Origin of the sequence: Candidatus Rhodoblastus alkanivorans (assembly GCF_022760755.1) — a bacterium.
GTDB lineage: Bacteria > Pseudomonadota > Alphaproteobacteria > Rhizobiales > Beijerinckiaceae > Rhodoblastus > Rhodoblastus alkanivorans.
In genome coordinates this window covers 1,671,676-1,784,807 of record NZ_JAIVFP010000001.1, presented here as the reverse complement: position 1 = coordinate 1,784,807, position 113,132 = coordinate 1,671,676, and the positions used below count along the sequence as shown (strand labels likewise).

The 113,132-nt window shown below is 64.3% G+C and carries 101 protein-coding genes (2 of these 101 only partly in view); 47 read left to right on the top strand and 54 right to left on the bottom strand.

All coding sequences use genetic code 11. The features are described 5' to 3' along the window. The 10 genes from K2U94_RS08220 to K2U94_RS08175 form a co-directional block, all read left to right on the top strand. Positions 1-739, top strand: the 3' portion of a protein-coding gene (locus K2U94_RS08220; RefSeq protein ID WP_243066753.1) for a ribose-phosphate pyrophosphokinase. The gene continues 194 nt to the left of window position 1, outside the view; 739 of the gene's 933 nt are visible here — the last part of the coding sequence; its start codon lies beyond the left edge, outside the window; the stop codon is at positions 737-739. A 45-nt stretch (positions 740-784) separates the two neighbouring features. Further along, positions 785-1,324 carry an adenine phosphoribosyltransferase gene (locus tag K2U94_RS08215; protein WP_243066752.1) on the top strand — a complete coding sequence of 180 codons (540 nt, stop codon included), beginning with the start codon at positions 785-787 and terminating at the stop codon, positions 1,322-1,324. Positions 1,325-1,610: 286 nt separating this feature from the next. Next, complete coding sequence (locus tag K2U94_RS08210; protein WP_243066751.1) at positions 1,611-2,006, top strand: hypothetical protein; 396 nt, start codon at positions 1,611-1,613, stop codon at positions 2,004-2,006. A gap of 37 nt (positions 2,007-2,043) precedes the next feature. Continuing rightward, a complete protein-coding gene (locus tag K2U94_RS08205) occupies positions 2,044-2,406 on the top strand; it encodes a hypothetical protein (protein WP_243066750.1) in 363 nt (120 codons plus the stop codon). A 17-nt stretch (positions 2,407-2,423) separates the two neighbouring features. After that, entirely contained in the window at positions 2,424-3,242 is an 819-nt protein-coding gene (locus tag K2U94_RS08200) for a glycosyltransferase family 2 protein (protein WP_243066749.1), read from the top strand. A 77-nt stretch (positions 3,243-3,319) separates the two neighbouring features. Next, positions 3,320-4,387 (top strand): potassium channel family protein, encoded by a 1,068-nt coding sequence (locus K2U94_RS08195; RefSeq protein ID WP_243066748.1) that lies wholly within the window; start codon positions 3,320-3,322, stop codon positions 4,385-4,387. Positions 4,388-4,473: 86 nt separating this feature from the next. After that, complete coding sequence (locus tag K2U94_RS08190) at positions 4,474-5,571, top strand: extracellular solute-binding protein (protein ID WP_243066747.1); 1,098 nt, start codon at positions 4,474-4,476, stop codon at positions 5,569-5,571. Further along, the gene (locus K2U94_RS08185) at positions 5,571-6,629 is read left to right on the top strand and encodes an ABC transporter ATP-binding protein (protein ID WP_243066746.1); all 1,059 of its coding nucleotides are present in this window, start codon (positions 5,571-5,573) and stop codon (positions 6,627-6,629) included. Before K2U94_RS08190 ends, K2U94_RS08185 begins: the two co-directional genes overlap by 1 nt. Beyond that, complete coding sequence (locus tag K2U94_RS08180) at positions 6,626-7,543, top strand: ABC transporter permease (protein WP_243066745.1); 918 nt, start codon at positions 6,626-6,628, stop codon at positions 7,541-7,543. Before K2U94_RS08185 ends, K2U94_RS08180 begins: the two co-directional genes overlap by 4 nt. 26 nt (positions 7,544-7,569) lie before the next feature. Beyond that, positions 7,570-8,367 (top strand): ABC transporter permease subunit, encoded by a 798-nt coding sequence (locus K2U94_RS08175; protein WP_252393775.1) that lies wholly within the window; start codon positions 7,570-7,572, stop codon positions 8,365-8,367. 55 nt (positions 8,368-8,422) lie between these two features. Here the strand turns inward: K2U94_RS08175 and K2U94_RS08170 are convergent, their stop codons facing one another. Beyond that, positions 8,423-8,920 (bottom strand): hypothetical protein, encoded by a 498-nt coding sequence (locus K2U94_RS08170; protein WP_243066743.1) that lies wholly within the window; start codon positions 8,918-8,920, stop codon positions 8,423-8,425. Between the two features lie 391 nt (positions 8,921-9,311). Between K2U94_RS08170 and K2U94_RS08165 the strand changes: the two genes are divergently transcribed. From K2U94_RS08165 to K2U94_RS08145, 5 genes are all read left to right on the top strand, one after another. After that, positions 9,312-9,704, top strand: a complete 393-nt coding sequence (locus K2U94_RS08165; RefSeq protein ID WP_243066742.1) for a MerR family transcriptional regulator — start codon at positions 9,312-9,314, stop codon at positions 9,702-9,704. A 42-nt stretch (positions 9,705-9,746) separates the two neighbouring features. Further along, positions 9,747-10,883: a thiolase family protein gene (locus tag K2U94_RS08160; protein ID WP_243066741.1), complete on the top strand. Its 1,137-nt coding sequence runs from the start codon at positions 9,747-9,749 to the stop codon at positions 10,881-10,883. After that, positions 10,883-13,204 carry a 3-hydroxyacyl-CoA dehydrogenase/enoyl-CoA hydratase family protein gene (locus tag K2U94_RS08155; RefSeq protein ID WP_243066740.1) on the top strand — a complete coding sequence of 774 codons (2,322 nt, stop codon included), beginning with the start codon at positions 10,883-10,885 and terminating at the stop codon, positions 13,202-13,204. Before K2U94_RS08160 ends, K2U94_RS08155 begins: the two co-directional genes overlap by 1 nt. A gap of 27 nt (positions 13,205-13,231) precedes the next feature. Next, positions 13,232-15,010 (top strand): acyl-CoA dehydrogenase C-terminal domain-containing protein, encoded by a 1,779-nt coding sequence (locus K2U94_RS08150; protein WP_243066739.1) that lies wholly within the window; start codon positions 13,232-13,234, stop codon positions 15,008-15,010. Between the two features lie 274 nt (positions 15,011-15,284). Continuing rightward, a complete protein-coding gene (locus K2U94_RS08145; RefSeq protein WP_243066738.1) occupies positions 15,285-15,530 on the top strand; it encodes a hypothetical protein in 246 nt (81 codons plus the stop codon). 212 nt (positions 15,531-15,742) lie between these two features. Here the strand turns inward: K2U94_RS08145 and K2U94_RS08140 are convergent, their stop codons facing one another. Continuing rightward, positions 15,743-18,658: a bifunctional [glutamine synthetase] adenylyltransferase/[glutamine synthetase]-adenylyl-L-tyrosine phosphorylase gene (locus tag K2U94_RS08140; RefSeq protein ID WP_243066737.1), complete on the bottom strand. Its 2,916-nt coding sequence runs from the start codon at positions 18,656-18,658 to the stop codon at positions 15,743-15,745. Beyond that, complete coding sequence (locus K2U94_RS08135) at positions 18,655-20,073, bottom strand: sensor histidine kinase (RefSeq protein ID WP_243066736.1); 1,419 nt, start codon at positions 20,071-20,073, stop codon at positions 18,655-18,657. The genes K2U94_RS08140 and K2U94_RS08135 overlap by 4 nt, the downstream gene beginning before the upstream one ends. Positions 20,074-20,369: 296 nt before the next feature. Here K2U94_RS08135 and K2U94_RS08130 point away from each other — a divergent pair, with 296 nt between their 5' ends. Together K2U94_RS08130 and K2U94_RS08125 are read left to right on the top strand one after the other, a co-directional pair. After that, the gene (locus K2U94_RS08130) at positions 20,370-23,141 is read left to right on the top strand and encodes a DNA translocase FtsK (RefSeq protein WP_243066735.1); all 2,772 of its coding nucleotides are present in this window, start codon (positions 20,370-20,372) and stop codon (positions 23,139-23,141) included. Positions 23,142-23,435: 294 nt separating this feature from the next. Then, positions 23,436-23,870 (top strand): hypothetical protein, encoded by a 435-nt coding sequence (locus K2U94_RS08125; RefSeq protein WP_243066734.1) that lies wholly within the window; start codon positions 23,436-23,438, stop codon positions 23,868-23,870. A 24-nt stretch (positions 23,871-23,894) separates the two neighbouring features. Here the strand turns inward: K2U94_RS08125 and K2U94_RS08120 are convergent, their stop codons facing one another. After that, positions 23,895-24,917: a calcium-binding protein gene (locus tag K2U94_RS08120; RefSeq protein ID WP_243066733.1), complete on the bottom strand. Its 1,023-nt coding sequence runs from the start codon at positions 24,915-24,917 to the stop codon at positions 23,895-23,897. Between K2U94_RS08120 and K2U94_RS08115 the strand changes: the two genes are divergently transcribed. After that, complete coding sequence (locus tag K2U94_RS08115; protein ID WP_243066732.1) at positions 24,906-25,181, top strand: hypothetical protein; 276 nt, start codon at positions 24,906-24,908, stop codon at positions 25,179-25,181. The two genes, K2U94_RS08120 and K2U94_RS08115, sit on opposite strands and share 12 nt — an antisense overlap. Before the next feature lie 614 nt (positions 25,182-25,795). On the opposite strand, the gene K2U94_RS08110 is transcribed toward K2U94_RS08115, so the two are convergent. From K2U94_RS08110 to miaA, 3 genes are all read right to left on the bottom strand, one after another. Then, complete coding sequence (locus K2U94_RS08110; RefSeq protein ID WP_243066731.1) at positions 25,796-27,433, bottom strand: autotransporter outer membrane beta-barrel domain-containing protein; 1,638 nt, start codon at positions 27,431-27,433, stop codon at positions 25,796-25,798. 332 nt (positions 27,434-27,765) lie between these two features. Continuing rightward, entirely contained in the window at positions 27,766-29,094 is a 1,329-nt protein-coding gene (locus K2U94_RS08105; RefSeq protein ID WP_243066730.1) for an MFS transporter, read from the bottom strand. 24 nt (positions 29,095-29,118) lie between these two features. Continuing rightward, complete coding sequence (gene miaA, locus K2U94_RS08100) at positions 29,119-30,039, bottom strand: tRNA (adenosine(37)-N6)-dimethylallyltransferase MiaA (protein ID WP_243066729.1); 921 nt, start codon at positions 30,037-30,039, stop codon at positions 29,119-29,121. Between miaA and serB the strand changes: the two genes are divergently transcribed. Next, positions 30,031-30,966, top strand: coding sequence for a phosphoserine phosphatase SerB (gene serB / locus K2U94_RS08095; protein ID WP_243066728.1), 936 nt, complete (start codon positions 30,031-30,033; stop codon positions 30,964-30,966). The genes miaA and serB overlap by 9 nt on opposite strands. Positions 30,967-30,970: 4 nt before the next feature. Here serB and K2U94_RS08090 read toward each other — a convergent pair whose 3' ends face one another. After that, positions 30,971-31,684 carry a winged helix-turn-helix transcriptional regulator gene (locus K2U94_RS08090; RefSeq protein ID WP_243066727.1) on the bottom strand — a complete coding sequence of 238 codons (714 nt, stop codon included), beginning with the start codon at positions 31,682-31,684 and terminating at the stop codon, positions 30,971-30,973. A 106-nt stretch (positions 31,685-31,790) separates the two neighbouring features. Here K2U94_RS08090 and K2U94_RS08085 point away from each other — a divergent pair, with 106 nt between their 5' ends. After that, entirely contained in the window at positions 31,791-32,921 is a 1,131-nt protein-coding gene (locus K2U94_RS08085) for an acyl-CoA dehydrogenase family protein (RefSeq protein ID WP_243066726.1), read from the top strand. 88 nt (positions 32,922-33,009) lie between these two features. After that, positions 33,010-33,246 carry a hypothetical protein gene (locus K2U94_RS08080; protein ID WP_243066725.1) on the top strand — a complete coding sequence of 79 codons (237 nt, stop codon included), beginning with the start codon at positions 33,010-33,012 and terminating at the stop codon, positions 33,244-33,246. Between the two features lie 54 nt (positions 33,247-33,300). Here K2U94_RS08080 and K2U94_RS08075 read toward each other — a convergent pair whose 3' ends face one another. Beyond that, complete coding sequence (locus K2U94_RS08075) at positions 33,301-34,071, bottom strand: FCD domain-containing protein (protein ID WP_243066724.1); 771 nt, start codon at positions 34,069-34,071, stop codon at positions 33,301-33,303. Positions 34,072-34,249: 178 nt separating this feature from the next. Between K2U94_RS08075 and K2U94_RS08070 the strand changes: the two genes are divergently transcribed. Then, positions 34,250-35,869, top strand: coding sequence for an L-lactate permease (locus K2U94_RS08070; protein ID WP_243066723.1), 1,620 nt, complete (start codon positions 34,250-34,252; stop codon positions 35,867-35,869). Between the two features lie 64 nt (positions 35,870-35,933). Further along, entirely contained in the window at positions 35,934-38,738 is a 2,805-nt protein-coding gene (locus K2U94_RS08065) for an FAD-binding and (Fe-S)-binding domain-containing protein (RefSeq protein WP_243066722.1), read from the top strand. Positions 38,739-38,745: 7 nt separating this feature from the next. On the opposite strand, the gene K2U94_RS08060 is transcribed toward K2U94_RS08065, so the two are convergent. Then, entirely contained in the window at positions 38,746-38,925 is a 180-nt protein-coding gene (locus tag K2U94_RS08060) for a hypothetical protein (RefSeq protein WP_243066721.1), read from the bottom strand. A gap of 121 nt (positions 38,926-39,046) precedes the next feature. On the opposite strand from K2U94_RS08060, the gene cysS reads away from it, so the two are divergent. The 5 genes from cysS (at position 39,047) to ppk2 (ending at position 43,859) form a co-directional block, all read left to right on the top strand. Next, a complete protein-coding gene (gene cysS, locus K2U94_RS08055; RefSeq protein ID WP_243066720.1) occupies positions 39,047-40,486 on the top strand; it encodes a cysteine--tRNA ligase in 1,440 nt (479 codons plus the stop codon). Further along, complete coding sequence (locus tag K2U94_RS08050) at positions 40,486-40,629, top strand: hypothetical protein (protein WP_243066719.1); 144 nt, start codon at positions 40,486-40,488, stop codon at positions 40,627-40,629. Before cysS ends, K2U94_RS08050 begins: the two co-directional genes overlap by 1 nt. Continuing rightward, positions 40,629-41,126, top strand: coding sequence for a GNAT family N-acetyltransferase (locus K2U94_RS08045; protein WP_243066718.1), 498 nt, complete (start codon positions 40,629-40,631; stop codon positions 41,124-41,126). The genes K2U94_RS08050 and K2U94_RS08045 overlap by 1 nt, the downstream gene beginning before the upstream one ends. Then, positions 41,123-42,712, top strand: coding sequence for a citramalate synthase (gene cimA, locus K2U94_RS08040; RefSeq protein ID WP_243066717.1), 1,590 nt, complete (start codon positions 41,123-41,125; stop codon positions 42,710-42,712). The genes K2U94_RS08045 and cimA overlap by 4 nt, the downstream gene beginning before the upstream one ends. Positions 42,713-42,899: 187 nt before the next feature. Further along, a complete protein-coding gene (gene ppk2, locus K2U94_RS08035; protein WP_425332547.1) occupies positions 42,900-43,859 on the top strand; it encodes a polyphosphate kinase 2 in 960 nt (319 codons plus the stop codon). A 245-nt stretch (positions 43,860-44,104) separates the two neighbouring features. On the opposite strand, the gene K2U94_RS20745 is transcribed toward ppk2, so the two are convergent. The 9 genes from K2U94_RS20745 to K2U94_RS07995 all read right to left on the bottom strand — a co-directional run bounded on the left by K2U94_RS20745 (position 44,105) and on the right by K2U94_RS07995 (position 54,917). Beyond that, entirely contained in the window at positions 44,105-44,326 is a 222-nt protein-coding gene (locus K2U94_RS20745; protein ID WP_425332509.1) for a GCG_CRPN prefix-to-repeats domain-containing protein, read from the bottom strand. Between the two features lie 274 nt (positions 44,327-44,600). Continuing rightward, positions 44,601-46,241 (bottom strand): alpha-keto acid decarboxylase family protein, encoded by a 1,641-nt coding sequence (locus tag K2U94_RS08030; protein ID WP_243066715.1) that lies wholly within the window; start codon positions 46,239-46,241, stop codon positions 44,601-44,603. A 163-nt stretch (positions 46,242-46,404) separates the two neighbouring features. After that, positions 46,405-47,208 (bottom strand): DUF2182 domain-containing protein, encoded by an 804-nt coding sequence (locus K2U94_RS08025; protein ID WP_243066714.1) that lies wholly within the window; start codon positions 47,206-47,208, stop codon positions 46,405-46,407. Beyond that, entirely contained in the window at positions 47,174-47,773 is a 600-nt protein-coding gene (locus K2U94_RS08020) for a DUF1326 domain-containing protein (protein WP_243066713.1), read from the bottom strand. Before K2U94_RS08020 ends, K2U94_RS08025 begins: the two co-directional genes overlap by 35 nt. 351 nt (positions 47,774-48,124) lie before the next feature. Next, positions 48,125-50,188 (bottom strand): acyltransferase family protein, encoded by a 2,064-nt coding sequence (locus tag K2U94_RS08015; RefSeq protein ID WP_243066712.1) that lies wholly within the window; start codon positions 50,186-50,188, stop codon positions 48,125-48,127. Continuing rightward, entirely contained in the window at positions 50,189-50,746 is a 558-nt protein-coding gene (ilvN, locus tag K2U94_RS08010) for an acetolactate synthase small subunit (RefSeq protein ID WP_243066711.1), read from the bottom strand. Positions 50,747-50,956: 210 nt separating this feature from the next. After that, positions 50,957-52,717, bottom strand: a complete 1,761-nt coding sequence (locus K2U94_RS08005) for an acetolactate synthase 3 large subunit (protein WP_243066710.1) — start codon at positions 52,715-52,717, stop codon at positions 50,957-50,959. A gap of 216 nt (positions 52,718-52,933) precedes the next feature. Continuing rightward, positions 52,934-53,494, bottom strand: coding sequence for a 16S rRNA (guanine(966)-N(2))-methyltransferase RsmD (rsmD, locus tag K2U94_RS08000; RefSeq protein WP_243066709.1), 561 nt, complete (start codon positions 53,492-53,494; stop codon positions 52,934-52,936). Position 53,495: 1 nt separating this feature from the next. After that, positions 53,496-54,917, bottom strand: a complete 1,422-nt coding sequence (locus tag K2U94_RS07995; RefSeq protein WP_243066708.1) for a pseudouridine synthase — start codon at positions 54,915-54,917, stop codon at positions 53,496-53,498. Positions 54,918-54,996: 79 nt separating this feature from the next. Here K2U94_RS07995 and K2U94_RS07990 point away from each other — a divergent pair, with 79 nt between their 5' ends. Beyond that, positions 54,997-55,455: a nucleoside deaminase gene (locus K2U94_RS07990; protein ID WP_243066707.1), complete on the top strand. Its 459-nt coding sequence runs from the start codon at positions 54,997-54,999 to the stop codon at positions 55,453-55,455. A 118-nt stretch (positions 55,456-55,573) separates the two neighbouring features. Here K2U94_RS07990 and K2U94_RS07985 read toward each other — a convergent pair whose 3' ends face one another. Continuing rightward, positions 55,574-56,401, bottom strand: coding sequence for an SHOCT domain-containing protein (locus K2U94_RS07985; RefSeq protein WP_243066706.1), 828 nt, complete (start codon positions 56,399-56,401; stop codon positions 55,574-55,576). Positions 56,402-56,616: 215 nt separating this feature from the next. On the opposite strand from K2U94_RS07985, the gene K2U94_RS07980 reads away from it, so the two are divergent. Continuing rightward, complete coding sequence (locus tag K2U94_RS07980) at positions 56,617-57,912, top strand: DUF3422 family protein (RefSeq protein WP_243066705.1); 1,296 nt, start codon at positions 56,617-56,619, stop codon at positions 57,910-57,912. Between the two features lie 38 nt (positions 57,913-57,950). On the opposite strand, the gene K2U94_RS07975 is transcribed toward K2U94_RS07980, so the two are convergent. Both K2U94_RS07975 and K2U94_RS07970 read right to left on the bottom strand, forming a co-directional pair. After that, positions 57,951-58,436 (bottom strand): Dps family protein, encoded by a 486-nt coding sequence (locus K2U94_RS07975; protein ID WP_243066704.1) that lies wholly within the window; start codon positions 58,434-58,436, stop codon positions 57,951-57,953. A 172-nt stretch (positions 58,437-58,608) separates the two neighbouring features. After that, complete coding sequence (locus K2U94_RS07970) at positions 58,609-59,850, bottom strand: glycosyltransferase (RefSeq protein WP_243066703.1); 1,242 nt, start codon at positions 59,848-59,850, stop codon at positions 58,609-58,611. Here K2U94_RS07970 and K2U94_RS07965 point away from each other — a divergent pair. Together K2U94_RS07965 and K2U94_RS07960 are read left to right on the top strand one after the other, a co-directional pair. Continuing rightward, positions 59,849-61,426 (top strand): glycosyltransferase family 39 protein, encoded by a 1,578-nt coding sequence (locus tag K2U94_RS07965; RefSeq protein ID WP_243066702.1) that lies wholly within the window; start codon positions 59,849-59,851, stop codon positions 61,424-61,426. The two genes, K2U94_RS07970 and K2U94_RS07965, sit on opposite strands and share 2 nt — an antisense overlap. A 69-nt stretch (positions 61,427-61,495) precedes the next feature. Continuing rightward, positions 61,496-63,007, top strand: a complete 1,512-nt coding sequence (locus K2U94_RS07960; protein WP_243066701.1) for a protein adenylyltransferase SelO — start codon at positions 61,496-61,498, stop codon at positions 63,005-63,007. Positions 63,008-63,177: 170 nt separating this feature from the next. Here the strand turns inward: K2U94_RS07960 and pqqC are convergent, their stop codons facing one another. The 12 genes from pqqC to pqqA form a co-directional block, all read right to left on the bottom strand. Further along, entirely contained in the window at positions 63,178-63,942 is a 765-nt protein-coding gene (gene pqqC, locus K2U94_RS07955; RefSeq protein WP_243066700.1) for a pyrroloquinoline-quinone synthase PqqC, read from the bottom strand. A 109-nt stretch (positions 63,943-64,051) separates the two neighbouring features. Next, positions 64,052-64,786 carry an ATP-binding cassette domain-containing protein gene (locus tag K2U94_RS07950; protein ID WP_243066699.1) on the bottom strand — a complete coding sequence of 245 codons (735 nt, stop codon included), beginning with the start codon at positions 64,784-64,786 and terminating at the stop codon, positions 64,052-64,054. Beyond that, positions 64,776-65,513 (bottom strand): ABC transporter permease, encoded by a 738-nt coding sequence (locus tag K2U94_RS07945; protein ID WP_243066698.1) that lies wholly within the window; start codon positions 65,511-65,513, stop codon positions 64,776-64,778. Before K2U94_RS07945 ends, K2U94_RS07950 begins: the two co-directional genes overlap by 11 nt. Next, the gene (locus K2U94_RS07940) at positions 65,510-66,502 is read right to left on the bottom strand and encodes an ABC transporter substrate-binding protein (RefSeq protein ID WP_243066697.1); all 993 of its coding nucleotides are present in this window, start codon (positions 66,500-66,502) and stop codon (positions 65,510-65,512) included. The genes K2U94_RS07945 and K2U94_RS07940 overlap by 4 nt, the downstream gene beginning before the upstream one ends. 29 nt (positions 66,503-66,531) lie before the next feature. After that, the gene (locus K2U94_RS07935; RefSeq protein ID WP_243066696.1) at positions 66,532-67,215 is read right to left on the bottom strand and encodes a response regulator transcription factor; all 684 of its coding nucleotides are present in this window, start codon (positions 67,213-67,215) and stop codon (positions 66,532-66,534) included. A 264-nt stretch (positions 67,216-67,479) separates the two neighbouring features. Continuing rightward, positions 67,480-69,258, bottom strand: coding sequence for a PQQ-dependent methanol/ethanol family dehydrogenase (locus tag K2U94_RS07930; RefSeq protein ID WP_243066695.1), 1,779 nt, complete (start codon positions 69,256-69,258; stop codon positions 67,480-67,482). Between the two features lie 85 nt (positions 69,259-69,343). Then, entirely contained in the window at positions 69,344-70,204 is an 861-nt protein-coding gene (locus K2U94_RS07925) for a substrate-binding periplasmic protein (RefSeq protein WP_243066694.1), read from the bottom strand. Then, entirely contained in the window at positions 70,205-70,651 is a 447-nt protein-coding gene (gene pedF / locus K2U94_RS07920) for a cytochrome c-550 PedF (protein ID WP_243066693.1), read from the bottom strand. A gap of 127 nt (positions 70,652-70,778) precedes the next feature. Beyond that, positions 70,779-71,894 carry a pyrroloquinoline quinone biosynthesis protein PqqE gene (gene pqqE, locus K2U94_RS07915; protein WP_243066692.1) on the bottom strand — a complete coding sequence of 372 codons (1,116 nt, stop codon included), beginning with the start codon at positions 71,892-71,894 and terminating at the stop codon, positions 70,779-70,781. A 2-nt stretch (positions 71,895-71,896) separates the two neighbouring features. Continuing rightward, entirely contained in the window at positions 71,897-72,181 is a 285-nt protein-coding gene (gene pqqD / locus K2U94_RS07910) for a pyrroloquinoline quinone biosynthesis peptide chaperone PqqD (protein ID WP_243066691.1), read from the bottom strand. Further along, positions 72,178-73,098: a pyrroloquinoline quinone biosynthesis protein PqqB gene (gene pqqB / locus K2U94_RS07905; RefSeq protein WP_243066690.1), complete on the bottom strand. Its 921-nt coding sequence runs from the start codon at positions 73,096-73,098 to the stop codon at positions 72,178-72,180. The genes pqqD and pqqB overlap by 4 nt, the downstream gene beginning before the upstream one ends. Positions 73,099-74,331: 1,233 nt before the next feature. Then, on the bottom strand, positions 74,332-74,418 hold the full coding sequence (gene pqqA / locus K2U94_RS20740; protein ID WP_425332546.1) for a pyrroloquinoline quinone precursor peptide PqqA: 87 nt from the start codon (positions 74,416-74,418) through the stop codon (positions 74,332-74,334). A 556-nt stretch (positions 74,419-74,974) separates the two neighbouring features. Here pqqA and adh point away from each other — a divergent pair. From adh to K2U94_RS07885, 4 genes are all read left to right on the top strand, one after another. Further along, entirely contained in the window at positions 74,975-76,495 is a 1,521-nt protein-coding gene (gene adh / locus K2U94_RS07900) for an aldehyde dehydrogenase (RefSeq protein ID WP_243066689.1), read from the top strand. A 102-nt stretch (positions 76,496-76,597) separates the two neighbouring features. Next, positions 76,598-76,987: a DUF779 domain-containing protein gene (locus tag K2U94_RS07895; protein WP_243066688.1), complete on the top strand. Its 390-nt coding sequence runs from the start codon at positions 76,598-76,600 to the stop codon at positions 76,985-76,987. A 160-nt stretch (positions 76,988-77,147) separates the two neighbouring features. Continuing rightward, positions 77,148-77,534, top strand: a complete 387-nt coding sequence (locus K2U94_RS07890) for a DUF779 domain-containing protein (protein ID WP_243066687.1) — start codon at positions 77,148-77,150, stop codon at positions 77,532-77,534. Between the two features lie 162 nt (positions 77,535-77,696). Next, complete coding sequence (locus K2U94_RS07885) at positions 77,697-78,062, top strand: hypothetical protein (protein WP_243066686.1); 366 nt, start codon at positions 77,697-77,699, stop codon at positions 78,060-78,062. A 9-nt stretch (positions 78,063-78,071) separates the two neighbouring features. On the opposite strand, the gene K2U94_RS07880 is transcribed toward K2U94_RS07885, so the two are convergent. After that, the gene (locus K2U94_RS07880; RefSeq protein ID WP_243066685.1) at positions 78,072-78,590 is read right to left on the bottom strand and encodes a CreA family protein; all 519 of its coding nucleotides are present in this window, start codon (positions 78,588-78,590) and stop codon (positions 78,072-78,074) included. Between the two features lie 86 nt (positions 78,591-78,676). Here K2U94_RS07880 and K2U94_RS07875 point away from each other — a divergent pair, with 86 nt between their 5' ends. Further along, a complete protein-coding gene (locus tag K2U94_RS07875; RefSeq protein ID WP_243066684.1) occupies positions 78,677-79,456 on the top strand; it encodes a DODA-type extradiol aromatic ring-opening family dioxygenase in 780 nt (259 codons plus the stop codon). Between the two features lie 3 nt (positions 79,457-79,459). On the opposite strand, the gene K2U94_RS07870 is transcribed toward K2U94_RS07875, so the two are convergent. Beyond that, positions 79,460-80,953, bottom strand: coding sequence for a porin (locus K2U94_RS07870; protein WP_243066683.1), 1,494 nt, complete (start codon positions 80,951-80,953; stop codon positions 79,460-79,462). Positions 80,954-81,220: 267 nt separating this feature from the next. Between K2U94_RS07870 and K2U94_RS07865 the strand changes: the two genes are divergently transcribed. Both K2U94_RS07865 and K2U94_RS07860 read left to right on the top strand, forming a co-directional pair. Next, the gene (locus tag K2U94_RS07865; RefSeq protein WP_243066682.1) at positions 81,221-82,600 is read left to right on the top strand and encodes a class II 3-deoxy-7-phosphoheptulonate synthase; all 1,380 of its coding nucleotides are present in this window, start codon (positions 81,221-81,223) and stop codon (positions 82,598-82,600) included. Between the two features lie 153 nt (positions 82,601-82,753). Beyond that, a complete protein-coding gene (locus tag K2U94_RS07860; protein ID WP_243066681.1) occupies positions 82,754-83,866 on the top strand; it encodes a DUF2865 domain-containing protein in 1,113 nt (370 codons plus the stop codon). Between the two features lie 9 nt (positions 83,867-83,875). Here K2U94_RS07860 and gltX read toward each other — a convergent pair whose 3' ends face one another. Beyond that, the gene (gltX, locus tag K2U94_RS07855) at positions 83,876-85,246 is read right to left on the bottom strand and encodes a glutamate--tRNA ligase (protein ID WP_243066680.1); all 1,371 of its coding nucleotides are present in this window, start codon (positions 85,244-85,246) and stop codon (positions 83,876-83,878) included. Positions 85,247-85,539: 293 nt separating this feature from the next. Here gltX and K2U94_RS07850 point away from each other — a divergent pair, with 293 nt between their 5' ends. Then, positions 85,540-86,703 (top strand): ceramide glucosyltransferase, encoded by a 1,164-nt coding sequence (locus tag K2U94_RS07850; protein ID WP_243066679.1) that lies wholly within the window; start codon positions 85,540-85,542, stop codon positions 86,701-86,703. Here K2U94_RS07850 and K2U94_RS07845 read toward each other — a convergent pair. The 4 genes from K2U94_RS07845 to K2U94_RS07830 form a co-directional block, all read right to left on the bottom strand. Beyond that, positions 86,700-87,935: a flavin monoamine oxidase family protein gene (locus tag K2U94_RS07845; RefSeq protein ID WP_243066678.1), complete on the bottom strand. Its 1,236-nt coding sequence runs from the start codon at positions 87,933-87,935 to the stop codon at positions 86,700-86,702. The two genes, K2U94_RS07850 and K2U94_RS07845, sit on opposite strands and share 4 nt — an antisense overlap. A gap of 25 nt (positions 87,936-87,960) precedes the next feature. Further along, positions 87,961-89,712, bottom strand: coding sequence for an NAD+ synthase (locus K2U94_RS07840; RefSeq protein WP_243066677.1), 1,752 nt, complete (start codon positions 89,710-89,712; stop codon positions 87,961-87,963). 94 nt (positions 89,713-89,806) lie between these two features. Next, positions 89,807-90,805 (bottom strand): FAD:protein FMN transferase, encoded by a 999-nt coding sequence (locus K2U94_RS07835; RefSeq protein WP_243066676.1) that lies wholly within the window; start codon positions 90,803-90,805, stop codon positions 89,807-89,809. Next, entirely contained in the window at positions 90,802-92,961 is a 2,160-nt protein-coding gene (locus K2U94_RS07830; protein ID WP_243066675.1) for a 4Fe-4S binding protein, read from the bottom strand. Before K2U94_RS07830 ends, K2U94_RS07835 begins: the two co-directional genes overlap by 4 nt. 195 nt (positions 92,962-93,156) lie before the next feature. On the opposite strand from K2U94_RS07830, the gene K2U94_RS07825 reads away from it, so the two are divergent. The 6 genes from K2U94_RS07825 to queD all read left to right on the top strand — a co-directional run bounded on the left by K2U94_RS07825 (position 93,157) and on the right by queD (position 98,136). Beyond that, complete coding sequence (locus K2U94_RS07825; protein ID WP_243066674.1) at positions 93,157-94,356, top strand: FIST N-terminal domain-containing protein; 1,200 nt, start codon at positions 93,157-93,159, stop codon at positions 94,354-94,356. Beyond that, complete coding sequence (locus K2U94_RS07820; protein ID WP_243066673.1) at positions 94,353-95,678, top strand: ATP-binding response regulator; 1,326 nt, start codon at positions 94,353-94,355, stop codon at positions 95,676-95,678. The genes K2U94_RS07825 and K2U94_RS07820 overlap by 4 nt, the downstream gene beginning before the upstream one ends. A 173-nt stretch (positions 95,679-95,851) precedes the next feature. Continuing rightward, complete coding sequence (locus K2U94_RS07815) at positions 95,852-96,265, top strand: c-type cytochrome (protein ID WP_243066672.1); 414 nt, start codon at positions 95,852-95,854, stop codon at positions 96,263-96,265. Between the two features lie 188 nt (positions 96,266-96,453). Continuing rightward, on the top strand, positions 96,454-96,852 hold the full coding sequence (locus tag K2U94_RS07810; protein WP_243066671.1) for a dihydroneopterin aldolase: 399 nt from the start codon (positions 96,454-96,456) through the stop codon (positions 96,850-96,852). Beyond that, positions 96,849-97,595 (top strand): SDR family NAD(P)-dependent oxidoreductase, encoded by a 747-nt coding sequence (locus K2U94_RS07805; RefSeq protein ID WP_243066670.1) that lies wholly within the window; start codon positions 96,849-96,851, stop codon positions 97,593-97,595. The genes K2U94_RS07810 and K2U94_RS07805 overlap by 4 nt, the downstream gene beginning before the upstream one ends. Positions 97,596-97,776: 181 nt before the next feature. Then, positions 97,777-98,136, top strand: a complete 360-nt coding sequence (queD, locus tag K2U94_RS07800) for a 6-carboxytetrahydropterin synthase QueD (protein ID WP_243066669.1) — start codon at positions 97,777-97,779, stop codon at positions 98,134-98,136. 138 nt (positions 98,137-98,274) lie between these two features. Here the strand turns inward: queD and K2U94_RS07795 are convergent, their stop codons facing one another. From K2U94_RS07795 to K2U94_RS07785, 3 genes are read right to left on the bottom strand one after another with little or no spacing between them, the layout of a single operon-like run. Further along, a complete protein-coding gene (locus tag K2U94_RS07795) occupies positions 98,275-99,216 on the bottom strand; it encodes an Hsp33 family molecular chaperone (RefSeq protein ID WP_243066668.1) in 942 nt (313 codons plus the stop codon). Further along, entirely contained in the window at positions 99,213-100,157 is a 945-nt protein-coding gene (gene argF, locus K2U94_RS07790) for an ornithine carbamoyltransferase (protein ID WP_243066667.1), read from the bottom strand. The genes K2U94_RS07795 and argF overlap by 4 nt, the downstream gene beginning before the upstream one ends. Next, positions 100,154-101,362: an aspartate aminotransferase family protein gene (locus K2U94_RS07785; RefSeq protein ID WP_243066666.1), complete on the bottom strand. Its 1,209-nt coding sequence runs from the start codon at positions 101,360-101,362 to the stop codon at positions 100,154-100,156. The genes argF and K2U94_RS07785 overlap by 4 nt, the downstream gene beginning before the upstream one ends. Before the next feature lie 484 nt (positions 101,363-101,846). Between K2U94_RS07785 and K2U94_RS07780 the strand changes: the two genes are divergently transcribed. Further along, the gene (locus tag K2U94_RS07780) at positions 101,847-102,368 is read left to right on the top strand and encodes a GcrA family cell cycle regulator (protein ID WP_243066665.1); all 522 of its coding nucleotides are present in this window, start codon (positions 101,847-101,849) and stop codon (positions 102,366-102,368) included. Between the two features lie 275 nt (positions 102,369-102,643). Here the strand turns inward: K2U94_RS07780 and phoB are convergent, their stop codons facing one another. From phoB to ribA, 10 genes are all read right to left on the bottom strand, one after another. Further along, positions 102,644-103,387, bottom strand: a complete 744-nt coding sequence (gene phoB / locus K2U94_RS07775; protein WP_243066664.1) for a phosphate regulon transcriptional regulator PhoB — start codon at positions 103,385-103,387, stop codon at positions 102,644-102,646. 23 nt (positions 103,388-103,410) lie between these two features. Next, entirely contained in the window at positions 103,411-104,115 is a 705-nt protein-coding gene (gene phoU, locus K2U94_RS07770) for a phosphate signaling complex protein PhoU (RefSeq protein WP_243066663.1), read from the bottom strand. 31 nt (positions 104,116-104,146) lie between these two features. Then, positions 104,147-104,947 (bottom strand): phosphate ABC transporter ATP-binding protein PstB, encoded by an 801-nt coding sequence (gene pstB, locus K2U94_RS07765; protein WP_243066662.1) that lies wholly within the window; start codon positions 104,945-104,947, stop codon positions 104,147-104,149. Then, positions 104,944-105,789 carry a phosphate ABC transporter permease PstA gene (gene pstA, locus K2U94_RS07760; RefSeq protein WP_243066661.1) on the bottom strand — a complete coding sequence of 282 codons (846 nt, stop codon included), beginning with the start codon at positions 105,787-105,789 and terminating at the stop codon, positions 104,944-104,946. The genes pstB and pstA overlap by 4 nt, the downstream gene beginning before the upstream one ends. Position 105,790: 1 nt before the next feature. Beyond that, positions 105,791-106,786 (bottom strand): phosphate ABC transporter permease subunit PstC, encoded by a 996-nt coding sequence (gene pstC / locus K2U94_RS07755; RefSeq protein WP_243066660.1) that lies wholly within the window; start codon positions 106,784-106,786, stop codon positions 105,791-105,793. 62 nt (positions 106,787-106,848) lie between these two features. After that, positions 106,849-107,892: a phosphate ABC transporter substrate-binding protein PstS gene (gene pstS, locus K2U94_RS07750; protein WP_243066659.1), complete on the bottom strand. Its 1,044-nt coding sequence runs from the start codon at positions 107,890-107,892 to the stop codon at positions 106,849-106,851. 205 nt (positions 107,893-108,097) lie between these two features. Then, a complete protein-coding gene (locus K2U94_RS07745) occupies positions 108,098-109,147 on the bottom strand; it encodes an ATP-binding protein (RefSeq protein ID WP_243066658.1) in 1,050 nt (349 codons plus the stop codon). Positions 109,148-109,164: 17 nt separating this feature from the next. After that, the gene (locus K2U94_RS07740; protein WP_243066657.1) at positions 109,165-110,391 is read right to left on the bottom strand and encodes a lysylphosphatidylglycerol synthase domain-containing protein; all 1,227 of its coding nucleotides are present in this window, start codon (positions 110,389-110,391) and stop codon (positions 109,165-109,167) included. A gap of 290 nt (positions 110,392-110,681) precedes the next feature. After that, positions 110,682-113,048, bottom strand: coding sequence for a glycosyltransferase family protein (locus K2U94_RS07735; protein WP_243066656.1), 2,367 nt, complete (start codon positions 113,046-113,048; stop codon positions 110,682-110,684). Then, positions 113,020-113,132: the final stretch of a GTP cyclohydrolase II RibA gene (gene ribA, locus K2U94_RS07730; RefSeq protein WP_243066655.1), read on the bottom strand. The gene runs 988 nt beyond the window's last position; 113 of the gene's 1,101 nt are visible here — the last part of the coding sequence; the start codon falls outside the window, past its right edge; its stop codon occupies positions 113,020-113,022. The genes K2U94_RS07735 and ribA overlap by 29 nt, the downstream gene beginning before the upstream one ends.

Genomic DNA, 113,132 nt, shown 5'->3' with positions numbered 1-113,132 from the left:
GGAGGCGTTGATCATGATCGACGCCTTGCGGCGCGCCTCGGCGCGGCGCATCACCGCCGTCATCCCCTATTTCGGTTACGCCCGGCAGGACCGCAAACCGGGCCCCCGCACGCCGATTTCCGCGAAACTGGTCGCCAATCTCATCACCCGCGCCGGGGCCGACCGCGTCCTCACCGTCGATCTCCACGCCGGACAAATCCAGGGCTTTTTCGACATCCCGACCGACAATCTGTTCGCCGCGCCGGTTCTGGTGCGCGACATTCAGGCGAACTCCAATCTCGCCAATGTCATGGTGGTGTCGCCCGATGTCGGCGGCGTGGTGCGCGCCCGCGCTTTCGCCAAGCGCATCAATGCGCCGCTGTCCATCGTGGACAAGAGGCGCGAGCGCGCCGGCGAATCCGAAGTCATGAACATCATCGGCGACGTGAAAGGCAAGAGTTGCATTCTGGTGGACGACATCGTCGATTCCGGTGGCACCTTGTGCAACGCCGCCGACGCCTTGATCGAGGCGGGGGCGGCGGATGTGCGGGCCTATATCACTCATGGCGTGCTCTCGGGCGGGGCGGTGGCGCGCATCTCGTCGTCGCGGCTCAAGGAACTGGTCATCACCGATTCGATCCTGCCGACCGAGGCGGTTCGCGTCTCCAAAAACGTCCGCGTCATCAGCATCGCCCCATTGATCGGCGAAGCGATCGCGCGCACCGCCAAGGAAGAAAGCGTCTCCAGCCTGTTCGATTGAGGGGCGCCCTTCCCGCTTCGCCACCGCCCGAAAAGAGAGCGCCGCATGACTTTCGAGACCGATCTCAAAACCATCATCCGCACGATTCCCGATTATCCCAAAAAGGGAATCATGTTCCGCGACATCACCACCTTGCTCGGCGACGCCCGCGCCTTCCGGCGCGCGGTGGACGAGCTGGTGCAGCCCTTCGCCGGCCGCAAGATCGATCAGGTCGCCGGCATGGAGGCTCGTGGATTCATTTTGGGCGGCGCGGTGGCCCATCAGCTCTCGGCCGGCTTCATCCCGATTCGCAAGAAGGGCAAGCTGCCCCATCTGACGGTCTCGGTCGCCTATTCCCTCGAATATGGCGTGGACGAGATGGAAATGCATGACGACGCTGTGAAATCGGGCGAAAAGGTCGTTCTGGTGGACGATCTGATCGCCACCGGCGGCACCGCCGAAGGCGCTGTAAAACTGTTGCGCCAGAAGGGCGCCGACATCGTCGCCGCCTGTTTCGTGGTCGACCTGCCGGAACTCGGCGGCGCGCAGAAAATCCGCGATCTCGGCGTCCCGGTGCGCTCGCTGATCGCCTTCGAGGGGCATTAGAGCGTTTTACGACCATATCGACGCAATCTGTTCGTTTTCGGGGAGACGATCCGGCAAGCGCGCGCCGAAGAGCGCATTGTGGATGCGGTCGAGGCGCGCGCGTCGCCGGGCGTCCGCCGAAAGCGAACCCTTCGGGCCGGGGGCTTTCGCGGCGTCGGCCGGCTCGGCCGTGTCCCCGACACGGCCGTCGCCACCCTCCTGGCCACGGCGCGAAATCCCCTCGGCGGATTGCGTCGATATGGTCGTAAAACGCTCTAACGCCAGCCTCGCGCAATCCCGGCGCGCTATGCAGATCAAACGCTGGCGCCGCAATCCCGGCGGCGCGGGAAACATGACGCGCCGGATGAAGACAAGCCTGTTCCTCGCCATCGCAATTGCCATGACCTCTGCTTCGCCGGCGCCTGCGCTGGCGACCGAAGGCTGCCGGATCGGCGATATCTGCGTCATGCGGAGCCCTTTGTTCGGCTGCAAGGACGCGAGCCTCATCAAGCGCTGGATCGACCTTTACGTCGATCAGGACCGCGAGACGGCGGAAAAATTCATCGACGATCAGGTCGCCGCGGGGCAATGCGCCCGCTTCCGGACCGGCGACAAACTGCGCCTCGTGCGCTATCTCGGCCTGCGCCGGCTGGTCGTGAGCCGGCCAGGCGAGAGCCAGACCTTTATCATGCTGCTGAAGTGAAATAAGCTCCCGGCGTCGCAGCCTCGGAGCCCGGCACATGAAAAGAACCCCGATTTTCGCCGCCGCGGCCGCCGCGCTGACCGTCGCCCTTCCCGCCTGCGCGGCGAGCGCCTCGGCCCGGACCGAGGCGGTGCGTCTGGTCGCCGAAGCCGACGCCTGGGGCGGATTTTGCGTCAATTGGGGCCTGGACCAGGCCGCCGCCGACGCCTTCCTGCGCGCCAACCACGCCGTCATTCGCGGCGATCACCGCGCCGTTTACGGATTCGCTCATGCAAGCGCCCATGCGCAGGGCATGGCCTATCATTGCGCGCCGGCCGCCTGCAACCATGCCCTCGACGGGTTCGGCCCCTATGGCCGCATCGTTCCGGGCCTGCTTCGCCAGCGGTCGCCCGGCCTGTGACGCCAGCCGGTCCCGCCATGTCGAGCACGCTCTGCGTCATCGTCAAGAACGAAGCGCCCTATCTCGCCGAATGGGCTTTGTTCCATCGCATGATTGGCTTCGACCGCATCGTGGCTTACGAGAACGACAGCGACGATTCCACTCCCGAAGTCCTCGACCGGCTGAAAAAGGCGGGAATCATCGACGAGCACAATCCATGGCGCAATGTTCCCGACTCGCCGCAGTTCCGCGCCTATGTCGACGCGACGTTGAAATGCGCGACCGACTGGATCATGTTTCTCGACGCCGACGAATTCCTCAACATAAAATCGCGCGCGCCAGTCAATTCCTTTCTCGCGGGCTTCGCGCCGGACATTTCCTGCGTTGCGGTGAACTGGCGCATTTTCGGCTCGTCCGGCCACAAGACTTTCGAGCCCGGCCTGGTGCTGGAGCGTTTTTCGCACGCCGCCTCGGCCCGGGCGGACGTCAACCGCCACGTCAAATGTCTCTTCCGGCCGCGCTGCGCGACCAATGTTCACATGCACGCCCCAACCATCGCGGTCGGGCGCTCGGCGCTCGCCTCGGGCGCGCCTCTCGCCATGGCGACTCACGGTCTTTCCGACGAGCTGGACTGGTCGGCCGCGCAGGTGAACCACTATTTCGACAAGTCCTATGAAGAATACGCCGCTAAGCGCCGGCGCGGGATCGCGCGGGTGGCCAATGCCGACCCGCTGAAATTCACCAAATATACCGACGAGATGTTCCGCGCCCACGACCTCAACGACGAGGCGGACCACAGCCTGTCCTGGGCCATCCCGGAACTCAAGGCGCGGCTTGCGGTCTTTGCGAAGATTTGATTTGCCTTCTTTGCGATGGGTCAATCCGGCGGCAAAGCTCGCGGCGCTAGGCTCTTCACGCTGGAACAGGGAATCTCATGGAGCCGTTGCTCGCCTCGCCATTGCGCAATCTGGTCGCGGGCGTCACATTCATGCTCGTCGTCGGCCTGGCGGCCGCGCTTGCCTATATTGCCGCCGGATGGAGCGTAAGCGACGCATTCTACATGGTGGTGCTGACCATTTACTCGGTCGGTTACCGCGAGGTTCATCCGGTCGATACGCCGGCCCTTCGCGCCATCACCGAAATTTTGATCATCGTCGGCTGCACCGGCATGATATTCCTGACCGGCAGCATGTTCCAGCTGATCGCCGCCAGCCAGCTTCAACAGTTTTTCGGAACGCGACGCATGCAGAAAGAGATCGACAAGCTTTCCAGTCACGTCGTCATCTGCGGATTCGGCCGGATCGGGCAGATGCTGTGCCATGAACTCAAGGCCGGCCACAGCCCTTTCGTCGTGATCGACCATAGCGAGGAGCGCGTCGCCGCCGCTCGCAAGGCCGGCTATCATTTCATCCAGGGCGACGCGACGGACGAGGAGACCATGCGGCAGGCTGGCGTGATGCGGGCGCGGGCGCTCGCCACCGTTCTGCCGGAGGACGCCGCCAATGTCTTCATTACCCTGAGCGCGCGCAACCTCAATCACGACCTGACGATCATCGCACGCGGCGAACTGCCCTCGACCGAAAGCAAGCTGATCCATGCCGGCGCCAATCGCGTTGTCCTGCCCGCCCGAATCGGCGCCGAGCGCGTCGCCGAGCTTCTGCTGCATCAGGACGTGGCGCGGCTGATCTCCAGGGCGCGCGGCGGCAATCTCGACCGGCTCGCCTTCGACCTCCAAGGTTTGGGACTCGACATCGAGGTTGCGACAGTCGAGGCCGGCAGCCGCTGCGCCGGCCTGACGGTCGAACGCATCGAGCAACTCGGCGCCGGCGCCTTCCTGGTGGTGGCGCTGGAAAAAAAGGACGGCGCAACCCTCCTGCAACCCGATCCCGAAACTCTGGTTCGCGGCGGCGACAGCCTCGCCGTGGTGCGGCGGCCGGAAAAGTCGCAGAAAATCGAGGAGCTTTTCGGCGCAACCGCCGTGGCGGCCGGCCCCGCGTCCTGATCCCGCAAGCCTTGACGCAGCGGTTGCGCGCCGGCGCGAAGCAGGGAATTATGGCCGCGCGGACGATAAGGCGACGGGGCTCACGAATGGCGCGTTGGGGCGGATTGGCGGGCGCGATTTTGCTCGCGCTGGGCGTGGCGGGCGCGGCGAACGCGCAGCAGAAAGTCGTCAATGTCTATAATTGGACCGACTATATCGGCCCTCATGTCATTCCGGGCTTCGAGAAAGAGACCGGAATAAAAGTCAATTACGACACCTACGACCAGAACGAGACGCTGGAGGCGAAACTTTCGGCCGGCAATTCGGGCTATGACGTCGCCGTTCCCACCTTCACGCCCTTCCTCGTGCGCGGCGCGAAAATCGGCCTCTACCAGACGCTGAACAAGTCGCTGTTGAAGAACTGGGGCAATCTCGACCCTGAAATCTTGCAGCTTATGGCGAAATCCGATCCCGGCAACAAATATGCCGTTCCCTGGATCGTCGCGACGGATGGAATCGCGGTCAATATCGAGAAGGTCAAGGCGATCATGCCCGACGCCCCGTTCGACAGCTACGACCTGATCTTCAAGCCGGAAATCCTCGACAAATTCAAGGATTGCGGCGTCGAGATGATCGACAGCCCGACCGACGAGCTGCCGGTGATCCTGAACTGGTTGAAGCTCGACCCCAATTCCGAAAATCCCGACGACATCAAGCGCGCCGCCGCGGTCATGACCTCGATCAGGCCCTCGATCCGCAAATTCGAATCTTCGGGCTATATCAACGATCTCGCCAATGGCGACATCTGCATCGCCTTCGGCTACTCGACCGACATCAAGATCGCCGCCAAGCGCGCGAAGGAGGCGAAAAAGCCCTTCCACATCGAATATATCATCCCCAGGGAAGGGACGTTGCTCTATCTCGACGCGCTCGCCATTCCCGCCGGCGCGCCTCATGTCGCCGACGCCCACGCCTTCATCGATTACGTCATGCGCCCCGACGTGATGGCCGACACCGCCAATACGGTCGGCGGCCGCAGCGGCAACGCCGCCGCCCTGCCCTATATTCTGCCCGAGATCGCCAAGGATCCGACGATCTATCCGCCGCCCGAGGTCAGAAAGACCTTTTTCGTTCTGACCGTAACCAGCCGCCAGACCGAAAAGCTGCGCACGAGGCTGTGGACCAAGATCAAGACGGGCCTTTGATGATCCAGGTCGAGGGCCTGACCAAGAAATTCGGCCGCGACATGGCGGTCACGGGGGTCGATCTGGCGATCGCGGCGGGCGAGTTTTTCGCGATCCTCGGCGGGTCGGGCTCGGGCAAGACCACTTTGCTGCGGATGATCGCGGGCTTCGAGCGGCCGGACAAAGGGCGCGTCCTGATCGACGGCGCCGACATGACCGACGCGCCGCCGCATCGCCGCCCGGTCAATATGATGTTCCAGTCCTATGCGCTCTTTCCTCATATGAGCGTGGCGAAAAACATCGAATTCGGCCTGCGCCAGGAAGGTTTGCGCGGAGCCGAGCTGCGCAGGCGCGCCGACGAGGCCCTCGATCTCGTCGTCATGCGCGATTTCGCCGACCGCAAGCCCCACCAGCTTTCCGGCGGCCAGAAACAGCGCGTCGCTCTGGCGCGGGCGATCGTCAAAAGGCCGAAGGTTCTGCTGCTTGACGAGCCTTTGTCCGCGCTCGACCGCAAATTGCGCGAAACGACGCAAATGCATTTGCTCGAGGTGCAGAAGAGAACCGGCGTCACCTTCGTCGTCGTCACCCATGACCAGGATGAGGCGATGACCCTCGCCTCGCGGGTCGCGGTGATGAACGCGGGACGCATCGAACAGGTCGATACGCCGCGTGCGCTCTATGCCCGGCCCGCCAACCGTTTCGTCGCCGGCTTCGTCGGCGCGACCAATCTGCTGCCCGCCCGCGCGAGCGGCGAAGGCCTTCTCGGCGAGGGCGTGCTGACCTTTCTCGCCCCGGCCGCGCCGGTGCTCGGCGTGGGGGTGTTCTGGGCCTCGATTCGTCCGGAAAACATCACCATCGCCCGGCGCGCGAATTGCCTGCCGCGCGCCAATGCGGAGCATGGCGCGGTCGAGGCCCTTTCCTATTATGGCGACCACACCGTCTATTTCGTGCGCGCCGAGGGCGGCGCGCTGTTGCGCGCGGCGCAGTTCAACGCCGTCCACGGCGGTCCGGGCTTCAAGATCGGCGACGCCGTGAGCGTCTGCTGGCCGCCCGAAGCCATCACGGTGTTGCGGGCATGAGCGGCGGCGCGGACAACAAGGCAAGCGGTTGGCGTACGCCAGAGCGAGCATCAAATAAGGCCTTTCCCTCGGCGGTCCTGCCCTATGCGTGGCTCGTCGCCTTTTTCCTCGCCCCGCTCCTGGTGTCGCTGGCGATCAGCCTCACCCATGCGTTGGACAGCGTTCCGCCCTACAGCAATCCGCTCGACTGGCGCTCGCTCAATCCCGACAATTACCGCTCGATCCTGAGCGACGATCTTTATGCCGTCGCTCTGCGGAACTCCGTCCGCATCGCCGCGACCACCGCCCTGCTTTGTCTGGGCTTAGGCTATCCCATGGCCTACGCCATGGCGCTGGAGCCGCCGCGCCGCCGCCAGATCCTGCTGATGGCCGTCATCCTGCCCTTCTTCACCTCGTCGCTGATCCGCACCTATGCGATGATCAATCTCTTGAAGGAGACCGGGCTCATCAATCAGGCGCTGATCGCGCTCCATCTCGTCGATCCCGCCCATCCACCCAGCATTCTCTATACCGATTGGGCGGTGCAGATCGGCATGGTTTATAATTACCTGCCCTTCATGGTGCTGCCGATCTACGCCAATCTGGTCAAAATCGACTGGACGCTCGCTGAAGCCGCGCGCGACCTCGGCGCGCCACAATGGAAGGCATTTTCCCGCATCATCCTGCCCCTGTCCTGGCCGGGGGTTCTGTCGGGCGTTCTGCTCGTCTTCATTCCCGCCTGCGGCGAATATGTCGTGCCGACCCTGCTCGGCGGCCAGAATTACGTTATGCTGGGCACGCAGCTCTCAAACGAATTTTTCCAGAACCGCGACTGGCCGACCGCCTCGGCGGTGGCGATTCTGCTGCTGGCGATTCTCGTCGTCCCGCTCCTTGTCCTGCAATGGATCGCGCGCCGGCTGGAGGGCGCGTCGTGACCGGGCCCGGCATTTTTCGCCGTTCGATGCTCGCGCTCGGCCTCGCGTTTCTTTATGCACCGCTGGTCCTGGTGGTGGTCTATTCCTTCACCGCTTCGAAACTCGCGACCGTCTGGGCCGGTTTTTCGACGCGCTGGTATGTCGAACTCGCCTCGGACACGGCGCTGCTCGGCGCCGCCTGGCTCAGCCTGAAGCTCGCTTTCGTCACAGCGACCCTCGCCCTGGCGCTCGGGACGCTCGCTGGTTTTGCGCTCGCCCGCTACAAGCGTTTTTTCGGCCGAACCCTGTTCGCCGGCCTGGTGTTCGCCCCGCTCGCCATGCCGGAAATCGTCATGGCGATCTCGCTTCTGCTGCTGTTCGTCAATATGGGCGAAATTCTTGGTTGGCCGTCCGAGCGAGGTTTTTGGACCCTGGTCGTCGCCCATGTCAGCTTCGCTCTGTCTTATGTCGCGGTGATCGTCGCGGGAAGGCTTTCCGATTTCGATCCGACCATCGAAGAGGCGGCGCTCGACCTCGGCGCCTCGCCGCTCAAGACGTTTTTCGCGATCACTCTGCCGGTGATCTCCCCGGCGCTGGCCGCCGGCTGGCTGCTCGCCTTCTCGCTCAGCCTCGACGATGTCGTGACCAGCCAATTCGTCTCCGCGCCCGGCGCGACGCCGCTGCCCGTGGTGGTGCTCGGCAGCGTCAAGCTCGGCGTCAGCCCCAAGATCAACGCCATAGGCGCCATCTTTATCGCCATTTTGTCACTGGCGACGCTCGCCGCTTATTTCTGGCAACGGCGACGGGAGGAGCTTGAAACGCCTCAGAGGCTGCCTCGAAACTAACAGTAGCTTGGACAGCGCCGTCATTGCGCGCTTTGACCTCACCACATCCGAACGCTCACGGTCCAGGCGGGAACACCTGATTGCTGAAGGGCGAGGACGTCGGCACCCGGATTTTGATGAAGCCTTTGGCGGCGGCCTTGTGGCAGGAATTACAGGCCTCGGTCAGGCGGCCGAAGGATTGCAGGAAGGCGGTCGCGTTCCTGGCCTTGATGGCGGCGTCGACCTCGTCCAGCGCTGGTTCGCTGAACTGCTTGATGAGCTTCGCGACCGGAACTTTCTCGAACTCGGGGAAATATTGCGCGGCTTTGACGAAGTTGTTTCGCATTTGCGCGGCTTCAAAAGCCGCGAGCGGCCAGTTTTTCACCTCGCCGGCGTAACCGAGCTTCAAATGGCGCCATTGCGCGCCGGACATGATGTCGGAGAGACCGGGGCTATAGGCGGCAGGCGCCGGGGCGGCGGTCGCTGGCGCGGCAGGCCCCGGGGCCGGGGCGTTCTCCGCCGCGGCGGCGCCGAAAGCCAGGCAAGAAAAGACAACGGCAAGAGTCAAACGCATTTGCATTCTCCTGGATCTCCACGGCGGCGCTGCCATCCGCGCTCCACGTCAACCCAATCGAGACCAATGCTAGGCCATTCGGAGCGACAAAACACCCGTCGGTTCGCCGCGACGCACGGATTTTTGCCCCATTTGCCCGCGACGCACCGGAACGCCCCGACCACAACCATGACAATAAATTGTTTTTATTATATTTATCCAACTATGTTCAGATATGAACTTTTTCGTTGACAGGTCGGCGTCGAGAAATTACGTATACGTCAACAAACATTGGCCGCGCGGCAAGATTCGCGTGCAGGGAGGGTATCGAGTGACGATGCCGCATGACCCAAGCGATGCGTCCGGCGTCGGCGTCCGAGGCTCCGCCGCCATTCCGACGGGAAGATCGTCCGTGAAGGAAAAAACTTTTTCGATCGCTGAACTTGCGGGCGAATTGGGCGTCACCTTGCGCGCCATCCGCTTCTACGAGGCCAAGGGCCTCGTCGCGCCGCAGCGCGTGGGCGGGGCACGGTTATTCAGCCCGCGCGACCGCGCCCGGCTGATCCTGATTTTGCGCGGCAAGCGCATGGGCTTCAGCCTCAAGGACATTCAGCAATTCCTCGACCTCTACGAGGCCGATCCCACCCGGGTCGCCCAGATGCGCAATCTGCTCGGCAAAGTGCGCGAGCGCATCGCGCGGCTGGAAACCCAGTTGCGCGACGTCGAAACGAGCCTCGCCGAATTGCGCGACGTCGAGCGTACGACCGCCGAAATGCTTGCCGGGAAAGGCGTCAAGACGTCGTGAACGGCGCAACCTTTCGCAAAAGAATGATTCCGGGAGACAAGAATGACCAGAACAGTCATCGCAGGCTATGTCCGCTCGCCCTTCACCCCCGCCAAAAGGGGCGAACTGGCGTCTGTCCGTCCCGACGACATGGCCGCGCAGGTCATCGCCGGCCTGATCAAGAAGACGGGCGTCAACCCTGAGGACATCGAGGACCTGATCCTCGGCTGCGCCTTCCCTGAAGGCGAACAGGGCCTCAATGTCGCGCGCCTCGTCAGTTTCATCGCCGGCCTGCCAAAGTCGCTCGGCGCGGTCACCGTCAACCGCTTCTGCGGCTCGTCCATGACCTCGGTCCATATGGCGGCGGGCTCGATCGCCATCGGCGCCGGCGAGGCTTTCATTTGCGCCGGCGTCGAAAGCATGAGCCGCGTGCCGATGATGGGTTTCAATCCCATGCCGAATCCCGAACTCGCGGCGAAAATGCCCGCGGCTTACATGGGCATGGGCGACACGGCGGAAAATGTCGCCCAGCAATGGCAGGTTTCGCGAAAGGAACAGGAGGAATTCGCGCTGCGCTCGCAGCAGAAGGCGGCCGCCGCGCAAAGGGAAGGCAAATTCGTCGATGAGATCATCCCCATCGTCGGGCGCAAGGGAACGGTGTCGCTCGACGGCTGCATCCGCCCCGACGCGACGCTTGACGGCCTTGCCGAACTGAAGCCGGCCTTCAATGCCGAAGGCGTGGTGACCGCAGGCACGTCCTCGCCGCTCACCGACGGCGCTTCCGCCGTTTTCGTCTGCACCGAGGATTACGCGAAGAAAAACGGCCTGGAAATTCTCGCCGCGATCAAAAGCGTGGCCGTCGCCGGCTGCGAGCCGTCGATCATGGGCATCGGCCCGGTCGGCGCCAGCCGCAAGGCGCTGAAGCGCGCCGGGCTGGAAGCCAAGCAACTCGACGTGGTGGAGCTGAACGAAGCCTTTTCCAGCCAGGCGATCGCCTCGATGCGCGACCTCGGGCTCTCGGCCGATCAGGTCAATCTCGACGGCGGCGCCATTGCGCTCGGCCATCCGCTCGGCGCGACCGGCGCCCGCATCGTCGGCAAGGCGGCGCAATTGCTCAAGCGCGAAAAGGGCAAGTATGCGCTTGCCACCCAATGTATCGGCGGCGGCCAGGGCATCGCCACCGTTCTGGAGGCTTTGTGATGGCTCAGATTGGCAAAGTCGCCGTCATCGGCGCCGGCGTGATGGGCGCAGGCATAGCCGCCCAGGTCGCCAATTCCGGGACGCCGGTCGTCCTACTCGACATCGTGCCGCCCGGCGCGGCCAACCGCAACGCCATCGCCGAAGGCGCCGTGGCGAAAATGCTGAAAACCGAGCCAGCGCCCTTCATGAGCAAGGCGGCGGCGAAACTGGTTACGACCGGCAATGTCGCGGACCATCTCGACCTCCTCGCCGAATGCGACTGGATCGTCGAGGCCGTGATCGAAAGGCTCGATGTCAAGCAGGCGCTCTACGCCAAGATCGAAGCCAGACGCAAAAAGGGCAGCGTCGTCTCGTCCAACACTTCGACCATCCCGCTGGCCAAGCTGACCGAAGGCCTGCCCGAAAGTTTCGCGCGGGACTTCGTCATCACCCATTTCTTCAACCCGCCGCGCTACATGCGCCTGCTGGAGCTGGTGACGAGCGCGAAGAATAATCCTGACGCTGTCAGGGTGCTTACAGAGTTCTGTGATTATCGCCTCGGCAAGGGCGTTGTGCCCTGCAAGGACCGGCCGGGCTTCATCGCCAACCGCCTCGGCGTCTATTGGCTGCAAACAGCGGTGGTCACCGCTTTCGCCATGGGGCTGGACGTGGAGGACGCCGACGCGATCATCGGCAAGCCCTTCGGCGTTCCCAAAACCGGTGTGTTCGGCCTGCTCGACCTGATCGGCCTCGACCTGATGCCGCATGTCAACGCCAGCATGGCGGCCTCATTGCCGCCGGAGGACCCGTTCCACGCCATGAACCGGCCCGCGCCCCTGATCGAGCGCATGATCAAGGAGGGCTACACCGGCCGCAAGGGCAAGGGCGGCTTCTATCGGCTCAATCGCGAAATGGGCAAGCGCAAGGAGGCGATCGACCTCAAGAGCGGCGACTATCGCGCGCAGAAAAAGGCGCGGGTCGAGGCGATCGAGGACTCCGGCAAAAGCCTGACGAAACTTTTCGAGCATGACAGCGTCCATGGCCGCTACGCCTGGACCGTCATGAGCGAGACTTTGACCTATGCCGCCATGCTGGTCGGCGACGCCGCCGACGAGATCGAGTCGATCGATGAGGCGATGCGGCTCGGCTATAATTGGAAGAGCGGGCCCTTCGAACTCATCGACAAGATCGGCGTCGACTGGTTCGTCGCGCGTCTGGAGGCGGAGGGCCGCGCCGTCCCGCCGGTCCTGCGCGCCGCGCGGGGCAAGAGCTTCTATCGGGTCGAGGACGGCAAGCGCCAGGCGCTGACGCTTTCCGGGGATTACAAGACCCTGCATCGCCCCGAGGGCGTGCTGCTGCTCGCCGACGTCAAGCTGACGTCGAAGCCGGTGCTGAAAAACGCCTCGGCCTCGGCCTGGGACATCGGCGACGGGGTGCTCTGTTTCGAATTCACGAGCCAGATGAATTCGCTCGACCCCGACATCGTCACCCTGCTCGGCAAGACGATCGAACTGGTGAAGAAGGAATACAAGGCGCTCGTCATCTATAACGAGGGCTCGAACTTCTCGGTCGGCGCCAATCTCGGCCTCGCCCTTTTCGCCGCCAATATCGCGAGCTGGAACGACATCCAGGGCCTCGTCGCCATGGGGCAGATCACTTACAAGACGCTGAAATATGCGCCTTTCCCGGTGGTCGCCGCGCCTTCCGGCATGGCGCTCGGCGGCGGCTGCGAAATCCTGCTGCATTCCGACGCCATCCAGGCCCATGCCGAGACCTATGCCGGGCTGGTCGAGGTCGGCGTCGGCCTCATCCCCGGCTGGGGCGGCTGCAAGGAAATGCTCGCGCGCTGGCAGAGAGCTAACAGACTTCCGAGAGGGCCGATGCCCGCGGTCGGCAAGGTCTTCGAATATATCAGCACGGCGACAGTGGCGAAATCGGCCGCCGAAGCGCAGGAGATGATGATTTTGCGTCCCGGCGACGCAATCACCATGAACCGCTATCGGCTTTTGTTCGACGCCAAGGCCAAGGCCCTGAAAATGGCGGGAAACTACAAGCCGCCCGAGCCGGCGACCTATGTCCTGCCCGGCCCCTCCGGCAAGGTTGCGCTCGACATGGCGGTGGATTCCTTCGTCCGCCTCGGCAAGGCGACGAAACATGACAGGGTCGTGTCCGGCGTGCTGGCGGAAATTCTCTCCGGCGACGGAACGGACCCGACCGAGACCATCAGCGAAGACCGCATGTCCGAACTGGAGCGCACGGGCTTCATGAAGCTCATCCGCAATTCCGACAGCCTCGCCCGGATCGAGCACATGCTCGAAACCGGCAGGCCGCTCCGCAACTAGACACGCCGCGAAGAGGAGGAAAGCGCCATGCCCGCCTACAAGGCCCCTTTGCGCGATATGCTTTACGTGCTCTACGAATTGATGGACGGCGAAAGCGTCACGTCCTTGCCCGGCTTCGAGGATTTTTCCCGCGACACCATCGAGGCCGTGCTCGGAGAAGCCGCCAAGCTCTGTGAGGAAGTCCTCCAGCCGATCAACCGTTCCGGCGACGAGGAAGGCTGCGCATTCGAGAATGGCGTCGTCCGCACGCCGAATGGCTTCAAACACGCCTATGACGCCTTCCGCGACGGCGGCTGGACCGGCATAGCCTGCGATCCGGCTTTTGGCGGCCAGGGTCTGCCGGCCACGGTCGATACTCTGGTCGTCGAGATGATCTGCTCGGCCAATCTGTCCTTCGGCATGTATCCCGGCCTGTCCCACGGCGCCTATGTCGCCCTGCACGCCTATGGCTCCGACGCGCTCAAGGAAACGTTTCTGCCGAAACTGGTGGACGGGACCTGGTCCGGCACCATGTGCCTCACCGAGCCCCAATGCGGCACCGATCTCGGCCTGTTGCGCACCCGCGCGGTTCCCAACGACGACGGCTCCTACAAGATCACCGGCACGAAAATCTTCATCTCGGCCGGCGAGCACGATCTCACCGAAAACATCATCCATCTGGTGCTCGCCCGCCTGCCGGACGCGCCCAAGGGGGTGAAGGGCGTCAGTCTGTTCCTCGTGCCGAAATTTCTGGTCAAGCCGGATGGGTCGCCTGGCGCCCGCAACGGGGTCGCCTGTGGCTCGATCGAACACAAGATGGGCATCAAGGCCTCTTCCACCTGCGTGATGAATTTCGACGAGGCGCAGGGTTTTCTCATCGGCGCCCCCCACAAGGGCATGCAGGCCATGTTCACCATGATGAACACCGAACGCCTCGCGGTTGGCGTTCAGGGTCTCGGCCTCGCCGAAGCCTCCTATCAGGGCGCCGTGGCTTATGCCCGCGAGCGCCTGCAGGGCCGCTCGCTCTCCGGCGCCAAATATCCCGACAAGCCGGCCGATCCGCTCGTCGTCCATCCCGACATCCGCCGCATGCTGCTGACCCAGCGCGCCTATATCGAGGGCTCGCGCGCCCTCGCCATCTGGGCGGCGAAAAATCTCGACCTCGCCAAGCGCCATCCCGATCCCGCCGAGCGCGCCAAAGCGGAGGATTTCGTCGCCGTGATCACCCCGGTGGTCAAGGCGCTGATGACCGATCTCGGCTTCGAGGCGACCAATCTCGGCATGCAGGTTTTCGGCGGCCACGGCTATATCCGCGAGAACGGCATGGAGCAATTCGTCCGCGACGCCCGCATCGCCCAGATCTATGAAGGCGCCAATGGCGTGCAGGCTCTGGACCTCGTCGGCCGCAAGATGCCGGCCCATGCGGGGAGGTTCCTGCGCAGTTTCTTCCATCCGGTCTCGGACCATATCGCCGCGAAAAAGGCCGATCCGGCGCTTGCCGAATTCATCGGCCCGCTGGAAAAGGCTTTCATCCGGCTGCAACAGGCGACGACTTTCATTGCGCAAAGGGGCATGGCGCGGCCCGACGAGGCCGGCGCGGCGGCGAGTGATTATCTGCGCCTGTTCGGCCTGACCGCTTTGGCCTATCTATGGGCGCAAATGGCCGAGAACAGCCTGCCCAAGGCGGAGGAAGACCCCTTCTATCGCGCCAAGGTCGGCACGGCGCGCTTCTTCATGGAGCGCCTGCTGCCCCAGACCGGCGGCCTGCTCCAGGCGATCTCCTCCGGCGCCAGGACCACGATGGCCTTCGAAGAAGCGGCGTTCTGAACCGCTTCATCGGAAAGTCGCGCGCCCCCGGCTGAACCGCCGGGCGGCGGAAGCGTCGCGTCCTCTCGGCCGATTTGATCGAAAAAAAAGCGAATGAGCCGCATTTTGCGGGAAGTCCGAATTGTGTCCACGCTTCGGCGCCGTCACAATCGATAGAATGGGGTCGGGCAGCGCTTCCACGTCATGACTTTCGTTCACAAGCGCGGCAACGAACTGAAAACCTTGTTTACAACACATTCTTGACGCACTGCCCCGCAAGGCTCAGAACGTCCACATGATGACCGCGACGATCGACATCACCTTCAGCACCCTCATCAGAGCCGCGATCGGCGATATTGCGCACCTGCTCGACGAGGAATACACGGTCGCGAACATGATCGAAGCTATAAATGTCATCGGCGCGATCGATCTCGCCGTGCAATGCGTTTTGAGAAACCCGAAATACGCCGCCTTCTCCGAATTCGAGGCGGATGTCGTTCACGAAGCGATCTTCGATCGCTATCAGCTCAAGATGGCGTAAAGCGTTTATTTCCGAAAGACTTACGGCTCGCCACGAGGCAACCGGCCGCCAAGCCCCTCGACCAGCAAATAAGCATCATTCACCTGCGCCAAGTCAAAATCCTTATCAATTCCACGTCGGCGAAGCTGACGCGGTTCAATCATCAATGAATATTCTCATGATATACACCGATTACAAAGCCGTATGACAGGGCGTTGGCGGCCTCCCCTGCCTCAGCCCTTCGCCAAGACCTGCGTAAAAATCCGCCTCACTTCTTTCCGCGTCGCCGCCAGTTCCCGCTCCAGCAAGCCGAAATCCGGCAGGCCGGTGGCGGCGGCGATGCGGCGTTTGACGCCTTGGGCGGCGTGCCGCGGGTTGGCGCCGTCGCCCAAAGCCAGCCGCAGCCATTGGGTGACATTGGCGTAAAGGGCGTGCGCCTTGAGCAGGCTTTCCGACGTCTCGGCGTCCAGAAAACCGGATTTTGCCGCGGCGGCCAGAATGTGCGCCGTCGCGGTTTGGCGCAGCGCCGGCGCCTCGGCGCCATGGGCCAAGGCGAGAAATTGCGCCAGGAATTCGACATCGAGCAGGCCGCCGGCGGCGAGCTTGAGGTTCCAGCCGTCGTCGTCGCCCTTTTCCCGGGCGATCAGGGCGCGCGTGTCGCGCACCGCCTTGGCGAGCCCGGCCGTGTCGCGCGGGCGATACAGCGTTTGCGCGATGGTCGCGGCGGCCGTGGCGGCGAGACCGTCGTCGCCGGCGATCGGCCGCGCCCGGGTCAGCGCCATATGTTCCCAGATTTCAGCTTCGGAAGCCTGATACGCCCGGAACGAAGCGAATTGCGTCGCCAGCGGCCCCTGCCGGCCGGAAGGCCGCAGCCGCATGTCCACCTCGAACAATTTGCCGCGCCGGGTCGGCGCGGTCAGCGCCGCGATCAGGCGCTGGGTCAACCTGATGTAATAGACTGTGGCGTGGAGCGGCTTCTGGCCGTCGGATTCGGGGCGTTCGGGGTCGAAATCATAGAGCAGGACGAGATCCAGGTCGGAGGTCGCGGTCATTTCGCGCGAGCCGAGTTTTCCCAAGCCCAGCACGACGCAGCGCCCGCCCGGTACGACGCCGTGCTCGGCGGAAAAATCCATTTCGACGCGCGCCAGACAGGCGCGAACGATCGCCTCGGCGAGCGCGGCATAGGCCTGCGCCGCCTGGTCCGGCTCGATCAGCCCGGCAAACAGCCGCAAGCCGATCATGAAATTCTCCTCATTCCCGAAATCCCGCACGACGTCGAGAAAAGTCTCCAAACTCGGACCGGCGTTATGGAACAGCACGAGACGCGCTACGTATTCGGCGACGTCCATCGGCGCAGCCATCACGCCGCGATCGATCGCGACGTCGAGCACATGGGGGCTGCGCGCGATCACCTGCGCCAGACGCGGCGCGCCGCCGAGAATGTCGGCGAAAAGCTGGAGCATCGCCGCGTGCGATCTGAGCAGCGAGAACAGTTCCGTCGCCGCCGGCAGCCGCGCCAGAGCGGCGTCGAAGGCCGCCAGGCCGGAATCGGCGTCGCCCGAATTGGAAAAGGCTTCGAGCAGCGCCGGAACCAGCTCCGTCAGCGCCTCGCGGGCGCGGGCGCTGCGCACGGCGGGGCGGCGCCCGAAATGCCAGCCGCGCACGGTCTCGGCCGCGAGCGCGGGATCGCGGAACCCCATTTCGCGCAGGGTTTCCAACGTTTCAGGATCATCCGCAGCGCCGGTGAAAACCAGATTGCCCGCCAGCGAATCCAGGCCGGGCGCATGCTCGAACAGGCGCGCGTAATGTTTCTCCACCGCGCGGAAATGGCGCAGCAGATCGCGGGCGAATCCGGCGGTCCCGGCATAGCCGCAGAAGCGCGCGAAATTTTTCAGCGCGCCCTCGTCCTCGGGCAGGCGCTGGGTCTGCTGGTCGTTGACCATTTGCAGGCGGTGCTCGACCGCGCGCAGAAAATGATAGGCGTCGCTCAAATCATCCGCGGCCTGCTGCGTGATCCAATTGTCCGTGCAGAGCTGTCGCAGCATGTCGAGCGTGCGCGCGCCGCGCAATTGCTTGCGGCGGCCGCCGAAAATCAGCTGCTGGGTCTGGACGAAAAATTCGATCTCGCGGATGCCGCCGCGCCCGAGCTTCACGTCATGGCCGGCGACCGCGATCTCGGCATGGCCCTTGGCCGCGTGGATCTGGCGCTTCATGGCGTGAATGTCGGCGATGGTCGCGTAATCGAAATATTTGCGCCAGACGAAGGCGGCCATTTCCTGCAGGAAATCGAAGCCGAGCGCGAGATCGCCCGCCACCGGGCGCGCCTTGATCATGGCGGCGCGCTCCCAGTTCTGGCCGAGCGTCTCGTAATAATGGCGCGCGGCGTCGAGCGAAACGGCGGCGGCGGTCGAGCCGGGATCGGGCCGCAAACGAAGATCAACCCTCAGCACGTAGCCGTCGCCGGTGCGCTCCTGCAAAAGCTTTACGAGATGTTGGGTCAGGCGCAGCGAATTGGCTTTCGCGCCGGGACCCGCGCCGAGGACGGGCGAGCGGGAGTCATAGAACACGACGAGATCGACGTCGGAGGAATAATTCAGCTCCAGCGCGCCGTGCTTGCCGAGCGCCAGAATCACAAGGCCGCAGTCGCGCTCCGGCTCGTCCGGATGGGCGAGCGCCAGTCTGTCGCCCGACAGGCGCAGGGCGACGCGCAGGGCGGCGACGACAAAACGGTCCGCCGCCCGCGACAGGGCTTTGGTCGCGGCGACGACGTCCCATTCGCCTGAAAGATCGGCCAGGGCCACGATCAGCGCGATCTCCTGCTTCGCCTTGCGCAACAGGCTCATGGCGTGAGCCTCCGTGCAATCGGGCGCATGGCAGGCCGAAAGGCGGCGCAGCGCCTCGTCGAGCGCCGCATCGGGGTTCAGGCTGCGGATGCGAAGCAGGCGGGCGGGATCGCGCCGCGCCAGCCCCCAAAGGAAGGGCGACTGATCGGCGATCCCGCCGAGAACCGCTTCCAGTTTCGACCAGTCCGGCAAGGCGCGCAGAGCAGCGGCGGTTTCCTCGCCCGCGGCTTTAAGAACTTCCGCGACCCGCGCGCGGGCGGCGGCGAGCTTGACCGGACGGGGGATGGTCAGCGCCTTGGTCGTCATGCTCCTCTTCCCTCCCTGCGGCGCGGCAGCGCCAGGACGACCCGCAGCCCGGGCGCATTGTCCTCGATTCGCAACACGCCGTCATGGAGCCGGGCGACGGCGGCGGCAAGCGAAAGGCCGAGGCCGGAGCCCGGCAGGCTTCGCGACGCTTCCAGCCGCACGAAACGCCCCTGCACCCGCTCCCGCTCCGTCGCGGGAATGCCCGGACCCCGATCGGCGACCGCGATCTCGACCCAGTCGTCCGTGAGCGCCGACGTGATGGCGACGTCCGCCGCCGCGCCGGGCAGGTCGGGCGCGCCATATTTGAGCGCATTGTCGATCAGATTGGCCATTGCCTGGCCGATCAGCTCGCGCTGGCCGTGAATCGGCGCGGGCTGAGGCGCCTCGACCCGAAGGACGATATTGGCCTCCTCGGCCGCGGGCTCGTAAAGCTCGGCCATGTCGCGGACGAGTTCGGACGCGTCGAGATCGGTGAAATTCTCGCGCGAGGAATGGGATTCGGCCCGCGCGATCATCAGCAGCGCGTTGAAGATGCGGATCAGCCCGTCGGCCTCCTCGATCACCTGCTCCAGCGCGGCGCGGGCGCCCTCCTCCCCGGCTTCGAGCTGCAACGCCTGTTCGGCATTGTTGCGCAGCCTTGTCAGCGGCGTGCGCAGGTCGTGGGCGATATTGTCCGAGACCTGCCGAATTCCCTCCATCAGGCTGGCGATCCGGTCGAGCATGGCGTTGAGATTGCGCGCGAGGCGGTCGAGTTCGTCGTCCGCGCCGGAGAGCGGCAGCCGGCCGGTCAGATCGCCCTGCAGCAGGGTCGCGGCCTTCGCGCTCATCGCGTCCACCCGCTGCAGCAGGCGCCGCGCGACGAACAGCCCGCCGAAGGTCGCGATCACCAGCAGCCACAACAAAGAGGTGAACAGAGCCGAGCCAAGAATGTGCCGCAGCCGCTCGCGGTCTTCGAGATCGTGTCCGATCAGCAGGCGGAAGCCGCCGGGCAAGGTGAAAACACGGGCTATGGCCCGGCGTTTGACATTGGGCTCGCCGAGCCGCTCGTATCGGATCTCGACCGCAGTCTTCTGGTCGAGCACGCCGGCTGGAAGTTCGAGCACGTTGCCGGCGACGGCGACGCCGTTCGGGGCCGTCACCAGATAGATCGACGCCCCCGGCGCGCGCGAGCGGCGCTCCACCACCGCGACCAGTTGAGCGAGGCCGCCGTCGCCATATTGATCGGCGAGGCCCTTGATGTCGGCGTCGATGGTCTGGCGTATCTGCTGGTTGACGAGTTCGCGCACATTCTCGCCGACCTGCTCGATCACCAGGGTGAAGCCGAAGCCGAAGATGATGAAATAGGCGATCGCCAGCTTGAAGGCGGTGGTGCGGAAGAGCCGCCACAAACCGACGAGGCCCCGCCAGCCTATCATGCGCCATCCGCCCGCCTGTCGCCGCCAGGCCGTCAAGCGCCGCCAGCCCCGTCCCAGATCCATACCGTTCAAGCCCGCGGCCGCATCCCCCGCGGCTCTCATGGCGAAGATCGGCCAAGCCGGCGCGCCGGGCAAGTTAATGATTGGTCAGCTCCTGTGGACAGGTCCGAATTAACCTCATTCGAAACCGGGCGTTAACCCTGCGGACCCCATTCTCGCCCACGTAACGCCCTGTCTTGCGCCAGGAATTTTCCGGGCCGCGGGCGTCGTTCTTGCGTATTCAAGGCGAAGCGTTCATGTTGATGACCCTCGACCAATGGCTCGCGCGTTTTTTCGGCGCGAGCCGGCGCGCCGATCGCGCAGCGCCGCTGGCGCAGCGTGCTTCCTTCGGCCTCGACGGCGTGGAAATGCGCCAGATCGACGCCGACATTGAATTTCCGGCATGGGACGAAGAGCAGGAGTCCTCGCCCTACCGGCCCTATATCCGCCGGCCGCGTTCGGTCTTCGCCGAATCGCCGCGCGCCGCGCTCGCGCCCGGACAAACGCCGGAAGCGCCCGAGGCCCCGCCATACCCGGCCTTCGGCTTCGAGCGCGCCCGGCTCGAAGCCGAAGCGGCGGAAAAATCCCGCGCGATTCTCGCCGCCGCAACCAGGCCGGCGCAGGCGATGGAGCCGGTCCAGCCATTCCAGCCGGGGCCGCAGTTCCAGTCGAACGTCGTCGCCGAATCGCCCCACGAGCCCGGTGCGCCGCAATTCTTCCGCCCCGACCTGCCCCATGTCCGCTTCACACGCACGCCGGAGGCCTCGATCGCGCGGCGCAAGGCTGAGGAGGAAGCCCAGCGCCGCGCGGCGGAAGAGGAAGCGCGCCGCGCCGAGGAGGAAGCGCGCCGCCGCGCCGAGGATTCCGCTCGCCGGCTTGAGGAGGCGCGCCTCGCTCAAGTTCACGTCATGAACCATTCGATGAACGATGCAATGAACGATATGACCAATTCGCCAAAGCCCCGCGTCCGCTATACCCGCACGCCCGACCGCGTGAGCGAGCGCAAGGCCGCGGCCCCGCAGCCCGCTCCTGAAATGGCGCCGGAGCGGCCGGAGGCTGCGGTTGCGCCGGCGCCGGCTTTCGGCGCCTTTGCGAGCATGGGCGCGCGCTTTTCCTTCAGCGTCGGCTTTGGCAGCCTTTCCGCTTTCGTCCCCGCGCCTGTCCACGAACCCGCCCCGGTCGCGGCGCCTGCGCCCGTATTGGCCGAGCCCGCCGAGGCGCTGGCCGTCCCGGCCAGCGACGTTTTGGAGAAACCGGCGAAAATGCGGATTCGCGTCAAGGCGGTCGCCGCGCCGAGCGAGCCCGCGCCGCAGCCGGTCGCGGAGCCCATCCCCATCCCCGAGCCCGAGCCCGAGCCCGAGCCCGAGCCCGCGAAGGCCGCGGAAACCGCCAAGCCCGTCAAGCCAGCCGAACCCGTCAGATCCGCCGAGCCCGTTCGCGTGATGAAGCGCGCCAAGACGCCCGTCGGCGGCTTCCTCGAAAGACTCGAGGCCGCCAATTTCGACTATCAGCCCTTCGCGGTCGAAACGCTGGCGCCGCCGCCGCACCGCCATGAGGACAGCGAACCCGACGACGAGCTGGAGGTCAACGCCGACGCGCTCGAAAAGACTCTTGAAGATTTCGGCGTGCGCGGCGATGTGCTCAACGCCCATCCCGGGCCTGTTGTGACGCTTTACGAGTTCGAGCCGGCGCCGGGGATCAAGTCGTCGCGGGTGATCGGGCTTTCGGACGATATCGCGCGCTCGATGTCGGCGGTTTCCGCCCGCGTCGCCGTGGTGCCGGGGCGCAACGCCATCGGCATCGAATTGCCCAATCCCCGCCGCGAGACCGTCTATCTGCGCGAACTGCTCGCCTCGCCCGATTTCGTCGAGACCCGCCACAAGCTCGCCATCGCCTTGGGAAAAACCATCGGCGGCGAGCCGGTCATCGTCGATCTCGCCAAAATGCCCCATCTGCTCGTCGCCGGCACCACCGGCTCCGGCAAGTCGGTCGCCATCAACACCATGATCCTGTCGCTGCTCTACAAGCACAAGCCGCAGGAATGCCGCCTCATCATGGTCGATCCCAAAATGCTGGAATTGTCCGTCTATGACGGCATCCCGCACCTCCTCACCCCCGTCGTCACCGATCCCAAAAAGGCGGTCGTCGCCCTCAAATGGGCGGTGCGCGAGATGGAGGACCGCTACAAGAAAATGTCCAAGCTCGGCGTGCGCAACATCGACGGCTTCAACGCCCGCGTCGCCGAGGCCCGCGAAAAGGGCGAGATCATCTCGCGCACGGTGCAGACCGGCTTCGATCGCGAGACCGGCGAGGCGGTCTATGAAGAGGAGCAGATGGACCTCGCCGTCCTGCCCTATATCGTCGTCATCGTCGATGAAATGGCCGATCTCATGATGGTCGCCGGCAAGGAGATCGAAGGCGCGATCCAGCGCCTGGCGCAAATGGCGCGCGCCGCCGGCATTCATCTCATCATGGCGACCCAGCGCCCTTCGGTCGATGTCATCACCGGCACGATCAAGGCCAATTTCCCGACCCGCATCTCATTCCAGGTGACGTCGAAAATCGACAGCCGGACGATCCTGGGCGAGATGGGCGCGGAGCAGCTCCTGGGCCAGGGCGACATGCTTTACATGCAGGGCGGAGGGCGGATTTCCCGCGTGCACGGGCCTTTCGTGTCGGATGTCGAGGTCGAGAAGGTGGTGGCCCATCTGAAGATGCAGGGCCAGCCGGAATATCTCGACGCGGTGACGGTGGAGGACGAGGGCGAGGACGACGAGGCTGACGCCACAACCTATGCCGGCGACGACGAGGGCAGCGACCTCTTCGACCGCGCGGTGGCGATCGTGCTGCGCGACAAGAAATGCTCGACCTCTTATGTCCAGCGCCGGCTTTCGATCGGCTACAACAAGGCGGCGTCGCTGGTCGAACGCATGGAAAAGGAAGGGGTGGTAGGCCCCGCCAACCACGCCGGCAAACGCCAGATTCTCATCGGCGGCGGCATAGATCGCGGCGCGTTCGACGGGGAGTAAACGGCGCCGTCATTACGAGCGAAACGAAGCAATCCACCTCGCGACCTCTTGCAAGGCGGTTTGGATTGCTTCGTCGCCCCCGGCTCCTCGCAATGACGGCCAGAGCGTTTTCCGACCATCTTGCCAACACGACGAACGGGAATGGCGAAGCCCTATTCGATCCGTTCGCGCGGGCGATGACGAACCACCCCTTGAACGCGCGACATTTTTGTTTTAATTTTGAGTAGGTTAAGCGATATTGCGTCTATGCAATGCTCACCTGGGTTTCACCAGCAATTCCGGGAAGTTTGTTCTATGAGCCTATTTTCTTATGGATTCCTCCGCAGCGAAACGCGCGATCAAAATAGCCGCTTCATAAGAATTGAAGAAAATCGGCTTCGAAGCGCGTTACGCGCTTTATTGCTTGAAGTCGAAATGGATGAAAAATGGTATTTTGAAGCTTACAGCGACGTTCGCGCTGCATTCAAGCAAGGGAAAATCGCTTCGGCGCGGGAACATTACGTCGAATCGGGCTATTTCGAAGACAGATGGCCGCGCCCGATGAAGGTCGACTCGGCTTGGTATCTCAAGACCTACCCTGACATTGCCGATGGCGTCCGGTCAGGGAAGTTCGCATCCGCTCAGGAACATTTCGAAACACATGGATTTCGCGAGGGCCGTAAGCCTTCCCCTGGCTGGACCTTGCTGTCGGATGTCCCAACAAGGCCCCAGGCGGGATTGAACAGGTGACGGGCTCCCACTCCTCCGGAACCGTCAGGAAAAGATGAAGTCCTGCGGCCTGAGCGCAATCAGGCTATGCACGACGACGTCATTGCCGGAACCGAAGGTGATCGTGCTTTCGTGGGTCGAGGGATTGAAGGCCGAAATGTCGAGCTGACAAAAGTTGCAAACCCCCAAGGCGCTGACGTCGATGTGATCGGTTCCCCAGTTTGATCCCTTTAAACCCTGGCCGAAATCCTCGATCTTGTCGTGGCCGTTATTGGCGTAAAAGGTGAAGGTGTCGTCGCCCCCTCGCGCATTGCCCAGCATGACCTGTGCGTCGCCCCACATGTCATCATTGCCCGTGCCGCTGATTAACGTATCATTGCCGCCGCGAGCGCCGCCTGACATGGTTTGCGCATCGCCGATGAGAACGCTCTCATATGTGCCAGCCAGGTGCGAAGGCCCGGGATCATTGCCGCCGACAAGCTTGTCGTCGCCGCCCCGGGCATTGCCGGACATGGTCTGGGCGTCGCCGATGAGCATGTTGAGCAAGTCGGTGAAATGGGTGAAATAGCTGGCGCCGACGAGCAGATCGTCGCCGCCCTGCGCATTGCCGAACATAGTCCGGGCGTCCCCATAGGCGAGGCTCGTGCCATAGGCAGCCGACGCACTGCCTATGAATTTATCGTCGCCGCCAATGGCATGGTCGCCCATATTGCCGCCGGCGTCGCCATAGAAAACGGTGCTGCTCTCGTCGCCGGCCTGGAACGTGTCCTTGCCGCCCCGCGCATGACCGGACATGTTGCCCCCCGCGTCACCATAGAACGTGGCATCGCCGCCCGCCGCGTTGTCCTTGAAGACATCATTGCCGCCGCAGGCGTGATCGCTCATGTCGCCGCCGGCGTCGCCGTAAATAACGTAGTTATTTTGGGGGCCCGCCATCGTAAACATATCATTGCCGCCAATAGCATGACCAGACATGTTTCCGCCGGCGTCGCCGTAGCATGTGGTGCGCGCATCATGATTGCTGCCGAGATCAAAGGCGTCGTCGCCGCCGCGGGAATGATCCAGCATGTCTCCACCCGCATCGCCGTACATTACGATTGGCTGGTGAGCGAATGGCCTTCCTTCGGACACGGTCAGGAAGGTGTCGTTCCCGCCAGTGGCGTGGCCGGAGAGATCGCCTCCGACGTCGCCGAACATATTGATGTTCATTGTGCGAAGTTCGGCGACATCGACGCTCAGCGTGTCATTGCCGCCGACGGCGTGGCCGGAAATGTTCCCTCCGGCGTCGCCATACATATTGATATTGACGAGATCGGTCGAAGACGGGCCTGAGATGAGCGCATATAAAATGTCGTCGCCGCCGACGGCGTGGTCGGAAATATTCCCGCCGGCGTCGCCGTACATATTGATGTTGAAAGGAAAAGTCGAAGCGGCGGTGATGAGCGCGTTCAATGTGTCGTTGCCGCCGCTCGCGCGGTTGAGAATGTTCCCTCCGGCGTCGCCGTATAAATTTCCGGACCCATAGCTTATCAGCGTGTCGTCGCCGCCGACCGCCTTATCGCGCAAATCCACGCCGGCGTCGCCAAAGATCGTATTCGTCGGGTCGGAGCCCACCAGCGTCTGGTCTCCGCCATGCGTTTTTCCGCTGAGGGAGCCAGCAGTATCGCCGTAAAGGATTGCCATCACTCTTCTCCTTTGTCGCGCGCCTGCGCACGGAATCGAGTTGGTCGTCCAAAATTTTTTTATGTTACGCCAATATTGATAAATTAGTCACGAATTGCGCGACTTTGGAATTGGGCGGAACTACGGAAGCGCCCTATAAATTTTATTATTTTAAAACGACTTACGAATGCGCTTCTGGAATTGCGGAAACTACGGTGTCGGATGTCGCAACAAGGCCTCAGGCGGGATTGAACAGGTGACGGGCTCCCACTCCTCCGGAACCGTCAGGAAAAGATGAAGTCCTGCGGCCTGAGCGCAATCAGGCTATGCACGACGACGTCATTGCCGGAACCGAAGGTGATCGTGCTTTCGTGGGTCGAGGGATTGAAGGCCGAAATGTCGAGCTGACAAAAGTCGCAAACCCCCAAGGCGCTGACATTGATGTGGTCGGTTCCCCAGTTTGATCCCTTTAAACCCTGGCCGAAATCCTCGATCTTGTCGTGGCCGTTATTGGCGTAAAAGGTGAAGGTGTCGTCGCCCCCTCGCGCATTGCCCAGCATGACCCGTGCGTCGCCCCACATGTCATCATTGCCCGTGCCGCTGATTAACGTATCATTGCCGCCGCGAGCGCCGCCTGACATGGTTTGCGCATCGCCGATGAGAACGCTCTCATATGTGCCAGCCAGGTGCGAAGGCCCGGGATCATTGCCGCCGACAAGCTTGTCGTCGCCGCCCCGGGCATTGCCGGACATGGTCTGGGCGTCGCCGATGAGCATGTTGAGCAAGTCGGTGAAATGGGTGAAATAGCTGGCGCCGACGAGCAGATCGTCGCCGCCCTGCGCATTGCCGAACATGGTCAGGGCGTCACCATAGGCCAGACTCCTGCCCTGGCTCGCCGACGCATTGCCTATGAATGTATCGTCTCCGCCAACGACATGATCGCTCATATTGCCGCCGGCGTCGCCGTAGAAAACGGTGCTGGTCTCGTCGCCGGCCTGGAACGTGTCCTTGCCGCCGCGCGCGTGACCGGACATATCGCCCCCGGCGTCGCCATAGAATGTCGCGGAGCCAATAGCGGCATTATCGGTGAAACGATCGTTTCCACCCAAGGCGTGATCGCTCAAATTGCCGCCGGCGTCGCCGTAAATGACATAATCGTCTTCGGGGCCCGACGTCGTGAACGTATCGTTGCCGCCAATGGCATGGCCGGACATGTTTCCGCCAGCATCGCCGTAGCTCGTGATTTTGGCGTCGGGAGCGCCGCCGAGACCAAAGGAATCGTCGCCGCCGCGCGCGAAATCCATCATGTCTCCGCCGGCGTCGCCATACATGGTCATTGGCTGGTGGGCGAACGGCGTTCTTTCAGACACCGTCAGGAAGGTGTCGTTTCCACCCTTGGCGTGGCCGGAGAGATTGCCGCCGGCGTCGCCGAACATTTTGATGCTCATGGTGTGAAGCGCGGCAACATCGACGCTCAGCGTGTCATTGCCGCCGACGGCGTGGCCGGAAATGTTCCCTCCCGCGTCGCCATACATTTTGATATTGACGAGATCGGTCGAAGACGGGCCTGAGATGAGCGCATATAAAATGTCGTCGCCGCCGACGGCACGGTCGGAAATGTTCCCGCCGGCGTCGCCGTACATATTGATGTTGAAAGGAAAAGTCGAAGCGGCGGTGATGAGCGCATTCAAGGCGTCATTGCCGCCGCTCGCGCGGTTGAGAATGTTCGCGCCAGCGTCGCCGAATAAATTTCCAGACCCATAGCTTGTCAGCGTGTCGTCGCCGCCGACCGCCTTGTCGCGCAGATCCACGCCGGCGTCGCCAAAGATCGTATTCGTCGGGTCGGAGCCCACCAGCGTCTGGTCTCCGCCATGCGTTTTTCCGCTGAGAGAACCGGCAGTATCGCCGTAAAGGATTGCCATCACTCTTCTCCTTTGTCGCGCGCCCGCGCAGGGAATCGAGTTGGTCGTCCAAAATTTTTGTATGTTGCGCCAATATTAATAAATTAGTCACGAATCGAGCGACTTGGGAATTAGGGGGAACTACGGAGGCGCCCTATAAATTGTATTATTTTAAAACGACTTACGGATGCGCTTCTGGAATTGCGGAAACTACGGTAACCACTCGACCTGCTGAAAATGGATACGCAATCCCTGGATATTTTGTTTGGCGCCTCTCAGTAGTCGATATGGGCGCGGACCTGTCGTCTCCTGTCACCTCGCCGCCCTGCCTGCTCCGCGTCGTCGGCGCGCGCCTATTCGATAACACGGCCGGCGGGCGTTTCGCCGTCGGCATAAGCGATCAAGTCCTTTGGAACCAGAGCGATCAACGGCAAAATCGCGGCATAGACCAAAGTGATCGCCGCGACGCAGACGCCAAAGCCGCCGAATTCCTGGTAGAGCCTCGTTCCGAGAACATCGCCGAAGCGTGAGACGATATAATAAAGCCCGCCGGACAGCATCAGAACCGTGCCCTGCAGTCCGGGCGGGCAGGACCGTATCAGCAAATCCATATAGGCCGCCGTAGCGACGCCGCCCATGACGCCCATGGGCGCCGCGGCATAGAGCGCGCCCTGCGCGTCATGGACGAAAAGCAGCGGCGTGAATTGCGGCACGGCGGCCAATGTGCCCCAAACCAGCAGGAGCTTCAGCGCGAACCGCCGGCAGAGGAAGACATAGGCAAGGAATGGCGGCGTGAAGGAGGCGGCGAAAATGGCGTTCCATTCACCCCAGACGCTGTCCGGCGCATGCAACGTGTTTTGCAGATAATATTGCAGCGGCGTCTGCGAGCCGGGCGCAAAATTCCAGAACAGCCAGATCGCCAGGGCCGGATAGATCGCGCGGCAGCGGAGCAGCCTTTTCACGTCGTCGAGAAGCGGCGTTTTTTCCACCCGCTCGTCGGCAAGATTGTCGAACACGGCTTTCGGCCGCAGAAAACCGAAAAGACTTACGCAAAAGAGGATCGCCGCGCCGCCGAGAAAGAGCGGGCGCGTCGCGTCGTTCATGCCTTCGAGCCGGTCGCTGATCCAGCCGCCGGCGAGAAAGGCGGCGACGCCGGGAAACGAGGCGAAAATATTCCACATCGCGCTGATGCGGCCCGACATGGCGTGCTGCTGGCCAAGCGCCGAGGCGAGGCCGTTCTGGGCGCTGCTGAGCATGAGAGCGGCGCAGGTGAGCGGCAGCAGCGCGATCAGCAGATAGGCGACCGAAACCGGGGCGAAGGCGAAAGCCAGGTAAAGCGCCCCGCCGATGGCGCCGAACAGGGTCAGGAATCCGCGGTCTTTCATGCCGAAGGGGTTGAGCGTGTCGCGAAAAAAGCCGAAAAGCCCGGAAAAATAGAGCGGTATCGCGGCCAACAGGCGAAATCGCGCCAATTCCTCCGGGCTGAGATGCAGCTTGTTCTTCAGCAGAAAGCTGATCGACACGTCCATCAGCCCGCCGTTGGGATCGCCGAAGGCGAGTAGAGTGATCAAAGCGCCGAGATAAAGGAAAATCGTCCGGCGCGCGCCCGGCGCGAGAAGGGTGACCTTGACCTCGTTCGTCGCGATCGTGTCGCCCTCCGCAGGCGCCTGCGCGCTTCGCATCGTTCAGCCTTTCCTACAAAAGCCTCACGCGATTTCGATCCATTCGAATTCCGGCAATTGCGTCCGCGCGAATGTGAATTGCCTCTTGGCGTATTGCCGGCTGTCGCGCTTGCCTTTCTCCACCGCCGTTTCGAGCGAAATCTCGCCGCGCAAAAAGGCCATCAGGCCCGGGACGCCGACCGCGCGCATCGCGGGGAGCGCGGAGTCGAGACCGCGCGCCATCAGGCGGCGGGCTTCGTCGAGGGCCCCCTGCGCCATCATCCTGTCGAAACGCGCATCGATTCGGGTGTAAAGATTTTCGCGCTCCGGCGCGAGGAAGAGGCGATGGCAGCGCGCGGCGTCGAGCAAGGCGCCCTCGCGCGCGCCCTGGAAAGTCGCGAGCGGCGCCCCCGCCGCCTCGAAAATTTCCAGCGCGCGCAAGATGCGCTGCGGGTCGCTCGGCCGCAGTCTCGCCGCCGTTTCGGGATCGCGCGCACGCAATTTCGCATGCAGCTCCTCGGGCGGAACGCCTTGCGCCTCGGCCCGCACCCGGGCGCGCACTTCCGCCGGCACGGCGGGAATATTCGACAGCCCATGCAGCAAGGCCTTGAAATACATGCCGGTGCCGCCGACGAAAATCGGCAGGCGGCCGATCCTGCGCGCCTCCTCCAGCGCCGCGCGGGCGTCGCTCAGCCATAGGCCGACCGAATAATTGCGTTCGGCGCCGATATGGCCGAAAAGCAGATGCCGAATATCGCCCATTTCCCCAATGGTCGGACGCGCCGAAAGAATCGGCAGATCCCGATACACCGCCATGGAATCGGCGTTGATGACGACGCCGTTCCTCTCCCGCGCAAGGTCAATGGCGCGAGCGGACTTGCCGCTGGCCGTGGGTCCTGCCAAAAGAACGGCCTGAACATCCTTATCGATCGACAAGTTGCGAGCGTTCAAATCGTAATGACCCATATCGCCACTTTGGTCGGCGCGCCCGGCGCGCAAGTCCTGACGCCCAATCTTCTCGCCGCCGCCGCCAGGCGCCTGCCAGGGGCCGGCCATCCCGTCATTCTTTCGGCCGGAGAGGCCGCCGACATTCCTTTCGCACCCGGCGCGGCCCATGGCAATCGCGCCGATGGCGGCTTCGCCGACGCCTCCTATTGCCGCGCCGCCGTCTCCGTGCTGCGGCTCGGCCTTGGCGACGCGCCGGTCGATATTTTCGTCCAGCCGGTCGAGGGACGGCGCAAGAAACTGTTGCTCGCCGACATGGATTCGACCATGATCGGGCAGGAGTGCATCGACGAACTGGCCGATTTCGTCGGGCTCAAGGGAAAGGTCGCGGCGATCACCGAACGCGCCATGCGCGGCGAAATCGCCTTCGAGCCGGCCCTGCGCGAGCGTGTCGCCCTGCTTGCCGGCCTCGACGCCGGCGTGGTCGAGACGGCGATTGAAGAGCGCATCACCCTCACCCCGGGCGGGCGGACCCTGGTCCAGACCATGCGGGCAAATGGCGCCTATACCGCGCTGGTTTCCGGCGGTTTTACGGTTTTCACCTCGCGCATCGGCGAGGCCATCGGCTTCCAGGAGAACCGCGCCAACACCCTGCTGATCGAGGACGGCAAATTCGCCGGGCGGGTCGTGGAGCCGATTCTCGGCAAGGCGGCCAAGCTCGCCACGCTGAAGGAACTGACCGCCGCCCACGATCTCGCGCCCGAGGAAACCCTGGCGATCGGCGACGGCGCCAATGACCTCGCCATGCTGGAGGCCGCCGGCCTCGGGGTCGCCTATCACGCCAAGCCTGCGGTCGCCGCCGCCGCCCAGGCGCGGGTCGATCATGGCGACCTGACCGCCCTGCTTTACGCTCAGGGCTATCGCGCGGACGAATTCGTGACCGCCTGAGCGATCAGCCTGCCGCCGGGCGGGTCTCGCGCCCGGCCGGCTCCCGCCCCGCCCGCGCGAACAGGCTCAAGGCGAACCACGAGCGGAAGGCGGCGACGTCGCGGCGCGATCCGTCGAAGGTCAGCTGCTCGTCCCTTATCGCCTGGTCGATGGACACATGGCCCAGCCAGACGCGCGTCAGCGCCGGCAGACTGGTCTCGACATAAAGATCGACATCGAATCCGGGATCGATGGTGCACAGATCCACCAGCCCCGGCTCGAACACCAGCCAATAGGCCCGCCGGCCTTCGGGCGCGCCAGAGAGATGGAATTCCGTGACATAGCGCCGTTCGCCCTCGCCGACGGGGTTGCGGACGTTGCGGCGTATGTCCCACATCAGCAGATTGGGGTCGAGATTGGCCGCGGCGGTGAGATCGTGCCGCAGCCAGCGTTGCGCCCACAGGCCCATCTGCTCGATCACCGGGAACAGCTCGCGCCCCGCCGTGGTGAGATGATATTCGCCGCCGCTTCGATGCTCGACAATGCCGGCGGCCTGCAGCCGCTTGAGCCTCGCCGACAACAGGGCCGGCGACATGCGCGGCACGCCGCGTTGCAGATCGTTGAAGCGCACCGAGCCGCACAGCAATTCGCGGATGATGAGCGGCATCCAGCGCTCGGTCAGAACCTCGGCGGCGACCGCCACCGGACAGAACTGGCCATAGGATTTCTTCTCGACCATGGCCCATCATAGCACGTTCGCGCCGACCAAGCGCTTCACTTCCTGAAGTTGTCATCGCAAGAGACCGGCGCCACCCTTGCGAAAAATCGGAAAGGGAGGTTCCGCCATGACCGTTTTTCTCGACCTGAAAGCGCTCCCGCAGATCATCGGGCCGCGCATCGCGGAAGGTGCCGCCGAACGCGACGAAAGCGACGCCTTCGTCGCCGAGAATTATAAAATCCTCAAGGAATACAAACTTTTCTCCGCCCTTGTTCCGTCCGATCTCGGCGGCGGCGGCGCGCGGCACAGCGCCATGTGCGGCTTCCTGCGCGAACTTGCGCAATATTGCCCCTCGACCGCGCTTTCCCTGTCGATGCACCAACATGTCGTCGCGGCGGCGGCCTATCACCACCGCAACGGCCGGCCGGGAAGGAAATTGCTGGAACGGGTCGCGGCGAGCGAAGCCGTGCTGATTTCGACTGGCGCCAATGACTGGCTCGAATCGAGCGGGACGGTGGAGCGCGTGGACGGCGGCTTCCGGGTGACGGCCAAGAAGCCGTTCGGCAGCGGCTCGCCGGCCGGAGACATGATCGTCACGTCCGCGCCCTACCAGGACCCAGGGGAAGGATGGCAGGTCCTGCATTTCGCCATTCCCTTCACGGCGCAGGGCGTCTCGCTCGCCGACGATTGGCGCGGCCTCGGCATGCGCGCCACCGGCTCGCGCACGATCATCCTCGATCGCGTGTTCATTCCCGACGACGCCGTCGCGCTGCGCCGCCCGCGCGGCCGGTTCCATCCGGCGTGGAGCGTGATCCTGACCGTCGCCCTGCCGCTAATCATGTCGGTTTATGTCGGCGTGGCGGAGGCCGTCGCGGAAAAAGGTCTGGCGCTGGCGAAGAAGCGCGGATGCGATTCGGTGACGCCCTGCCTTCTCGGCGAACTCGGCAATCGCCTGACCACGGCGCAGATCGCGGCAGACGACATGGTTCGGCGCGCCAATGATCTCAATTTCGAAATGAGCGTGGATCTGGCCGGCGCCATGCTGACCCGCAAGACGATCGTCGCCGAAAATGTCCTGGCGACGGCGGAAAAGGCCCTTGAGGCGGCGGGCGGCGCCGGCTTCTACCGCGCGGCGGGAATCGAACGGCTGTTGCGCGACGCCCATGCCGCCCAATTCCATCCCCTGCCGGCGAAACGCCAGCAGGTCTTCACCGGCCGGCTCGCGCTGGGCCTCGACCCTGTCGGGGAGGCCGCATAGCCGGTCCAAAGCTGTTTTTAGCGGTTTCAAGGGAACAGTCGCCACGTTCGAAAGTTGCTTGAGGCGGTTACGAAAGCGGGAGGACAATATGGGACGCCATTATCTGTCAGCTATCGTCATTCACGTCACCGAGACGCTGGACGAATCCGGCCTACGCGGGATCGAGTGCGACCTTTGCGGCCTCGACGGCGTCATCGCGGCCAAACATAGCCCCGGCCGCAATCATGTCCTGATGGTCACCTATGATCATGAGGAGACCAACGCATTCAACCTGCTGGCGCCGCTGAAGGCGCGCCAGCTGCACGCCCAGTTGATCGGGTTTTAAGAGGCGAGTCCGTCCGCCGCGAAAGCCGCCTGTTCGCGGTCTGGCCGCGCCGGGTCATCCGCTCTGGCGCGCCAGTAACTCGCCGCGCCCCATGCGCCGCAGCACCCGGGCGACACGCGCATCGTCCTCGCGTATTTTCTTGAGCGTCTCGCCGGTCGAACGCATGTGATAGGACGCGGCCGCCGCCGCCTCCTCCGGCTTGCGGGCCACAATCGCCTCGCCGATCGCGAGATGCTGGGCGAGCAGCTGGTCGCGAAAGCCCTTGTGCGCATAGAGCTGGTTGCGGTTGTAGAACACGCCGCGCCGGAGCATGTCGGAAAAGGCGCGCATGATGTGCAGCAGCACGATGTTGTGCGAGGCCTCGTAGATCAGGACATGGAGATCGGCGTCCGCGCCGGCCTCCGCGGTCGGGTCGTCGAGCTGATGCGCCGCCTTCATCCGCTCCAGGCAGGCGCGGATCGCCTCGATTTCATGTTCCGTCGCGCGCAGCGCGGCGAGCCGCGCCGCCTCGCCTTCGATCAGTCCGCGATATTCCAGATAATCGAGCAGCGCCTTTTCATTCGATTGCAGGATGGCGACGAGCGGCTCGGTCAGCGGGGCCATGAATTCGGCGACAATAGTGCCCGCCCGCGTCGTCTCGAGCAGGCCGCGCTTTTGCAGGCTCTCGATCGCCTCGCGCAGACATGGCCGCGACACCTCGAATTTTTCCGCCAGTTCGCGCTCGGAGGCGAGCCTTTCGCCTGGCCGCAACGCCCCTTCCAGAATCAACTGTTCGAGATGTTCGGCGATCGACTCGGCAAGCTTTTGATTACGAACGGGTTCCATATCTGGTGTCCTGAATTGCCCTTTTAGACTAACACCCCCCACTATTTTGTCCACGAGGCCTTGATGGCCTGAAAAAAATCAATTAGGGATTTTTGGTCAATTTTTATGACCACTCAGCGATGGCGACCAGGTAAACATACCATTCGGCGCCGCTGGCTCAGCTCCTCGGGGAGGAACCATGTTTGCGCAGCTTTTAACGCCGATCGGCGATAGCCTCGCCTTGTCTTTCATCGTCGCGACCCTGCCGGTCGTGACGGTCCTGATCCTGCTCGGCGTGTTGCGCCGTCCGGCCTGGCAGGCCACGCTCGCCGGTCTTGTAGTCGGCCTCGTCGTCGCGATCATCGGCTGGAGGATGCCGACCGGCCTCGCCCTGGATTCCGTGGCGAACGGCGCGGTTTTCGCGCTCTGGCCTGTGATGTGGATCGTCGTCAACGCTTTGCTGCTTTACAATGTCGCGGTGAAATCGGGCCGCTTCGACGCCTTCCGCGCCTGGGTGTTCGAGCATCTTCCCAACGACCGGCGCATCGTCCTAGTCGTGGTCGGTTTCTGTTTCGGCGCGCTACTCGAAGGCGTCGCGGGCTTCGGCACGCCGGTCGCGATCACCAGTTCGCTGCTGATCCTGGTCGGCTTCCCGGCGTTGGAGGCGCTGATTTTCGTGCTGATTTTCAACACCGCTCCCGTCGCCTTCGGCGGACTCGGCGTGCCGGTGACGGTGCTGGGCGAGGTCACCGGCCTGCCGGCGCCGGCGCTCGGCGCGATGATCGGCCGGCAATTGCCGATCATGGCGCTCTTTCTGCCTTTCTACGTCATGATGATTTACGGCGGCCGGCGCTCGGTCCGCGCCCTCTGGCCGGTCCTGCTGGTCGCCGGCGGCAGTTTCGCGTTTTCGCAGTTCTTTTCCTCGAACTTCCTCGATTACGCGTTGACCGACGTCCTGTCATCGCTCGGCTCGCTGGTCTTCACTTTGCTTTTCCTCCAGGTTTGGAAGCCCGCGCCCGATCCGGAATTCGCCATCAAGGCCGAGACTTTCGCCGAAGAGGCAACGTCACGCGACGTCGCGCCCTGGCAGGGTTGGCTGCCGTGGTTGATCGTTTCGGGAATCGTGATCGTCTGGACCCATTTCGGCGTCGCTCATCTGGCCGAGCAGAAAATCCACTGGCCGGGACTCGACAAGGCGATTTCGATCACGCTTTACAACAACAAGCCCTATACCGCCGTCTGGGCCTTCCAGCCTTTGGGCACCGGAACCGCGATCCTGCTGTCCGCGATCATCAGCGCCGCCTTGTTCAAATTGTCGCCGAGCGCCTTTTTCGGATGCGTCGGCACGACCCTCAGGCAGATCTGGCTCGCGGTCGTCACGGTGATGTTCATCGTCGGCCTCGCCTTCCTGATGAACTATTCCGGCCTCGCCTATACCCTGGGCTATGGCGTCGCCTCGACCGGCAAGCTCTTCGTCCTGCTCTCGCCCTTCCTGGGCTGGGTCGCGGTGATGCTCGCCGGCAGCGACACCTCTGGCAACGCCTTGTTCGGCAATCTGCAGGTGGTGGCGGCGAATCAGCTCAATCTCAACCCGGTGCTGTTCGCCGCGACCAATTCTTCGGGCGGCGTGATGGGCAAGATGGTTTCGCCGCAGAACATCGCCACCGGCGCGGCTGTGACCAATCTCAAGGGGCATGAGGGGGCGATTTTCGCCGGCACGTTCAAACACAGCATCTTCCTGACCTTCCTGCTCAGCCTGCTGGTCGCCCTGCAGCAATTCGTGATCCCCTGGGTCATCCCGGTCGTCGACAAACATTGAGCCGCGCGGGCGCCGGTTTGGACCGGCGCCCCTCCCATCGCCCCAGACGTCACGGAGTCGCGCCATGCAACACCAGTCGGCCGCCGGCGGTCTTGCTTCGGAATTCGAAACGATTCTTCCCAAGGAGCGTGTCTTCGCCGACCCCTTGCGCCGCCTCGCCTATGGGACGGACGCGAGTTTTTACCGCCTGACCCCGCAAGTCGTGGCGGTGGCGGAGAACGAGGCCGAAGTCCTCGCCCTGCTCGAGATTTGCCGCCGCCGCAAGGCGCCGGTGACTTTTCGCGCCGCCGGAACCTCGCTGTCCGGCCAGGCGGTGACGGATTCGGTCCTGATCGTGCTGGGCGAGGGTTTTGGCGGCTTCGCTTATGACGAATCCAATCAGGTCGCCCGTCTCGGGCCCGCGATCGTCGGCGGCGAGGCCAATCGCCGCCTCGCGCCGTTCGGCCGCAAGATCGGCCCCGATCCGGCCTCGGTCGCGACAGCCAAGATCGGCGGCATCGCCGCCAACAACGCCTCCGGCATGTGCTGCGGCGTCGGCCAGAACTCCTATCACACGCTGGCGTCGCTGCGGCTCGCGCTCGCCGACGGCGCGGTCCTCGACACATCCGATCCCGCGAGCGTCGCCGCTTTCCGGCGGTCTCACGCCGCGCTGCTCGATGGGCTCGCCGCGTTATCAGCGGAAATCAAGGCGGATGAGACCACCGCCGCGCGGATTCGCGACAAATTCCGCCTGAAAAACACCACCGGCTATGCGATCAACGCTCTGGTCGATTTCGACGACCCGATCGACATTCTCGCCCATCTGATGATCGGCTCCGAGGGGACGCTCGGCTTCCTGTCGCGCGTCGATTACCGCGCCGTGCCGGAATATCGGGACAAGGCCTCGGCGCTGGTCGTGTTCGCCGATCTCGCGACCGCCTGCCGCGCGGTGAGCGCGCTCAAAAGCGCGCCGGTCGAGGCGGTGGAGCTGCTCGACCGCGCTTCGCTCGAAAGCGTCAAGCACAAAAAGGGCATGCCGGTCGAGGTCGATGCGCTCGGTCCCGACGCCGCCGCGCTCTTGATCGAATCCCGCGCCGCCAATGCCGACGATCTTCGCGCGCAACTGGCCTCGATCGCGGAAACCATCGATCCGGCGACCACCCTCAATGGCGTGAATTTCACCTCCGATCCGGTCGAATCCGGCCGGCTCTGGGACATCCGCAAGGGAACCTTCCCCGCCGTCGGCGGCAAAAGGCCGCCGGGAACCACGGTCATCATCGAGGACGTCGCCTTTCCGGTCGCGCGCCTCGCCGAGGCGACGACCGACCTGCGCGCGCTGCTCGACGCCCATGGCTACGCGGAAGCGATCATTTTCGGCCATGCGCTCGAAGGCAATCTCCATTTCGTCTTCGCCCAGGGCTTTGACTCGGAGCGGGAAGTCGCGCGCTACGCCAGCTTTATGGCGGCGGTGGCGGAGCTCGTCGTCGGCAAATATGACGGCTCGCTCAAGGCCGAGCATGGCACGGGACGCAATATGGCGCCCTTCGTCGAGCGTGAATGGGGCGCCGCCGGGACCGCCGCGATGCGCCGCATCAAGGCGCTGATCGACCCGGAAAACCTGCTCAATCCTGGCGTGCTGATCAACGACGATCCAGAAATCCATCTCAAAAATCTCAAAGCCATGCCGGCGGTTTCGGCCTTAATCGATTCCTGCATCGAATGCGGCTTCTGCGAGCCGCAATGCCCCTCGAAAGGCCTGACGCTCTCGCCGCGCCAGCGCATCACATCCGCGCGCGAAATGCGCCGGCTGCGCTGCGACGACCCGCAGGCGCCGCAATTGACGGAAATGGCGGCGGCCTATGACTACGCCGGCGACGCCACCTGCGCCGGTTGTTCCTTGTGCTCTACGGTCTGCCCGCTCGAAATCGACACAGGCTCCTACATCCGCACTTTGCGCGCGGAGAAGCGCGGCGGCGTCGCCAGGACGATCGCGGGCGGGCTCGCCAATCATTTCGGCGCGACGTTGAATGCGACCCGCGCCGGCCTCGCCGCCAGCGGCCTCGCCCGTCGCGTGTTGGGCGACAAGCCGGTGCTGGCGGTCTCCGACGCCGCACATCAGGCGCTGGGCCTGCCGCGCCTCTCGCCGGCCATGCCGCGCGCCGCCTGGCCGGCCGCGCCCAAGCCGGCGAACGGCGCCCTGCGGCCGGTTCTGTTCTTTTCCTCCTGCGCCAGCCGCGCCATGGGGCCAGCGGCGGGCGACGACAGCCCGCCGCTGCTCGACGTCGCGGCGCGGGTGTTCGCGCGCGCCGGCTTTGCGCTGGTCCAGCCGGAAAACCTCGACGAACTTTGCTGCGGCCAGCCCTTCGCCTCAAAGGGCTTTCCCGAGATCGCCAAGGCCAAGGCCGAGCAATTGGCGCAACATCTCGCCACCGACGGCGCGGCGATTCCCATCGTCATCGACGCCTCGACCTGCGCGACGCGCATGGCCGCCTTTTCGGGCCCGCATTTCCGCCCGCTCGATCTCGTCCAGTTCCTGCGCGACGAAATCGCGCCGCGCCTGACCATAAAACGCCTGCCGGAGACCGTCGCCGTCCATGTGACCTGCTCCTTGCGCAAGGTGGGCCTCGCCTCGGCCTTGATCGAACTGGCCGAAGCCTGCGCGGAAAAGGTGATCGCGCCGCCCGGCGTAACGTGCTGCGGCTTTGCCGGCGACAAGGGCTTTTCCCATCCCGAACTGAACGACCACGCCCTGCGCCACCTGAAGGAGAGTCTGCCGGCCGAATGCCGCGAGGGCTATTCCTCCAACCGCACATGTGAGATCGGCCTCGCCGCCCATTCCGGCCGCCGCTACCGCTCGATCCTGCATCTGGTGGACGCCGCCTCGTCGTGACCGATTCTCAGACGTCGCGCCCCCGGAAACCGTCGATGAGTGGCGCGCGTTTCGCGTCGGGGGCGCCGCCCTGCGGACAGGGATCCCGGGCGGCTTGCGACAACGCCGTCGCGCCTTTGATCGCCCGGCGCGCCCCGTCCGAAAACGCCTTGACGCCGCCGCCCGAAAACAACATGGTGCCGGCCATGACGCATTCGAAAATTCTTTGCGGGATTTCGATTATCAGCTAGCTGCAAAGCTGGCTGGCGCCGTCATGTCTCCCTTCCCGTCCTGCGAGATCGACGCCCCGGCCAGAGCCAGGGGAATTCATGTCCATCTCGACGCCCGTAAAACTATACAACACGCTCACCCGCGAGCGTGAAGTCTTCTCGCCCCTCGACTCCGGCAACGTGCGGCTCTATGTCTGCGGGCCGACGGTCTATGACTTCGCCCATATTGGCAACGCCCGGCCTTTGATCGTCTTCGACGTGCTTTACCGCCTGCTTCGGGAAAAATACGGCGCCGATCATGTCACCTATGTCCGCAACATCACCGACGTGGACGACAAGATCAACGCCCGCGCCGCCGAACGCGGCGTCACCATCCGCGAGCTGACCGAAGAGACCAACCGCGTCTTCCAGGAAGACGTCGCCGCGCTCGGCTGTCTGCCGCCGAACGTCCAGCCGCGCGCCACCGAACATATCGCCGAAATGATCGTGATCATCGAGCGCCTGATCGCCCGGGGCCACGCTTATGCCGCCGACGGCCATGTACTGTTCGACGTGCCCTCCATGCCCGATTATGGCGCGCTCTCCCGCCGCCCGCTTGACGACATGATCGCCGGCGCCCGTGTCGAGGTCGCGCCCTACAAGAAGGGCGAGATGGATTTCGTGCTGTGGAAGCCCTCGAAGGAGGGCGAGCCGGGCTGGGACAGCCCGTGGGGCTTCGGGCGCCCGGGCTGGCATCTCGAATGCTCCGCCATGTCGCACAAGCATCTCGGCGAGGTCTTCGACATCCACGGCGGCGGCATCGACCTTGTCTTCCCCCATCACGAGAATGAAATCGCCCAGACGCGCTGCGCATTCGGCCACGACGTGATGGCGAATGTCTGGATGCACAACGGCTTCCTGCAGGTCGAAGGCGAGAAAATGTCGAAGAGCCTCGGCAATTTCATCACCATCCACGAATTGCTTCATTCGGACAAATTCGGCGGCAAGCCCTGGCGCGGCGAGGTCCTGCGCCTCGCCATGCTGCGCAGCCATTACCGCCAGCCGATCGACTGGACCGTGAAGGCGCTGGAGGAGGCCGAAAAGACGCTGGCGCGCTGGTACGGCGTCTTGCGCGCCCAGGGCGTGACGGCGGTGAGCGCTCACGATGCGCCCCTGCGCGCGGCCTTCGTTGAAGCCTTGTGCGACGATCTTAACATCCCGCGCGCCATGGCCGAACTGCACGCCATGGCCGGCAAGGCCGAGCCGCGCGACGACGACAGCCAGACCGCCAAAGCCGAAGCCGAAAAGCTCGCCCGCGCCGCCAGCCTGCTCGGCCTGCTCGAGGGCGATCCCGCGACATGGGCGCAGAAGGCGCCCGAGGCGAACGTGGACGCTGCGGAAGTTGAACGGTTGGTGGCTGACCGCCTTGCTGCGCGAAAGGCGCGTAATTTCGCCGAATCCGACCGCCTGCGCGACGTGCTGGCCGAAATGGGCGTGAAGCTCAAGGACGGCAAGGACAGGGCGACCGGCGAGCCGACAACGGAATGGGAGGTTGCCTGATGAGCGAACCGAAGGACGAGAAGGAAAAGGACTGGCGCGACACGCTGCCCTTTCCGGCCCATTGGCTCTATTACATCGCCGCAAAGGTGGTGATCGTCGCCCTGGTCGCCGGTTTTGCACTGCATTACTACGGACTGCTGTGATGCGCGAGAATATCGCCCTGCGCCCCGCTTTGCCCGCCGACGCCCCGGCTCTGGCCGCGCTGTTTCGCGCCAGCGTCGAGGTACTGGCGCAGGAGGATTACAGCGAGGCGCAGGTCGAGGCCTGGGCGGCGCTGGCCGACGACGAAGCGGCCTTTGCAAAAAAACTCGCCGACGAACTGACCATTGTCGCGACGGTCGGCAGCGAAATCGCCGGCTTCGCCAGCCTCAAGGGCGCCGACCATCTCGACATGCTCTATGTCCATCCCGCGCACATTCGGCGCGGCGTGGGAACCGGACTCTGCGACGCGATGGAAAAGCTCGCCGGCGCACGTCGCGCCGCCAGTCTCACCGCCGACGTCTCCGATTGCGCGCACGCCTTTTTCGCCGCACGCAAATATGAGGCGCAAAAGCGCAACATGGTTTTCCTGGGCGACGAGGTCCTGGGCAACACCACCATGACCAAGAAACTCGCCTCGGCGCCTGAGAAGATCCAATGAGCCGCGAACGCGTCACGCTTTTCGACACCACTTTGCGCGACGGCGCCCAGACCACCGGCGTCGATTTCTCGCTCGACGACAAGAAGCAGATCGCGGCTCTGCTCGACGCGCTCGGCATCGATTATGTCGAGGGCGGCTATCCCGGCGCCAATCCGCTCGACACCGAATTCTTCAAGAGCCGGAGGACAGCCAAGGCGCGCTTCGCCGCCTTCGGCATGACCCGGCGCGCGGGGCGCTCCGCCTCCAACGACCCCGGAATCGCCGCCCTGCTCGACAGCGCCGCCGATTCAATCGTTTTCGTCGCCAAGAGCTGGGATTATCAGGTGCTTGTGGCGCTCGGCTGCTCGCTTGAGGAAAATCTCGACGGCATCACCGACAGCGTCCGCGCCGCGGTAGCCTCCGGGCGCGAGACCATTCTCGATTGCGAGCATTTCTTCGACGGCTACAAGGCCAATCCCGAATATGCGATTCAATGCGCCGCGGCGGCCTATGCTGCCGGCGCGCGCTGGATCGCCTTGTGCGACACCAATGGCGGCACGCTTCCCCACGAGGTCGAAGAAATCGTCCGCGCGGTTTCGGTCCATGTGCCGGGCGACCACCTCGCCATCCACGCCCATAACGACACCGAGCAGGCGGTGGCCAATTCGCTCGCCGCCGTGCGCGCCGGGGCGCGGCAGATTCACGGCACGCTCAACGGCCTCGGCGAGCGCTGCGGCAACGCCAATCTGTGCTCGATCATTCCGACGCTGATGTTGAAGCCGGAATATTCCGAGAAATACGAGATCGGCGTGACCGAAGAGAGCCTGCGCGGCCTGACCAAGATCAGCCATGCGCTCGACGAATTGCTCAACCGCGCGCCCAACCGCCACGCGCCCTATGTCGGCGCCTCGGCCTTCGCCACCAAGGCGGGCATCCACGCTTCCGCCGTGATGAAGGACCCGCGCACCTATGAGCACGTCACGCCGGAAAGCGTTGGCAACAGCCGCCGCGTGCTGGTGTCCGACCAGGCCGGCAAATCGAACATTCTCGCCGAGCTGGAGCGGCTTGGCGTGCCGGTCGGCAGGGAAGATCCGCGCATCGCCCGCCTTCTGGTCGCGGTCAAGGACAAGGAGGCGCAGGGCTATGCCTTCGAGGGCGCCGACGCCAGTTTCGAACTGCTGGCGCGCCGCGTGCTTGGCCATGTGCCGGATTATTTCGAGGTCGATCGCTTCCGCGTCGATGTCGAGCGCCGCCACAATGCGCGCGGCGAACTGGAGACTTTTTCCGAGGCCACCGTGCGGGTCAATATCGACGGCCAGAGCCTGATCTCGGCCGCCGAGGGCAACGGCCCCGTCCATGCGCTCTATGGCGCCCTGTGCAAGGACCTCGGCAAATATCAGCAATATATCGACGATATCGAACTGCTCGATTTCAAGGTCCGCATCTTCCAGGGCGGCGCCGACGCCGTGACCCGGGTGCTGATCGAATTCGGCGACAAGGATGGGGAAACCTGGACCACGGTCGGGGTGTCGCCCAACCTCATCGACGCCTCGTTCCAGGCTTTGCTCGACGCGATTCAATACAAGCTGCTGAAAGCGGGGGCCTGAACTGCTTCAATAATGCGCGACGCATTGCGCGGGATCATGGCTCCGGCAGGATAATTACAGTAGTGTGACGGGAATTGCCGGCGCTCTGCTGGGCGCCGCGCCGTGCTTTGCGTCCCGTGGAGGACTTGCTTTGGCCCAAACCCTCGAACCGACCGAAACGCACGCCAATGCCGAGGGGGCGGCGGCAATGCCCGCGCCGGCCGTCCCGGCGCCCAAAGCCGCCGCAAAACCCGCCGCCAAGCCCAAGGCCCCCGAGCCTGAAGTTTCCCCCCAGCATCACATCGCCCAGATGCGGCATGACCCTGTCGCGATCCGCCGGGTGTTCGAGACCGGCGAATACCCTTACGCCGTGCATATGCGCACCGCGCCTTATGAAGAGCACATGCTGAAACTCCAGCAGGAATTGCTCAAGGCGCAGCGCTGGGTCGAGACCAGCGGCGAAAAGATCGTCATGCTGTTCGAGGGCCGCGACGCCGCCGGCAAGGGCGGCACGATCAAGCGCTATATGGAACATATGAATCCGCGCACCGCGCGGGTGGTGGCGCTGCAGAAGCCGACCGAGCGCGAGCGCACCCAATGGTTTTTCCAGCGCTATATTTCGCAACTGCCCTCGGCCGGCGAACTCTGCCTGTTCGACCGCTCGTGGTATAACCGCGCCGGGGTCGAGCGGGTCATGGGCTTCTGCACGCCGAGCGAATATCTCGAATTCATGCGCCAGTGCCCGGAAGTCGAGCGCATGCTGACGCGCGCCGGCGTCCGGCTGGTCAAATATTGGTTCTCGGTGTCGCGCGAGGAACAGCGCCGCCGCTTCGAGGCGCGCAAGATCGACCCGCTGAAACAATGGAAGCTGTCGCCGATCGACCTCGCCTCGCTCGACAAATGGGACGAATATACCGAGGCGAAGGAGGCGATGTTCTTCTATACCGACACGGCCGACGCGCCCTGGACCATCATCAAGGCCGACGACAAGAAGCGCGCCCGCCTCAATTGCATGACCCATTTCCTGTGGACTCTGCCCTATCCCAACAAGGACGCCTCGATCGTCAGGCCGCCGGACCCACTGATCGTCGGCTCGACCGAACATGTCATCGGCCATGACATGCACATCATCGAGAAAACCGTGCATCCCGCCAACAAGAGGGGGTGAAGGCCGGGCCGCGCTGAGCTGGCGGTCGAAATCCGACGCCTGGTGCATTCGGGAATGAGTGCGTTCGGCTCGAAGCCGTCATCCGCAGGATGTTTGACGATCGTCCCAAGTCGACGCAAAGGGGACATCGTTCCAACCGGCGTTCGGCTCCCGTCGCGTGAGTGGAAATCTCGATTGGCGCGCCGGCGCCGGGTTCGAGGACGCCAAGCGCGCCGTCTGTTTCGGCGCGCGTCGCCGAAGGGCAATCACCTGAAGCAGCGCAGCGTTCCATTGGGCATACGAACGGCTCTATGGCCCGTATGTCTCCGGCACCAGCCTTCATTTTGACCGCCCCATACGCATCGGCCCCACGCATTGCGATGCCGGTTAGGACCGCAGCCGCCCAACGCGAACGCCGGCGCAATCGCCGACGACAAGGCGGTGGAAAGAATCACGACGCCGAGCAACACGGTCCTGAGCACTTTCATGAATACCTCCCCTTGAGGCTCGACTGTGGTAAGTCGCGGTTCTATTTGTACTTCAAACGAGCACTCGGGTATAGCGCGGCAAAACCTTCCCGCGACAAAAAGGTCGCCGTGCATGCGTCGGCGCGCCTGAACCCCATTGACGGGTGTCCGCCCATCTTTGCCCTTGCCATCAGCGCCCGCAACCTTCCGCTTCCCGCCGTTCTGGATCATTCATGAAGGGGAACCACGCGCCCAATTTCGACCACTCGCCGCGCGACATCGCTTTGCGCCGCGTTCACTCGTAGAGCTTGCGGAACGTCTGGTGCATCTTCGTCGCCAGGTCCGACGCCGCATAAGCGTCGGTGACGATTTCGATATAGACGCCCGTCTCGGCGTGGCTCGCCGCCTCCAGCGCCTGATCGAATTCGGCGCAGGTTTCGACCCGCGCCGAGAACCAGCCGTCGCAGCCGAAGGCCTGTGGCAACAGGCTGTATCGCCAGGGCGCGATGTCGTTATAGGCGATCCCGGGCTCGCGGCATAACAGGCGCTCGATCAGATAGCCGGAATTATTGACCACGAAGACGATCGGCTTCCGCCCGTAGCGCGCGAACTGGCTGATCTCCTGGACCGTGAACTGATGAGCGCCGTCGCCGGTGAGCAGCACGACGCGCCGCTCGGGCGCTGCGATCGAAGCGCCGAAAGCCGCGGGCGTGGCCCAGCCGATCGAGCCCCACAGGGTCTGGTTGTAGAAATTGGCGCCGGAAGGCATTTGCGCGAAACCGAGCCCCATCGAGGTGGTGCCGGTTTCGGCGAAAAGAATGTCGTTCTCGCGCAGGAAACCGGCGAGGCGCGGATAGAGCGCGGCGGCGTCAATCTTGTCATCGCCCGCGCCTGTCGCCTTACCGAGCCTCTTCGGCGCGATCTTCGGCCAGTCGCGGCGCGAAAGCCGCGAGGTCAGGCTTTTCAGCAAATCGCCGAGTTCGGCATTGAAAAAAGTCTTGTCGCCAACCCGGACGCGATGCTTGCCGATGGAAATGGTTCTGGCGGGATCGAGCCGCGAGGTGAAAGCCCCGGTGTTGAAATCGGTCATCAATGTGCCGATGGCCAGAACCTGGTCCGCCTCTTCGACAAAGGCGCGCACCTCGGGCTGCATCAGCGCGCCGTCATACATGCCGACGTAGCAGGGATGGGTCTCGTCGAGCACGGATTTGTCCATGAACATGGTGGCGAAGGGCAGGCCCGAAACGGCGATCAGCTCATGCAGGGCGGGCTGCAATCCGGCGCGAGCGATCAGCACGCCGGGCAGGACGCAGGCCGAGCGCGCCTTGTCGATCGCCTCAACAATCACCTCGCTCACATGGGCCAAAGCGTCCGGGTCGCTTTGCGGCGAGGCGATCGCACGCGCCTCGCCGGCGACGGGCGCGGAGGCGAGATCGGCGGGAAAGACCATGTAGACCGGGCGCAGATGATAGAGCGCCTCGGCGATCAGCCGTTCGGTTTCATAGGCGACATTCTGCGGGGTCATCACCGCATGGGCGCAGACCACCGGCTCGGACATGCGGCGAAACAGGTCGTACTCACCATTTCCCAGCGTGTGGTGCATAAGAGCGCGCGATTCCTGGATCGCGACATTGGGCGCGCCGACGAGATGAAACACCGGGAGATGTTCGGCATAGGCGCCGGCGACGCCGTTGATCGCCGAAAGCTCGCCCACCCCATAAGTGGTGCAGAGCGCGCCGACGCCCCTGATCCTGGCGTAACCCTCGGCGGCATAAGCGGCGCTGAGCTCGTTGCAGCAGCCGATCCAGCGCAGACCGGGCTCGTTGCAGATGGCGTCATTGACCGGAAAGGCGTAATCGCCCGGCACGCCGAAAACATCGGTCACGCCGATGTCGCGAAGGCGTCGCAAAACATATTGGATGACACTCGTGGCCATGGGAATCTCCCGCGCGTCCGGCGCAGGATAGATCAGAGCCGCCGATCGGTCGCCACCTCAATGCTGAAAACCGGCGCGAATGGTGAAACATGGCGAACTCGCGATGGCGCAACCCATCCAAAAAGCAGAACGCCGGTCGCGCAAGCCCTGGAAGGGCGCGCGGTCACGCCAGTAAAGGCCGGGTCCAACTTACAACGCCAGCGCCGATCATGACCACGCCCAACAAGCGGGCGACCAGTTCACCCTTTGGCGCGAGTTTTTCTATCGCGACAAGTGCGGCGAGGGCGACGACCCAGAGCAGATTCATCGCGCCGCCGACAAACAGAAGCGCCATCAGCCCCCAGCAGCACCCAATACAATAAAGGCCGTGGCGCATTCCCATCCGCCAGGCGCCGAGAAGCCCATCGCTCCAGTCGTTCATCAGGAAGCCAAGCGGCGAACGACACGCGCGCAGACAGGCAAGTTTGATCGGGCTGAACTGAAAAACGCCCGCGATCAGGAGAAGCGCCGCGCTGAACACAGGCGACATGCTCACAATCATTGGCGAGATCCATCCGGCCGATTGCAGCGCCCATTGCGCGGCGGTCGCCGCGCCGCTGAAAGCGCCCCATAAGGCGAGATATGCGGCCACGAAAAAGAAGGTTCTCGCGCCGTCGCCGCGCCGCCGGTTCAGCGCCGAAAAACACATCGCCATCGGCGCCGCCGAAGGCAGCATCATCGCCGCCATCATAACGGCCCACATGACGAAAACCGCAAACCAGTTCGCCGTCGACCATTCGCCTGTCGGCATGGCCAGCTGGGCCGCCGGACTGTCCATGTTGGTGGCTCCCCACAACAGGACGAGCCATCCTCCGAGCGTCGCCGCCCAAATGCCCGCCGCCGTCCATGGGCGCTCGAAGATCAGTTCGCGCGATGACGCGGTGACGCTCTGATCAACTTTGGTAGGCGAACGGCGCGAAGAAACCATTTCGCCCTCCGACCTCGCATTTGATTCCGAAATCGTCGATCCTGAGGTGCGAAGCGCGGGATACCGTCACAGGGTATCCGGGCGATATTGCCAGCGGATGCCCCTTGATCTCGGTCGTTCCGCCGCCCTGGCCCTGAATCGCCTCCATCTCGGTTGAAGCGGCGCCATCCACTTCAAAACGGAACTGTCGGTTCCCGCTTTCGCTAAAGCTGATTCTTGCGGGGCGCGCGCCCAGGACTTCGCCGATCAGCGGTCCGAGGTTGGCGAGATGTCCGCCGTCGGCGCCCGAGAATATTCCCTGGAGGGCGGCCTTTTGCTTGTCGTCGCCGCGACTGTCCAGATAGAGCGCAACTTTCCACTGGCCGTCTTTCATATTGCCGGGCGCAAATGCGATGAGCGCGGCGTTCAACCCGTCGAGAACGGCGTCGCCATGACGACCTTTGTCAATGTGCCATCCGACAAGAACTCTGCAATCATCCTCGGTTGGCGGCGAGAGGAAGATGCACGGACACGCCGCCTCGCAATTGCAAGCCTCGATATATGTGCCTTCGACGCTCCATGTCATGAGAACCTCCTCGGAGATTTGCCGATCCCGCATTGCCGGTCCGCGGCGAATGAGGTTCATTAGGCGGTCGACGGATACCAGTGACGGCGCCGCCGATTTCCGGGCGACGCCCTCGGCGCGAGTCCGGCCGCCTCGCCGTCAACGCCAACGGTCTCCCTTGAACGACTAAGCTGAGAGCGGACTCTCCCGGGAGAAAAACGAGGATCTCGCTCTTTTGGTTCCAGCCGGTCGGATCACGCGCCGGACTGCGGCAAGATCGAGCGCAAGGCGCCGCGTTCTCACCAGCCGATCGAAGGTCTGGAACCACCGTCTTGGTCGATCTTTGCCTCGCCAGGTTTCAGATTTCGACCGCTAGTTTCCCCGCGCCTTGCCCAGAAGCGGGTCGATGACCGGCGCAAGAATATTTTTGACCGCGAAAATCGAGCCGTCGAAACTGTAATGGCCGTAATCGACCGCGATCATGTCCTCCGGCAACTTGTCGCCGACCAGACGGCGGCATTCGCCGGCGCGGCACAATTTTGCGGCCTGGGACACGTAAGTTGCGCCCGGCCCCCAATCCATTTTTTTGAGCCGCGCGTCGGCGGCGCGCGATTCAGGCCGCAGGCCGATGGCGGAAAATTCCGGCGGCTTTTTGCCGGTGTTGACATCGAGCCCGACCAGAATGGGCAGGAAGGGCGACCAGGTCGGGATTTCGCCGGCGATCACGATATTCTTCACCCCATCCTTGTGCAGCCTGTGCACATTGGCGAGGAAATCGTTGAAATAATTCGGATAGAGCCAGGCGTGATCGGAGGCGTAGGAGGCGAAATAGGCCCCCACCACCAGAACGTCCGGCTTGATCGCGCGAATCTGCCGGAATACATATTGGTTGATCGCGTGGCAGCGCGGCGTGCCCCCGGCGCCCTGATCCATCGGCGTGTTCTCGATCAGCGGCATGCAATAGGTCGCGGTCATCGCGACGACATTGGCGCGCCCGGCAAATTCATGCTCCAGCCCGACGAAGAGAACGGCGGCGTGGGAATCGCCGACGATCATGATGGTCGGCTTGCGCGGATCGGCGATGACGCCGCAATGATTCGCCTCGAAGAAGGACGCGGCGCGCCGCCTTTCCTCTTCTAGGGAAAAGCGCTTTTCCTCGCGCTGATAGAAGCAGGCCTGCAGGCGCGGCAGGTCGGCGCCTGTCTTGGTGTAATTGAAGATGCGGACGACTTCCGGCGGGAAGCGGTTTGGAACGCCGTCCGCGACTCTGGTGGCGCTGCCGACGACGCCGGTGACGCCAAGCAGCGCGACCAGCGCCAGCGCGACGGCGCGCGGGCGGCGACGGAAGAGGTGGCCGACCGGCCGCTCGACGAAACGCCAGGTCAGATAAGCGAGGACGACAGCGAGCGCGGACAGCGCCGCCATGGTGGCGCCGTCCGGCGTCACGCCGGGCCGGATATGGGCGAAGGCGAACAAGGGCCAGTGCCAGAGATAAAGCGGATAGGAAATCAGTCCGAAAAATTGCGCGACGCGGTTGCCGAGCACATAAGCGCCGATGCGCGAGCCCGGAAAGGCGATCACCAAGGCGCTGCCGAGCGCCGGCGCCAGCGCCCGCCAGCCGGGGAAAGCTTGCGTTTCGTCGAGCAGGACATAAGAAGCGCAGATCAGCGCGACCCCGAGCCCCGCGCCGACATCGGCCCAAGGCCGCTCGGGATGGGGCGCGCGATGCAGAATGAACACTTCCCGCCACGCCAGCAGCGCGCCGAGCGCCAGTTCCCAGGCGCGGGTCCACGGCAGATAGAAGGCGGCTGAAGGGTCGCGCGGCGTCTCATAGAGGCAGAAGGCCAGCGACAGCGCGAAGATCAGCGCGATTCCGGGCCCGAGCCAGCGCCGCCCGGCGGAAAACAGCAGCAGCATCGTCGCCGGCCAGAACAGATAAAACTGCTCCTCGATGCTCAGCGACCACAGATGCAGCAGCGGTTTGGAATTGGAAGCGATGTCGAAATAGCCTCCGATCCCCGCCGTCTGGCGCAACAGCCACAGATTGACGGTGAAATAGGAACTGGCCTCGATATGGCCGCCGATCATCCGGAACTGGCGCGGATCGGCCCACAGCCAGCCGAGGACCCAAACAAAGGAAGTGACAAGCAGCAGCGCCGGCAGAATCCGCTTGGCGCGCTTTGCGTAGAAGAACAGCAGCGAAAATTTTTCCGCCTCACGCTCGCTCAGGATGATGCGGGTGATGAGGAAGCCGGAAATGACGAAAAAGACATCAACGCCGGTAAAGCCGCCCGGCAGCAGGCCGTGATGGGCATGAAAGGCCACGACTCCGAGCACGGCCAGCGCGCGCAGGCCGTTGATGTCGGGACGGAAATCATGATGCCCGAGCGGTTTTGTCGCAGCGCCCGCGCGCGCTCCGGAGACGAGCTTATCCAATCACATGCCCTGCGGTCCGCGGGTGATCGCCGCGACGCCGGTGCGCGCGACCTCGACCAGCCCGATCGGTCGCATGAGCTCGACAAAGTCGTCGATCTTTTTCGGCGCACCGGTCAGTTCGAACACAAAGCTTTCCAGCGAGGCGTCGATGACGCGGGCGCGAAACGCCTCGGCGAGGCGCAAAGCCTCGACCCGGTTCTCGCCCTTGCCGCGCACCTTGATCATCGCCAGTTCGCGCTCGACCGCATTGCCGAGCAGGCTGAGGTCGGTGACCTTGTGGATCGGGACGATGCGCTCAAGCTGATGCGAAATCTGCTCGATCGTCTCCGGCGTGCCGGTGGTGACGATCGTGATGCGCGAAAGCTGCTGGGCGTGGGCGACTTCGGCCACCGTCAGGCTTTCGATATTATAGCCGCGTCCCGAGAACAGGCCGACGACGCGGGCGAGAACGCCTGGCTCGTTGTCGACCAGGACGGACAAGGTGTGGGTCTCGGTGCGCGAGGCCTTGCCGTTGGATGAGGAATAGGGCGAGAGCGCGGCGGGGGTCTGGGCGTTCATGAATTGCCGTCCATTTTCTCACTGAACCCCGTCATTGCGAGCCATTGGCGCGGATGGCGCGCCGGTTGAAGCGACGCCCGGCGCATATGCCGGGCTTTGGCGAAGCAATCCACCGTACGTACAAGCCGCGGCTTGGATTACTTCGTCCTGTCGCTCCTCGCAATGACGGCGAGGTTGAAGCAACGCGGCGCAAAGCGCCGCGCGGAAAACTCACACCAGCATCTTGCCCTTGTCGTCGATGACATTGCCGATATCCTCGTCGGCGTCGGGCAGGATCATTTCGTTGTGGGCCTTGCCCGACGGGATCATCGGCAGGCAGTTCTCGGCCTTGTCCACGACGCAGTCGAACAACACCGCCTCGGGACTGTCGATCATTTCCTGGATCGCGGCGTCGAGCTGCGAGGGATCGGAGCAGCGCATCCCCTTGATCCCATAGGCCTCCGCGAGCTTGACGAAATCGGGCAGAGCCTCGGAATAGGACGAGGAATAGCGCCCGCCATGCAGCAATTCCTGCCACTGGCGCACCATGCCCATATATTCGTTGTTCAGGATGAAGACCTTGACCGGGCAGCGGAACTGCTTCGCTGTCGAAAGCTCCTGAATGTTCATCAAGATGGAGGCCTCGCCCGCGATATCGACCACCAGAGCGTCGCGGTTGGCGAGCTGGGCTCCGATCGCCGCCGGCAGGCCATAGCCCATGGTGCCGAGGCCGCCCGACGTCATCCAGCGGTTGGGCTCCTCGAAGCGGTAATGCTGCGCCGCCCACATCTGATGCTGGCCGACCTCGGTGGTGATCAGGGTCTTGCGGCCCTTGGTCAACGCATAAAGCCGCTCGACCGCATATTGCGGTTTGATGACCGTGTCCGACTTCTTGTAGCCGAAGGAATTGCGGCCGCGCCAGCGGTCGATCTGGCCCCACCAGTCCTGCAACGCCTTCTTGTCGGCGGCGAGCGCCTCCGAGCGCCACAGCCGCACCATGTCCTCGAGCACATGGGCGCAGTCGCCGACGATGGCGAGATCGACCGGCACGTTCTTGTTGATCGAGGATGGGTCGATGTCGATGTGGATCTTCTTCGAATAAGGCGCGAAGGCGTCGAGACGGCCGGTGATGCGATCGTCGAAACGCGCGCCGACGGCGATCATCAGATCGCAATCGTGCATGGCGTTGTTCGCCTCATAGGAGCCGTGCATGCCCAACATCCCGAGCCAGGCCTTGCCCGAGGCCGGATAGGCGCCGAGGCCCATCAGGGTCGAGGTGATGGGAAATCCGGTCTGCGCCACCAGTTCGCGCAGCAGGGTCGAGGCCATCGGGCCGGCGTTGATGACGCCGCCGCCGGTATAAAAAATCGGCTTTTTGGCCTTGGCCATCATCGCCAAGGCCTGCTTGATCTTGCCGAGATCGCCCTTGAGCTGCGGCTGGTAGGTCTTGTGCTGGATGTTCTTCGGCGGGTTATAGGTCCCCGACGCGAATTGCACGTCCTTCGGAATATCGATCACCACCGGGCCGGGGCGGCCCGAGCGCGCGATATAGAAGGCCTCGTGCAGGATGCGGGGCAGGTCCTCGATCCGGCGGACGAGATAATTATGTTTCGTGCAATGGCGGGTGATGCCCACCGTGTCGCATTCCTGGAAGGCGTCCGAACCGATAAGATGGGTCGGCACCTGGCCGGTGATGCAGACGACGGGGATCGAATCCATCAAGGCGTCGGTCAGGCCGGTGATGGCGTTGGTCGCGCCGGGACCCGACGTCACCAGCAGGCAGCCGACCTTGCCCGACGAGCGGGCGTAGCCCTCCGCCGCATGGGCCGCGCCCTGCTCGTGGCGGACGAGAACATGCTGGATCCTGGTCTGATGAAAAAGCGCGTCATAGATCGGAAGGACCGCGCCGCCCGGATATCCGAACAAATGCGTCACGCCCTGATCCTGCAGGGCCTGCACCACCATTTCGGCGCCGGTCATCGTCTTCGACATCTTGAGCTCCAGACATGCTTGCTCGGGATACGCGCTCCCATGCGGCCAAAATAAAAAAGGCCCCTTTCGGGACCCGGGTATGCGCCATCGGCAGGTGATCCGGGTCAGACCCGGCCCGCTCGTGGCGCTCGCATAACTACAAGAATATTCCGCATGGGGGGATGTTCCCAGATTGTCTGTATCTCATAGGCCAGGCTGTCAGGCCGGTCAACCCTGTCAACTTGCCGCAGGGCGCAAAAAAATCACTTCGGTCTCGCCGTAATCGCGCCGCTCAAGCATGTCGAAGCCCGGCGCTGGCTCGAACATGGCCGCAGCCGCCTCCTCGACGATGACCAAAGCCTCCGGCGCGAGCCAGCCGCCGCGCGACAGCGAGGTCAGCGCCGGCTCGGCCAGACCGCGATTATAGGGCGGATCGAGAAAGGCGAGCGTATAGGGCGCCCCCGGCGGCTTGTCGCCCAGCTTGCGGGCGTCGCGCCGAAAAATGCGGGTGACGCCGCCGAGGCCCAAAGCCTCGACATTCTGGCGGATCAGGGCGCGCGCCTGGGCGCCGTCGTCCACGAAAAGGCAGAACTCCGCGCCGCGCGAAAGCGCCTCCAGCCCGAAGGCGCCGGTGCCTGCGAAAAGGTCGATCACCCGCGCGTTGGCGACCAGATCGCCATAGGAATGGGCGAGAATGTTGAAGAGGGTTTCGCGCAGCCGATCCGAGGTCGGGCGCAGGCCCTCGCCCCTCGGACCTTGCAGCGCCCGTCCCTTCAGCCGCCCGCCGACGATGCGCATCCTATTTGCCGCGCGGTTTTCTCGGCGCCCCCCCCTTGGGGGCGGCGTCGCGGCGGAAGAATTTCGCGGCGCCGGTCTCGCCGGACGGCTTGTGCTTGCCGCGGGCGGTCTTGCCGGTCCGAGCCCCTTTGTCGGCGCGGCCCTCGGTCTTTTCGCGCTCGGCCTTGAACCGCCGGGCGTTGCGGGTGTCGGCCGCTTCCTCCGCGCCGGCTTCCCCGCGTCTCGCCACGGCGCTCACGCGCTCGACCACCACCTTGCGGCCCTTGCGGTCCTCGGTGGCGGCGCTTTCGATGCGGCGGCGCTGACCTTTCTCCGCTTCCGCGCGGTCGCTGCGCAAAGCCGAGACGTGTTTTCTCGCGCGAGGTTTTTCCGTGCCCGGTTGGGCTTTTTTCGTGGCCCTCTCGGAAAGCGGACGCTCTCTGTCCTGCCGCGGGCGCTCTCTGTCCGGCCGCGGGCGCTCGCCAGCTTGCCGCGGGCGCTCGCTTTCTTGCCGCGGGCGCACGCTTTCCTGCCGCGGGCGCTTGGGACGCGGCCCGGTCCGCTCGCGCGGATCCGCACGCTCAGGCTCCGGCGTGCGATCGACGACCGGCCCGTCGAAATCGACCCCCGCCTGTTCGGCAAGACTCCCGCCGAGCTGTTCGGCAAGCACGCGGGTGCGCACCTCCTCCACCACGCCCTCAGCCATTTCGCCGAGCTGGAAAGGCCCGTAGGAAAGCCGGATCAGGCGGTTGGTCGCAAGGCCGAGATGTTCGAGCAGGCGCTTGACCTCGCGGTTCTTGCCCTCGCGCAAGCCGAGCGTGATCCAGACATTGGCGCCCTGCACCCGGTCGAGGCGCGCCTCGACCCCGGCATAATCGATCCCGTCGATGGTTACGCCCTTGGCCAGAGTGTCGAGCCGCGCCTGATCGGTGTCGCCATTAGCCCGCGCCCGGTAGCGGCGCAGCCAGCCGGTCGAGGGCAATTCCAGCACCCGGGCGAGACCGCCGTCATTGGTCAACAGCAGTAGGCCCTCGGTGTTGATGTCGAGCCGCCCGACCGACATGAGGCGCGGCAGATGCGGATTTTTTTCCGCGATATAATCGAACACGGTGGCGCGGCCTTCCGGATCGCGGTCGGTCGTCACCAGCCCGCGCGGCTTGTGGAACAGGAACAGCCGCGTGCGCTCGCGCGTCGACAGCGGCTTGCCGTCCACCGTCACCTTGTCCTTGTCCGTGATGTTTTTCGCCGCCGTGGTCAGAGTCTTGCCATTGACGGCGACGCGGCCCTGCTCGATCCAGCTTTCCGCGTCACGGCGCGAGCACAGGCCGGCGCGCGCCATGACCTTGGCGATGCGCTCGCCCTCGAAATCGCGGGCGGCGGGCGCGGGCTTTTTCGCAGCAGGCTTGCGGGCGGGACCGCCCTTTTTGGGAGTGTCGTTTTTCATGCCGGTCTGATAGCAGAGGCGCAGAACTTTGCGAATGTTTTTACCGTGAAGCCAACGGGTGGCTGGAAGAGGCGAAAGTTTGGGGGATTCGTCGGGAATAATCGAGCCTTGGGCGCGCGCCTTCGCCGAGGCGCGGGCGGCGGCCGCGCGGGGCGAGGCGCCCATCGGCGCCTGCGTGGTGAAGGACGGCGAAATCGTTGCTTCCGCCGGCAACCGCACCATTGAAGACCACGATCCGACAGCGCACGCCGAAGTGCTGGCGATCCGCGAGGCCGCGCGCAAATCGCGCGACGAGCGCCTGACCGGCTGCGACCTCTATGTGACGCTTGAGCCCTGCGCCATGTGCGCGGGCGCGATTTCCTTCGCGCGCATCCGCCGGCTTTATTTCGCGGCGGAAGACGAAAAAGGCGGCGCCGTGGACAACGGGCCGCGCTTTTTCTCGCAGAAAACCTGCCACCATCGCCCGGAAATCTACGGCGGCATCCGCGCCAGCGAAGCCGCCGACCTCTTGCGCGATTTTTTCAAGGCTCGCAGATGAAGGACGGTCGCTCTGGCGTGCGCCATCCGCTCGCGCAGTTTTGCGGTCGCTCTGGCGTGCGCCAACCGCTCGCGCAGTTTTGCGGTCGCTCTGGCGTGCGCCAACCGCTCGCGCAGTTTTAGAGCCGCGACAGCAGCTCGGCCTTTTTCTTGGCGAATTCCTCTTCCGAGAGAATGCCCTTGTCGCGCAGGCCGGCGAGCTTTTCGATGGTCGCGAAAATATCCTGATCGCTCGCCGTGCTCGGCGCAGCTGGCGCCGGGGCGGGCGGGACCGGAGACGGCGCGAAGGCCGCAGGCTCCGGTTCAGGCGCGGGCGCGGCAGGCGCTTGCGGCGCGGGCGCAGGCTGCGGCGCCGGCGAAACGAGCGGCAGGTCGGCGACGCGAACCGGGCCATATTGACTGGTGAAAGTCAGCGACTGGTCGCCGCTCTGCTGCTGCGAGACGCCGCCGATCATATGATCTCCGGTGTCATAGATCCGCGTCACGCCGCCCTGCTGGATCGCAAGGCGCCGCGTTCCCGGAAAATAGGCGTAGCGTAGGTCGTTCTGGGCGCCGCTGGACGATGGGGAACCCAGTTCCGCCGGCCACCACGAACCGGACGACCCTTGAACGAAAAAGCTCACCCCCGCGCCGCCGCCCTGCGACTGCATCTGGGATTGGCTCGGCGCCGGAGCGAAGAACGACTGATGGCGCAACAGCCCGGACAATTCGTCGCACAGCTGGCTGACCTTATATTTCAACGAATTGTTGAACATGTCGCCGATCATGATCATGCCGCCCCGGGACCATTGCCCCATGCCGCCGAGATCGGGATGGCTGAACTGGGCCTGGGTCCCGTTGCCGGCGACCAGCGCCTGCATGAGAACCAGCGCGGCGTCGAAACTCACTCCATGCGCATTGGCGAGATTTTGAAGGGTCTGGCGACCTTCGGACGTAAGTTCCTGCATTGCGAGCCAACTCCGGCTTTGCCCGCGGCCTCAAGGAAAGCGGCCGCGACGCCGGAACCTAACACTTTACCCGCGTCGCGTCCTTGACAATCCACGGGCCATATTTTCCCCTTGAAATTCAGCCGTAACTCGCGAATTCCTTGCGCGCGACAAACGAGCGGCGCAAACAGCTCGGACCTGCCGGCGGAGACCGGCGTGATTCTCGCGGGGGACCGATGACGGACTCAGGCTTGGGCGCTTCGGCTTTCGAACAACACCCCCTTCGCGCGCGCATCCTTGGCGAGTTGCATGCTCGCCCGACCCGCCCGCTGGAGGCGCCCGCGCGCATCCTGCATTTCGCCTTCCTGACCGACTCCACCCGCGCCGAAGCGGACCGCCTCGCCTTGACCGAATTATGCGTCGAACGCGGCCTGACCGGCCCGGACCCGCAAACCCGGCAGTTCCGCGTCGAATTGCAGGGCGCGACCTTGATGTGGGAGCGGCACGGCGAATTCATCACCCATGGCTGGGAATTCGCTGGCGTCGAGGCAGACGAGCCGTTTTCGCCCACGCCCGCCGCGCTGATGCAGAAAATCCGCATGCTGCCGCAGCCGGGGCCGCTGCTGGTGGCGGCGGACCTCCACATGCTTCACGGCGACCGCGACCCGGCGTCGCTCGGCGCGGTCTTCGGGCCGCTCCAGGCGGCGATCGCCGAGGCGAACGCCGGCCGCGCCCTGATCGCCACCGATTTCGCGCCCGATACTTTCGGCTTTGTCCGCATTTTCATCGCCAACCGCTCCATGCCGCCGATGGCGGCCGGCCGTCTGGCCCAGCGGGCGCTCGAAGTCGAAACCTATCGCACCCTGGCGCTGATGGGGCTGCCGGAGGCGCAAAACCTGGCGCCCTCGATCCGCCGCATCGAGCAGGAACTGCCGCGACTGCTCGACGCCATGACGCAAGCGACCGGCGTCGAGCAGAACCGTCACTTGCTCGACGCGTTGACGAGCCTTGCATCGGAACTGGAGGTGGGCGCGGCGGCAAGCCTCTATCGTTTCGGCGCCACCCGCGCCTATGACGATCTCGTAAACTCTCGTCTGGAGGCGATCAACGAGACGCCCCTGCCCGATTATCCCAGTTGGTCCGGCTTCCTGACCCGCCGCCTGCAGCCCGCCATGCGCACATGCCGCAACACCGAGGCGCGCCAGGCCGACCTGTCACGCAAGCTGGCGCGGGCCGCGCAGCTCCTGCGCACGCGAGTCGACACCGAGGTCGAGGCGCAGAACGGCGACCTGCTGCGCCAGATGGGCGAGCGGGTGAAATTGCAACTTCGTTTGCAGCAGACGGTGGAAGGGCTGTCGATCGCCGCCATCACTTATTACATCGCCAGCGTCTTCCACCATCTTCTGGAAGGGGCCAGGGAGGCCGGCGCACATGTCGAGCCGGACAGGGATACGGCGATCCTCATCCCCTTCATTGTCGCCTTTGTCGGCTGGACGGTCTGGCGCATCCGTCGCAAGCACCATGCCGAATAGGCGGGCGCGGGGAGCGAGGCCCCCCGCGCCAAAACAGTTCAGTCCTCCAGCAGGCTCCGCAGCATCCAGGCCGTCTTTTCATGAACGTCGAGGCGCTGGGTCAGCAGATCCGCCGTCGGCTGATCGTTGGCCTCGTCCACCAGCGGGAACAGGTCGCGCGCCGTGCGGGCGGTCGCCTCCTGCGCCGCGACCAGATGGCGGATCATGTCGAGCGCCTTGGGAACGCCCTCGACTTCCTTAACCGACGCGAGCTTGACGAATTCCTTGTAGGTTCCAGGCGCCGGGAAACCGAGCGCGCGAATGCGCTCCGCGATCAGGTCGAGCGCGTTCCATTGCTCCGTATATTGCCCCATGAACATCAGATGGAGTGTGTTGAACATCGGACCGGTGACGTTCCAGTGGAAATTATGCGTCATGAGATAGAGCGTGTAGGAATCCGCCAGCAGATGCGACAGACCCTCGGCGATCTTCTCGCGCTTTCCCTCCGGAATGCCGATGTTGATCGCAGCAGATTTCTTCGACATCGTAACGCCTCAAAATTTCAGCTATTGACTGGGCCTGGCCCGAAAGGCCGCCCCGCTGGCCGCGCATTGGGGCGTGAGCAGCGCCGAATCTATGACACGCGGCGCCGCAAAACATCCAATAAGAAAAACAAGATTTATTGATCGGTTTTTCCGGATAGGGCTCCCCGCGGCTTCAGTCCTTGCGCCACACGAACAGCGAGCTGAGGGTGTAGTTCCAGACCGAGCCCATGACCACGCCGGCGAGCGCCGAGAGCGAGACCTCGGGATAGAGGCGATAGAGCCAGGCGGCGACGCCGACATTGGCGACCGCGCCAACGCCGCAGACCGTGTAGAAATAGAGCAGGCCGCGCAGCATCGGCCAAAAGCCCTTCAGCTTCGAATCGCGATAGGTGATCGAATTGTTGATGAAGAAATTGCTGCTCATCGCCACGATCACGGCGATGCTCTGGGCGACCGTGAAGGTCACGGGGAGCGCGGCCATGGCCAGATTGACGGTGGAGAGGTGGATCGCAACGCCGCTCAGGCCGACGAGCGCGAAAAAAATGAAGCGCACGGGAATGCGCCCGCCGCTGACCTTGTTCAACATCAGCCCGAGGAAGTCGAGACCGACCTTGACGTCGAATTTGGATTCACCCGCCAGGCGTTCGCGAAACATATAGCCGACCTCCTCGATCTTCAGGTCCTGTTTAGCCGAGGCGACGATATCCGCGAGAATCTTGAAGCCGGTGGGCGCAAGTTCGGGCGCGCAATCCTCGACGATCTGCCGCCGCAGCATGAAAAAACCGCTCATGACGTCGGAAAAATCAGCGCGCAAGGCGTCTTTGGCGAGACGGATCGCGAGGCGGCTGATCGCGGCGCGGTGCGGCGAAAAGCCGGCATCGGCGGATCCGCCCGCGACATGGCGGCTGCCGACCACCAGATCGGCCCCGGCATGGATTTTCTCCAGCATGGTCGGCAGAATGCGCTCGTCATGCTGCAGATCGGCGTCCATAACCGCGACCAAAGGCGCGCTGGAGGCGAGAATGCCCTCGATACAGGCGCCGGCAAGGCCCCGGCGGTTGACCCGGCGCAGGCAGCGCACGCGCGGGTCCTCGCGGGCGATCTGCTTGGCGAGCGACGCGGTGCCGTCGGGGCTGTCGTCGTCCACGACGATCATCTCCCAATCGACGCCAACGAGGGCCGCATCCACGCGCCGCACCAGTTCGCGAAGATTGCCGCTTTCGTTGAAGGTCGGAATGACGAGCGTGAGTTCGACGGCCAAGACCGGGGATTTCCTTTCGTGCGGCAAATCTGTTAGCTGGAAAGCCTCGCTCAGTACAGCCAGCCTTTTCGCCGCCGCCATCAGTCGCTCGCGATCCTGGTCGGGCGCGTGAGCCGGCTTGGAATCAGGGTTAGGAGATTTGGGCGCCTGCATGGACCACACCCTGTCCGATCGAACAAATCTTGTTTCCGCCGCGCGCTTGACTGCGGAACGCAGGACGCTGCTCCTCATTCTGGCTGTCGTTGCGTTAAGATTTGTTTTCGCCGCCACGACCGGGCTCGGCGTGGACGAATCCTACACCGTCGCCACCAGCCGCGTCCTGACTTTAAGCACCTACGACCACCCGCCTCTCGCCTGGTGGATCGCACATTTTACAGGCAAACTGCTCGGCGAAAGCCCTTTGGCCTTGCGCGCGCCCTTTGTGCTGCTGTCGGGCGTCACAAGCTGGCTGCTGTTCGTACTGACGCGCCGGCTCTTTTCCGCCGAGGCCGGCTTTTACGCGGTCTTCGCGCTCGCGCTTTCGCCCGCGCTCGGCCTTGCGGACGCGGTCTGGATTCTCCCCGACGCGCCTCTGCTCCCCGCCATGCTCGCCTGCGCGTTTTACCTCTCGCGGGTTTTTTTCGACGACGACCGCGCCCACTCCCCGCGCTATTGGCTGCTCGCGGGCCTTTTCGCCGGCCTCGCCATGCTCTCGAAATATCACGGCGTACTGCTGTTCGGCGGCGCCGGCCTTTTCGTCCTCATGAGCACACGCCAGCGTTTCTGGCTGGCGACGCCCTGGCCGTGGCTCGCGGGGCTCGTCGCGCTGGCCGTTTTTTCGCCGGTCCTGATCTGGAACGCCCAGCACCATTGGGTTTCCTTTCTTTTCCAGGGCGCGCGCTCCGGCGCGCCGCGCCTCCATCTCCTCGCGCCGCTCGCCCTCATCGGTCTGCAATCCCTGTTTCTCGCGCCGTGGATTTTCTTTCCGCTCGCGGCTCTGTTCCTGCGCGCCTTATGGCGCGGGCCATCCCATGAACGGGCGTTCTTCCTCGCCTGTCTGGGCAGCTTCCCGATCGTTCTCTTCACAGTGGTCGCATTCTGGTCCAGCCATCGCGTCCTGCCGCATTGGGCGGCACCGGGCTATCTGATGATTTTTCCGCTGCTCGGCCGCGAAATCGCGGCGCGCCTTTCGCGAGCGGATGGCGCATGCCAGACCAAGCGCCAGACAAACACGCGGCGGGCGCTGGCCGCGGCGGCGGGCTTCACCTTAATCGCCGCCGCCGCCGTCGCGGCTCTGCCGCGCCTGCCCCTGCCCTGGTTCGCCGGGCCGCGCGATCCTCTGATCGAAACGCTCGGCTGGGACGATTTCAGCCATGCGCTTTCCGCGCGCGGCTGGCGCAAGGGTGACATTTTCATCGCCGCGACGCGCTGGCTCGACGCCGGCAAGCTCGATTACGCCCTCCACGGCGACCCGCCCGTGCTGTGCCTTTCGGACGACCCGCGCGGTTTCGGACTCATTCGCAACCCCCGCAACTTCATTGGCCGGGACGCGCTGATCGTGGCGCCGAATCTGACGCTGCAACAGGCCCGCGCGCGTCTGGGGCGCCATTTCGACACGATCGAGCCGCTGGCCCCGGTCGAAATCATGGCTGGGGGCAAGGCTGCGATCACGCTTGACGTCTATCGCGCGACCGATTTCCATGACCCGGCGCCGGAATTTTCGCTGCGGCCGGCCGAGCTTGAAAAATAGCTGGCGCGGTCCCAGTTCAGGGTCTGACAAATTGGCGCGCTTCCTGCTTGAGACGCGTCAGGAGTAAGCATGACCGCGACCAGCCACTTCCTGCGCGAGACGTCCTATCGCGCCCTACCGCCCGAATTTTTCGCCGCCGCTACGGTTTCTCCGGCGCCGGCGCCGGAATGGGTCGTATTCAACGACGGGCTGGCGGCTGAACTCGGCCTTCCCGAGAACGCCGCGACTCCGGGCCTTCTGCAATTGCTTTCGGGCGGCCCGCCGTCGGAGGGGCGCGAAAATATCGCGCTGGCCTATTCCGGCCACCAGTTCGGCCAGTGGAATCCGCTGCTCGGCGACGGCCGCGCCGCGATGATCGGCGAGATCGTCGCGCCCGACGGCGTGACCTATGACGTGCATCTCAAGGGCTCGGGCCCGACCAAATTCGCCCGCCGCGGCGACGGCCGCGCCACTTTATCCGCCATGCTGCGCGAATATATCGTCAGCGAGGCCATGGCCGGGCTGAAAATCCCGACCACCCGGGCGCTAGCCGTGGTCGCCACCGGGGCTCCGGTCTATCGCGAAACCGCCCACCCCGGCGCCGTCCTGACCCGGATCGCGCGCAGCCATGTCCGGGTCGGCACTTTCGAATATGCTGCCAATGAGGACGCCCGCCGCAACCAGGGCCCCGTCCTCACCCGCGCGCTGGCCGATCACTGCATCGCCCGCCATTTCCCCGAATTCGCCGGCCAGAAGGACGGCTATCTCGCCTTCTATGCGTCGGTGGTGGCGCGGCAGGCCCGGCTCGTCGCGCAATGGATGCTGGTCGGCTTCATCCACGGCGTCATGAACACCGACAATATGTCGATCGCCGGGGAGAGCATCGATTTCGGCCCCTGCGCCTTCATGGACGCATACAACCGGCGGCAGGTGTTTTCCTCGATCGACGCGGCCGGGCGCTATGCCTTCAACCGCCAGGCGCCGATCGCGTCATGGAACCTCGCGCGGCTCGCCGAGGCGCTGCTGCCGCTGTTCGACGACGACGACGCGGTCGCGCTGCGCCGGGCGCAAGAGACGCTCGAAGGCTTCCAGCCCGCCTATGTCGCAGCGCTCGGCCAGGGGCTGGAGCGCAAGCTCGGTCTCAAACCGCGCGATGCCGCCAATGAGGACTTCATCGCCGGAATGTGGCGGCTGCTGGAAAACTCCAAGGCGGACTTCACTCTGTTCTTCCGCCGGCTGACCTTGTTCGCCGCCGGCTCCAACGCGCCGGCCTTCCTCGATCTGTTCGCGGAGACCAGCGCCGAGACGCGCGAGGAAGCGGCAAAATTCCTCGCCGACTGGCGCGGCCTGACGGCGGGCGACGATTTCCCGTCGCGGCTCGCCCTCATGCGCGCCAGCAATCCGATCGTGATCGCCCGCAACCACCGCGTCGAACAGGCGCTCAACGCCGCCAACGAAGGCGACCTCGCGCCCTTGCTGCGACTCTGCGCCGCGCTCAAAACCCCCTTCGAGGATCCCGCGCCGCCCGAAAAGCCCGAGGACGATCTGGAGGCGCCGCCGCGCCCGGAGGAACGGGTGGTGGAGACTTTTTGCGGGACGTGAGCGCGGGACGTTGCGGTGTGTCCATCAGCGGTGGACCGCGCCCGCCGCTCTGTCAACGATCTATCCGGATGGCCCCCCTCTCCGCATAGGACGCAGTCTTTCGACGGGCTGCATAGGGCGTCCGCAAGGACGCCCGTCTTTCGACGGGCGACCCTGTAGAGGGGATATCGTTACGCCGCTGGCACAAACGCTCCCGGCGGGATCATGCCTTGGACATAGGCGAGATAGAGCGCGTCGAGTTGGGCCCACAGCACGTTGCATTTGAACTGCACCGCCTTCACGCAGGCGTCCTGCTCCTCGCGCGTTTTGGCGTGGGTCTTGATGTAGTCGAGCGCGAAGTCGGCGTCGCGCGGGGCCTGCGACAGGCGGCGCTTGAAATAGGCCATCACGTCGTCACTGACGAAACTGTAATTCTCCAGCATGCCGGCGATGCGCTCGCGGTGGATTTTCGGGGCGAACAATTCGGTGAGCGACGAGGCGACGGCGACGACCAAAGGCTGTTCGGCGACGAAGCGGACATAGGCCTCGACCGCGAAGCGGGTCGCGGGCAGAGCGCCTTCCTTGGAGATGACATAGGCGCGGTCGAGCCCGAGGCCGTCAGTCAGGATCAGCCAGCGCTCGATGCCGCCTTCCTCTTCGCCAAGGCCGTCATGGTCATGGATGCGATGGATCCATTCGCGGCGCAGCGCGCGGTCGTCGGTGCGGGCCATCAGCGCGGCGTCCTTGCGCGGCACGGCGTCCTGATAGCAATAGCGGTTGAGCGCCCAGGCCTGGACCTGGCCCTTGTTCATCTGGCCGCCGTGCAGCATTTTGTGGAAAATGTGCTTGTCGTGGTAACGCTCGGCGCCCACGGCGCGGATGGCGGCTTCGAATTCTTCCGGCGTCAGAAGATCGGTCGGCGCGGAGGTCTTTTCGGCCAAAGCGGCGCTGCCCATGGTTTCGCTCCCATTGTTGATTTCGCTCTTTGCAATCTGCCCGCCGGCGTCAGCCGGCGCCGCGCCGGTCGGCGCGGACGCCGTCGACCATTTTCAATGGCCGATGGCGCTATGACGCGCTGTCCGGATTACCACTCCCGGGCGCGTCGATCACGTAATAAATCTCTGCGGAAGCCCTCAATTTTGTAAGATTTTCGTCACGCGCGCCACGCGGCGCGGCGATCGGAAGCCGGCCCTTGATGCGCGTCGGCGCGCGGTCGAGAAAGATGATTTCGTCGGCGAGCATAAGCGCGTCGTCGAGGTCATGCGTCGCGATCAGCGCCGTCATTTTTTTCGCGCCGATCCGCCGCGCGAGCAGCGCGCGCAGGCGCAGATGCAGCGCGCGGTCGAGCGAGGCGAAAGGCTCATCGAGCAGCAGAAGCTCAGGCTCGACCGCAAAGGCGCGCGCCAGCGCGGCGCGGCGCGCGAGGCCGAGCGAGAGCTGACCCGGATAATCGGCGCCGCGCCCATCAAGTTCGAAAGCCGCCAGCAAGGCCTGCAGTCCCGGGTCGTCAAGGCCCGGCGCGGCGAGGCGGAGATTGTCGGCGACATTGCGCCAGGGCAGGAGCCGCGGTTCCTGGAACACCATGCCGATGCGCCGCGGCGCGCCTTTGACGGCGCCGGAAAAATCGCGGTCGAGCCCGGCGACGATGCGCAGCAAGCTGCTCTTGCCGCAGCCCGACGGACCGAGCAGAGCGACGATCGCGCCCTCCGCCACATCCAGCGCGAATTGATCGAAAACCAACCGATTGCCGCCGCCGGCGAGACGATAGGCCTTTCGCGCAATGCCGATTTCAAGCGCCATGGCGACGCCACCAGCTCGCCGCCTTTTCCGCCGGTCGCAGAACGAATGTTTCCGCCAGCATCATCAAAGCGATGAAGGGCAAGGCATAGGCGAGCAGAAGCCTGAGGTCGAACAGCTGGAACGCCTCGTTCATCTTGAAGCCGACGCCATTGGGGCGGCCGAGCAATTCGACCACCAGCACGATCTTCCACACCAGGGCCAGCCCTCCGCGCGCGGCCGCCGCGAAAAAGGGCGCAAGCTGCGGCGCGACGACATGGCGCCAGCGCCGCCAGCGCGAGAAGGCGAAAACCTGAGCCATTTCGTCGAGCGCGGGGTCGAGGGCGCGCGCGCCCTCACGCAAGGTGATGACGGCGTTGGGCAATTTGTTGAGCGCGATCGCCGCCAGCGCCGAAACCTCGTTCAGACCGCCCCAGATATAGGCGAACATGATCACCACCAGGGCCGGCGTGTTCAGCAGGATCACGACCCAGGGATCGAGCAGCCGGTCGAGCCAGGGCGAACGCCCCAGCGCCACGCCAAGCGCGGAGCCGGCGATCATGGCGAGGGAAAAGCCGGCGAGGACGCGCGTGAGCGTCATGCCGAGATTGAAGGCCAGCGCGCCGCTGCGCGCCTCCGCCCACATGGTGGCCGCGACCGCCTCCGGGTCCGGGAGATAATGCGGGCCGAGCAACCGGGCGCCGATCTGCCACAACGCCATGAACAGGAAAATGGAAATCAGACGCGTCATGGATTTCCGGCTTCGCCCGGCGGGCGGTAAAAGACGTTCGCGTCGAGTTCGGTCGCCTTGCCGACGAGCCGCGGGCCGCCGACCTCGGCCAGAACCTTGTAGATCGCGGCGGCGTCGGCCTGATATTCCGCGAGCGGCGCCGTCGGAAGGCCCTCGCGGTAATATTGCCGCATGATCGCCAAGGTTTTCGGGTCGGAGACGCCGATCAGCGGGACGATCTTGGCGAAGGCCTCGTCATTGTCGGCAATGAGCTTTTTCGCCTTCATCATCATGGCGAAAAAGCGCTTGAGCCTGTCGGCGTTCCTGAAGCCGAAATCCTGCGAGAAGACATAGCCGGTGACGATGACCGGCCCCTTGGCGCCGAGATCGCGCTCGACATCGCGCATGTCGATGGCGCGCACAAAGCCCTTCCCTTGCAATCGCGCGGCAAAAGTCCAGAATTCCAGCGCGGCGTCGAGTTCGCCCTGCGAAAGCTTTTCCGCCAGCAGCGGCGGCGCCGCAAAGGCCGGCTCGGCCTGATTTTTGAGATTGACGCCCTGTTTGAGCGCCCAGGCCTGCAGCATCAGCCAACTCTTGTCGAACGAGCCGCCGGCGACGCCGATTTTCTTGCCGACGAGATCGGAGGCCTTCCATTGCGCCGCCGGCGCTTTCGCCATCACCGCGCCAAGCGCGGTGGAATGGGGATAAAAGACGAGCTTCGTCCCGAGTCCCCGCTCGCGAGCGACCCACAGCCAGTCGGAGAGGATCAGGTCGGCGCCGCCGCCGATCAGCGCGATCTTGCCGGCTTCGGTCGTCGCCAGCCGGGTCGTGTCGAAATCGATCCCGGCTTCCTTGTCGAGACCATAGGCGCGGGCGATCGCCAGCTCCCAGGCGAAGGTTCCGGTCGCCTGAACCGCGATGCGAAGTTTTTCGGCGGCGCGGACGGAGGACGGCAGCGCGAGGCCCGCGGCGCAGGCGGCGAGAAACAAGCGGCGGGAAACGGAGCGCACGGCGGGACCCTTTGCGAGACAACTCGATTCTACGAGCTCTTGTCCCCGCCGGAATGGCTTTCGGCGGAAAATTGCGCGAAATCCATCTTGCCGACCTCGATCGCCGCCTTGGTGCGGCTATAGACGTTCAGCTTGCGCAGGATTTCCGAGACATGGGCCTTCACGGTGGTCTCGGCGACGCCGAGTTCATAAGCGATCTGTTTGTTCTGGAGACCGGCGCGAATCATGTCGAGCACGCGCAATTGCTGCGGCGTCAGATCCTGGAGGCGGCGCAGCATGTCGCCGCGTTCGACCTCGGACGGCTGCGGCTGGTCGAGATCGCGGAAGCGCTCCGGCAGATAGACCGAGCCGTTGAGCACTTCGTTGATGGCGTGGGCGAGTTCGCTCTTCGAGGTCGCCTTCGAAACGAATCCCGCGACGCCAAGCGCGAGGAGGTCGCGCACCACGCGCGGGTCTTCATGGGCCGAGACCACCATGATCGGCAGATGCGGATGGACGGCGCGCACGCGCACCAGGCCGGACAGGCCGGTGGCGCCGGGCAGGAAGAGATCGAACAGGCCGAGATCGATGTTCTTTTCGCGCCCAAGGACATTCAGCGCGTCATCGATCGTCGTCGCTTCGAACACTTCGCATTTCGGACGCTCCAGCCGCACCGCGCTTTCGAGCGCCTCGCGGAACAGGGGATGATCGTCCACGATCAATATGCGCGTCATCCTGACGTTCCTCCGCCGAAATTTTTCGCGAGCGGCGTCTGGTTTTCCGGCGCTTTGGCCGCCCGGCGATTCGCCCACGGATCGCGCGGGCCACGTGAGCTGAATTTGCGCCTCGCCGCCGCCGCGCGCAAGAGTTGGCGCGCGCAAGACATGGGAAGAAGCGCAAGACTAAGAAAGAAAAAGGCGGCCGCGCATCGCACGGCCGCCCATTTGCAATCATCGGGGGCGAAGCCCCGGGTCTGACCCGAGGCCTGGCCGACCGCCTCATTTGGCGGCGGTGGACGACGCCAGCTTGAACGCCCAGTAGGAGCCGCCCTGGTCGATGCCCTTGAAGGTCTTGGCGACTTCGCCGCCCCACAGCGGCACGGCGCCGCCCCAGCCCGCGGCCACGCCGACCATCTGCACGCCGTCCTGGTCCCAGGTGATCGGCGGCGCGACGATGCCGGTGCCGACGTTGAACTTCCACAGCACCGCGCCGGTCTTGGCGTCGAAGGCCATCAGATAGCCCTCGGGCGTGCCGGTGAAGACGAGGCCGCCGGCGGTGGAAAGAACGCCGCCCCACAACGGAGCCTTGTTCTTGTATTCCCAGATCACCTTCATCGCGATCGGGTCGATCGCCTTCAGCGAGCCGATGTGATCCTCGAACACCGGCTTGATGTTGAAGCCCGCGCCGAGATAGGCCGCGCCCTTCTTGTAGACGACCGGCTCGTTGTGGATGTCCATGCCCCATTCGTTCGACGGCACATAGAACAGGCCGGTCTGGTCGTCATAGGAGACGGGCATCTGGTTCTTGCCGCCGAGGAAGGACGGAACGTTGAAGACTTCCTTGCCCTTCTTGCCGTCGGCCGACTTGCTCGGATCGCCTGGACGGCTGTCCTCGTTGTAGATCGGGCGGCCGTTCTTGTCGATGCCCTTGGCCCAGGTGATCTTGCTCACGAAGGGCATGGCGTGGATGAACTTGCCGTCGGTGCGGTCGAGAACGTAGAAGAAGCCGTTGCGGTCGGCGGTGGCGCCGAGCTTCATCTCCTTGCCGCCCATTTTGGCGTCGAACGGAATGAATTCGTTCACGCCGTCGAAGTCCCAGCCATCATGCGGGGTGGTCTGGAAGCCCCACACGATCTCGCCGTTTTCCGGGTTGATCGCGAGACGCGACGAGGTCCACCGGTTGTCGCCGGGCCGCGTCCACGAGTTCCACGGCGCCGGGTTGCCGGTGCCGATGAAGATGAGCTTGGTTTCCGGATCGTAGGTGCCGCCCATCCAGGGCGCGCCGCCGCCGGTCTTGTACATGTCGCCGGGCCAGGTCTCGTTTTTCTTGCCCGTCATCGTGGAGTCCTTGCCCTTGTAAGTGCCCATCAGGCCTTCAAGAACAGGACGGCTCCACACCAGCGCGCCGGTGTCGGCGTTGCGCGCCTCGACGCGGCCGACGACGCCGAATTCGCCGCCGGACACGCCAGTGACGATGAGCGTGCCATTCGCCTTGGTCGGGATGACCAGGGGCGCGGCGGAATAGGAATAGCCGGCCTTGAAGTCATCGATCGTCTTGTGCCACACGACCTTGCCGGTCTTGGCGTTCAGCGCGTAGATGCGGGCGTCGAGCGTGCCAAAATAGACCTTGTCGCCATAAAGCGCCGCACCGCGGTTGATGACGTCGCAGCAGGGCATGATGCCCTCGGGCAGGCGGGCGTCGAATTCCCAGAGCTTGTCGCCGGTCTTGGCGTCCATCGCGAACAGCCGGCTGTAGGAGGCGGTGACATAGACGACGCCGTCATGCACCAGCGCCTGGGCTTCCTGGCCGCGCTGCTTTTCGCCGCCGAAGGAGAGGGACCAGGCCGGGACGAGATCCTTGACATTGGTGGTGTTGATCTGCGTCAGCGGGCTGAAGCGATGCCCCTGCAGGCCCATGCCGTTGGTGACCACCTGTTTGGTGTTGGTGGCGTCGTTCAGCAGATCCGCGTCGGTGACGCCGGCCGCCATCGCGACGCCGGCGTAGGCGATCCCCAGAGCGGAGACGCCAGCCAGAAATGTGCGTTTCATCATTCTCATTCCTCCCAGAGACGAGCGCCGGCGCAGCCGACGCCATTCCAACCCGCGCGGCGGCGAAACCGTCGCGCGCAACGACCGCGAGCGGTCAATTTTCTTGCGGCGGAGGGCGCCATGCGACGCCATACGACGCAAAAATCCTTTTCAGTTCGCCCGACTTGGCCATGGCGGCGATCGCCCTGTCGATCGCATCGCCGAGGTCGGCGGAATCGGCCTTGACCGCGCCACCGACCAGCCAGTCCCGCGCCAACTTGTCCCGCGGATAGATGATCACGGCCGGCCGGGTCGATCGACGGGCGAGGGCCTCGACCAGCGCCGCTTCCCCATAGAAGGCTACGACCTCGCCTTTGTCGTAGGCCTCCACCGCCCCGGACTCGCCACGCACATGGACGACATTGTCGATCAGCTTGTGATCGCGCGCCGACAGCAGGATGACGTCGGCCAGGCTCCCCAGGTCAACGGCGACCTTTTCACGCTCGAACAGGGAGAAATCCTTCGCAGCGTCAGCCTTGGCCGGATCGACCGCCATCGCCAGACTCTCCGTCTGATAGGGCGCGGTCAGCTTGACCTTGTCGTTGTCCTCGGCGATCTTGGGATCGTGGGGCACATGGAGCATGACGTCCGAGGCCCCCCCGCCGGTTACCGGCCCCCGCACCACGCCATTCAACAAGTCGCCGTCGGTCGGGTCGTAGACGTCGTCGGCGGCGCGCAGCGCGCGAAAGTCGACCTTCACGCCGAGGGCTCTGCCGAGCGCGGCGCCGATATCGACGTCAATACCTTTGAGCGCGCCGTTCTCTTCCCACGACCAAGGCTTGTAGTCGTTGTAGACGGCCACGCGCAGCGTGCCGCTGGACTTCACATCCTGCAGCGGACGCGCCATCGCCGAGGGGGCCGGCGCCATGCTGCAGACCGCCGTGAAGAGAACGAGCGCGCGGAGCGTCGCGCGCATTTAGTTCGAATCGCCCTGATAGCGCGAATCGAGATAGCAGCGGATCGCCCACATGGCGTCCTGCGACAGGATGCCCTGGAACGCCGGCATCTTGGTGATGCCGTTCTGGGTGTAGCCGTGACGGATGCGGTTGATGAACCAGGCGTCGCCGTCCTCGCCCTTGTCGAGATAACGCAGGTCCGGCGCAAGGCCGCCCGACTCCGCCTCGATGCCATGGCAGCGGGCGCAGTTCTGGTTGAAGGCGGAGGAGCCGATCTTCGTCGCCAGCTCTTGATTTTTGGTGCCGCGGTAGGGGTTCTTTTCCAGCCATTCCTGGCCGACGCTCGGCAGGCCAGCGGTGTCGACGGGCTGCGGCGTCACGTCGCCATGCGCCAGAGCGCGCTCCACGCCGAAAAGAGCAAGACAAACAGCGAGGGACAGACCGAAAGTGCGGGGGGTAAGCGCCACGATTTCCTCCAGATTTTGGCCCGATCTTAGAGCGCGGCACCGTCAGGGGAATTGTACTTTGGCGCCCATAATGGAGGAGGTGGGAATGGCCGCAGCGCAGCCGAAAGGCGGCGCGGCGGGCGATATTTCAGGCGCCGCTTTTTTCGCGGACGCGCTCGACGCGGCGCGGGACGAAGCCTTCGATTTTCTCCGCGGAATCGCGCGCGGCGATTTCCGCGATGAGCCCATGACGCGGCGACTTGACGCAAATCGGATCGCAGGCCGCGGCGTCGCCGACCAAAGCCATGGCCTGACAGCGGCAGCCGCCGAAATCTATTGTCTTGCGCTCGCAGGAGCGGCAAGGCTCCTGCATCCAGTCGTCACCGCGAAAAGCGTTGAAGCCCGGCGAATTCGCCCAGATGTCGGCGAGACTTTTTTCGCGCGCGTTCCAGAATTCGAGGCCGGGAATCGTCTCCGCCGCGTGGCAGGGCAGAACCTTGCCCTGGGGCGTCACATTCATGCTCAGCCGGCCCCAGCCGCTCATGCAGGCCTTGGGATAGGTCGCATGGTAATCGGGGGCGACATGGTCGATCACGATCTGGCCCTTGTAACGCTCGCGCCGCTCCTCGACTTCGTGATAAGCCTTCTCGCTCTGCTCGCGCGTCGGCATCAGATGGGAGCGGTTGAGCAGCGCCCAGCCGTAATATTGGGTATGCGCGATCTCGATTCGCCGCGCGCCGAGCCGCACCGCGAAATCAACCATGTCGGCGGCGCGCGCGACATTGGCGCGGTGGATCACCGCATTGATGGTGAGGGGCAGGCCCTCTTCGGTCACCCAGCCGGCGACCTCCAGCTTTTTGGCGAAGCCGCCGTCATAGCCGCCGATCCAGTCTGCGCTTTTTGCTTCCGCGTCCTGAATGGAAAGCTGGACATGATCAAGGCCCCCCGCCGCGAGTTCGGCGAGCGAGGCCTTGGTCAGGCCGACGCCGGAGGTGATCAGATTGGTGTAGAGGTCGAGCCTGGCGCAATGTTCGACCAGTTCGCGCAGGTCGCGCCGCGACGCTGGCTCGCCGCCGGACATGTGAACGTGAAGCACGCCGAGAGCCGCGGCTTGCGTGAAAATGTCCTTCCATTCCTCGGTGGACATTTCCGTGTCGCGCCCGGCCATATGGAGCGGATTGGAGCAATAGGGGCAGGACAAGGGGCAGCGATAGGTCAGTTCCGCGAGCATGGCGGAAGGCGGCGCGAGGGGGGGCTTTGTCATGGTCATAGGCCGAGCATCCGCTTTTCGAGCAGGTTGGCGAGCAGGCCGCGCACGTCGCGTTCGATCATCGCGCGATCCGCGCCATATTTGTTGGCGAGATCGTCGACAATGGACGAGAGCGCGGCCGCTCCGTCGCAACGCTGCAAAATATCCACGCTGACGGCGTTGAGGCGCAGATAACGCTCCGGCGCTAGCAGCACCCAGCTCTTGCGCACCTGGTCGTTCTTGAGCTTGACCCCGCGCAGCAGATGCGGACGCGAATCGTCGGTCAATTGTTCACTTGTCACGGCCGCGTCTCCGAAAGATCGATGCGCATACCGTCGAAGCCGATTTCCCACCCCGAGGACTCGGCCTGCGCGCGCTCCGGCGAGTCGTGGCGAAGCGCCGGATTGGAATTGTTGATATGGACGAAAATCCGCCGCCCGATGGCGAGATCGGCGAGCGAGGCGATGGTTCCCTTTTCGCCGTTCATCGCCATATGGCCCATGCGCCACGCCGTCTTGTTCAGAAGGCCGAGGCGGATCATCTCGTCGTCCTCGAAGGTCGTGCCGTCGAAGAAGACGATTTCCGCGCCGTCGAGCCTTTTGCGCAAGGCGTCGGTCATGCGCGCGCAGGACGGCATGTAATAGAAGCGCCTGTCGCCCTGGCGGATTTCGACGCCGACCGTGGTGTCGCTTTCGGCGCCGAGTTCGATCTCGGATTCGTTGCGCGATTCGAGATAGAGCGGAATTTTGCCGGGCGCCACGAAGGGCGTGAGCGTGAAGCCGAAACCGGTGTCGATCGCCTGTTCGATCTCGACGGTTTCACGTTTGACCACGTCGGGATTGAGCACGCCGAACACGCCGCCGAGCGTATTGGCCATGACGCTTTTCGTCGCCCACAGCGTGAAGGGCTGCATTTCGCGCATCACCAGCAATCCCGCGATATTGTCCACGTCGCCGTTGGGCGCGAAGACCCCCTTAATCGGCGAATGGCGCGGCGCGGCTTTCGGATGAAGCTCTGGATTGGCGATGATCTGCTGGCGCAGGTCGGGGCTTGCCGAGAGGACGACCCAATTGTCGCCATCGGCGCTGACCGCGACGCTGGCCTGCGAGCGTTGCACGATCCTGCCATCGCGCTCGAAAGCGAGGCGGCAGTTTTCGCAAAGACAATTCCATTGCGGGAGGCCGCCGCCCGCCCCCGATCCGAGTACAAGAAACCGCACGCGAACGACCTCATTCCCTGCCGAGCCCAAGACGCATGCGCGCATTCCCGGCGACCGGCCATCATTTCAAATCCTTGGCTCCCGCTTCCGGCTCGCCCGGAACGGAACCGCTCTCTGGCTTCGCTCCGATCGGCTTGGATTGCATCTTGCCATCCGTCCGACCAACCCGTCCGACCAACCCGTCCGACCAACCCGTCCGACCAACCCGTCCGACCAACCCGTCCGACCAACCCGTCCGACCAACCCGTCCGACCAACCCGTCCGACCAACCCGTCCGACCAACCCGTCCGACCAACCCGTCCGACCAACCCGTCCGACCAACCCGTCCGACCAACCCGTCCGACCAACCCGTCCGACCAACCCGTCCGACCAACCCGTCCGACCAACCCGTCCGACCAACCCGTCCGACCAACCCGTCCGACCAACCCGTCCGACCAACCCGTCCGACCAACCCGTCCGACCAACCCGTCCGACCAACCCGTCCGACCAACCCGTCCGACCAACCCGTCCGACCAACCCGTCCGACCAACCCGTCCGACCAACCCGTCCGACCAACCCGTCCGACCAACCCGTCCGACCAACCCGTCCGACCAACCCGTCCGACCAACCCGTCCGACCAACCCGTCCGACCAACCCGTCCGACCAACCCGTCCGACCAACCCGTCCGACCAACCCGTCCGACCAACCCGTCCGACCAACCCGTCCGACCAACCCGTCCGACCAACCCGTCCGACCAACCCGTCCGACCAACCCGTCCGACCAACCCGTCCGACCAACCCGTCCGACCAACCCGTCCGACCAACCCGTCCGACCAACCCGTCCGACCAACCCGTCCGACCAACCCGTCCGACCAACCCGTCCGACCAACCCGTCCGACCAACCCGTCCGACCAACCCGTCCGACCAACCCGTCCGACCAACCCGTCCGACCAACCCGTCCGACCAACCCGTCCGACCAACCCGTCCGACCAACCCGTCCGACCAACCCGTCCGACCAACCCGTCCGACCAACCCGTCCGACCAACCCGTCCGACAAAGCGCGGAACCGAACTCTACCTTACGCGCTTTTTCCGCGCCGCGGTCAGACCGCCGCGAGGAAATCGTAAGTTTTTCGTCAGGCGACGGCGCCTGACGAAAAACCAGGGCACAAACACATGCCAGCGCACAAACGCAAGAACCCCACCGGCCGCGCGAGCGTCCGATGAGGCGAAAATCGCGTCAGTGAATCAGGCGATCAGATTTCGGCGGACATATAGCTGGTGACTTCCATACCCACGCACACTTCGCAGGCTTCGGGGGCGGTCCAAGTCGCTTCCGTCATCATTTCCTCCGTTGGAATATTTCGCGTCCAGCGCATCACCTGATCGGCTGCGTTTGGTCGCAGTCTGCTTGTCGACACAAACATCGCTTGCCAAAGATAAGGCGCCTGGCGCTGCCGTCTAGGGCGCCAAAGTAGGAACGCGCTCTTAAATTAAGCTCATTTCTTTTGCGATGCAGCATTTTATTTGCAATGCAAATATTCCGCCCCGCGCGCCCGCGCTGCAAAGGGTCAATGGCACTAAAGAGCAGTATCAATTTGCATCTTGGTCGGCTTAATGTGCAGTCTGTCGAAAGCGGCGCGCTGGCTGCTTCGAGTCATGTCCTGGGGAGGTCATGCAAAATTCCCATCGTCTCCGCGCGGCGGCGTCCTCGACCGGGCTTTTTGACGCCCGCGGCGGGCGGATTTGTATGCCCGTCGGAACGGAAGGGTTTCGAGAAAATCCGGCCAGAACTTGAGCGATCCGGCGAAGGCGGCCCGCGCGTGAACGCCGGCAGCGCATCGCGGTGGAGCGTTTGCGATAAGCGCCGCCAGGCGCCTGATTAATGGAGGAAAGTCTATGTACCAGGAAGCTGTAACAAATCTTACTGGCAAGAATCTGATCAAGTCGAAATTCGACAATTTCATTGGCGGCAAATGGGTCGCCCCGGTGCGCGGTCAGTATTTCGACAAGGTTTCGCCCGTCAGCGGCCAGGTGCTGGCGAAGGTCGCCCGCTCGACCGCCGAGGACGTCGAACTCGCCCTCGACGCCGCCCATGCCGCCAAGGCCAGCTGGGGCCGCACCCCCGCCGCCGACCGCGCCCGAGTTCTGCTGAAGATCGCCGACCGCATCGAGGACAATCTCTCCACCCTCGCCCTCGTCGAAACGCTCGACAACGGCAAGCCGATCCGCGAAACCACTTATGCCGACGTGCCGCTTCTGGCGGATCATTTCCGCTATTTCGCCGGCGTGCTGCGCGCCCAGGAAGGCTCGATCTCGGAAATCGATCACGACACCGTCGCCTATCATTTCCATGAGCCGCTCGGCGTCGTCGGCCAGATCATTCCCTGGAACTTCCCGCTGCTGATGGCGGGCTGGAAGCTGGCCCCGGCGCTGGCCGCCGGCAATTGCATCGTGCTGAAGCCCGCCGAACAGACCCCAATCAGCATCATGGTGCTGATGGAGCTGATCGGCGATCTGCTGCCCGAGGGCACGCTGAATGTCGTCAACGGATTTGGCGCCGAGGCTGGCAAGGCCCTGGGCTCGAGCAATCGCATCGCCAAGATCGCCTTCACCGGCTCGACCGTGACCGGCCGCACGATCGCCCATTACGCCGCCGACAACCTGATCCCGGCGACCCTGGAGCTGGGCGGCAAGTCGCCGAACATCTTCTTTGCCGACGTGATGCAGGAAGATGACGACTTCCTGGACAAGGCGCTCGAAGGCTTCACCCTCTTCGCCTTCAACCAGGGCGAGGTCTGCACCTGCCCCAGCCGCGCGCTGATTCAGGAATCGATGTACGACAAGTTCATGGAGCGCGCGATCAAGCGCGTTCAGGCGATCAAGCAGGGCAACCCGCTCGACATGAGCACGATGGTCGGCGCCCAGGCTTCGCAACAGCAGCTGGAAAAGATCCTGTCCTATGTCGACATCGGCAAGCAGGAAGGCGCCCAGTGCCTGACCGGCGGGTCGCGCGCCTCTCTCGGCGGCGAGCTGGAAAACGGTTATTACATCAACCCGACCGTTTTCCGCGGCAACAACAAGATGCGCATCTTCCAGGAAGAGATCTTCGGCCCGGTTCTGTCGGTCACCACCTTCAAGGACGAAGCCGAAGCCCTCGAGATCGCCAATGACACGATCTTCGGTCTCGGCGCAGGCGTGTGGACCCGCAACGGCACCCGCGCCTATCAGTTCGGCCGCGGCATCCAGGCGGGCCGCGTGTGGACCAATTGCTACCACGCTTATCCGGCTCACGCCGCCTTCGGTGGCTACAAGGAATCGGGCATCGGCCGCGAAACCCACAAGATGATGCTGGACCATTATCAGCAGACCAAGAACCTGCTGGTCAGCTACAGCCCGAAGGCTCTCGGCTTCTTCTGAGAGCAGCTTCACTCGCTTGCAAAATTCGCGCGGCGCACCAAAGCGCCGCGCAATTTTTTTCTATGCGCAATTGTTAAGAGACCGACGAAAACGGAGGGAAAAATGCCCGCGCCCGCCCGTGTCGACGTGACGGCCGACGCCCTGCTTTGGATCGACCGCCTTAAGACCAAACATGGTCCGCTGCTGTTTTATCAGCCCCACGGCTGCTGCGAGGGAGGGCCCGCGCCGGTCTGCCTTCCAGAGGGCGAGTACAGATCGGCCCGGAATGATCGGCTGCTCGGTGAAATTGGCGGCTGCCGCTTTTTTATGAGCGGATATCAATTCGAACAATGGCGCCACATCCAGGCGATCGTCGACGTGGCGCCGGGTCCTGGCGTCGGCTTTTCCCTCGAGTCGCCCGAAGGCGTCGGCTTCTTCACGCGTCTGCGCTTCTTCAGCGACGCCGAAATCGAACTGCTGGCCGTCGCCGGCGAGCCTGCGTGCGCCGCGTAGGGAAAAGAGCGGCTCCGCTTGTCATCGCTCGAGCATGACGCCGAAAATGCGGAACCGGACGTCCGAATATTTTATGATACAAGAAAATATCGGATCGGATTGGGTATCTCAGCCACCCATTGCAATCTGGGCCGTTGAAAATGACGCAAACGGAGGAAAAATGCCCGCGCCCGCACGTGTCGAAGCCACCGGGGAAACTCTGAACTGGATCGCCCGTCTGAAGGCCAAGCATGGCCCTCTGGCCTTTTATCAATCTGCCGGCTGCTGTGAAGGTTCCGCGCCCTTGTGCTTCACCGCGAAGGAGCTGCGGGTCGGCCCGCACGACGTACTGCTGGGCGAGATCGGCGGCTGTCCCTTCTATATCCGCGCCAACCAGTTCGAATATTGGCGTCATACCCAGTTGATCATCGACGTGGTCAAGGGCGGCGGCGAGGGCTTTTCCCTCGAAGGCCCGGAGGGAATCAGCTTTCTCACCCGCTCGCGCGTCTTCACCGACGAAGAAGTCGGCGAACTCGCGGCGCAGGGCGAACCGCCCCGCGCGGCCTGAGCGCCGGCCTTATTAACCATGATCGGCGAAATCATCTTGTGCGCTAAGCAGTATAGTTAAATTTAACGCTTTTTTCATCGGCCCCAATCCATGCTGAAAGCATGTGGAGCGGCCCGCGCCCAGAGAAAAAATTATGCGCGGGTCAATATGCGAGCCGGGGCCATGAAGTTTTACGAATTCGAGCATGTTTTTCTGCCGCGCGTGCTGGTTCCGCTGCTTGGCGGCCTGTTCGTCATCTGCGCGCTCCAAAGCGTGGCCCGGGCGGAGTCCGGGACGCTGGCGCTCGGAAACGACAGCTTCATCGTGGCGGCCGACCAAGGCTATGGCGTCAGCGATTGCATCCGCAGCGGCGACGATTGCGCGAAGATCGTGGCCGACGCCTGGTGCGAAGCTCATGGCCATGGCGAAGCCAAGGCCTATGGGCGCGCGAGCGACAGCATTACCGGCGCCATCCGCAAAGTCTCGGCCAAACCCGGCGCGACGCCCCGGTTCGCCCCGGACGACGTGTTCATTGCCTGCAACCAGTGAGCGGCAGGCTCAGTTTTTGAGAAAATCAGCGCATTTGGGCGTCGCATCGGCGCCCCAGGGCTGAATCGCCACGGTAGAAGTCGAATTCTTGGGCGAGCCTTCAACCAGTTTGTCACTATAGACCATATAGACCAGCACGTTGCGCTTGGCGTCGCAGCCGCGCACAATCTGCATGCGCTTGAAAAACACTGACCGGCTCTCGCGGAATACGACGTCGCCCTGGCCGAATTTCTCCTTGAACCGGATCGGCGCATATTGGCGGCAGGCGAGCGAAATATCCGAGGTCTGCTCCACCAGGCCGAAAGCCCCGGCGACACCGCCCTTTTCCGGCACGGTGAAATAGCAGGCGACGCCGGCGACAACGGGATCGTCGATGGCGTAGGTCGCCAGCTTGTCGTTCGGCGTCAGCAGCTTGAAGGTCGTGGACTTGCGGAAGATCAGGTCGGGATCGTCCCCGGCGCGGGCGCTCGCCGTCATGGCCAGGCATGCAAGAACGCAAAGCAGGCTTTTCGGGAAAAGGGAGGTCATTTCGGGCCGCTCCATATTGCGCCGCTTATATGACCATGCGACGCCTGTTTGAAAGGGCTCAACTGAAATAAAGCACGAGCGAAGCATTGACCTCCACCTTGACCCGCCCGCCAAGCCTTTACATTTCGCATGGCGCGCCAAATCTGATCCTTTACGACAGCGACACCCGCGATTTCTGGCGCAGCCTGGGCGCGAACGTGCCTCGCCCCTCGGCGATTCTCATCATGAGTGCGCATTTCGAAACCGCGCGGCCGACATTCGAAAAAGGCGCTCATCCGGGCATGATCTATGATTTCGGCGGTTTCGAGCCGGAATTATACCAGATGGCCTATCCCGCCCCGGGCGCGCCGGCGCTCGCCCAGCAGGCTTTTGAACTCGCCCGCGCGGCGAATCTCGACGCCGCACTTTCCGAAGGGCGGGGCTACGATCACGGGACCTGGATTCCGCTGAAAGTCATGTTCCCGCACGCCGACATTCCGGTCGCGACCCTTTCGGTGCAACCGCGCGAGAATGGCGCGCATCATTTCGCGCTCGGACGGGCTCTGTCGCCCCTGCGCGACGAAGGCGTGCTCATCATCGGCTCAGGTAGCGCGACCCATAATCTGCGCGCCTTTTTCGGCGGCGAGGACACGCCGCCCTGGGCGCTGACCTTCAACGAATGGCTGCACGACCGGATCGAAGCCGGTGACGCGGCGGCGATCGCCGCCTGGGAACAAGGCCCCGACGCCCTGCGCAACCATCCGACGCCGGAACATTACCTGCCCCTGCCCTTTGCTTTTGGAGCGGCCGGCCCCGGGACGAAAGGAAAGCGGCTGCATCACGCCATCGTCGGCCCGATCAGCCTCGACACATATGGTTTCAGCTGAATTTCAGAAGACATAGCGCAGACCGACCATCGGATCGACGGAGTTGGGATAGAGAAAGCCATTGGCCATACCGCCCGTCACCGCCGAAACCATCAAGCCGCCGTAAAGCTCGAAGTTCCGGTTGAAATGATATTCGGCGACCGCGCCGAGCGCGTCCTCCGCGCCCGCGCATGTGGCGGCGTTCTTCACCACGGCATTGTTGCGGGAAAAACTGCAATGGACCTGGCCATAGGCGTTTTGCCACAAATGATAATAGCCCAGGCTGAGGTTCAGGCGGCTGTCATAAGCAACTTTCAGGCCGGTCCAGATCAATTGCTGGATCTTGTCGTGGTATTGAAAAACGTTGTTGGCCGCGACGCTGACGAAGTAGCCGTTATAATCGAAGAAAGGCGCCAGGATCGGGTCGCTGGGATCGGAAAAGACGTAATATTCATAGCCCGCGAAAAACTTGAAGCGGTCGAACGTATATTTGGCCGAAAGCAGAACCGCCTGATTGTCGGAAATGGTCGCGGCGAGCGTATGTGACGGATAAATCAGAAGCTGGGCGGCGCTTAGCGAAGACAGCGAGACCGCGCCGCTGACATGGCTATAGACGGCGCTGAAGGAGAGGCTGCCGAAATCAGCGCCGGTCGAAAGCTGATAGGTCGCGCCGTGGTTCGCGCCCGCCCCGGCGGCCGACGGGGCGAATTTATAGATCGCGGCGAAACGCGCCGGGCCGAGCTGGATGCGATATTTCAGCGCCTCATCGAAACGCGAATTTTTGCTGTCGCCGGAAGACAGCACGCTGCTGTAGCCGAGCAGTGAAAAGGCGAGCGATCCGGCGATCGGATCGTAAGCCGAGCGATCGTTGGTGGTCAAGGTGCGCTGGCGGCCGAAGGTCAGCTCCCCGAAACGCTGCGACGACAGGCCGACATAGGTGTAATCATTGAACGCCTGTCCGGCGGCTCGGGAATCGCCATTGGCGCTCTGGGCGGCAAGCGGGACGCCATTGTTCTGCACGAGCGAGGCCGGCCCATTGCTGAGCTGACCGGAGAGCGGGTTGAAATTGGCATAGGCGGCGAAGACCGCCGAGACGCCGGGCGCGATCGGTTCGACGCCTTTCAGGCCGACGCCGGAATAGCCCATGCCGCCCGGCGCGAGATGGAAGCCGGCGTGGTCGCCGTTCTTGCTGACGCCATATTGAAGGCCCTGCGGATAGGCGCCATTCAGCGGAACGCCATGGCTTTGCCAGGCGACGCCGGCGTCTATCGCGCCGAACAAAGTCATTCCGCGCCATTTGATCGGGCCGCCCGGCAAGAACGCCTCCTGCGGCGACTTGCCGGCGTCGGCGACGGCCGGCAAGAGCGGCTGGCGTTTTTGCAAAGCGTCGATGCGTCGCGCCAATTCCGCGTTGCGCTTTTTCAGTGCGGCGATCTGCCGCTTGACCGGATCGAGCTTTTCGGCCGCCGCCGGCGCGCAAAGGCCTGAAACTCCGAGGCTTGCGGCCATGAAAAGCATAAATTTTCTCGTGATGGCGAGGCCCTGACCATGGCGGCGTTTCGGCGAACGAAGCCCGCGCCAGCTTCATTATTCTATTAAGTTAATATACAATATGGACATACTCAAGTTAATTTGCCGCCGCGCCCGCCGCAAAGGCGCCCCTTTCCGGCGCCAGATTTGCGCGCGAATCTACCTAATGAAGGTTTGGCGCTTGGTCCGCTCTGGTGTATAGACCCGCCTTTCCCCCTTTTGAAACGCGGCCCCGCCGCCTCAGGAGTTCAGCGCGTGATGGAACGTTGGTCGCCCGACAGTTGGAGATCCAAGCCAATCGTTCAGGTTCCGACCTATGCGGACGCGGCCGCGCTCGCCGATGTCGAGAAGCAGATCGCCGGATTTCCGCCGCTCGTTTTCGCGGGCGAGGCGCGCAAGCTGAAGAAGCAGCTGGCGCAGGTTTGCGCCGGCGAGGCTTTCCTGCTGCAGGGCGGCGACTGCGCCGAAAGCTTTGCGGAACACTCCGCCGACAATATCCGCGACTTCTTCCGCGTCTTCCTGCAGATGGCGGTGGTGATGACTTTCGGTGCCGCCATGCCGGTGGTCAAGGTCGGCCGCATCGCGGGCCAGTTCGCCAAGCCGCGTTCGGCGCCGACCGAATCCATCGACGCCGTCGAACTGCCCTCCTATCGCGGCGACATCGTCAATGACATCGCCTTCACGCCGGAAGCGCGCGAGCCCGACCCGCGCCGCCAGCTGATGTCCTATCGCCAGTCGGCGGCGACGCTGAACCTGCTGCGCGCCTTCGCCACCGGCGGCTACGCCAACCTCGAGAATGCTCATCGCTGGATGCTCGGCTTCATCAAGGACAGCCCGCAATCCGAGCGCTATGAGAAGCTCGCCAACCAGATCACCGAAACGCTCGGCTTCATGCGCGCCATCGGGCTCGACCCCGAGCATCACCAGGAGCTGCGCCAGACCGAGATCTATACCTCGCACGAGGCGCTGCTGCTCGGCTATGAACAGGCGCTGACCCGGGTGGATTCGACCAGCGGCGACCATTATGCCACCTCCGGCCATTTCCTGTGGGTCGGAGACCGCACCCGCCAGCCCGACCACGCCCATATCGAATACATGCGCGGGATCAAGAATCCGATCGGCCTCAAATGCGGTCCGACCACCACGCCGGACGGTTTGCTGCGCCTGATCGACATTCTCAACCCGGCCAACGAGCCGGGCCGCCTGACCCTGATCGCGCGCTTTGGCGCGGAAAAGGTCGGCGAGCACCTGCCGTCGCTGATCCGGGCGGTGACCCGCGAAGGCCGCAAGGTGGTGTGGTCCTGCGACCCGATGCACGGCAATACGGTGAAGGCCGGCGCCTATAAGACCCGCCCCTTCGACCGGGTGATGCAGGAAATCCGCTCCTTCTTCGACGTCCATCGCGCCGAAGGGTCCTATGCCGGCGGCGTCCATCTCGAAATGACCGGGGCGAATGTCACCGAATGCACCGGCGGCGCCCGCGCTCTGTCGGAAGCCGACCTGCGCTCGCGCTACATGACCTATTGCGACCCGCGCCTGAACGCCGAACAGGCGATCGAAGTCGCGTTCCTGATCGCGGAAAAGCTGAAAAAAGACCGCGCCGCCTCGCACGCCGAGGCGGACGCCGCGGAATGATACGAATTCCGCCCGATTCATGCGGAATTCCACTTCCGCTGGCGCGAAAATCCGCTCGCGATTCGGAGGATTTTCCCGCCATGCGTTTCCGCGGATTGCGAAGCAATCTTACGGAAGCCGTTAGATGAGCGAAGCAGGAGCGGCGCGCGGGTTTTGAAAAGAAAAGCGCATAATGGTTCGACCGGCGGGAGCCTTGCGCCCGCGGCGCGGTCGTTCGCCCTGATCCTGGCCCTGCTGGCCTCCGGCGCCGGCGCCCACGCCCAGAACGCCGCGTGCGACCAGTTGCGCGCGGCGCTGTCGCAGCCGGCGAACGTCGATCCGTCCGCGGCCGCCGGCGCGCGCCAGGCGCGCGCCGAACTGGCAAGAGCGACGGCGCAGGCCCGCGCCATGGGCTGCGACAATCAGCAGTTCCTGTTCTTCGGCAGCCCGCCGCCGCCGCAATGCGCCGGGCTCAAAAGCCGGATCGCGGCGCTGCAAAGCCGCTATGCCGCTTTCGCCGCCCGCGCTTCCGGCGATTCGCCGCAAAGGCGGGCGCTGCGGGCGCGCTACGCCGCGCAGTGCCAGGGCGCCCCACGCGAAAAGAATTTCTTCGAAACCCTGTTCGGCAATTTCACCGACGACCGGGGTTCCGACCAGGCCGCGCCCCAGGCGGTCGGCCCGGAAGAACCACAGTCGGGCGAACTGCGCGCCTATGGCGGCTCGCAGGTCCTCTGCGTGCGCACCTGCGACGGCGGCTTCTTTCCCCTGAATTTTTCCGCGCGCGGCGCTCCACAGGATCAATTGCAGGATCTCTGCCAGGCGCTCTGCCCCAACGCCGAAGTGAAGCTCTACACCCGCAATCCGGCGAGCGCCATCGAAACCGCGCTGGGCGTCGACGGCACGCCCTATCGCGACCTGCCCAACGCCCTGAAATTCGCCAAGACTTTCGATCCGAGCTGCACCTGCAAGCCGCCCAACGAGAGCTGGATCCAGGCCCTCGCCCATGCCGAGCAGGTGCTCGACCAGATAGGCGGAACGCGAGCGAGCGACATCACCGTCACCGAGCAGCAGTCCGAGGCCATGGCCCAGCCCCAGGCCATGCCGACGAAACCCGGCAAGAAGGCGGGCCTGCGGCCATCGCAGCCAGCGACCTCCACGCCAGTCCAAACAATGCCTGTCCAAGCAATCCCTGTCCAGGCAACGCCCGCGCCGACATCCGCCCAGGTGGTCGAGGGCAAAGGCCCCGACGGCTCGCCGCGCCAGGTGCGGGTCATCGCGCCGAACTGAGGGTGCGATTCAAGCCCCGAGCCGGGCGAGCGCCCTGGCGCGGCCGATCAGCGGCAGCAGCTTCGCCAGTTCCGGTCCGGATTCGCGGCCGGTGAGCGCCAGCCGCAGCGGATGAAACAAAGCCTTGCCCTTGAGCCCCGTCGCCTCCTTGACGGCGGTAGTCCAGACGCCCCAGCTTGTCTCGTCCCAAGGCTCCGCCGGCAGGGCGGCGACGGCGGCGGCGCGCAGTTCGTCCGGCAGCGCGGTCACGGTAACGTCGCCCTCGACCACGCTCCACCAGTCGGCGACATCGGAAAAGCGAGTGAGATTGCCGCGCGCGGCAAGCCAGAACGGCTCGGCCTTGAAGCCGACGATGTCCTGCGCCGCCAGCCGGTCGCGCACGGAATCATAGGGCAGGCCGTGTAGCACGCGCTGCGACAAGGCCCTCAATTCGGCGTCGTCGAAGCGGGCGCTGTTGCGGGAAATGGCGGAAAGATCGAACAGGCCGGCCAGTTCGGGAAAGCTGTGGACCGGCTGGACGGCGATCGACGATCCGGTCAGCGTCGCCATAGCAGCGACCGCCAGGGATTCCACCCCCGCCTCGCGTAAGGACGCGATCGACAAGGCGCCGGCCCGCTTGGAAAGGCCCTGCCCGTCCGCGCCGACGAGCAGGTTGTGATGCCCGAAATGCGGCGCCTTTTCCGCGCCCAGCGCGAGGAAAAGCTGAACCTGCACCGCCGTATTGGTGACATGGTCCTCGCCGCGGATGATTTGGGTGACGCCCGAATCGATATCGTCCACGACCGAAGGCAGGGTGTAGAGAAAGGAGCCGTCCTCGCGCACCAGCACCGGATCGGACAAAGAGGCGCAATCGATATGGCTGTCGCCGCGGATGAGATCGTCCCAGCGCACCACCGCCGGCTCCAGCTTGAAGCGCCAGTGCGCCTTGCGGCCGGCGGCCTCGAAGGCGGCGCGTTCGGCGTCTGTCAGCGTCAGCGCGGCGCGGTCATAGATCGGCGGGGTCCCGCGCGCGATCTGGAGCCGGCGCTTGCGCTCAAGCTCATCCGGCGTCTCGTAGCAGGGATAGAGCCGGCCGGTTTCCCTGAGGCGGCGCGCGGCGGCCTCGTAAAGCGCGGAACGCTCCGACTGGCGGAATTTGGCGTCCGGCGCGACGCCCAGCCATTCCAGATCGACCTCTATGCCGAGCGCATATTCCTCGGTCGAACGCTCGGAATCGGTGTCGTCGAAGCGCAGAATGAATTTGCCGCCATGTTTGCGCGCGAAAATATAATTCAGAAGGGCGGTGCGCGCATTGCCGATATGGATGCGGCCGGTCGGCGACGGCGCGAATCGCACCACGGGCGCGATGAAGCCGGGGGCGTAATGAGCGAGGTGAATCATGGGGGATTTCTATCGCCTCGGCGGCGCTGATGGAACACCTCGGCGCGTGCGAGTCCAAAATTGAAGATTTGACGTTGAAGATAGCGCCGACAGGGCAATATGTCATAGAAACGTGAAAAAAAATCCGCATAAGCGCAACAGCCGCCGCAGCGCGAAAGGTCCGCGAAAGGTCATTGACAATCGGTCTTCTTTCCCAAAGGCTAAATCCGGCGGGAAAATGTCGCGTCACATTGCCGCCTCTTTTGGGCGCGAAAGCGTCGCCGGCGAGGCGTAAAAGAGAAAGATTGGCTTGAATGACGGGATATATCGCCGCGGCTTTCTGCCTGATTGTGACTTTGCTCAATTTGGTCTCGCTCGCCTTGGCCGCCTGGCGTTGCCGCGTCCGCCCCGAACCAATCGCCGCGCGCATGTCGCCCACGGTCCTCGAAAACCCCACCCCGCCGGTGAGCATCGTACGCCCCGTCTGCGGCCTGGAGACTTTTTCAGAACAGACCCTGCGCTCGACCTTCGAACTCGACTATCCCGATTATGAAGTCATCTTCTGCGTCCAGAAGAAGGCCGACCCGATCATCCCGCTGATCGAAAAACTACTCGCCGAACAGCCCGAGGGCCGTGGCCGGCTGCTGATCGGCGACGATCCGATCAGCCCCAATCCCAAGCTCAACAATTGCTTCAAGGGCTGGCAGGCGGCGAAGCACCAATGGATCGTGCTCGCCGATTCCAACGTGCTGGCGCCCGGGGACTATCTCCAGCAGATGCTGGTCCGCTTCCGCCCCGACGTCGGCCTCGTCTGCTCGCCGCCGCTTGGCGTCTCGCCCGAGGGTTTTCGCGCCCAGCTCGAATGCGCTTTCCTCAATTCGTTTCAGGCGCGCTGGCAATTCTGCGCCGACGCGCTCGGCATGGGCTTCGCCCAGGGCAAGAGCATGATGTGGCGCCGCGAGATCGTCGAAGCCGCCGGCGGCATTGCCGCGCTCGCTTCCGAGATCGCCGAGGACGCCGCCGCGACCAAGCTGGTGCGCGAAGCCGGCATGCAGGTCGCGCTGGTGGACCGCCCGTTCGGCCAGCCCCTTGGCACGCGGACGCTACGCGCCATCTATCAGCGCCAGACCCGCTGGGCGCGCCTGCGCCGCGCCAGCTTCGCCCATATGTACGCCCCTGAAATTCTCGCCAGTTCCCTGCTGCCGATTCTCGCCGGCGCATATGCCGCGCGCGATTTCGGCTTCGAGCCCTGGACCGCCGCCGTGATCGTCGCCGCAGCCTGGCATCTGCCGGAAGCTCTGGCGAATTGGCGCCTCGACTGGCCGACGACCTGGTTCTCGCCCGTCACTTATCTTTTGCGCGACCTGCTCTTTCCCATCGTCTGGATCGACGGCTGGCTGGGCGACGATTTCGAGTGGATGGGCAATTCCATGACCGTGCGCGAGGTCGCCGACGAAACGGTGGATGGCGCGGCTTAAACCGCAAGCGCCGACAGCACGTCCTCGGCCGCGCGGACGCCCGTGGCATAGGCTCCGTGGGCGGTGGTGAAGTCGCGCTCATGCGCGGCTTCGCCGGCAAAGAAAATCCTGTTGTCGAATGGGCGCGCCAGCGCCTGCCGCGCTGCGGCATGGCGCGGCATGGCGCAGCTATAGGCGCCACCGATATAGCGCTCCGCGCTCCAGCCTGTCGCCGCCAGGGGAAGCAGGCGCTTCCGGACATCGGCGCCGAACAGCCCCGCCAATTGATCCGCCGCCCGCACAAAGCCCGCCTGCGGCCCTTCTTCCGCAAGGAGGGCCGCGCCCACTCCCCCAAGAAAACATTCGATGAAATTCAAGCCGTGGGGCTGGATCAGATAGCTGCCCATCGCCGCGTCGCGAGGGTCGCCGAACACATGCGTTTCGGGCGCGAACGGGCTTCGGCCGACGATTTCCAGAAACACCTTCTCGTTGCGCCCGAGCGGCAAAAGGCTGGCGGCGACACGCCATGGCTCGAGTTCGGCCGGCATGACGAGCGCGCCGCTGGCGAGAACCGCCGTCGAAACCGTAATAATGACAGCCCTTGCGCGGAGATCGCCGCGCGGCGTTGCAAGGGTGACGCCTGGCGCGCCCAGGCCGATCGACCGGACCGGCGTCGACAGGCGAATGTCGGCGCCGGGCGGCGCAGCCCCGGCGATCAGAGCGCCATAGCCGCTCGGCGCGCGCCAGTTCTCGCCGGTCGAGGCGATCTCGTAAGTCGCGTAATCGGCGGCGGAGATGCGCTCCGGCGCCATGCCGCTGATATAGGACACGTTGGCGCGGATGAAGGCGTTCCAGGCGCCCTCCGGCGCCAGGGCGTCGGCGGCGCAATCGCTCGCGGGCGGGTTCGCCCGCAGCTTTTGCGACCAATTTGCGAAGGCTTCGCTCGCCGCCGCCTGTTCGGAGGCGGAAAAGCCAAGATCGGCATATTGCCCATGCCAGGGCGCCGGCCGCCGGTCGAGTGCGACGCCGGCCGCCTCCGCAAGGCGCGCTAAAGGGTTACGGTCGGCGGAATGGAGCCATTCGCAACCGAGGTCGAGCGGAAACGCGGCATGGCGCTCGGTCCGAGCCCTTCCGCCACGGCGCGGCGAGGCTTCGAGTACGATCGAGGACAGCGGGCTCCACGCCAGGCGGCGCGCGGCGGCGATTCCGGCGGCGCCTGCGCCGATGATCGCGACGTCGATTTCATCCATCATTTGCGCCTCGAAACGCGGCCGGCGCCTATTCCTCGAACCGCTCGCTCACGCCCACCGGGCTCTCGGGCGCGACCGCGGGATCGGACCGGAAGGGTGACGCCCCGGAATCCCTGAACCGGTTGACGATCGGATAGCGGCGGTCGCGGCCGAAATTTTTCCGCGTGACTTTTACGCCCGGCGCGGACTGGCGGCGCTTGTATTCGGCGAGGTAAAGCAGCCGCTCGATTTTTTTCACGGTCTCGGGATCATGCCCGCGCCCCACAATATCGGCGAGGCGCATGTCCCTTTCGACCAGACATTCCAGCATGTCGTCGAGCGCGTCATAGGGCGGCAGCGAGTCCTGGTCCTTCTGGTTCTCGCGCAATTCGGCGGTCGGCGGCTTGTCGATGATGTTTTGCGGAATGACCGGCCCGGCGGGACCGAGGGCGCCGTCCGGCTTCCAGCCATTGCGCAGATCGCAGAGGCGGAAAACCTGGGTCTTGTACAGATCCTTGATCGGGTTGAAACCGCCGTTCATGTCGCCGTAAAGCGTGGCGTAGCCGACCGACATTTCCGACTTGTTGCCGGTGGTCACCAGCATCGGCCCGAATTTGTTCGAGACCGACATCAGCAGAATGCCGCGGGCGCGGGCCTGGATGTTTTCCTCCGTCACGCCGCGCGTGGTCCCGGCGAAGAGAGGTGCCAGCGCCGCTTCGACGCCCTCGACGGCGGGCGCAATCGGCAGGATATCGTAGCGCAGCCCCAAACCCGTCGCGCAATCCGCCGCATCCTTCAGCGATTCCTGCGAGGTGAAGCGAAAGGGCAGCATGATCGCATGGACCTGGCCGCTTCCCAAAGCGTCGGCCGCCATCGCCGCGCAAAGCGCCGAATCGACGCCGCCCGACATGCCCAGAACCACGCCGGGAAAATTGTTCTTGTGGACATAATCGCGCAGGCCCAGCACGCAGGCGGCATAATCCGCCTTGTCGTCATCGAGCGAGGGCGCGTCCGGCGCCTCGCAGCAGACCCAGCCGCTCGTCTCGCGATGGAAAACGACCTTCGACACCGTCTCGACAAAGGCCGGCAGCCGCCCGGCCACGCCGCCGTCGGCATTGACGATGAAACTCGCGCCGTCGAACACCAATTCGTCCTGGCCGCCGATCTGGTTGAGATAGACCATGGGCAGACCGCTTTCGACCACCCGCGCCGTGACGATGGCGAGGCGCTCGGAATCCTTGCCGCGCCAATAGGGCGAGCCGTTGGGCGACAACACGATTTCCGCGCCGGTCTCGCTCAAGGATTCGACGACGTCGGGTCCCCAGATGTCCTCGCAGATCGGCAGGCCGAGCCGCACCCCGCGAAAGGCGACCGGCCCCGGCGCCGGACCGGGCGCAAAAACGCGCTTCTCGTCGAACACGCCGTAATTGGGCAGATCGACTTTGAACCGCACCGCCGCGATGCGGCCGCCGTCGAGCAGGGCATATGCGTTGTGGCAAAAGCCGTCCTGCATCCAGGGCAGGCCCATCAGCACCGCCGGCCCGCCATCCGCCGTGTCGCGCGCAAGCTCTTCCAGCGCCGCGCGGCAGGCGTCCTGAAAGGCCTGCTTCAGGACCAGATCCTCGGGCGGATAGCCGGCGAGGAACAGCTCCGAAAACATGACGAGATCGGCGCCGAAATTTTTGGCCTTTTCGCGCGCCGCGCGCGCCTTTTCAAGATTGAGGTCGATCGCCCCGACCACGCAATTGATCTGCGCCAGAGCAAGGACAAGGCAATCGAGAGGAGAGGTAGAAGGGATCATGCGCCTGTTCTAGGCGAAGCCCCGCCGCCCGGCAATGTTTCGCCCATCTACACGCGCGCATTCCCTCGCCCCGCCTTTAGGGAGAGGGAGAAACTCACGCCAGATGTTGGCGCGGGAAGCCGGGGGTCGCCCAGACCTTGCCGGCCTTGGTGATTCCATAGGCTTCGGCGTCGAATTTCGTCAGCAGTTTGGCGCCTTCGTCCGGCCCGAGCACCGAGACCGTGGTCGAGAGCGCGTCGGCGACCACGGCGCGGGGGGCGATGACCACGACCGTCGCGAAGGAGGCCGGCGAAAGGCCGGTGCGCGGGTCGAGGATGTGGTTGCGCGTATAATCCGCCGACCAGGTATAGGCATAGTCCCCCGCCGTCGCCATGCAGCCGGTCAGCGGCGCCGTGCCGAGCATGGCGTCGGTCTGGCGCGGATTTTTCACCGCCACAGTCCATTCCCGGTCCTGCGGCCCGCGGCCGAGCGATTCCATCTCGCCGGTGTCCACGAAAGCGCGGCGCACGCCGAGGTCGGACAGCACTTTGGCGACGCGGTCGGCGGCATAGCCATGGGTGAGGCTGTTCATCGTGATCCCCATGCCGGGCCGGTCGAAGCTCACCGCCTCGGCGTCGAACCGCATATGGCTGTGGCCGATCAAGGCGCGCGCGGGCGCGGCTTCCTCGCCGGTCGGCCAGGCGCCGCGCCTGGCGTAAGAATCGTAAAAAATCCAGAGCGGCTGCACGGTGACGTCGAAGGCGCCGCCGCTGGCGCGGTGGACCTCGTCGGCCACCGCCAGCATTTCCAGCATCGCCGGGTCGGGCTTTTCAAGGCGGCCTTCGGCGTTGAGGCGGCGGATGTCGCTGCCCGGCGTGGACAGCCCCGCGACGCGCTCCAGACGGTGGATTTCGGCAAAGCCGGCGTCGAGCGCGGCCTCGGCCTCTTTCCTGTCCAATCCCACGACGGTCAGGCCGACGCCGGTGTCGAAGGCGACGCCGATGCGGCGAAAGACCGGCTCATCGCGCGATGCCGAAGCCGCCCACACGCCCGAAGCGCTTAAAGACGCGCCCATCAGCGCAAGCTGCAACATCTGCCGGCGATTCTTGCTCATTGCGCCGCCTCCCTCAATTGGCGTTCCCGCTTGCGCGCCCGCTTCCGTTCGAGAACCAGCGGAACGCATTTCGTCGGAGAGTCGTGGATGACCACGCAATCCATGCATTGGAAACATTCGGAATAGACGATCTCCCCGCTGCGCTCGATCGCGCCATAGCGGCATTTCACCCGGCACATCTGGCAGGGCGCGCCGCATTCCTTGCGGCGCGGAATCCATTTCCAGCGGCGCACGAAGCTCAAGGCCGCGAGCGTCGCGCCGAGCGGGCAGAGATAGCGGCAGAAGAATTTGTAATGGAACATGCCTGCGATCAAAAGCGCGACGGCATAGAGCACGAAAGGCGCGGAGCGCATGAAAATGAGAGTGATCGAGGTCTTGAACGGCTCGACCTCGGCGACCTTCTCCGCCTGATTGGTGAAGAAGACGGCGGTGACGAGAATGACCGCGAGCACCAGGAATTTCGGAATGCGCGACAGACGCTCATAGCGCTGCGGCAGTCCGAACTGGCGCAGGCGCAGCAGCCGCGCCAGTTCGCCGGCGAATTCCTGCAAGGCGCCGAAGGGGCAGAGCCAGCCGCAAAAAGTTCCGCGCCCCCAGACGAACAAAGCGACGAGGGCGAAAATCGTCACCATCAGGGTCGGCGGGTCCCAAAGGAAGAAGACGAAACTCCCCTCCCCCTTGATCGCCTTGATCAGGCCGAACAGCCAGACGATCGACAATTGCGCCTGGGCGATCCAGCCGATGAAGACCAAAGTGAAGGCGAGAAAGGCGAGACGGAAGATTTTGAAATTGCGCGGCGACCGCACCAAAAAGTGCTGCCGCGCCAAGGCGACGGCGAGCACGATCAATGCGGCGCCGAGGATCGCAATGTCGCGGATCCGGCTCTCCCAGATCGAATCTATGCCGAGGCCGGAATCCTCCGGCGGCAGGATGAACAGATTTTTCCGCAGGCTATAGGCGAGCTTGAAATCGCGCGTCACATGCTCTGGAAAAATCTGGCCTTTTTCACGCAGCACGCGGATCGAGAAGGTGGAAGGCGAGGCCGGGTCGAACGCCGCCTGCGGCGCGATGCGCATGATCGCCTGATCGCTTTTGTCGAGTTCGAGGCCTTTGGGAACCGGCAGGTCGATCGTGTCGCGCCAGACGAAATCACGCCAGGCGACCGGGGCGTTCGCCTGGCTCAAGGCGATGAAATCGGGCGTCGAGCCGGGAATGAAGGAATCGGGCATGAAGGTCCAGCGCCCGCTGGACATGATGAACATGGCCGGGGCGCCGTCGAGCTGGTCCATCAGCTTGCGCCATTTCTTTTCGCCGAGCAGGTTGCGCCCGACGACGGGTACGTCGACCTCGGCGATATAGACGTCCGCGAAGGTTCCCGTGGGATCGGCGAGACCCTCTTCGTCGAGGCCTTCGGCGTCGCTGCCCTTGAACGCCTTTTCCACTGCCGCATTGGTCAGATGCAGATGGCGGATATAGCCGCGGTCGAGCATCTGCTGGAAGGTCAGCGGCTCGAACACATCGGGTTTGGGACGGGCGACGCGATTGGGGTCGCGCCCCTTGGAAAAGCCGAGCCGCGCGCGCGCGACCTGCAGCGCGGATTCGATGATCGTCTCATTGATGATGCGCACAGAGGCGGTGGCCTTGGCGACGCCGTCGATCTCGGCGGCGACGCTGTCGGCGCGCGGATTGCGCGTGCCCGGCGCCACGATCTTGATCGATTGCTTGATCGACTTGCCGGCATATTGTTTCACGAAATCCATCAGGGGCTCGGGGCCGAGCCCATCGACGAAGACCGGCTCGTGCTGGCTCAGCACCCGCACGTCGAGCAATTCGCCCGAGGGTTTGACCGCAACGAGAAGATCGATCGGCGTGCCGGAAAAGCCGGGGATCGGCTCGAAATCGATCGATTCGAAGGCGTAAGCCGCGAGAACGTCGCCATTGTAGCTCTGTCTGAAGATGGGCCAGATCGGCAGGGTCGCGTCGCGCTCGCCGACGATGAAGGGCTTTGGAAACAATTTCTCCATCGCCGCGCGGTCGAGCGTCGAGGCGCCCGCGCCCGCCGTCGCCGCGCAAATGCAAAACGCCGCCGCCAGCAGCGCGACAAAGCGCGCGACCGCGGCCGCAAGCCTCGGAAGCCCCGTCTTTTTTTCTGGCATTTCCGTCTCCCGCAACAAGGTTGTTTTACGCGGGAAACATCGCCTATAGTACTTTCTCCCTATTGCGCAGGCGTAAGATGGCCGCGCGCGTCGGGGATCTTCATCCCGTCACGCCACGCCGGGATCGGAAACGGCGCGCTGAACGGAACGCGCCAGAAAAAAATCCGGGGGATTCAGCCTTTGCGAACAAGCGAAATGCGGGCCGACCGTCTGGGGGGCGTCGTCGTCGCGTCCACAAGCGCCGATAACGCCGAGCAGGCCGCGCGCGACGTCGCGGCGGCAATATGCGCGCAACTGGCGGCTTCGGACGACAGGCCGGAAGAAGCGCTCGTCGGTGTGGTCTGTTTTGTTTGCGCCAGCTACGACACCGCTGTTTTTGCCGCCGAAATCCGCGAGCGCCTCCCCGACACCCCGATCTACGGCTGCACCACGGCGGGCGAATTGACGCTTTCCGGCTGGGCGTCCCATTCCGTGCTGGCGCTCGGCTTCCTGCGCAGCAATTTCACCCTCACCGCCCATATGCTCGAGAACCTCTCCCATTTCGGGGTCGAGGAGGGCCGCGCCGCGACCGTCGAGGCCCGCGCCGCGCTGATTGCGAAAATTCCCGAAGGCGAAATCGACCGCTGCTTCGGCCTGCTGCTGATCGACGGCATGTGCCGGCGCGAGGAAGCCGTGATTTCGGCGCTCTATTCGGCGCTCGACGACATTCCGGTGGTCGGCGGCTCGGCCGGCGACAGCATGTCCTTCGAGAAGACCTGGATGATCCGCGACGGCGCCATCTACCGCGACGCCGCGCTTCTCCTGCTGTTCCACACCGACATCCCCTTCGCCACCTTCAAATGCGATTATTTCGAGCCGACCGCGCTCAAAATGGTGGTCACCGAGGCCGACACCGAATCGCGCGTCGTGCGCGAACTCAACGCCGAGCCGGCGGCGCAGGAATATGCCCATCAGGTCGGATTGATCGAAAGCTCACTCGACGCCGCCTCTTTTGCATCGCATCCTGTGCTGGTCGGCGTCGGCGGGCAATATTACGCCCGCTCCATCCAGAAGGTGAACGCCGACGGCTCGCTGAGTTTTTTCTGCGCGATCGACGAGGGCCTGGTGCTGACGGTGGCCAAATCTCTTGATCCTTACGAAAGCACCCTCGCCACTTTCGAGCGGATGGAGGGCGAGCTTGGCGCGGTCTCGCTTTATATCGGCTTCGATTGCGTGCTGCGGCGGCTCGGCGCCGAGCGCAACCAGATCGCCCATCGCCTTTCGGAGCTTTATCGCGCGCACCGCGTCGTGGGTTTCAACACCTATGGCGAGCAATATCGCTCGATGCACGTCAACCAGACGTTCACCGGCATAGCCTTCGGCCACCGTCCCCGCGATGAAGAACGGCTGTCATGACCTTGCAGGCGGGTGAAAACAGCGACGACCTCCAGCGCCGGATCCTGAAGCTGGAGAAGATCAACCGCGCCCTGATGTCGCGCGTCGAGCGCTCGGTGGACAGCCAGTTCAACGCCTTTTCCCTGTTCGAGACCGCGATCGCGCTCGATCATCAGGTGCGCCGCCGCACCCAGGAACTGCAGCAGGCGATGCGCTCGATCGAGAAGGCGAAATGGCAGGCCGAGGCGGCAAGTTCGCTCAAGACCACTTTCGTCACCTCGGTCGGCCACGACCTGCTCCAGCCGCTCAACGCCGCGCGGCTGGCGCTTTCCGCGCTCGGCGAAATGCAGAACGGGCCCGAAGGGGGCGCGCTGATCGAGCAGGTCGATCGCTGCCTTGTCACGCTCGAAGACCTCATCCGCACCCTGCTCGACCTCTCCAAGCTCGACGCCGGGGTGATGCGGCCGGAAATCCGCAGTTTCGAGCTCAATGACGTGATGGAGCCGCTCGCCCGCGAATTCGCGCATTTCGCCCAGAAGCGCGGGCTGAAGCTCAAAATCTTCGCGACGCGCACCACGGTGCGCTCGGACCCTTCGATGCTGCGCCGCATCCTGCAGAACCTGCTCGCCAACGCCCTGCGCTACACTTCGCGCGGCGGTGTGCTGGTCGGCGTCAGGCGGCGCGGCGAAAACATTCTGGTGCAGGTCTGCGACACCGGGCCGGGAATCCCCGAAGATCGGCGCGAGGCGATCTTCCAGGAGTTCCAGCGCGCCCATGACGACATTCCCGGCGAGACCGGCTTCGGCCTCGGCCTCGCCATCGTGCGGCGCTTCGCCCAGGTGCTCGGCCATCCCGTCTCTCTCGCCTCGCAAATCAGGCGCGGCTCGACCTTTTCCGTCGTGATCCCTTTGAGCGCGGAGGCGCCGCCGCCGCCCCCGGCCGTCGCGCAATTGCGCAATTACCCGAACCGCATCGCCGGCGCGAAAATCCTGGTGATCGAAAACGAGCCGGAGGTCAGCGAGGCCATGCTGCTGCTTCTGGAACGCTGGGGCTGCGACGTCGCGGTGGCGACCTCGGGCGCCGAGGCGGTCGAGAAGCTGAGCGTCCTCGCCCATCCGCCGCAAATCATCATCGCCGACCTTCATCTCAACCATGGCGAACTGGGGCCGGAGGCGATTCAGGCGGTGCGGCGCGCCTGCGGCAGGGAGGCGCCGGCGCTGCTGGTGACCGCCGACCATTCGCAGCGCGCCGAGGACGTCGCCCGGCGCAACCGGCTCGAAATGCTGCACAAGCCGGTGCGGCCGGCGGAGCTGCGCTCGCTGCTCGCTTTTCTGCTGACGTGACGCTTCGACTTTTTGAATAGGACTTTATGACGGGAGAATCGCGGGCGATCCGGTGCTTTAATTGCTTCGCATCATGTCGAAACGCCTGTGATTCACCATAAGGTTCGGGAAGCGCGACGTTCGTCGCCATCCCGGCGCGGCGAACGCGCCACACGGCAAGCGGAGCAAAAATTATGCGAGGCAAGATTCTGGTTCTTTCCGGCGCGCTGTTCGCCGCTCTGGCGTTTGGCGCGCAAGCCGCACAGCTCAAGGGCGACCCCAAGGCGGGTGAGATCGTGTTCAACCAATGTCGGCAATGCCATCACATCGGCAAGGGCGCGACCAATTTCTACGGTCCGGTGCTGAACGGCATCATCGACCGTCCGGCCGGCACTGTTCCCGGCTATAATTATTCCGAGGCCAACAAGCATTCGGGCAAGGTCTGGAACGTCGCCACCCTCACCTCCTATCTCAAGCAGCCGCAGCATGACGTGCCGAAAACCTATATGACCTTCAAGGGCCTCAAGGGCGACCAGGACATCGCCAACGTCATCGCCTATATGTCGCAGTTCGACCGCAGCGGCGCGATGCACGCCCCGACCGAATAGGCCGCGCGTCAGCCGTTCTCCACCATGCGAAGCCGCCGGTCCCGCCGGCGGCTTTTTCGTGGTCGGGCGAAGCACCGCGCCGCCGGAGTCGATGCGCCCGTCGAAGCATGATCTTTTCCGAAAACCGGATTCCACTTTTCCCCGATCATGTTCTATGAAGCGCCACGAATGCGAACAAGGCGGAAAGAATGAACGACCTGTTTTACGGCGAAGACCATATCGTCGTGCGCCTCGACGAGGTTTGCGTCAATGTCTCCTGCGGACTGCATCCCTGGGAGCGCCACCCCGAGCGTCCAACCCGCCTGATGATCTCCGTCCGCCTTTACGCGCCGCTGACCGCCCGCTGCGCCGCCGACCAGCCGATCATCGATTACGACTTGGTGCGCGACCGCATCCGCGCCCTGGAGAACGAAGGCCATATCGACCTCGTCGAATCCGTCGCCGACCGGATCGTCGATTCCTGTTTCCATGACGAGCGCGTCGTCGCCTGCAGGCTGTCGATCCGCAAGCCCGACATCTACAACGAGACGCGCGGCGCCGGCATCGACCTGTTCCGCACCCGAGCGCGATGGAGCGCCGCGGAATGAAGACGGCTCTGGTGACCGGCGCGGCCAGCCGCCTCGGCGCGCCGCTCGCCCGCTATCTCGCCAGCCGGAACTTCCGCATCCTCCTGCACGCCAACAGATCGATGGACAAGGCGCGCCTGCTTGCGCACAGCCTCGCGGAACAAGGCGCGGAAACCCATGTGGTCGCCGCCGATTTCGCCGACCAGACGTCGATCGCGCGATTTTGCGGGGAACTGACCGCACGCTTCGGCGCGCCCGACGTCATCGTCAACAACGCCTCGACGTTCGAACATGATTACCCCGGCGAGGCGGACCCGGAAAAGCTGGCGACAAGCCTGTCGGTCCATGTGCTGGCGCCCTTTTCGATCATCGAGGCGGCGGCCAAAGCCAAGAAACCAGGCGCCGTGGTGAGCGTCTTCAACATTCTCGACCACAAGCTTCTCAACCTGAACCCGGATTATTACTCCTACACTCTGGGCAAGAGCGCGCTGATGGCGCTGACGGCGATGTGGCGGCAGGCGGAGCGGCGCGACATCCGCGTGTTCGGCCTGCTGCCCGGCCTGATGTTCCCGTCGGGGCCGCAGACCGAGGAGCGCTTCGCGACGGACGCCAGGAAAATTCCGACCGGCCGCGCCACGCCCGCCGACCAGATTTGCGCGGCGATCGGCTTCTTCCTCGACCATCCCGACATGCCGGGGCAGATGCTGCCGATCGACGGCGGCGAGCATCTCGTCCCCCGCAGCCGCGATGTCGCTTTCGAGTGATTTTCGCTTTTTTTGCGTCGCGAAGGACGCTAATACCGGTTCTCAATTGTGAGAACCGGTTGGGAGCAAACGCCATAGGCCGTCGAAAGACGCCCGTCTGACGGCGGGCTTATCGGCCGAGCTGATGCGAGAGATCCGTTGAGCGCGCCTGCCGCGATCAAGAAAACCAAAAAGCCCCGCCATGCCCGTAACCATCACCCAGGCCTTCACCTTCGAGGCCGCACACCATCTGCCCCATGTGCCCGAAACCCACAGGTGCCGGCGCCTGCATGGCCATTCCTATCGCGTCGAACTGCGGCTCGGCGGCGAAGTGGACGCCCATACCGGCTTCATCGTGGATTTCTTCGAGGTCGAAAAGGCCTTCCAGCCGCTGCTCGCGCGCCTCGACCACCATCTGCTCAACGACATCGAGGGGTTGGAAAACCCGACCGCCGAGAATATCGCGGTCTGGATTTACCAGCGCGTCAAGCCCGAACTGTCGCAGCTCGAATCGGTGAAGATCTTCGAGACGCCAATGTGCTGGGCGGAATATTGCGGTTGAAGCCGGGAAGGACGGCGGGGGGGCGCCCCGCCATCCTTAAGCCGTCGGTTAATAGCAGACCCAGATGAAATTGCCGAAGAACGGGTTGTATCGCCAGCACGGGCCAATGCCATAGGCGCCTGCCGCGACGACGGAGTTTCAGTCTTCCCGGAAATCGTCGGGGTTGTAGCGGCGCAGCGTCGAGCAGAATTCGCAGGTCACGCCGATCATCCCATCGTCCCCGATCATGTCGTCGCGCTCGGCCTGCGAGAAGCTGCGTAGCATGGATTCGACCCGCTCGCTCGAACAGCGGCAGGCGTCGCGCAAGGGATGGGGCGGAAAGACGTGGACGCCGCGCTCATGGAACAGGCGATAGGCCAGAGACTCGCTCGACAGGTCGGGGTCGAGCAATTCGTGATCCTCGACGGTGGAGGCGAACGCCTGGGCCTCGGTCCAGGCTTCGTCCTCCGTCCATTCATGCGCCTGAAAACCCTCCGGCGTGTCGCCGGGCGGCAAATCGGCCTGACGGCGGCGCTCCTCGGAATGGGGCAGGAATTGCGCCAGCAGCCCGCCCGCGCGCCAACTCGTCCCGGCCGGGGTCACGACCTGACCCGCCGCCAGCCGGATGAAGGTGGGAATCTGCTCCGACTGCTGGAAATAGAGCCTGGCCGCCGCCTCCAGGGAGCCGCCGTCGATCGGCGCGACGCCCTGATAGCGCGTGAGCTCGCCGCCCTGCTCGATGGTCAAGGCAAGATGGCCCCGCCCGAGCAGCGCGTCGGCGGCGACACCGCCCCGCGGCGGCAAACGCGCGGCGTCGAAACGGGCAAAGGCGCGCAGCCGGTCCGGCGCGTCGAAATCGACCACGATCATGTCGACCAGCCCGTCGGTGCGGGTCTGCAACTGAAATCTTCCGCCCGATTTCAGCACCGAGCCGAGCAGCACGGTCAGCGCCGCCGCCTCGCCCAGGAGGCGAGCCACCGGATCGGGATAGGCATGGCGGGATAAAATGGCGTCGATCGCCGGGCCGAGCCGCGCCAGACGGCCGCGCAGATCGAGCGGCGCGACCGCGAAAGGCAGGACGCTGTCGTCCGCTCCGGTCACGCATCGCCCTCCATGCACCAGGCGAGAACGCCTTTCTGGGCGTGCAGGCGGTTCTCTGCCTCGTCAAAGACGAGGGACTGCGCGCCGTCGATGACCTCGTCGGTGACTTCCTCGCCGCGATGCGCCGGCAGGCAATGCATGAACACAGCGTCCTTGTCGGCGTGGCGCATCAGCTTGGAATTGACCTGATAGGGCGCGAGCAGCATGTGGCGCAGCTTTTCGTCCTTGTCGCCCATCGAGACCCAGCAGTCCGTCAGCACGCAATTCGCGTCCTGAACCGCCTCATAGGGGTCGCGCATGACATTGACCACCCCGCCCTGGGACCGCGCCCAGGCGATGAGTTCGGGACGCGGCGCCAATTCCTCCGGCGAGGCGATGTCCAGAGTGAAGCCGAACCGGGCCGCGGCATGGACCCAGCTCGTCAGGACGTTGCAGGCGTCGCCGATCCACGCGACCCGCGCCCCGGCGATGTCGCCGCGATGCTCCTCATAGGTCATGATGTCGGCCATGACCTGGCAGGGATGGGTCTTCTTGGTCAGGCCGTTGATCACCGGCACGGTCGCATAGGCCGCCATTTCCATCAGATGCTCATGGGCGAGGATGCGGATCATGATGGCGTCCACGAAGCGCGACAGGACCCGCGCGGTGTCGGCGATGGTTTCGCCGCGCCCGAGCTGCATTTCGGCGCCTGTGAGCATCAACGTTTCGCCGCCCAGCTCCCGCATGCCGACGTCAAAAGAGACGCGCGTGCGGGTGGACGGCTTGTCGAAGATCATCGCGAGCATGCGGCCCTCCAGCGGCTTGTCCGGCGACGGACGCCCCTTGCGGCGGCGGCGCTTGATGTCGACGGCGCGGTCGAGAACGCCGCGCAGCTGATCGAGCGAGAATTCCGAAATGTCGAGAAAACAACGGCGCGCCGGATCGATCGGCGGCAGATTCATGTATTGGCTCCCTGTTTGTCCCCGTGCGCCGGCGGAATTTCGAAATGGCGGCACGCCGCGCCGAGGCGGCGCACGCCCTCGCGGATCTCGTCGTCGGAGACGATCAGCGGCGGCAGGATGCGCACGACATTTTCCGCCGCCGGAATGACGATGAGTTTTTCCGCCCGCGCGGCCGCCGCGAAATCGGCGTTGGGCACGCGCAGGCGCAGGCCCTGGATCAGGCCTTCGCCGCGAATTTCCGCGATGACGTCGGGATGCTCGCCGACGAGCCCCGCAAGCGCCTGGCGCAGCAGCAGACCTTTTCGCGCGACATCGTCCAGAAAGCCCGGCGCGAGCACCACATCGAGCACGGCGGCGCCGCAAGCCATGGCGAGCGGATTGCCGCCATAGGTCGTGCCGTGGGTACCCAGGCCCATGCCCTTGGCGGCCTCGGCGGTCGCCAGCACCGCGCCGAGCGGGAAGCCGCCGCCGATGCCCTTGGCCGAGGCCAGAATATCCGGCGCGACGCCATAGAGCTCATAAGCGAAGAATTTGCCGGTGCGGCCGATGCCGGATTGCACCTCGTCGAAGCACAACAGCAATTTGTGCTCGTCGCATAAGGCGCGCAAGCCGCGGATGAATTCCGGCGCGCCGACGCGGACGCCGCCCTCGCCCTGGATCGGCTCGACCAGAATGGCGCCGGTCTGCGGTCCGATCGCCGCCTTGACCGCGTCGAGATCGCCGAAGGGCACCGTATCGAATCCGGGCATTCTCGGCCCGAAGCCGTCGAGATATTTCGGATTGCCGCCGGCCGCGAGCGTCGCGAGCGTCCTACCGTGGAAGGCGCCCTCGAAGGTGATCATGTGGAAGCGATCCTGCGCGCCATTGGCTGTATTCCATTTGCGGGCCATCTTGATGGTCAGCTCGACAGCCTCGGCGCCGGAATTCTGGAAGAACACGAGGTCGGCGAAAGTCGCCTCGGTCAGACGCTTCGCGAAGGCTTCCGCCTCGGGAATCTCGAACAGGTTGGACGTGATCCAGAGCTTTTGCGCCTGCTCGATCAACGCCCGGTTCAAATGCGGATGGGCGTGGCCGAGACTTGTCACCGCGATGCTGGAGCCGAAATCCAGATATTTTTCGCCGTCGGTCGAAGTCAGCCAGACGCCCTCGCCGCGTTCGAAGGCCAAATGGCACCGCGCATAGGTCGGAAGAAGAGCAGAAGTCACGTCCGTACTCCCAACGGCAATCTGGCCGGCCGCCCGGCCGAAGGCGGATCCGACAAGGCGTCCGGGGGCCAATTGAAAATGAAAGCGCCGTCCCGCGGGGACGGCGTCGGCAGGCCAACAATTTAGAAAATCCAAGGCGCAAGGTCAAATCGCCTCGCCATTCGAATTTGGACTTCGCGGCGGCCCGATCGCAAACGCCTGGGGAAAACCTTTCACGTTTCTTTACGACTCTTGCGCCCGATTCAACGACTAGTGTAACCTTACCTCAGTCGGCTACGACATCTCGTGCGGCGCGCGTTTGAAATGCGCCTGCCTGGTTAAGTCCTCGTCAGGTCGGAACCTTCCGCCGTCTGCGTTCGCGCAGACGACAGGATTGGGATTCGTCTCATGATGGCGCACGCGAGAGATCGGAGCCGAATGGATACGACGCCCAGCGCCGTTCCGTACAAGGACAAGAAACAAACAAGGTTTTGGAGGCCACGCGATGTCCTGGACCGATGAACGCGTCGAGCAATTGAAGAAAATGTGGCTTGACGGTTTGAGCGCCAGCCAGATCGCCAACGAACTGGCTCACGGCATCACCCGCAATGCGGTCATCGGCAAGGTGCATCGCCTCGGACTTTCCGGCCGGGTCAAATCCCCCGCGCCCGCCCCCGCCCGAACCCGCGGCAAGAGCCGGCCGGAAGAGGAAAATTGCGCGCCGGCGGCCCCAATCTCCCACGGCAATCTGGCCGTCGCCACCGAGGCGCGGCCGCTGCCCGCGCCGGCGCCGCGCCCCGCCGCGCAAGAAGTCGTGATTCCGATGTCGGAGCGCGTGAGCATCATGGACCTGCGCGAGTCCATGTGCCGCTGGCCGCTGGGCGATCCCGCCAGCCCGGATTTCCGCTATTGCGGCGCCCGCATGCAGATCGGCCTTGGTCCCTATTGCGCCCATCACGCCCGCATCGCCTATCAACCGGCGCAGGATCGCCGCCGCGACCGCGACAGGCGCGCCGCCCGGGGCTGAGCGCGATCAAATCGCGTTTCGACCGGATCGAAATTCAACTTTTCGGAGTGGCTTCGGAGATATGCTGACGCCCTGCCCGTGTCGTTGCAAGCCCAGCGAGGCAGTCAACTCCTTCCAGCTCCTGAAAGATGGCGCGGATTGCTTCGCCGCCATGGCTCGACGCCTGGCGTCGAGCGTCTCATTCGGATGGGGCGCCTCCGCGCCCATGCTCCTCGCAATGACGACGCTCGCCATGCAAACTATTGAACGTTCTTGACAACTCGCCTGAAAGACGGTCAGCCCCGCCCGAAAGTCTCGTCGAAGGAATAGCCCGAACCGCGCACCGTGCGGATCGGATCGACCTCGTCGCCCTTGGCCAGCGCTTTCCGCAGTCGGCCGATATGGACGTCCACCGTGCGCTCGTCGATCTCGGCGGAAAGCCCCCAGACGCTGTCGAGCAATTGGGAACGCGCGAACACCCGGCCCGGCTTCTCCATCAGATATTCGAGCAGGCGGAATTCGGTTGGGCCGAGATGGACCTCCCGCGCGCCCCGGCGGACGCGGCGCGTCTCGCGGTCAAGCTCCAGCTCGCCGGCCGTCAGCTTCACCGCGACGCGCTCCGGGCGCGCCCGGCGCAGCAGCGCGCGCACGCGGGCCATCAATTCCGGCACGGAAAAAGGCTTGACCACATAATCGTCGGCGCCGACGGAAAGGCCGCGCACCCGTTCGCCCTCTTCGCCGCGCGCCGTCAGCATGATGACGGGAAGGGTTCGCGTCGTCTCCCGCGCCCGCAGACGGCGGCAGATTTCGAGGCCGGAGACGCCGGGCAGCATCCAGTCGAGAATGACGAGATCAGGGGCCGATTCCTCCAGCCGCAATTCCGCTTCGTCGCCGCGCTCGACGCGATCGACGACATAGCCTTCCGATTCGAGATTATAGCTCAACATCAGGCCGAGGGCGGATTCGTCTTCGACCACAAGAATGCGCGGAGCCCCACCGGGGGATGCGGCTCCGATGACAGAAGCGCGCGGTTCGTTCATGAAAGCTGATGGCTCCTAATGTTTCACGGCAACATCGCCGCCGCTTCCGCGCCGCGCGGCCGGTCCTCGCTCGCCAGAGTCTCGCCGGTCGCGATATAGACGACCGTCTCGGCGATATTGGTCGCGTGATCGCCGACCCGCTCGAGGTTTTTCGAGCAGAACAGCAGATGGGTGCAGAAGGTGATGTTGCGCGGATCTTCCATCATGAAGGTGAGCAGGTCGCGAAACACAGAATCTTCGAGCGCGTCGAGTTCGGCGTCGCGTTCCCACACCAACTTGGCGCGGTCGGCGTCGCGCTGGGCATAGGCGTCGAGCACGTCCTTGAGCTGGTTGGCGGCCAGTTCATGCATCGACTTGAGCCCGATTACCGCGCGCGGCAGCCGCGCCTCGCCCGCGATCTTGGCCGCGCGCTTGGCGATGTTCTTGGCCTGGTCGCCGATGCGCTCGAGGTCGGCGGAAATGCGGATCACGCCGACGACGTCGCGCAGATCGATCGCCACCGGCTGGCGGCGGGCAAGCGTGCGCACGGCGAGGTCCTCGATCATCCTCTGGAGATTGTCGAGACGCATATCCGTCTCGACGACCCTTTTCGCGAGATCGACATTCATGGTCGCCAGCGCGTCCATCGCGTCGGAGAGCATTTTTTCGGCTATGCCGCCCATTTCGGAAATGTGGCGGTCGAGCGTTTCGAGATCGGTATCGAAAGAGCGGACGGTATGATCGACCATGTTCTGATTCCTGTCTGGCCAGAGCTTGAAATCAGCCGAACCGGCCGGTGATGTAATCCTGGGTGCGGCGCTCTTTCGGCGTCGTGAAGATATTGTCGGTGTGGTCGAATTCGACCATTTCGCCGAGATACATGAAGGCCGTGTACTGCGACACGCGCACTGCCTGCTGCATATTGTGGGTGACGATGGCGATGGTGTAGTCGCGGCGCAACTCGTCGATCAGTTCCTCGACCTTGGCGGTCGAGATCGGATCGAGCGCCGAAGCCGGCTCGTCGAACAAAATGACTTCCGGCTGGATCGCGACGGTGCGGGCGATGCACAGGCGCTGCTGCTGGCCGCCGGACAGGCTGAGGCCGCTGGCGTTGAGCTGGTCCTTGACCTCGTCCCAAATCGCCGCGCCGCGCAGGGCCTTCTCGACCCGCTCGTCCATGTCGGCCTTGCCCATCTTCTCGTAGAGCCGGATGCCGAAAGCGATGTTGTCATAGATCGACATCGGGAAGGGGGTGGGCTTCTGGAACACCATGCCGACCCGGGCGCGCAGGGCGTTGACGTCGAGCTTGGGGTCGAGAATGTTCTCACCGTCGAGCAGAACCTCGCCCTCCGCGCGCTGGCGCGGATAGAGGTCGTACATGCGGTTGAGCACGCGCAGCAGGGTGGACTTGCCGCAGCCCGACGGTCCAATCAGGGCCGTCACCTGGTTGGTGTAGAACCTGAGGTTCACCGACTTCAGCGCCTTCTGATCACCGTAATAGAAGTCGAGATTCCTGACCACCATCTTTTCCGCGAGATTCTCACGCGGAGCGGGAGCTTCCTGGGCGACAACTTCGGTCATGAGCTGGTCCTTTGTGCGCCGAGAACGCGAGCGGTAATCGAAAGCGCCAGAACGGCGACGGTGATGGTGAGCGCGCCGACCCAGGCCAAAGCCTGCCATTCCTTGTAGGGCGAGAGAGCGAACTGGAAGATCACGACCGGCAGGCTGGCCATGGGCGCGTTGAGATTGGTGCTCCAGAACTGGTTGTTCAGCGAGGTGAACAGAAGCGGCGCCGTCTCGCCCGAGATGCGGGCGATCGCCAGCAGCAAGCCAGTGATGAGGCCGGCGCGCGCCGCCTTATAGGCGACGTGACGGATGACCAGCGAGCGCGGCAGGCCGAGCGCCGACGCCGCCTCGCGCAGGGTTCCAGGAACCAGGTTGAGCATGTCCTCGGTGGTGCGCACCACGACGGGAACCACCAGCAGAGCGAGGGAGATCGCGCCGGCCAGCGCCGAGAAATGGCCCAAAGGCACCACGGCGATTTCATAGACGAACAGGCCGATGACGATCGACGGCGCTGAGAGCAGAACGTCGTTGATGAAGCGCACCACCATCGCCAGCTTCGAGTTCCGGCCATATTCCGCCATATAGGTGCCGGCGAACAGGCCGAGCGGCGCTCCAATCATGACGCCAAGGAAGGTCATGATCAGCGAACCCATGATGGGGTTGAGGAGGCCGCCGCCGGACGTGCCGGGCGGCGGGGTCATCTTGGTGAAGACATCCGGGGAAAGGCCGGAGAAGCCGTTCCACAACAGAGCGCCGAGGATCAGGGCCAAGGCGAGGAGGCCGACGCCCGTCGAAGCATAGCACAGCCCCATGGCGATGGCGCTGCGCGTCTTGCGCACGGCTTGCAAGGAGGACATTTCAGCGCGCTCCCTTTCCTTCGATGCGCATCAGCAACAGGCGCGATATGGCGAGAACGACGAAGGTGATGACGAACAGCAGCAGGCCGAGGGCGATCAACGAGGAGGTGTAAATGTCGCCGGTCGCTTCGGTGAATTCGTTGGCGATGGTCGCCGAAATCGTCGTGCCGGGGCCGAGGATCGACGCATGGATCTTATGGGCGTTGCCGATGACGAAGGTGACCGCCATGGTTTCGCCGAGGGCGCGCCCCAAGGCCAGCATCACGCCGCCGACGAGACCGATGCCGGTGTAAGGCGCGACGATGCTGCGCATCACTTCCCAGCGCGTGCAGCCGACGCCATAGGCCGCCTCCTTGAGCACCGGGGGCACCGTGTCGAACACGTCGCGGGAGATCGAGGAGATCAGCGGCAGGATCATGATGGCGAGAATGATGCTCGCGGTCAAAATGCCGATGCCATAGGGCGGCCCCGCGAACAGTTGGTTCAGCAGGGGAACATCGGCGAAAGCGCCGATCAGCGCTGGCTGGACGGTCGCCTGCAGGAAGGGCGCGAAAATGAACATGCCCCAGATGCCGTAAATGATCGACGGAATGCCGGCGAGCAGTTCGACGGCGATGCCGATCGGGCGGCGCAGCTTGTAAGGGCAGAGTTCGGTGAGGAAAATGGCGATGCCGAAGCCGATCGGCACGGCGATGGCCAAAGCGATGATCGAGGTGACGAGCGTGCCGTAAACGGCCGGCGCCGCGCCGAAATTCTCCGTGACCGGATTCCAGGCGTCGGAGGTCAGAAAGCCGAAGCCGAATTTGCTCAGGGCCGGCAGGGAGCCTTGAACCAAGGACAGGATGACGCCGCCGAGCAGAATGAGAACGGCGATCGCGCTGGATTTGGTGAGGACATGGAAGGCTTGGTCGCCGAGTTCGAAACGGCGCAGCACCTTCTCGCGAATTTCGCTTTGCGCCGCCGGTTTGGCCACGGAACTCAATGCCGCCTCCGCCATGGTACAGTCCTCTAACGGTTAGACGGCCGGAAGCCAAAGCCTCCGGCCGACAGGTCCGGAGATTATTTCGGCTCGTAGACCGGCTTGCCGCTAGCGTCCTTGATGTCGCTCGCCCAGGTCTTCTTGATCAGGGTGACGACATTGGCAGGCATCGGAATATAGTCAAGCGCTTCGGCCTGCTTGGCGCCATGGGCGAAGGCCCAGTCGAAGAACTTCAGCGCAGTGGCGGCGGCGGCCGCATCCGGCACCTTCTTGGGCATCAGGATGAAGGTCGAGGCGGTGATCGGCCAGGACTTGGCGCCCGGCTGCTCGGTCAGGATCTGATAGAAGCCCGGCGCATGGGCCCAATCGGCGTTGGCGGCGGCCGACTGGAAGGTTTCCGTCTTCGGCGCGACCCGCTTGCCGTCCTTGTTGACCATGTCCATGTAGGTCATCTTGTTTTCCATGGCATAGGCGTATTCGACATAGCCGATGGAATTCTTGGTGATGCCGACGGTGTTGGCGACGCCCTCATTGCCCTTGGCGCCGAGGCCGACCGGCCATTCCACCGACACCGCGGAGCCGACCTTGGAAGCCCATTCGGGCGACACTTTCACCAGATAATTGGTGTAGTTGAAGGTCGTGCCCGAGCCGTCCGAACGATGCACCACGGCGATGGCCGTGTTGGGAAGCTTGGCGTTGGGGTTGAGCTTGGCGAGGGCCGGGTCGTTCCATTTGGTGATCTGGCCGAGGAAGACCTTCGCCAGGGTCGGGCCGTCGATCGCGAGCTGGCCGGGCTTGACGCCTTCAATATTGACGACCGGCACGATGCCGCCCATCACCATCGGCCATTGCACCAGGCCATTCTTCTCGAGAACGTCGGGCTTGAGCGGCGCGTCGCTGGCGCCGAACGTGACCGTTCTGGCCTCGATCTGCTTGATGCCGCCGCCGGAGCCAATCGACTGATAGTTCAGGCCGATTCCGGTGTCCTTTTTATAAGTGTCGGCCCATTTCGAATAGATCGGATAGGGGAAGGTGGCGCCGGCGCCGGAAATGTCGGCGGCAAGGGCGGAGGTCGCCGCGCTGACGACAGCGACGACAAGAGCGGAGCGCAGGAGTTTTGACATGCAAATCCTCTTCAGAGGCTGAATTGGGGCGGCCGCGAGGATGCGGGCGCGCATTGCGCCGGGGCGCGCCCTCCTCTACGACGCTCAAATGACAGTTCGGTGACGCCGGCCGGCGCATGGTTCAGATCGAGCTTGGCGCGGCGATTGAGTCGCCCGGAATTCGGGCGCGATGGAGCAAGTAAAAAAATCCTTACCCATCGTTAGATCATTTGGCGTCCAACGGCACGAAGGCGGTGAAAGCCGCGCCGCGTCCAGGCGCCGATTGTATGCCCAGCCGGCCGCGATGGCGGGCGAGAATGTGCTTGACCAGCGCGAGGCCCAGTCCCGTGCCGCCCTTGGCGCGGCTCTGCCCGGCGTCCACCCGGTAGAACCGTTCGGTGAGACGGGGAATGTTCTCCGGCGCTATGCCCGGCCCCTCGTCCCGCACCGTGAGAAAACCCATGCTTTCGCGCGCGCCGATCGCCACCCAGACCTTGCGCGCTGACTGTTTCTTGTCCGGCGCGCTGTATTTGATCGCGTTTTCGATCAGATTTTCGGCGACCCGCACCAATTCGTCGTGGTCGCCGCGCACCACGACCTTGCGGGCGTCGAGATCGAGCCTGACCCGATTTTCCATGGCGAGCGGCGTCAGAGCGTCGCAGACATGCTGGACGAGCGGCGCGAGATCGACCGCCGCGCGCGGCTGGACATGGAGGGTCTGCTCGATCCGCGACAGCGAAAGCAGGTCGTCCACCAACCGCGCCATGCGTCGCGCCTGCTCCAGCATGATGGGCAGGAAACGGGCGCGCGCCTCCGCGTCGCCCCGCGCCGGCCCCTGGAGGGTCTCGATGAATCCGAGCAACGAGGCGAGCGGCGTGCGCAATTCGTGGCTGGCGTTGGCGACGAAATCCACCCGTGCCTGCTCCAGCCGGCGCGATTCCGTAGCATCGTGCAGATTGAGCGCGACATAGCGCGTGACGTCGGAATGGAAGCCGGCGACATGGACCTGGAACAGCCGCTCGACCGGCACCCGGTCCAGCCAGGAGACGTTCTCCGGCTCGCCGGTTCTGAGCACGCGGGCGATGGCGTCATGCAGGTCCACGGCGCGCAGGGTGGACGCCAGCGGCGCCCTCAGCCGCAAAAGCGGAAAAATCACCCGCGCCGGACCGTTGGCGGCGACCAGACGGACCGCGGCGTCCACCACCAGCACCGGTTCGGGCATGGCTTCGATCAGACTGGCGACGAGGGCGTCGACCGAATCGCACGTTTCATTCATCCAGGTGAATTCCTGGCTCAGGCGTCCTTTTCCCCTTCGCTTTGCGCGCGGTTCATCGCCTCGCGCAGCGCGTCCCAGCGGCGCCCGCCTTCATTCGCGCCGAGGAGTGCAAGAGCCAACACGAAAGGAATGACATAATAAAGAACGCGGAACATCAACAGCGAGGCGAGCAGCGCCTCTTGCGAGGGCGAAGGCAGAACCTTCAGCATGGTCGCCTCGAAGACGCCGATGCCGCCCGGCGCATGACTGGCGATGCCGAGCAGGCAGGCGAAGACATAGACCGCGGCGAAAGTGAAGAAATCGAGCCCCTCGCGGGTGGGCAGCAGGACATAGAGCGCGGCGGCCGCGCTGCACAGGTCCATGACGCCGAGCGCGATCTGCCCGAGCGACAGGCCCAAGCCCGGCAGTTCGAGGGAAAGCCCCTGCCAGCGGGCGCGGCGCGGACGCGCGGAAACCCAATAGAGGTAGACGCCGATGGCGAGCAGGACGCCGAAGCCGATCAAGCGATTGAACTCGACCGCGAGATGGTCGATGTTCGAGACTGGCCTGGCCTCGACTATCAGGCCCAAGGCGATGACCACCGCCATGCCGAGCCAGAAGGTGACGCCGGCGACCACGGTGAGGCTGGCGATCTTGCCCGGGCGCACGCCGGCGCGGGAATAGATCCAGTAGCGCACCGTGCCGCCGGTGAAGATTGGAAAGCCAAGAGTGAAGGAGACGGCGTAGGAAGTGAAGGAGGCGAGCGCCGTGGTGCGATAGGGCACGCGCAATTTGAGCTGGCGCAGGGCGATTGCGTCATAGCCGGTCAGCATCAGATAGGAGCTGGCGGTGAAGAGCAGGCCAAGCGCGATCTGTCTCGCCGAGGTCGCGGCGAAGGCGGCCCGCAGCTGCGCCATATCGAGATGAGCAAGGACGCGGGAAAGGACGAAGACGGCAAGGCCGACGAGGATAACGCTCGCGGCGGCGCCGACGCGGCTGACGAGCTTGCGCCGCCGCTCGGCTTTGGCCACGATGGCCGCGCGTTCGCTCTGTCGTGTTGACGAAAACGACGTCGGCGCCACGTTCTGCGGCTCTGCCTCTTGCTCCTGGTCGCTCCCCATACGTTCCATCGCTGACGCTGCCTGAGCAGGATCGCCGCCCGGTCGCTCCGGGCCATCGGCGATCTCGCCGCGCGCGGGCGGGAAAAAGCCTAGGGACGGCGCGCCAGCGGCGGCGGCGCCCGGCTCCCGGACGCTGGGCGTCATTTACGGCGCCAACCCCGGTTCGGCAAGTCGCGAGTGGCCGCAGGGAATGGGGGCGGGCAATCTGCCGCGCAATCCAGGACGCTTGGGCTTTGCCGCTCTCGGCGTTCATCGAGGCTCGCGCACAGCGGTGGAACGTATGGCGACATCCAGTTGCGTTCGAGCCCGCGCGTCGCCAAGGCGATCGCGCCCCGCGCCATCCCTTCAGCGATGTCGCTCACCTGCGCCTCGCCCGCGATCGCCGCCGGATCCGAAATCCGTAGCGAGAAATTCAACGAAAATCGCAAACGCCCCTATCCGTGCAGAAACCTCTTCGGCAGAAATTGCACAAAGGCGCGGCTCGGCTCGAAGCGGAAGCGGACGCGATGCGGGCCGGGGCCGAGACGCACGGCGCGGAACATCAGATTGGCGCGGAAAATCGGCGCCGGCCGGCCATCGACATAGGCCGCCCACCAGCTTTGCCAGACGTCGTTGAGGACAAGAAAGCCGCCCTCCTTCGGCGCGTCGGCCTCAATGTCGATCAAGGTGTTGTCGTAGCGCAGGATTTTGGCCGAACCAGTCTCGGCCCGATTCGCCTGCGCCGCCGCAGCGTCCGGCGCGCAATTTAGGTCCGGATGTGCCGCGCATTCGGCGCGGTCGAACAGGACGAAGCGGCGGTAATCAATATCCGGCATCCCGCCCGTGGCGATGATTTGCGAAAAATCCGCCGCGATCGCCCGCCCCGGCAGCAAAACGCGCGGCAGAGCATCTTTATTTTCATAAATAAAGGCGTCGGCGGTGCGCTTGACCAAAGGCAGGTCGCCGGGCTTCAGGCTGTGGTCGATGTCTTCGGCGGGAACGCCGGTCGCGATCCAGCGCAGGCCCATGAGATTGGCCATCGGCGATTTGTAGGAATGAAAGGCCGGGGAAAAGACGCGCTCCGAGGGCAGCGCGACATGGTCGAGCGCGTGGGTCACATCGACGAAAAGCGCCAGCCGCATCGGATTATAGGCGAGGTCCGTATCGAAACCGTGGGTCAGGCCGGCGTTGGGCCATTGGAAGTCGATCCCGGCCAGTTCCACCCGGTCGCGGCGGTCCGGCGCCGCGTTCTCCGCCAGTTTCCGCTTGATGAAAAGAATGGTTTCGTTATGCGTGTTCTCCCGCAGCACGTCATAGGTCTGCGGCGGCAGGCCGGTGGAATCGTTCGGCGCATTGTTCAGCGACAGGTCGAAGCTCAGGACCAGACCGACCAGCAAAACGCCGAGCCAGGGTTTTGCGCGCCAGCGCCGGGCGCCGAGCAGCGCCCCCAGCGACAAAAGAGCGCAGACCAGAGAAAAGCCGATCGAAGGCAACGCCATGGCCAGATGATGCTTGGCGACGGCGACGCCGACAGCCAGAACGTAAAGCGCGGCGACCAGAGCCAGGCCAATATATCGCCCCCTTTTGTCCGGCGGCGCGTCGATGAAGCGGGAGACGCAATAGCCGCCGATGACCGCGGCAAAAACGCAAAGCGGAAAAGTGGCGTCGGCCGGGCGGCGGAACAGGTCGGCGCCCGGCAGTTCGAACAAAGCGGCGAAGACCGGGGTGTATTTGCCAAGCGCATAAACCCCGACGGCCAGGAAAGCGGCGAAGAAGAAGCGCATCGGACGCTCCAGCGCCCAAAGCCGGCCGAAACCGAACGCGACCAGCGCGAGAAAAGGCAAGGCGCCGAAATAGATCTCGGCCATGTTGCGGGCGAGAACGAGGCCGGTCGGACCCCAGCCGGACGAAGGCGGCCCCCAGGTCGCCGACAGCGGCCCGTGAATGTCATAGAGATTGGCGACCAGCGCGGTCAGAAGCGAGGCCGGATGGAGCGAGCCCATGAGAGCGCCCTGCAGCGTGATCTCGGGGCGGTTCGAGTCCTGCGTCAGCGCGACGGTCCACAAAAGCGGCGGCGCGACCAGGGGCAGGCCGACGATCAATCCGCCGAGCAGCGGCTTGAACATCCTCGCCAAGCGCGCTCCAAAGGCGTGGCTGTCGCTTTCCGGCGGCGAAAAGAGCCGCCAGAGGACGAAGGCGATCAGCGTCAGGGTGAACAGCCAGGCGACCTGGTCGGGACCAAGCACCATCATGGCGGCGAAGAAGCCCGCCGCCGCGCCCCACAGGAAGGAGGCGCGGTCCAATGCGCGGTTCAGCGCCCAGAAGGCGAGCGGAAACCACGACAAACTCATGATCTGCCCGATGTGCTGGATGCGCCAGGCCGCCGATCCCCCATAGGCAAAGGCGAGCGCCGCCACGATCCCGCCCGCCGCGCGCCAGCCGCGATCGCGGAAGTAAAGCATCCAGCCGATCCCGCCGAGGGTGAGCATGAGAAAGGCCACGGCGTCGGCCTGCTGGAAGGTCGGCTGCGCGACGAGGACGGCGAGAAGCAGATGCGGCAGGGAGAAGATCAGCGACTGCGGGTCGGCGATCTGCGGCATGCCCGCGAAGACATTGGGCGTCCAGAACGGCGACTGGCCGCTATGCAGCGCATGGGCGAGAAAGGAGAGCTGGGGCTGGAAGCCGGCCTTCGCGTCCCACGGGATCGTCACCTGTCCCGACAGCCAGGGCCAGGCGAGGTAGAGACTGGCGAGCAGGAACAGAAACAGCGAGAAACGAAAGACCGACTTGGACTCAACCGCCGGCGGGGGGGAGATCGACATCGAGATAGTGGCCCGCTCTGTCGCGTTTGGTGGCGAGGTAATGGATGTTCTGCGGCGTCGGCCGGCCCTGGATGCGCTGGTCGG

Excerpts from the sequence above, each read along its gene's own strand:
- K2U94_RS08215 (WP_243066752.1), top strand. The coding sequence starts at position 785 with ATGACTTTCGAGACCGATCTCAAAACCATCATCCGCACGATTCCCGAT.
- K2U94_RS08210 (WP_243066751.1), top strand. The coding sequence starts at position 1,611 with ATGCAGATCAAACGCTGGCGCCGCAATCCCGGCGGCGCGGGAAACATG.
- K2U94_RS08205 (WP_243066750.1), top strand. The coding sequence starts at position 2,044 with ATGAAAAGAACCCCGATTTTCGCCGCCGCGGCCGCCGCGCTGACCGTC.
- K2U94_RS08200 (WP_243066749.1), top strand. The coding sequence starts at position 2,424 with ATGTCGAGCACGCTCTGCGTCATCGTCAAGAACGAAGCGCCCTATCTC.
- K2U94_RS08195 (WP_243066748.1), top strand. The coding sequence starts at position 3,320 with ATGGAGCCGTTGCTCGCCTCGCCATTGCGCAATCTGGTCGCGGGCGTC.
- K2U94_RS08190 (WP_243066747.1), top strand. The coding sequence starts at position 4,474 with ATGGCGCGTTGGGGCGGATTGGCGGGCGCGATTTTGCTCGCGCTGGGC.
- K2U94_RS08185 (WP_243066746.1), top strand. The coding sequence starts at position 5,571 with ATGATCCAGGTCGAGGGCCTGACCAAGAAATTCGGCCGCGACATGGCG.
- K2U94_RS08180 (WP_243066745.1), top strand. The coding sequence starts at position 6,626 with ATGAGCGGCGGCGCGGACAACAAGGCAAGCGGTTGGCGTACGCCAGAG.
- K2U94_RS08175 (WP_252393775.1), top strand. The coding sequence starts at position 7,570 with ATGCTCGCGCTCGGCCTCGCGTTTCTTTATGCACCGCTGGTCCTGGTG.
- K2U94_RS08170 (WP_243066743.1), bottom strand. The coding sequence starts at position 8,920 with ATGCGTTTGACTCTTGCCGTTGTCTTTTCTTGCCTGGCTTTCGGCGCC.
- K2U94_RS08160 (WP_243066741.1), top strand. The coding sequence starts at position 9,747 with ATGACCAGAACAGTCATCGCAGGCTATGTCCGCTCGCCCTTCACCCCC.
- K2U94_RS08155 (WP_243066740.1), top strand. The coding sequence starts at position 10,883 with ATGGCTCAGATTGGCAAAGTCGCCGTCATCGGCGCCGGCGTGATGGGC.
- K2U94_RS08150 (WP_243066739.1), top strand. The coding sequence starts at position 13,232 with ATGCCCGCCTACAAGGCCCCTTTGCGCGATATGCTTTACGTGCTCTAC.
- K2U94_RS08145 (WP_243066738.1), top strand. The coding sequence starts at position 15,285 with ATGATGACCGCGACGATCGACATCACCTTCAGCACCCTCATCAGAGCC.
- K2U94_RS08140 (WP_243066737.1), bottom strand. The coding sequence starts at position 18,658 with ATGACGACCAAGGCGCTGACCATCCCCCGTCCGGTCAAGCTCGCCGCC.
- K2U94_RS08135 (WP_243066736.1), bottom strand. The coding sequence starts at position 20,073 with ATGATAGGCTGGCGGGGCCTCGTCGGTTTGTGGCGGCTCTTCCGCACC.
- K2U94_RS08130 (WP_243066735.1), top strand. The coding sequence starts at position 20,370 with ATGTTGATGACCCTCGACCAATGGCTCGCGCGTTTTTTCGGCGCGAGC.
- K2U94_RS08125 (WP_243066734.1), top strand. The coding sequence starts at position 23,436 with ATGAGCCTATTTTCTTATGGATTCCTCCGCAGCGAAACGCGCGATCAA.
- K2U94_RS08115 (WP_243066732.1), top strand. The coding sequence starts at position 24,906 with ATGATCCAGCATGTCTCCACCCGCATCGCCGTACATTACGATTGGCTG.
- K2U94_RS08120 (WP_243066733.1), bottom strand. The coding sequence starts at position 24,917 with ATGCTGGATCATTCCCGCGGCGGCGACGACGCCTTTGATCTCGGCAGC.
- K2U94_RS08110 (WP_243066731.1), bottom strand. The coding sequence starts at position 27,433 with ATGGCAATCCTTTACGGCGATACTGCCGGTTCTCTCAGCGGAAAAACG.
- K2U94_RS08105 (WP_243066730.1), bottom strand. The coding sequence starts at position 29,094 with ATGCGAAGCGCGCAGGCGCCTGCGGAGGGCGACACGATCGCGACGAAC.
- serB (WP_243066728.1), top strand. The coding sequence starts at position 30,031 with ATGACCCATATCGCCACTTTGGTCGGCGCGCCCGGCGCGCAAGTCCTG.
- miaA (WP_243066729.1), bottom strand. The coding sequence starts at position 30,039 with ATGGGTCATTACGATTTGAACGCTCGCAACTTGTCGATCGATAAGGAT.
- K2U94_RS08090 (WP_243066727.1), bottom strand. The coding sequence starts at position 31,684 with ATGGTCGAGAAGAAATCCTATGGCCAGTTCTGTCCGGTGGCGGTCGCC.
- K2U94_RS08085 (WP_243066726.1), top strand. The coding sequence starts at position 31,791 with ATGACCGTTTTTCTCGACCTGAAAGCGCTCCCGCAGATCATCGGGCCG.
- K2U94_RS08080 (WP_243066725.1), top strand. The coding sequence starts at position 33,010 with ATGGGACGCCATTATCTGTCAGCTATCGTCATTCACGTCACCGAGACG.
- K2U94_RS08075 (WP_243066724.1), bottom strand. The coding sequence starts at position 34,071 with ATGGAACCCGTTCGTAATCAAAAGCTTGCCGAGTCGATCGCCGAACAT.
- K2U94_RS08070 (WP_243066723.1), top strand. The coding sequence starts at position 34,250 with ATGTTTGCGCAGCTTTTAACGCCGATCGGCGATAGCCTCGCCTTGTCT.
- K2U94_RS08065 (WP_243066722.1), top strand. The coding sequence starts at position 35,934 with ATGCAACACCAGTCGGCCGCCGGCGGTCTTGCTTCGGAATTCGAAACG.
- K2U94_RS08060 (WP_243066721.1), bottom strand. The coding sequence starts at position 38,925 with ATGGCCGGCACCATGTTGTTTTCGGGCGGCGGCGTCAAGGCGTTTTCG.
- cysS (WP_243066720.1), top strand. The coding sequence starts at position 39,047 with ATGTCCATCTCGACGCCCGTAAAACTATACAACACGCTCACCCGCGAG.
- K2U94_RS08050 (WP_243066719.1), top strand. The coding sequence starts at position 40,486 with ATGAGCGAACCGAAGGACGAGAAGGAAAAGGACTGGCGCGACACGCTG.
- K2U94_RS08045 (WP_243066718.1), top strand. The coding sequence starts at position 40,629 with ATGCGCGAGAATATCGCCCTGCGCCCCGCTTTGCCCGCCGACGCCCCG.
- cimA (WP_243066717.1), top strand. The coding sequence starts at position 41,123 with ATGAGCCGCGAACGCGTCACGCTTTTCGACACCACTTTGCGCGACGGC.
- ppk2 (WP_425332547.1), top strand. The coding sequence starts at position 42,900 with ATGCCCGCGCCGGCCGTCCCGGCGCCCAAAGCCGCCGCAAAACCCGCC.
- K2U94_RS20745 (WP_425332509.1), bottom strand. The coding sequence starts at position 44,326 with ATGAAAGTGCTCAGGACCGTGTTGCTCGGCGTCGTGATTCTTTCCACC.
- K2U94_RS08030 (WP_243066715.1), bottom strand. The coding sequence starts at position 46,241 with ATGGCCACGAGTGTCATCCAATATGTTTTGCGACGCCTTCGCGACATC.
- K2U94_RS08025 (WP_243066714.1), bottom strand. The coding sequence starts at position 47,208 with ATGGTTTCTTCGCGCCGTTCGCCTACCAAAGTTGATCAGAGCGTCACC.
- K2U94_RS08020 (WP_243066713.1), bottom strand. The coding sequence starts at position 47,773 with ATGACATGGAGCGTCGAAGGCACATATATCGAGGCTTGCAATTGCGAG.
- ilvN (WP_243066711.1), bottom strand. The coding sequence starts at position 50,746 with ATGAACGCCCAGACCCCCGCCGCGCTCTCGCCCTATTCCTCATCCAAC.
- K2U94_RS08005 (WP_243066710.1), bottom strand. The coding sequence starts at position 52,717 with ATGTCGAAGACGATGACCGGCGCCGAAATGGTGGTGCAGGCCCTGCAG.
- rsmD (WP_243066709.1), bottom strand. The coding sequence starts at position 53,494 with ATGCGCATCGTCGGCGGGCGGCTGAAGGGACGGGCGCTGCAAGGTCCG.
- K2U94_RS07995 (WP_243066708.1), bottom strand. The coding sequence starts at position 54,917 with ATGAAAAACGACACTCCCAAAAAGGGCGGTCCCGCCCGCAAGCCTGCT.
- K2U94_RS07985 (WP_243066706.1), bottom strand. The coding sequence starts at position 56,401 with ATGCAGGAACTTACGTCCGAAGGTCGCCAGACCCTTCAAAATCTCGCC.
- K2U94_RS07980 (WP_243066705.1), top strand. The coding sequence starts at position 56,617 with ATGACGGACTCAGGCTTGGGCGCTTCGGCTTTCGAACAACACCCCCTT.
- K2U94_RS07975 (WP_243066704.1), bottom strand. The coding sequence starts at position 58,436 with ATGTCGAAGAAATCTGCTGCGATCAACATCGGCATTCCGGAGGGAAAG.
- K2U94_RS07965 (WP_243066702.1), top strand. The coding sequence starts at position 59,849 with ATGGACCACACCCTGTCCGATCGAACAAATCTTGTTTCCGCCGCGCGC.
- K2U94_RS07970 (WP_243066703.1), bottom strand. The coding sequence starts at position 59,850 with ATGCAGGCGCCCAAATCTCCTAACCCTGATTCCAAGCCGGCTCACGCG.
- K2U94_RS07960 (WP_243066701.1), top strand. The coding sequence starts at position 61,496 with ATGACCGCGACCAGCCACTTCCTGCGCGAGACGTCCTATCGCGCCCTA.
- pqqC (WP_243066700.1), bottom strand. The coding sequence starts at position 63,942 with ATGGGCAGCGCCGCTTTGGCCGAAAAGACCTCCGCGCCGACCGATCTT.
- K2U94_RS07950 (WP_243066699.1), bottom strand. The coding sequence starts at position 64,786 with ATGGCGCTTGAAATCGGCATTGCGCGAAAGGCCTATCGTCTCGCCGGC.
- K2U94_RS07945 (WP_243066698.1), bottom strand. The coding sequence starts at position 65,513 with ATGACGCGTCTGATTTCCATTTTCCTGTTCATGGCGTTGTGGCAGATC.
- K2U94_RS07935 (WP_243066696.1), bottom strand. The coding sequence starts at position 67,215 with ATGACGCGCATATTGATCGTGGACGATCATCCCCTGTTCCGCGAGGCG.
- K2U94_RS07930 (WP_243066695.1), bottom strand. The coding sequence starts at position 69,258 with ATGAGAATGATGAAACGCACATTTCTGGCTGGCGTCTCCGCTCTGGGG.
- K2U94_RS07925 (WP_243066694.1), bottom strand. The coding sequence starts at position 70,204 with ATGCGCGCGACGCTCCGCGCGCTCGTTCTCTTCACGGCGGTCTGCAGC.
- pqqE (WP_243066692.1), bottom strand. The coding sequence starts at position 71,894 with ATGACAAAGCCCCCCCTCGCGCCGCCTTCCGCCATGCTCGCGGAACTG.
- pqqA (WP_425332546.1), bottom strand. The coding sequence starts at position 74,418 with ATGACGGAAGCGACTTGGACCGCCCCCGAAGCCTGCGAAGTGTGCGTG.
- adh (WP_243066689.1), top strand. The coding sequence starts at position 74,975 with ATGTACCAGGAAGCTGTAACAAATCTTACTGGCAAGAATCTGATCAAG.
- K2U94_RS07895 (WP_243066688.1), top strand. The coding sequence starts at position 76,598 with ATGCCCGCGCCCGCCCGTGTCGACGTGACGGCCGACGCCCTGCTTTGG.
- K2U94_RS07890 (WP_243066687.1), top strand. The coding sequence starts at position 77,148 with ATGCCCGCGCCCGCACGTGTCGAAGCCACCGGGGAAACTCTGAACTGG.
- K2U94_RS07885 (WP_243066686.1), top strand. The coding sequence starts at position 77,697 with ATGAAGTTTTACGAATTCGAGCATGTTTTTCTGCCGCGCGTGCTGGTT.
- K2U94_RS07880 (WP_243066685.1), bottom strand. The coding sequence starts at position 78,590 with ATGACCTCCCTTTTCCCGAAAAGCCTGCTTTGCGTTCTTGCATGCCTG.
- K2U94_RS07870 (WP_243066683.1), bottom strand. The coding sequence starts at position 80,953 with ATGCTTTTCATGGCCGCAAGCCTCGGAGTTTCAGGCCTTTGCGCGCCG.
- gltX (WP_243066680.1), bottom strand. The coding sequence starts at position 85,246 with ATGATTCACCTCGCTCATTACGCCCCCGGCTTCATCGCGCCCGTGGTG.
- K2U94_RS07850 (WP_243066679.1), top strand. The coding sequence starts at position 85,540 with ATGACGGGATATATCGCCGCGGCTTTCTGCCTGATTGTGACTTTGCTC.
- K2U94_RS07845 (WP_243066678.1), bottom strand. The coding sequence starts at position 87,935 with ATGATGGATGAAATCGACGTCGCGATCATCGGCGCAGGCGCCGCCGGA.
- K2U94_RS07840 (WP_243066677.1), bottom strand. The coding sequence starts at position 89,712 with ATGATCCCTTCTACCTCTCCTCTCGATTGCCTTGTCCTTGCTCTGGCG.
- K2U94_RS07835 (WP_243066676.1), bottom strand. The coding sequence starts at position 90,805 with ATGAGCAAGAATCGCCGGCAGATGTTGCAGCTTGCGCTGATGGGCGCG.
- K2U94_RS07830 (WP_243066675.1), bottom strand. The coding sequence starts at position 92,961 with ATGCCAGAAAAAAAGACGGGGCTTCCGAGGCTTGCGGCCGCGGTCGCG.
- K2U94_RS07825 (WP_243066674.1), top strand. The coding sequence starts at position 93,157 with ATGCGGGCCGACCGTCTGGGGGGCGTCGTCGTCGCGTCCACAAGCGCC.
- K2U94_RS07820 (WP_243066673.1), top strand. The coding sequence starts at position 94,353 with ATGACCTTGCAGGCGGGTGAAAACAGCGACGACCTCCAGCGCCGGATC.
- K2U94_RS07815 (WP_243066672.1), top strand. The coding sequence starts at position 95,852 with ATGCGAGGCAAGATTCTGGTTCTTTCCGGCGCGCTGTTCGCCGCTCTG.
- K2U94_RS07810 (WP_243066671.1), top strand. The coding sequence starts at position 96,454 with ATGAACGACCTGTTTTACGGCGAAGACCATATCGTCGTGCGCCTCGAC.
- K2U94_RS07805 (WP_243066670.1), top strand. The coding sequence starts at position 96,849 with ATGAAGACGGCTCTGGTGACCGGCGCGGCCAGCCGCCTCGGCGCGCCG.
- queD (WP_243066669.1), top strand. The coding sequence starts at position 97,777 with ATGCCCGTAACCATCACCCAGGCCTTCACCTTCGAGGCCGCACACCAT.
- argF (WP_243066667.1), bottom strand. The coding sequence starts at position 100,157 with ATGAATCTGCCGCCGATCGATCCGGCGCGCCGTTGTTTTCTCGACATT.
- K2U94_RS07780 (WP_243066665.1), top strand. The coding sequence starts at position 101,847 with ATGTCCTGGACCGATGAACGCGTCGAGCAATTGAAGAAAATGTGGCTT.
- phoB (WP_243066664.1), bottom strand. The coding sequence starts at position 103,387 with ATGAACGAACCGCGCGCTTCTGTCATCGGAGCCGCATCCCCCGGTGGG.
- phoU (WP_243066663.1), bottom strand. The coding sequence starts at position 104,115 with ATGGTCGATCATACCGTCCGCTCTTTCGATACCGATCTCGAAACGCTC.
- pstB (WP_243066662.1), bottom strand. The coding sequence starts at position 104,947 with ATGACCGAAGTTGTCGCCCAGGAAGCTCCCGCTCCGCGTGAGAATCTC.
- pstA (WP_243066661.1), bottom strand. The coding sequence starts at position 105,789 with ATGTCCTCCTTGCAAGCCGTGCGCAAGACGCGCAGCGCCATCGCCATG.
- pstC (WP_243066660.1), bottom strand. The coding sequence starts at position 106,786 with ATGGCGGAGGCGGCATTGAGTTCCGTGGCCAAACCGGCGGCGCAAAGC.
- pstS (WP_243066659.1), bottom strand. The coding sequence starts at position 107,892 with ATGTCAAAACTCCTGCGCTCCGCTCTTGTCGTCGCTGTCGTCAGCGCG.
- K2U94_RS07745 (WP_243066658.1), bottom strand. The coding sequence starts at position 109,147 with ATGAATGAAACGTGCGATTCGGTCGACGCCCTCGTCGCCAGTCTGATC.
- K2U94_RS07740 (WP_243066657.1), bottom strand. The coding sequence starts at position 110,391 with ATGACGCCCAGCGTCCGGGAGCCGGGCGCCGCCGCCGCTGGCGCGCCG.
- K2U94_RS07735 (WP_243066656.1), bottom strand. The coding sequence starts at position 113,048 with ATGTCGATCTCCCCCCCGCCGGCGGTTGAGTCCAAGTCGGTCTTTCGT.